Here is a 115343-nt window from a genome sequence, read left to right on the forward strand (position 1 = left end):
GCGGCACGTCAGATCCCTACAGCGCGCGGCACTGGTCCACGCGCGGCCCCCGCACGTCGTTCGGCAGGCCGTTGCCGGTCGGCGGCGGGGCGTTGAAGCTGCACGACAGCGGACCCTCCACTGTGGACGCCGCGACCGTGTTCGCCGTGCCGCGGTTGGTGAGCACCAGCGCGGCACCGGCGACGCGGCTGGACTCCAGGGCCACCTCGCCGGTGGAGGCGGTGACGAACGCCGAACCCTCCACGGTGGACCCGACGAGCACGACGTCCTTCGCGCCGGCCGTGGCGAGCGGCCCCTTGACGGTGGCGCCGTTCGCCAGGAGGGAACCGCCACCGGTGACCGTCACCGGACCGGTCACGACCGCCCCGGGGGCGAGGCACGTGACGCCGCCGGTGACGTTGAGCGCACCGGCGTGGGTGCCGCCGACCGTGGACGTGCACGCCGGGGCCGGCGTGGCGAGCAGCTCGAACTCGGCCAGCGAGCCACCGGTGAAGGTGATCCGGTAGTGCGCGTAGCGGCCGGGGTTCTTGACCGAGAACGGCCTCGTCTGTTTGCGCCAGGCGAAGGACTCACCGGTGCGCTCGTCCACCGTGGTCCACCGGGTGCCGTCGTACGAACCCTCCAGCTTCCATCCGGTCGGGTCGTCGGTGCCGGCGCCCGACGTGAGCGTGTACCGGGTGACCCGTTCGGCGCCGGCGACGTCCGTGCTCAGCGTGGTGACCGGGGCGGCGGTGGCGGAGTCGTTGTCGAACAACGGTCCCGTGCCGGTCGACACGTCCCGCGCCGGGCGCGGGCTCTCGCCGTCCGGCGTGATCGACAGCGGGGCGTCGCCGGCGCCGGTGCCCCAGGCCGACGGCTTGTCGCCCATGGTGAAGTCGAGCGTGGCGCCCTTGGCCAACAGGTCGTGCGGCAGGTACGTCCGGTCGTAGGACTTCCCGTTGATCCGCAGCTTCTGCACGTACACGTTCTCGGCGCTGTTGTTCGGGGCGTTGACGACGAGCTTCTTGCCGTTCTCCAGGTGGACCGTCGCCTTCTTGAACAGCGGCGAGCCGACCGCGTAGTACGGGCTGCCCATCTGCAGCGGGTAGAAGCCGAGCGCGCTGAAGACCTGCCACGCCGACATCTCGCCGTTGTCCTCGTCGCCCGGGTAACCCTGGCCGATCTCGCTGCCCAGGTAGAGCCGCGACGTCGCCTCGCGCACCTTCTGCTGCGTCTTCCACGGCTGGCCGGCGTAGTCGTACATGTAGAGGATGTGGTGCGACGGCTGGTTGCTGTGGCCGTACTGGCCCATCCGCACGTCGCGCGCCTCCAGCATCTCGTGGATGATGCCCGGGTAGGAGCCGTAGTACTTGCCGGTCTCCGGGTCGGCGAAGAACGCGTCGAGCTTCTTCGCCAGGCCGTCCTTCCCGCCGTAGAGCGCGGCCAGGCCGGCCCCGTCCTGCGGCGCGTGGAACGCCATGTTCCAGCCGTCGGTCTCGGTGTAGTCGTAGCCCCACACGCGCGGGTCGTACTCGGCCGGCGTGCGGCGCCAGTTGCCGGCGCTGTCCTTGCCCTGGAAGAAGCCGACCCCCGGGTCGAACATGTTGACGTAATTGAGTGCCCGGTCCCGGAAATATTGGTATTCGGTCAGGAACCGCTGCTTCTGCGGGTCGTCCGGACGGGCCGCCTCGTACCGCGCCTTCGCCATGTTGGCGATGCCGAAGTCGTTGATGTACCCGTCCATCGCCCACGACATCGCCTCGCCCGTCACGTCCAGCGGCGTGTAGCCGAGGAACGTCGAGCGCGCCAGCCCCTTGCGTCCCACGTTGTCGTTCGGCGGGGTGACGGTGGCGTTCTTGACGGCGGCGTCGTACGCGGCGCTCACGTCGAAGTTGCGCACACCCTTGAGGTAGGCGTCGGCGAAGGCCACGTCCGAACTGGTGCCCACCATCAGGTCGGCGTAGCCGGGCGAGGACCAGCGGGAGATCCAGCCGCCGTCCTTGTACTGCTGGACGAAGCCGTCGATCATCTCGCCCGCGCTGCGCGGCGCGAACAGCGTGTACGCCGGCCACGTGGTGCGGTACGTGTCCCAGAAGCCGTTGTTGACGTACACCTTCCCGTCGACCACCGGCGCGCCGGTCTCGGTCGGGCCGGACGGCGGCGTCGTGGTCGCGGACTGCACCGCGTGCTTCCACACCGGCGCGGTGCGCGTGCCGACGTTCTCGTGTCCCGAGTTGGGGTAGAGGAACAGCCGGTACAGGTTGGAGTAGAGCGTCGTGAGCTGATCCTGGGTGGCGCCCTCGACGGTGATGACGCCGAGCTGCTTGTCCCACAGTTGCCGGGCCCGGTCCCGCACGCTCTCGAGCGTGTCCGATGTGGACAGTTCCAGCTCCAGGTTGTGCTTGGCCTGCGCCGTGGAGATGAGCGACGTGGCGATGCGCATGGTCACCGACTTCTGCGCCGACGTGTCGAAGGCGACGTAGCCGGTGGAGACCCGGTTGCCGGCCGGGAGCATGCCGCTGCCGGTGAACGAGCGGTCGAACGTCGCGTAGACGTACAGCCGCGTGGCGCCGGTCGACCCGCCGCTTCGGACATCGGACCAGCCGGTCACCACGCCGGTCGACGGGTCGATCGTCAGCGACGAGCCGTCGTCGACGTTGTCGAAGACGAGGCTGCCCTCGTTGCCGGTGAAGGTGAAGCGGAACAGGGCCGCGTGGTCGGTCGGCGCCAGTTCGGTCCGCAGGCCGTTGTCGAAGGTGACGCCGTAGTAGTGCGGCTTCGCCGTCTCGTTCTCGTGGCCGAAGGCGAGCGCCCGGGCGCCCCGGTCGGCGTTCGGCACGGCCGCCCCCTGCGGCATCACCTGGAACGTCTGCCGCTCACCCATCCACGGGCTGGGCTCGTGACTGGCGGAGAACGCCTCGAGCGTCGGCCGGTTGTCGCCGTTGTTGGCCCGCTGCCACTGGTAGAGCCAGTCGGTCGAACCGGCGTGCATCACCGGCGTCCAGAAGTTGAACCCGTGCGGGACGGCCGTGGCCGGGAAGTTGTTGCCCCGGGAGAAGCCGCCGCTGGCGTTGGTGCCCCGGGTGGTCAGCACGTGGTCGGCGAGGCTGCCCGTGGGCGCCTTCGGCGCGGTGCCGACGCGGATGTCGTCGTACCAGGCGCGGAACTGCGTCGGCCCGGCCGGCGCGTCGTACCCGACGAGGATGCGGTCGATCCGCTTGCCGGCCGCGACGGCGCCGATGAGCGACCGCTTGGCGTTCCACTGCTGGGTGTACAGCGTCTTGGAGTCGCCCTGCCCGCGCGGGCTGAGCGTGGCGCCGTGCTGGTCCTCGGCGTTCAGCGCGGACAGGTACGTCCCGTCGGTGAACGCCAGGTCGACGGCCGTGTACGTGGCCGGATAGCGCAGGTCGTCGGCGGTGAACTCGGGGAAGACCAGGTAGGACAGCTCGGTGTCGCGCGCGACGGGGATGTCGACGTCGAACACCCTGTTGTACGAGTACGCCCGCCCTTCGGTGAGGTGCCGGCCGGCGATCTGGAACGCCCGCAGCCCGGTGTACCCCACGCCGGGTTTCGCGGTGGGGGAGCCGGCGGGTCCCTTTCCGGTGGCGCTTCGCATGTCACTCGGCGGGGGCGGCGTGGTGTCCCCGTCGGACAGCTGCCACTCCGCGAGCTGGATCAGGTCGGTGTTCGTGCGGGCGATGTCGAGCCGGTAGTACCGGTACGCCGTCGTGTTCTCGAAGCGGAACTCCCGCAGCTGGAACCGGCCGGTAAAGGCCTCACCCGTGCGGGTGTCCACAGTGGACCAGGTTTCGCCGTCGTTCGACGCGAGGACGCGCCAGTCGACCGGGTCGCGCTCGGGCGCGTCGTTGGCGGAGGTGAGCGCGTAGTGCACGACGGCCACCGGCTCGCCGAGGCGCACCTGCGCCCACCCGGAACGCTGGAACGTCAGCCACTTCGACTGCGGGTCGCCGTCGACCAGGTTCTCCTTGACCTCGCCGGCCTCGACGAACTCGCCGCTGGCGGTGATCTGGTCGACCTTGTCCATGATGTTGCCGGGGATCTTGTCGGAGAACGCCCCGTCGACGCCCTGCACGCGCTTGTTGCCCGCGGCGTCGGTGTCGACGGTGTCGCTCCACGTGGGCTGTGGGTCGGCGGCCTCGAACGACGACGCGAACGCCGTGCCGGGCGCCGGAGCGCGCTGCGGGACCTGCGCGGCTGCGGTGCCCGATCCCGCGAGCATCACCGCCGCCCCGGTGAGGAGAGCCGTTGCCCAGTGCGGTTTTCGTAGCACCCGCGCATCCCTTCGGATCGATGCGTACTCGGCGCCAGGAAACTCCTGACGCCCACCGCTGTCAACCGATTCGCGATAGATGCCCCTTAATTTGCGAGATCTATTTACAGCAATGTGTCCGGCGCGTTAGGTTCGTTGACTCATGAGAGCGCTCTCCGCCGTCCTCAGCGCAGCCGCCGTCACGGCCGCGCTGCTCGCGGTCCCACCGCCCGCGACGGCCGCCACCGATCCCGTCGACCTCGTCAACCCGTTCATCGGGACGCAGAACTTCGGCAACACGTTCCCCGGTGCCAGTGCGCCGTTCGGCATGGTGCAGGTGAGCCCGGACAACGGTGGGCAGGGCGGCTACGACTACGCCCGCGATTACGTCTACGGGTTCAGCCAGACGCACCTGTCCGGCGTCGGGTGCGGCGTCGCCGGCGAACTGCCGGTCATGCCGACCACCGGCGCCGTGGCATCGTCCGATGTGGACAGTTACCGCTCCAGGATCAGCCACGCCGACGAGCAGGCCTCGCCGGGCTACTACCGGGTCGGCCTGTCGACGTACGGCATCACCGCCGAGCTGACCGCCACGCCGCGCACCGGCTGGCAGCGCTACACCTTCCCGGCGGGCGGGGCCGGCAACATCCTGTTCAACACCGGCCGCGCCAACCAGACCGTGTTCGACTCCGAGGTGCACGTCGTCGGCGACCGCACCGTCGAGGGCCGGATCACCGCCGGCAACTTCTGCGCCGGCAAGGACCGGCACACGCTGTACTTCACCGCCGTGCTCGACCGGCCGTTCGCCTCGTACGGCACGTGGCGCGGCGGCACGCTGTCGGCCGGCAGCCGCGACGCGGCCGGCGACGGCGGCAACGGCGCCTGGGTCAGCTTCGCGGCGGGCGAGGACCGCGACGTCGTCATGAAGGTCGGCGTCTCGTACACCGGCCTCGCCGGCGCGCGGGCCAACCTGGCGGCCGAGACCGGGGAGTCGTTCGACTTCGACGCCACCCGGGGCGCCCTGCGCGAGACGTGGGCGAAGCAGCTGTCCGCGGCCACCGTCGACGGCGGCAGCCACGAGCGGCGCGTCGCCTACTACACGGCGCTGTACCACTCGCTGCTGCACCCGAACGTCGCCGGCGACGTCGACGGCCGCTACGTCGGCTTCGACGGGCAGCCCCACCAGGCGAACGGCTGGACGCCGTACCAGAACTTCTCCCTCTGGGACACCTACCGCCCGCAGAACCAGCTGCTGGAGATGCTCGTCCCGCAGGTGGCCCGCGACGTAGCCCTCTCCGTCGTGGCGATCGGCCGGGACGGCGGATGGCTGCCCCGCTGGGCCCTCGCCAACAGCGAGACGAACATCATGACCGGCGACCCGGTGACGCCGTTCCTCGTGGAGGCGTGGTCCAAAGGGCTGCTCGCCGGCCACGAGCAGGAGGCGTACGCGCTGCTGCTGCGCAACGCCACGAGCACGCCGCCCGCCGACTCGCCGTACAACGGCCGCAGCGGCGTGGAGTACTACAAGGAACGCGGCTACATCCCGTCCGGGCTGGCGCTCGGCACGGACTGCGCGCACAAGGGCGGCGACAACGACTGTGTCCACCCGGCCTCGGCCACCCTGGAGTACGCCGCCGCCGACGCCGCCCTGGCGCTGATGGCCGAGGGCCTGGGCCACCGCGCCGACGCGAAGATGCTGGCCGGGCGTGGCCAGTGGTACCGCAACCTGTGGGACTCCTCGATCCAGCAGTTCCGGCCGCGCACCGTCGACGGCACGTGGGTTACGCCGTACGAGCCGGTGGCCGCCGGGCACCAGTTCCACGAGGGCGGGGCTTACCAGTACCAGTGGCTGGTGCCGCAGGATCCCGCCGGGCTGGTGGAGCTCATGGGCGGGCGGCGGAAGACGGAGCAGCGGCTGGACGCGTTCTTCGCCTACGACAAGCTGCTGCGGGACCCGGCCGGGACGGTGCGTTCGGACTGGATCACCGCGCCGTACGACTACTACGGCAAGCCGACGTACAACCCGAACAACGAGCCGGACCTGCTGGCGCCGTACCTGTACCACTGGGCCGGCGCACCGGCGAAGACGGCGACGGTGGTGCGCGCCGCGATGACCCTCTTCACCACCGGGGCCGACGGGATGACCGGCAACGACGACCTGGGCACCATGTCGGCGTGGTACGTCTTCTCGTCGCTGGGCCTCTACCCGACGATGAGCGGCGCCAACTTCCTTGCCGTGTCGAGCCCGCAGTTCCCGGGCGCCACCGTCCACATCGGACGGTACGGCAAGCAGGGCGGCACGTTGAACATCCGCGCGCCGGGGGCCGGTGACAGCAACCGCTACGTGCAGCGTCTGACGTTCGACCGCAGGAACATCACGAACAACTGGCTGGGATGGGCGGACCTCGCGCGCGGCGGGACCCTCCAGCACACGCTCGGCACCCGCCCCTCGGCCTGGGGCACCGGCCCGGCCGCGCAGCCGCCGTCGGTCAACAAGGCACCCGGCGACAACCGCGTCAGCCTCAACGTCGCGATGCGCCCGAAGGCGGCGGTCGTGCCGACCGAGGGGACCGCGCAGCCGGTGCGCCTCGACGTCGACGTGCTCGGCCAGGCGCCGTCGGGTCTCGTGGCGGTGGCCTCCGTCAAGGCGCCGCAGGGCTGGACGACCGACGTGCAGCCGTCCCGACTGATCGCGATACCGTCGCGGGGCCTGCCGACGCAACGCTCCCTCGCGGTCACCGTCACCGTGCCGGCGAACACGCCCGTCGGCCGCTACCCGGTGGACGTCGAGGTGGGCGCGCTCGGCCTGCCGACCCAGACCCGCCGGGTCGACGTGGAGGTGCGCGCGCCGGCCGCGTGCGCGTTCGTCCAAAGTGGACGGTGCGGTGTGGACCTGCGCACGGACCTCAACAACGACGGCACCGCCACGGTGGCCGCCTCGGCGGAGGGCAACTTCGACGGCGGCGGCTGGAGCTACGACGCCGACCTGCTGCCGCCGGCCGGAGCGGTCACCTGGGACGGCGTCCCCTACCTGGCACCGGATCCGACCGGCACCGCCCCGAACTTCGTCGAGGCCCGCGGTCAGACCCTGCTCCTGCCGGCGCACGGCGCGGCCGGGCTGCACCTCGTGCTGACCTCGCACAACGGGCCGGTCGCGTCGTCGTTCACGGTCGGCTACACCGACGGGTCGACGGCCGAGGTGCCGTTCGAGGTGGCCGACTGGTGCGGCGACCCGACCGCCGGCAGCAGCACGGTCCTCGCGATGCCGCACCGGATCCGGGCGGGGCAGGGCGTCGACGGGCCGCCGGTGAAGCTCTTCGCGATCGCGCCGGCGACGGAGAAGGCGGTGCGCACCGTGCGCCTGCCGGACGACCCGCGCCTGCACATCTACGCAGTGACCGTCGGATGAGGGGGAGACCGATGAAGGCAAGACTGGCGATCGTGGGGGCACTTGCGGTGGGTGGGCTCGTCGTGAGCGCCGCACCCGCCCAGGCCGCCACCGGTGTACTGGTGATCGAAGAAGGTACGTCGTCGACGGTATACCGCGATCCGGCGCCGCGCTGCTACACCCGCGCCGCGGCGCGGGACGTGCAGGTCCGCAACAACACCGACTCCCGGATCCGGCTCTACCGCACCGCGGGGTGCTCGGGCGCGCCGACCGAGACGGTGCAGCCGGGCGGCTTCACCATCTCCCTCGTGGGGAGCTTCTACGTAGTTACGTAGAAATTACGCGGCGTGGCTAGCGTCGGTGGCACCGAACAACGGGGAGGAGCCACAGCATGCGCAAGCTCACGCGCGCCGCACTCGTCGGGGCGGTGACCGTCGCCGCGGTCGCCGCCACCGCCGTACCCGCCTCGGCCGCCTTCGGCCGGATCTACTTCCGGGTCGGCACACTGTGGGTGGCCACGGCCAACCCGGCGGCCGGCTGCCACGGCGTCGACAACGGTCCCATCACCGCGCTCCGCAACGAGACCAACGTCGCGGTCCGCCTGTACCGCGGGACCTGGTGCACGGGGACGCCGGTCGCGACCGTGCCGCCCGGCGGGTACACCACCACGCCGTCGGACAGCTTCTACGTCCCGTCCTGACGGATCTCGCCGTCCACGTAGACCCACCGACCCTCGTGGCGGGCGAAGCGGCTGCGCTCGTGCAGGCGGCCGCGTCGCCCGCCGCTGCGGTGATGCGCCCGGAACTCCACCGTCCCCTGACTGTCGAACAGTCCACCGTCGGCGGTATCCAGAATCTCCAGGCGCAGCCACCGCTGCTCCGGATCGAACTCCAGCCGGCGCGGCCGGGTCCGCGGATGCCATGACCGCAGCAGGTATGCGGCGTCACGTACCGCGAACGCGCTGTAGCGGGAACGCATCAGCGCCTCGGCCGTCGCCGGCACGTCGGACCCGTCGTGGAAGCGGCCGCAGCAGTCGGGGTAGGGGTCGCCGAGACCGCACGGACAGAGCGAAAGGTCGGGCACCGGACCATTCTGCCGTTAGGGTCTCGGGGATGAGAGCAGCAGGTACGTTCACCGTCTCCGGGTTCACGCCGGCCGCCGTCGCCCCGGTGCCGCCGATCGCGACCGCCGTCCCGGTCGGCGTCGCCACCATGGAGAAGGCCTTCGCGGGCGAGGTCACCGGCCGCTCCGCGACCCTCTTCACCGCGGCCTACGACCAGGAGTCCGGCGTCGGCACCTACGTGGCCATGGAGTCCTTCGAGGGAACGCTCGCCGGACGCGAGGGCGCCTTCAACTTCGTCCACTCGGCGACCACCCTGGGCGGGGACCGCCGCCACGAGCACTTCGTCATCGTGCCCGCGAGCGGCACCGGCGAACTGGGCGGCATCAGCGGCACCGGCGGCCTGGCGATCGACGAGGACGGCACGCACCGGATCTGGTTCGACTACGAACTGGCCTGAGGCGCCGGGCGAGGTACACATGGGGCGGGAAGAGTTTCTGTCCGCCCACCGGAAGGGGCCCCGTGCCGGACATCGTGGTGATCGGCGACGTCGGCGGCTGCGCGGCCCAGCTCACCCGCGCGGTCGCGCCCTTGGTCGACGACCCCGACACGGTGATCATCCAGGTCGGTGACCTCGTCGACCGGGGCCCCGACAGCCGCGGCGTCCTGGACCTGGTGCGGGCCCGGCAGGAGATCGCGCCGGAGCGCTGGATCCAGCTCGTCGGCAACCACGAGGCGCAGTACCTGGGCGGCGAACCGTTCTGGCCGACGCGGCTGGACGAGGACGCGGCGACGCTGCTGCGCACCTGGTGGCTGAAGGAGTGGCTGCGGGTGGCGGCCGCCGTGCGCACCCGCGAGGGCGAGGAACTGCTGATCTGCCACGCCGGCATGACGGTCGCCACGTGGCGCGCGCTCGGCGAGCCGGTCACCGCGGCCACCGCCGCCGACCTGCTCAACACCCGCCCCGAGGAACTGCTCTGGGACTCCCGGGGCGGCCCGCTGTGGGCCGAGGCGGCGTCCGACCTGTACGGGTCGTGGCTGGACGCGCCGGTGGTGGTGCCGTTCGGGCAGGTGCACGGGCACTCGACGGTCGTGAGCTTCGCGCGGCGGGCGTGGCTGTGCCCGGGCCGGATCCGGCAGCGCACGACGGTGGACTGGGCGGCGCGGCACACCTTCACCCGGATCCGCACGGCGCGCTTCATCGGCGTCGACCCGAAGCACGGCCGATTCGGCACCGATCACTGGGCGCCGCTGACCCTTCCCGATGCCACCCTGCTCGCATGATCACGCAACGGCGTCGCCGGACGACGCAACGTCGATCCGAAATCGGATTCACGGATGATTTCCCTAGTCCGCACGGGCAGACACTGCGTCGATCCTTGCTGTGATCGACCGGTCACGTGAAAGGCTGCGACCTGCGATAAGGCCGGCTTCAGCGGGAGGCAGTGTTGACGAACATCGACGTCACATTGAAGAACATCATGAGCATCGAAGGGGCGATCGCGGCCGCCCTCGTGGACTACACGAGCGGTATGACGCTCGGCGTCCTGGGCGGCGGACCCGATCTCGACATCACCGTCGCGGCGGCGGGAAACACCGACGTCGTCCGCGCGAAGCTGCGCACCATCCAGCTCCTCGGCCTCGGCGAGGGCATCGAGGACATGCTGATCACGCTCGACACGCAGTACCACATCATCCGGCCGCTGCGCGGCGCCAACGGCCAGGGCCTCTTCCTCTACCTGGCGCTGTCGAAGTCGCGCTCCAACCTCGCGTTGGCCCGGCATCACCTGCGGCTGGCGGAAGAGAAGCTGGAGCTGTGACGGCCCGGGGCCGGCGGACCGAGGCCGGGGCCGCGCTGCCCCGGCGCAACGAACGCCTCGCGGACGACGCGCCCCCGCACCCGGCGGCGGAGACCCGGCCGGTGCCGGTCGAGGGGCCGCTCGCGACGGCACGGGGACTCCTCTCCGACCTGCAGCTGGCCGTGCCGGGGGTGCGCGGCTGCGTGCTCGCCGGCGTGGACGGGCTGCTCATCACCCACAACCTGCCGGGCGGGCGGGACGCGCACGACGTGTCCGCGCTCGCCGCCACGACGGCCGGACTCGGGCGCCAGAGCGGGATGGCGCTGGGGCAGGGCGGCTTCCGGGACGCGACGATCCGCAGTCTCGGCGGCTACTTCACGGTGTATCTGATCGGCGGGCACGCGCTCCTGGCGGTGCTCGGCGACGACGGGCTCAACGTGGCGCGGCTGCACATCGAGGCCGTTCCCGTGGTGGAGAAACTGGCGGATCTGCTTCCCCGTTGACAGGGGTCGATGAATTAGATCAGATTGCCGGGTGCTTCGCAGACTTGTGGCCCTCGGGTGTGTGCTGTTCGGATTTCTGATCACGGGTGCCGGCCCGGCGCGGGCCGAGCCGGCGGTGCCGGTGCCCGTGGAGTTCGGCAGCGACTGGGACGATCCGCGCACGGCCGCGCCGCCCGTAGAGCATCCGCGCGGGCGTTCCTGCACGGTGCAGATCGTCGACACCGAGTTCCGCGACTTCACGCCGTACACGTCGACGTTCACGCCGCCGGCCGCGTGCCGGGGACCGTGGCAGAAGGTGGTGCTGCGCCTCGACGGCGCGGTCGCCGGCCGCCAGTACGACCGGCTCGGCTACCTGCGCATCGGCGGCGTGACGGTGTTCAAGACGTCGACCCCGGAGCCTTCCGTCGACGGTATACAGTGGACGGTCGAGAAGGACCTCACCGGATACGCCCCCTTGCTGTCCGCGCCGCAACCGGTCGAGATGCTCATCGGGAACGTCGTCAACGACACCTACACCGGCATCCTCGACGTGCGGGTGTCGCTGACGTTCTACCCGGGGCGCCCGCCGGCCGGCGAGGCCGACACCGTGCTCGGGCTGGCCGGCCAGCACAACGAGGGCACCTCGCTCGTCGGCGACCTGACCGTGCCGCGCAACACCGAACGCCTCGTCGCCGACGTGTACGCCACCGGCTCCGGCGGCGGCTGCGAGGAGTTCTGGTACCTGACGACGCCGACCGGCGCGCCCTACTCGTGCCCCGCCGACAACGGGCCGCACCGCGAGGTGCAGGTGCGCATCGACGGGGTGCTCGCCGGCGTGGCGGCCCCGTACCCGCACATCTACACCGGCGGCTGGTCCAACCCGTTCCTCTGGTACGTGCTGCCGGCGCCGCGGGCGTTCGACATCCAGCCGGTGCGCTACGACCTGACGCCGTTCGTGGGGCGGCTCACCGACGGGCTGCCGCACCGGGTGTCGGTGTCGGTCCTCGGCGTCCCCGAGGGGCAGACAGGGTGGGACGTGCCGACGACGTTCCTGGCGTGGCGGGACGCCCGGCGCGGTGTGGTCACGGGCGCGCTGGTGGAAAGCGGCGACCGGGACGCCACCAACTCCGCCGTGTACGCGCCGGGGCACTCGGTGGCCACGACCGCGTCGCACTCCTTCTCCGCCGCCGGTTACGTGGACACGTCGCACGGCCGGGTCTTCACGTCGGTGTCGCGCTCCGTCGGACACCGTTCGACCCATCGGTGGAACGACGACGAGACCTCCGACTCGCTCTCCGCGACCTGGACGGATTCGTCCACTGTGGACGTCCGGCCCGGCCGGAAAACCACGGTCGATCGTCGCTACGGGATGGACGGCACGGTCACCATCGACGCCGCCGACCGGCTCACCACGACGATCGCGCTCAGCGACGGCTGGACGAGCGGCCCCACCACGATGCTCGACACGTACACCGGCGAGGCCTCCTGGCTGCTGAACGTCCCCCGCGACCAGCGCCACGCCACCGGCACCTCCACCGAGCGGTACCGCCTGCACGGCCCCGGCGTCCGCTACGACCGCACCATCTCCGTGACGAACGGCATCGTCACCCGCTGCTGAGCAGCTCCACCGGGGTGTCGCCGTCCCAGCGCGGCGGCACCACGGCGAGGGCGTCGGCGAGCGCGGCGCCCCACAGGGTGCCCGGCCGGTCGTGCCCGACGGGGACCACGCCGTCGCCGTCGTAACGCACCGGCACCACTCTCGTGTCGCGCGGGTGGCTCGGCAGGTCCCGCCCGCGCGCCGTCCGCGGCCTGCGGGGCGCCCGGCCGGCGAGCCGTTCGACGACCGGCACCAACAGCGTGACGGCCGCCACGAGCGCCGCGAACGGGTTGCCCGGCAGCCCGACGACGGCCCGCCCGTCCGGCAGCGCGGCGAACAGCTGCGGGTGCCCCGGACGGCACGCGACGCCGCTGACGAGCACGCTCGCGTCGACGTCCTTGAGCGCGGCGCGCAGGTGGTCCGCGGCGCCCACCGACGTCGCCCCGCACACCACCACGACGTCGGAACCCTTGTCCCGCAACGCCTCCGCGAGCGCCGCGCGGTCGTCGCCGAGCCGGGTCCCGAACCGCGGGTGCCCACCGGCCCGCGCGATCAGGCCGGGCAGCAGGGGACCGATGGCGTCGCGGACCCGGCCCGGCTCGGGGAGCCCGCTCGCGCGCACCTCGCGGCCGGTGACGATGACGCCGACGCGGGGCCTCGGGCGCACGCGCACGGTGTCGTATCCGGTGGCGGCCGCGAGGGCCAGTGCCGCGGGCGTGAGCGCGGTCCCTTCGGCCAGGAGAACGGTACCGGCGGGGTAGTCCTCGCCGGTGCGCCGGATGTGCCGCCCGCCGTGCGCGCGACCTTCCCGGCCGGTCTCGCCGACGGGCCGGCTCTCGATCTTCATGCCGTCCCCGGGCAGCACGACGGCGTCCTCGTACGGCAGTACCGCGTCGGCGCCCGGCGGCACCACGGCGCCGGTGGCGATCTCGACGGCCGTGCCGGGCGGCAGTATGCGGACGCCGGGCTGCGGTATGCGGGCGCCTGGCTCGGCGGCGGTGACCGACTGCGGGATGAGGGCGTCGGGCTCGAAGAGCACGCCGGTCCCGGCGGTGCGGGCGCCGTGCCCGGGCGGGGTGCCGGGTTCCGCGGGTCCGGCGGCGCCGGGGGTGGGGTCGCCGGCGAGGACGCGGCCGACGACGCGCCACGGCCCGGGGCCGGCGACGGCATAGCCGTCCATGGCCGACGAGTCGTAGGACGGCGACGGCACCAAAGCGGTGAGCGGCCCGGCGAGCGCGTACCCGAGCGCCTCCGCCAGCGGCACGTCGACCGGCGACCCCGGCGTCCCGTACGACGCGGCGACCCGTCGGGCGGAACCCCACTCCATAGCCACTCCCTGGACAGCGATACGGGCCGATGGTACACAGTGAAGCAGGTCGCATACAGCATACAGTGTGCAGGAGGCTCGACATGCCTACCGTTCCCCGCGACACGCGCGACATCCACGACTACTACGGCCGGCGCTATCGCGTCGGCGAGCGCGACGTCGACCTGACCGGCCGCCCACGCGAGTGGATGCTCGGCCTCGCCTGGATCTCGATGTTCGCGATCAGCCTGTTCCAGTACGGCTTCGGCGCGGCCGTTCCGGCCCTCGCGCGCGAACGGGGCTGGAGCGTGGGGGAGGCGCTCACCGTCCTGGCCGTGTGGGTGGTGTGCCAGGCCGGGGTGTCGTTCCCGGCGACCTGGCTGTACCGCCGGGTCGGCCCGCGGGTGCCGCTGCTGGTGGCGGCGGTGCTGTGCGCCGTGGCGCTGCTGGCCCTCGCGCACGACGCCGGCCCGCCGGTGGTCACGTACTCCGTTCTCGGCGGGGTGGGCTGCGGGACCGTGTACGCCACGTGCATCGGCGCCGTGACCCAGTGGTTCCCCGAACGGGTCGCCACCCGCGTCGGCTTCGTCAGCGGCGCGTTCGGCTACGGGGCGCTGCCGTTCGTGGTGCTCGTGTCGTTCGCGGATCCGGCGGTGGTGCTGGACGCGGCGGCCGTGCTCGTGCTCGTCGCGATCGGCGTGAGCGGCCTGCTGCTGTCCCGCCCGCCGGCGAACTGGTGGCCCGCGCACATCGACCCGCACCGCTTCGCCCTGGACCGCCGGGTCAACCGCAGCATCCCCAACAACGTGCCGGCGGCGCGGGCGTTCCCACCGTGGGCCGCGGTGCGCAGCGGGATGCTGCCGCTGATGTTCGTGGTGGTGGTGCTGACCGCCACGATGGCGCTGTTCGACGTCGCCTACCTCGCCGCGCACGCCGACGCGACGCCGGCCTTCACCGCGGCCTCTCTCGGCACGCTCGCCGTGGCGGCCGGCCTGGGCCGGGTCTGGACGGGTTCGCTGTCGGACCGGCTCGGCCGCAAGCGGGTGCTCGCGCTGGCGCTGGTGCTCGGCGGGACGGCCCAGTTCGGGCTGCTGGCCGCGGTGCGCGGCGGAACGCTGGCCGCCGTCGTGCTCTTCGCCGGCCTCGCCGGTGCCGGTACCAGCGCCGGCTACTCGCTGCTGGTGAGCCTCGTGCGGGACTGGTTCGGCGACGACGCCACGCTGGCCAACTACGGCATCGTGTACACCGGCAAGGCGTTCGGCGGGGTGGCCGGCGTCTCGCTCGCGGGCGCCTACGCCGGTGCGCCGAGCACCGTCCCGGCCTTCCTCGTCGCCGGCGGCCTGGGCCTGCTCGCGGCGGCGCTGACCGCGCGGCTGCACCAGCCCGGCCGGCGCGTGCTCTCCGTCCCCGGGGCGTAGCGGTGGCGCCCGAGCCGCCGGCGCCCGCGGCGGTGCCGTCGTCCACGGCCGTGCCGGTGCGCGAGACGATGCCGGTGTCGGGGCCGCGACCGGCGCCAGCGTCGCCGCTGACGCCGCTGCCGGCGGCCGGGTCGCCGTCGGTGGCCCAGGGTGCGCTGGCGCGGCTGCTCGCCGGCAACGAACGCTTCGCCGCCGGCGCCTCCGTCCACCCGCACCAGGACGCCGCGCGCCGTAACGCGGTGGCCGGCGAGCAGGCGCCGTTCGCGGCGGTGGTCGGCTGCTCCGACTCGCGGCTGCCGGCCGAGCTCATCTTCGACTGCGGGCTGGGCGACCTGTTCGTGGTGCGCACCGCCGGGCACACCATCGGCCGCGAGACGCTCGGCAGCGTCGAGTACGCCGTGACGGTGTTGCGCGTCCCGCTCGTGCTGGTGCTCGGCCACCACGCCTGCGGGGCGGTGCGCGCCGCGTGCGACCTGGTGGCCGCCGGGACCCCGATCTCGCGGAACCTGCGCGCGGTGGTGGACGCGATCGTGCCGCACGCGCGGGCCGCCGCCGAGGTGGACGACGTGGTGGAACTGCACGTGGCGGCCACCGTGCGGCGGTTGTCCGCGGCGGTCGCGGGGGAGCGGTGCGCGTTCCACGGGATGGTCTACGACCTGCGGACCGGCCGCGTCGCGTCGGCTATCGACACGGTTCGAAAAGGTCTCCTCACCCTCTAGACACACGGTTGTTACGTAGGTCACGATGGGCCTACCACATACGGTATACAGTCTGCGATCCGCGATAGAACCTGTGGGAGTTGACCGATGAGCAAAGCGCTGGAAGGCATCCGCGTCCTGGACATGACGCACGTCCAGTCAGGCCCCTCGTCCACGCAGATTCTCGCCTGGTTGGGCGCCGACGTCATCAAGCTCGAGGCGCCCGGCACCGGGGACATCACCCGCAGCCAGCTGCGCGACCTGCCCGACGTGGACAGCCTCTACTTCACGATGCTCAACTGCAACAAGCGGAGCATCACGCTCAACATGAAGAGCCCCGAGGGCAAGGAGGTCTTCACCTCCCTCGTGGCGGGCGTCGACGTCCTGGTGGAAAACTTCGGTCCCGGCGTCGTCGACCGGTTCGGCTTCTCGTGGGAACGCCTTCAGGAGATCAACCCCCGCCTGGTGTACGCGAGCATCAAGGGCTTCGGCCCCGGCCGCTACGCGAAGTTCAAGGCGTACGAGGTGATCGCCCAGGCGATGGCCGGCTCGATGAGCACCACCGGCTTCGAGGAGGGCCCGCCGACGGCCACCGGCGCGCAGATCGGCGACTCCGGCACCGGCATCCATCTCGTGGCCGGCATCCTCGCCGCGCTGTACCAGCGCACCCACACCGGACGCGGCCAGCGTGTGCAGGTCGCCATGCAGGACGCCGTGCTCAACCTGTGCCGCGTCAAACTGCGCGACCAGCAGCGCCTCGCGCACGGCCCGCTCACCGAGTACCCCAACTCGCACTTCGGCGAAGAGGTGCCGAGGTCGGGCAACGCCTCCGGCGGCGGACAGCCGGGCTGGGCGGTCAGGTGCGCGCCGGGCGGCCCCAACGACTACATCTACGTCATCGTGCAGCCGGTCGGCTGGAAGCCGCTCGCCGAGCTGATCGGCCGTCCCGAGCTGGCCGACGATCCACAGTGGAACACCCCGCAGGTGCGACTGTCCAAACTGGACAAGATGTTCGCGCTCGTCGAGGAGTGGACGGAGAAGCACACCAAGTGGGAGGTGATGGACGCACTCAACGCGTTGAACATCCCCTGCGGGCCGATCCTGTCCACGAAGGAACTCATCGAGGACGAGACCCTGGCGGAGCTCGGTTCCGTCGTCGAGGTGCAGCACCCCACGCGAGGGACGTTCAAGACGGTCGGCTGTCCCATCAAGCTCTCCGACTCGGCCGTCGACGTCGCACGCTCACCGCTGCTCGGCGAGCACACCGAACAGGTACTGGGGGAGTTCGGCTACGACCCGGCCCGGGTCGGCGAGTTGCGCGCCGCCGGTGCGCTGTAGAAGCGGAGACCTGACCAATGACGCAGCAGCGCTACGACCGCGACGCCGTGCGGGCGATTCTCGACCGCGTGCGGGAGGAGGGGCGCAGTGCCCTGACGGCCCCCGAGGGGCGCACGGTCGCCGAGGCCTACGGGATCGACACCCCGAAGGAGGGCCTCGCGGAGACCGCCGACGCGGCCGTCGCCCTGGCAACGGAGGTCGGCTACCCGGTCGTCATGAAGATCGTGTCGCCGGACATCCTGCACAAGACCGAGGCCGGCGGCGTGCTCGTCGGGATCGGCGACGACGCGGGCGCGGCGGCGGCGTTCGCGTCCATCGTGGACAACGCCCGCGCCTACGACGCCGACGCGCGCGTCACCGGGGTGCAGGTGCAGCGGATGCTCTCCGGCGGGCACGAGGTCATCGTCGGCGCGGTCACGGATCCGGCGTTCGGCAAGGTGGTGGCGTTCGGGCTCGGCGGGGTGCTGGTCGAGGTGCTCAAGGACGTGACGTTCCGGCTGGCGCCGACCGACGCCGAGACCGCCCGTTCGATGGTGGACGGGATCGCCGCCGCCGAGATCCTGCGCGGCGTACGGGGTGCCGCACCGGCGAACAGGGACCTGCTGGCGTCCGTCATCCAGCGCGTCTCGGACCTCGTGAACGACTTCCCGGAACTGTCCGAAGTGGACCTGAACCCGGTGCTCGCCACCGAGGACTCGGCCGTCGCCGTGGACGTGCGCGTCATCGTGGACCCCGCGGCGGCGGTGCGGCCGACGGCGTTCACCCAGGAGGAGATCCTGGCGTCGATGAACCGCATCATGCGGCCCGCGTCGATCGCGGTCATCGGCGCCTCCGCGGAGGCCGGCAAGATCGGCAACTCCGTCATGCGGAACCTGGTCGACGGCGGCTACCGGGGCGAGATCTACCCGATCAACCCGAAGGCCGCGGAGATCCTGGAACGCAAGGCGTTCGCCAGCATCTGCGACGTGCCGGGCGACGTCGACGTGGCGGTCTTCGCCATTCCCGCGAAGTTCGTCGCGAAGGCGCTGGACGAGGCCGGCCGCAAGGGTGTGGCCGGCGCGATCCTCATCCCGTCCGGCTTCGGCGAGACGGGCAACCACGAACTCCAGGAGGAGGTGGTCGAGGTGGCCCGCCGGCACGGCGTCCGGGTGCTCGGGCCGAACATCTACGGCTACTACTACACGCCGCAGCGCCTCTCGGCGACGTTCTGCACACCCTATGACGTGCGTGGTGGTGTCGCGCTGTCGTCGCAGAGCGGCGGTATCGGCATGGCGATCCTGGGCTTCAGCCGTTCCACCGAAATGGGCGTGTCCGCGATCGTGGGGGTCGGCAACAAGGCCGACATCGACGAAGATGACTTGTTGACGTTCTTCGAACACGACGACGACACCCGACTGATCGCCATGCACCTGGAGGACCTGAAGGACGGCCGCGCCTTCGCCGAGACGGCGAAGCGGGTCTCGGCCCGCAAACCCGTCATCGTCCTGAAGGCCGGACGCACCGACCAGGGCGCGAAAGCGGCGAGCTCGCACACCGGCGCGCTCGCCGGAAACGACAAGGTGTACGACGACATCCTGCGCCAGAGCGGCGTCATCCGCGCGCCCGGCCTGGGCGACATGCTCGAATACGCCCGCGGCGTGCCGCTGCTGCCCACGCCCACGGGGGAGAACGTCGTCATCATCACCGGCGCCGGCGGCTCCGGCGTGCTGCTCTCCGACGCCTGCGTCGACAACGACCTGACGCTTATGAGCATCCCGCCCGACCTCGACGAGGCGTTCCGCGCGTACATCCCACCGTTCGGCGCGGCCGGCAACCCGGTGGACATCACCGGCGGCGAACCGCCGTCCACCTATCGCAACACCATCGCGTTGGGTCTGTCCGACCCGCGGATCCACGCGTTGATTCTCGGCTACTGGCACACCATCGTGACCCCGCCCATGGTCTTCGCCGAACTCGTCGTCGACGTGGTCCAGGAGTTCCGGGCCAAGGGTGTGCACAAGCCGGTGGTCGCCTCGCTCTCCGGTGACGTGGAGGTCGAGGAGGCCAGCGAACACCTGTACCGACACGGCATCGTGGCCTATCCGTACACGACGGAGAAGCCGGTGGCGGTCCTCGGCGCCAAGTACCGGTGGGCCCGCGCCGCCGGTCACGTCACGGGAGGCTAGCCCTCAGCAGCCGCCGTCGCCCCGCGCCGCTCCGTGGGGCGACGGCTCCGACCGCCATGTCCCTTCGCTTGTCCGGGCCGGAAGGCATAGGCCCGGAAAGAACAGATGCCTACCGGAGGTGCAGAACCACATAACCCTCAGTGGCCCGGGCCCGCCCGCCCGGCCGCACCGCCCCGCCCAAGGAGGTCCGGCGTGCCCGCTTCCGACATGCCCGAAGCAAACGCTACCGCTCCGCAAGCAACCCTTTCCCGCCCCGACTCCGCCTTCCGCGAGGTCACCGACCACAACGGCCGGGTCTACCGCATCGGTGAGACCGACCGGCAGCTGATGGGCCGTTCCCGGGTCTGGATGGTGATCCTGCCCTGGTTCGCCATGATGGCCATCAGCTCCTCGGAGTACGCGTTCACCTCCGCGGAGGAGACGCTCGCCGAGGGCCACAACTGGCACGGCGCACACATCTTCTGGCTCCTCGGCGTCTGGGTGTTCTTCCAGGCCGCCATCGCCTTCCCTGCCGGCAAACTGCGCGAGAACGGCACCCTCTCGGCCCGCAACGCGATGATTCTCGGAGCGGTCGGCACGGTGCTGGGCTACCTCGCACTCGCCTACGCCCCGAACGTCTTCTGGGCCTACCTCGGTTTCGGCTTCTTCGGCGGCTCCGGCGCCGGCCTCGTCTACGCCACGTGCGTCAACATGGTCGGCAAGTGGTACCCGGAACGCAAGGGCGGCAAGACCGGCTTCGTCAACGGCGGCTTCGCCTACGGGTCCGTGCCGTTCATCTTCCTCTTCAAGTCCTACATGGACACCAGCAACTACGGCGGCGTGCTGCTCGTCGTCGGCCTCTTCCTGGCCGCCACGGTGGCCGCGAGCGGCTTCTTCTTCAAGGACCCGCCGAAGAACTGGTGGCCGGCGCACGTCGACCCGTTGACCGTCGCCACCGACGACCCGCGGGTGCGCCGTTCGCTGCTCAAGAACCCGCCGGCCGATCACCAGTACACGCCCATGGAGGCGGTCCGCACCGGTGTGCTTCCGCTGATGTGGTTCTGCCTGCTGTGCACCGCCGGCGTGAACATCTTCGGCATCGCCTTCCAGGTGCCGTTCGGTGACGAGATGGGCTTCGCCGGCGGGATCGTGGCACTGGCGATGAGTCTCAAGGCGATCATCAACGGCACCGGCCGCGGCGTCATCGGCTGGATCTCCGACCGGTACGGCCGGCGCCAGACCCTCACGTTCGTGTGTGTGGTGCTGGGCCTGTCGCAGTTCGCGGTGTACTTCTCCGGTTCGATCGGCAGCCTGCCGCTGTTCCTCATGGCGTCGATGGTCTCCGGATTCGGCGGCGGCGCCATCTTCCCGCTGTTCGCGGCGATGACCGCGGACTACTTCGGGGAGAACAACAACGCCTCCAACTACGGCCTCGTCTACTCCTCCAAGCTGGTGTCCGGCCTCGTCGGCTCCGGCCTCGGCGCGGTGGTCGTCGCGGCGTGGGGCTACGGCGGCGCGTTCATCCTGGCCGGCTCGATCGGCCTCTTCGCCGGCGGACTCTCGCTCTTCCTGCGTCGCCCGAAGCCCGTGATCCCGGCGACCCCGCCGGACGCACTGGCGCTCAGCCGCGCGTGACAGAACCGGTGCGGTGGTGGGTTCCTCGCCCGAACCCACCACCGCACCTCCACCCCACGGGAATGTCTAGGGCGCCCCGGCGATCTGCCGCCGGTAGAACTCGGTCGTCCGCTCGGTGTGTTGGCGCATCAGGCTCTCCGCCCGGTCGGCGTCGCCGGCGGCGATCGCCTCGATGACGGCGTGGTGCTCCTTCCAGGCGTCCTCGCCCCGGGGGCGGGCGATCGGGGTGTAGTACCAGCGGACGCGGCGGTCGACCTGAGCGATCAGCTCGGCCAGCACGGCGTTTCCGGAGATCTCCGTGATGAACGCGTGCAGCGCCGCATTGGCGGTCACGAGCCGCCGCGGCCGGGCTCCCGCGCCGAGCGCGTCGAGTCCTTCCTGCTGCAGCTGCCACAGCCGCTCGACGTGGCCGGTGTCGGCGTGACCCGCGGCCAGGCGCGCGGAGTGCGTCTCCAGCACGGCGCGGGTCCCCAGGAGCTGCACCGCCTCCTCAGGGCTGGGCGTGTGCACGAACGCCCCACGCGTCGGGCGCAGGTCCACCCACCCTTCGGACTGCAGTCGCTGCAACGCCTCCCGGACCGGCTGCCGGCTCACGCCCAACTGGGCGGCCAGCTCGCCCTCCACGAGGTGCTGCCCGGGGCGCAGGGCACCGTTGACGATCAGGTCCCGCAGCGCCTCGTGCACGGCCTGGCGCAGCGGGGCCGGGCGGGCCACCCGCCGGGCCGACAACGCATCGGTGCTGTTCACGGTACGACCATACCGTATTTCGTATGCAATAGACCAAGCCTTCTGTCGCCTTCCCCTCGTGAGACATCTCTCAGTACACTACATACTGTATACAAGATCCCGAGACGGGAGCCCATTGTGAAGATCGCGATTCTCGGCGCCGGCGCGATCGGTGCCTACGTCGGCGCGGCCCTGCACCGGGCCGGGGCCGAGGTCTCCCTGGTCGCCCGCGGCGCCCACCTGGCGGCGCTGCGGCGCGACGGCGTGCGCGTGCTCAGTCCCCGCGGCGACTTCGTCGCCCGGCCGTTCGCCACGGACGACCCCGCGCTGGTGGGTCCGGTCGACTATGTCTTCCTCGGGCTCAAGGCGCACTCCTACGCCACCTGCGGCCCCCTGCTCGCGCCGCTGCTGCACGAGGGGACGGCGGTGATCGCCGCCCAGAACGGCATCCCGTGGTGGTACTTCCACGGCCTGGCCGGCCATCCGCTCGAGGGGCGGCGGATCGAGTCGGTCGACCCGGGCGGGGCGGTCACCGCGACGCTGCCGGTGCGCCGCGCGATCGGCTGCGTCGTCTACTGCTCGACCGAGATCGCCTCGCCCGGCGTGATCCGGCACCTGGAGGGGACCCGCTTCTCGATCGGCGAGCCCGACCGTTCGGTCTCCGAACGCTGCGTCGACTTCGCCCGGGCGATGGTCGCCGGCGGGCTCAAGTGCCCGGTCGAGCCGGACCTGCGCGACGACATCTGGGTCAAGCTGATGGGCAACGTGGCGTTCAACCCGCTGAGCGCGCTGACCCGGGCGACGATGGTCGAGATGTGCCGGCACCCCGGGACCCGGGGGTTGGCCGAGGAGATGATGCGCGAGACCGTCGCGATCGCCCGCGCCGCCGGGGCCGACCCGACGGTCTCCGTGGAGCGGCGCATGGCCGGGGCGGAGAAGGTCGGCCACCACAAGACCTCGATGCTGCAGGACCTCGAGGTGGGCAAGGTGCTCGAGCTCGACGCCATCCTCGGCGCGGTCGTGGAGCTCGCCACGCTGACCGGCGTGCCGGCGCCGACGCTGCGCAACGTGCTGGCGGCCGTCGATCTGCTCGCCCGCAAGGCCGCCGCCGCTTCCGCTGGGCGCGAGGCGCGGGTAGCGTAGACTGCATACAGTCTCCAGAAGGAGATCGCTCATGCGCATCGAAGAGGTCGAGGCCGCGGTCCGCAAGGCGGTGGCCGAGCATCGCGACGACCGGGGCCCGCTCCTGCCGGTCCTGCACGCCGTTCACGCCGCGCTGGGCCATGTGCCCGAGTCGGCGATCCCGTTGCTGGCCAGGGAGTTGAACCTGTCCCGCGCCGACGTGCACGGCGTGGTCACCTTCTACCACGACTTCCGCCGCACCGCCCCCGAGCGCCGGGTCGTGCGGATCTGCCGTGCGGAGGCGTGCCAGGCGGTCGGTGCCGCCGCGCTCGTCGAGCAGGCCGGCGCGCTGCCCGACATCCTCGCCGAGCAGGTCTTCTGCCTCGGCAACTGCGCGCTGGGGCCGTCCGTGCAGATCGACGGGAAGACCCACGGCCGGGTGGACGGCCCGCGCCTGCGGGCGATCCTGGAGGAGACACGATGACGACCGTGTACGTGCCACGGGATTCCGCCGCCCGCTCCGTCGGGTCGGACGAGGTGGCGGCGGCGCTCGCCCAGGATCCCGCGCTGCGCGTGGTGCGCAACGGCTCGCGGGGGATGTTCTGGCTGGAGCCGCTGGTCGAGGTGGAGACGCCGGCCGGCCGGATCGGGTACGGGCCCGTCGCACCGTCCGATGTGGACGGTCTGCGGCCCCTGCTGGCCACGGGCGACGTGACGCATCCGCTGTACGTGGGACGCGTCGAGGAGTTGCCGTGGCTGGCCGGGCAGCAGCGGGTGACGTTCGCCCGGATGGGGGTCACCGACCCGCTGTCCACACAGGACTACGTCGCCCACGGCGGCCTCGTCGGGCTGCGCGCCGCCCTGCGCCGCACCCAGGCCGAGGTGGTCGCCGAGGTCACCGCGTCCGGGCTGCGCGGGCGGGGCGGCGCAGGCTTCCCGGCCGGCGTCAAGTGGAAGACCGTGCTCGACTGCCCCGAGGGGCTGAAGTTCGTCTGCTGCAACGCCGACGAGGGGGACAGCGGCACCTTCGCCGACCGGATGGTGCTGGAGGGCGACCCGTTCATGCTCATCGAGGGCATGACCATCGCCGCCTGGGCCGTCGGCGCACGCGAGGGATACGTCTACATCCGCTCGGAGTATCCCGACGCGGTGCAGACGATGCGCGCCGCGATCGACCTTGCCCGCGCCGAGGGCTGGTTGGGCGAACGCGTGCTCGGCAGCGCGTTCGCGTTCGACCTGCACGTGCGGGTCGGCGCCGGCGCGTACATCTGCGGCGAGGAGACCTCCATGCTGGAGAGCCTGGAGGGCAAGCGCGGCACGGTGCGCGCCAAGCCGCCGATCCCCGCGATCGAGGGCCTCTTCGGGCGGCCGACGGTCGTCAACAACGTACTCACGCTCGCCACCGTCCCGGTGATCCTGGCCGACGGCGCCGAGCACTACGCCGCCCTCGGCATGGACCGCTCCCGCGGCACGCAGGTGTTCCAGCTCGGCGGCAACGTCAAGCGCGGCGGCATCGTCGAGACGGCGTTCGGGATGACGCTGCGCGAACTGGTCGAGTCCTACGGCGGCGGCACGCTCACCGGAAGACCCGTGCGCGCCGTCCAGGCGGGTGGGCCGCTCGGCGCGTACCTGCCGGAGTCCCGGTTCGACCTGCCGCTGGAGTACGAGGCGTTCGCCGCCGCCGGCGCGATGCTCGGCCACGGCGGGGTCGTCGTCTTCGACGACACCGTGGACATGGCCGCCATGGCGCGCTTCGCGATGGAGTTCTGCGCCGAGGAGTCGTGCGGCAAGTGCACGCCGTGCCGCGTGGGCGCCGTCCGCGGCGTCGAGGTCATCGACAGGATCGTTGCGGGGGAACGCCCCGACGAGAACCTCGCCCTGCTCGAAGACCTCTGCGAGCTGATGACCGACGGGTCGCTGTGTGCCATGGGCGGCCTCACGCCGATGCCGGTCCGCAGCGCGGTGGCCTTCTTTCCCGACGACTTCTTGAGTAGGAAGCCATGAGCCTGTTGAAGGAACCCGACTACGGCACCCCGCCGAAGCCCGGCCCGGCCGTCGTCGACGTCGAGATCGACGGCCTGCCGGTGACCGTCGCGGAGGGAACGTCCGTCATGCGGGCCGCCGCGCTCGCCGGCGTGGACATCCCGAAGCTGTGCGCGACCGACCGGTTGGACGCGTTCGGGTCGTGCCGGCTGTGCGTCGTCGAGATCGACGGCCGGCGCGGCACACCCGCCTCGTGCACCACGCCGGTGGCGCCGGGCATGAGCGTGCGCACCCAGACGCCGAAGGTGGCGAAGCTGCGCCAGGGCGTGATGGAGCTGTACATCTCCGACCATCCGCTGGACTGCCTGACCTGTTCGGCCAACGGCGACTGCGAGCTGCAGGACATGGCCGGCGCCGTCGGCCTGCGGCAGGTGCGCTACGGCTACCAGGGACAGAACCACCTCGACGCCACCGCCGACCGTAGCAATCCCTACTTCGACTTCGAACCCTCGAAGTGCATCGCCTGCTCCCGCTGCGTGCGCGCGTGCGGCGAGATCCAGGGGACGTTCGCGCTCACCATCGAGGGCCGCGGCTTCGACTCCAAGGTGTCCGCCGGTGCCGGTGAGTCCTTCATGGACAGTGAGTGCGTCTCCTGCGGCGCCTGCGTGCAGGCCTGCCCGACGGCCACGCTCCAGGAGAAGACGGTGCTCCAGCTCGGCATGCCGACCCGTTCCGTCGTGACGACGTGCGCGTACTGCGGGGTCGGCTGCTCGTTCAAGGCGGAACTGCGCGGCACCGAACTGGTCCGCATGGTCCCGCACAAGGACGGCGGCGCCAACGAGGGGCACTCCTGCGTGAAGGGCCGCTTCGCGTTCGGCTACGCCACCCACCCGGACCGCCGGCTCAAGCCGATGGTGCGCGAACGCATCACCGACGAGTGGCGCGAGGTCTCCTGGGAGGAGGCGATCGGCACGGTCGCGCGGCGGATGCGCGAGATCCAGGCGGCGCACGGCCCGGATGCCATCGGCGCGATCTCCTCCTCCCGCTGCACCAACGAGGAGGTGTTCGTGGTGCAGAAGATGGTCCGCGCCGCCTTCGGCAACAACAACGTCGACACGTGCGCGCGGGTGTGCCACTCGCCGACCGGCTACGGGCTGAAGCAGACGTTCGGCGAGTCTGCCGGCACGCAGGACTTCCGTTCCGTCGCGGCGGCCGACGTCATCGTCGTCATCGGCGCCAACCCCACCGACGGGCACCCGGTCTTCGCCTCCCGGATGAAGAAGCGGCTGCGCGAGGGCGCCCGACTCATCGTCATCGACCCGCGCCGGATCGACCTGGTGCGTTCGCCGCACATCGAGGCGGCGCACCACCTCCAGCTGCGCCCGGGCACCAACGTGGCCGTCGTCAACGCGCTCGCCCACGTGGCCGTCACCGAGGGCCTGGTGGACAAGGGATTCGTCGCGGACAGGTGCGAGGGCTTCGCGGAGTGGGCGGCGTTCATCGCCCGGCCGGAGCACAGTCCCGAGGCGGTCGAGGGCATCACCGGGGTACCCGCCGACGAGCTGCGCGCCGCCGCCCGCCTCTACGCGGGCGCCCCGAACGGCGCCATCTACTACGGCCTCGGCGTCACCGAGCACAGCCAGGGCTCCACGATGGTGATGGGCATGGCAAACCTCGCGATGGCCTGCGGCAACCTCGGTCGCGACGGCGTCGGCGTCAACCCGCTGCGCGGCCAGAACAACGTGCAGGGCTCCTGCGACATGGGCTCCTTCCCGCACGAGCTGCCCGGCTACCGCCACGTCAGCGACGACGCGGTGCGCACGGTGTTCGAGAAACTGTGGGACCGGCCCATCCTGGCGGACCCCGGCCTGCGCATCCCGAACATGTTCGACGCGGCCGTCGCGGGCAGCTTCCGCGGCCTGTTCGTGCACGGCGAGGACATCGCCCAGTCCGACCCCAACCTGCAGCACGTGACCGCCGCCCTGACGGCCATGGACCTCGTGGTGGTGCAGGACCTGTTCCTCAACGAGACGGCGAAGTTCGCGCACGTGTTCCTGCCCGGCGCGTCGTTCCTGGAGAAGGACGGCACCTTCACCAACGCCGAACGCCGCATCAACCGGGTCCGCGCCGTCATGAAGCCGAAGTCGGGCAAGCACGAGTGGCAGATCGTGTGCGAGATCGCCACGGCGATGGGCTACCCGATGAGCTACACGCACCCGAGCGAGATCATGGACGAGATCGCCTCTGTCACGCCGACGTTCACCGGCGTCTCCTTCGAACTGCTCGACAAGCTCGGCAGCGTCCAGTGGCCGTGCAACCCGCAGGCGCCCGAGGGCACGCCCGTCATGCACGTGGACGAGTTCACCCGGGGCAAGGGGAAGTTCGTCGTGACGGCGTACGTGCCGACGGACGAGCGGTCGACCCGCAAGTTCCCCCTGATCCTCACCACGGGACGGATCCTCAGCCAGTACAACGTCGGCGCCCAGACCCGGCGGACCGAGAACGTCGCCTGGCACCGGGAGGACATCCTCGAACTGCACCCGCACGACGCGGAGGTGCGCGGCATCACCGACGGCGACACGGTCCGCCTGGCGAGCCGGGTCGGTCAGACGACGCTGCGGGCGCACATCTCCGACCGGATGCCGACCGGCGTCGTGTACACCACGTTCCACCACCCCGTCACCGGCGCCAACGTGGTCACCACGGAGAACTCCGACTGGGCGACGAACTGCCCCGAGTACAAGGTGACCGCCGTCCAGGTGGGACTGGCCATATGAGTCACGTGATCTCCGAACAGCGGATGGCCAACCAGATCGCCGCCAATCAGCGGCACCTCCCCGAGGCGGACGCGGTAGCGGCCGTCGCCGGCCACATCGACCGTTTCTGGAACAGCTTCCTGCGGTCGCGCCTGTACGCACTGGTCGACGCGGGCGCGGCCGGGCTCGACCCGGTGGTGGTCAAAGCGGTGGAAAGGATCAGGACGTGAGACACAAGCCGGGCACCGAATGGGAAACCACCTACGCGCGGTGCGTCTCGGCCGCGCCCGAGGCGTTCGACCCCGACGGGCTGCTGAACCACTGGGGCGCCGCCTGGCGGCCGGACGGCTTCGCGCTGCCGTCGGTGTCCCCTGTGGACGGTTCGGCGATCGCCGGCCCGCCCCGCATCGACCGGGACACCGCCACCGCGGCCGTGCGCGCGGCCGCCGACCGGCACGCCGACTGGCGGCACGTGCCGCTGGCCGACCGCAAGGCGCGCGTCGGCGCGGCACTCGACGCCCTGAACGAGCACCGCGACCTCCTGGCGATGCTGCTCGTGTGGGAGATCGGCAAGCCCTGGCGGCTGGCCCGCGCCGACGTCGACCGCTGCATCGACGGCGTGCGCTGGTACGTCGCGGAGATCGACGGCATGCTCGCGGGCCGCGCCCCGCTGGCCGGCCCGGTCAGCAACATCGCCTCGTGGAACTACCCGATGAGCGTCCTCATGCACGCGATGCTGGTGCAGGTGCTCGCCGGCAACGCGGCGATCGCCAAGGCGCCCACGGACGGCGGCGTCGCCTGCCTCACGCTCGCCGTCGCCCTGGCCGCCCGGCACGGCCTGCCGCTGACGCTGGTGAGCGGCTCCGGCGCCGAACTGTCACCCGTGCTCGTCGGCGCGCCGGAGATCGCCTGTGTGTCCTTCGTGGGCGGTCGGACCGTCGGCTCGCGGCTCGTGGCGACCGACAAGCGGCTCGTGCTCGAACAGGAGGGGCTCAACTGCTGGGGCGTGTGGGAGTACTCCCAGTGGGACCGCCTCGCCGGCGAGGTGCGCAAGTCGTTCGACTACGGCAAGCAGCGCTGCACCGCCTATCCGCGCTACGTCGTCCAGCGTTCCCTCTTCGACGAGTTCCTGGCGGCGTACCTGCCGGCGGTGCGCAGCGTGGCCTTCGGCAATCCGCTGGCCGTCGCGCGTCCCGACGACCCACTGCCCAGACTGGACTTCGGGCCGCTCATCAACGCCACCAAGGCGAAGGAGCTCTCCGACATCGTCGACGAGACGATCGAGCGCGGCGGGGTGCCGCTCTACCGCGGATCCCTGACGGACGGTCGTGCTCCCGACAAGCACTTCGTCGACGGGCAGGACACCTCGGCCTACCTGGCGCCGGTGGCGATCCTGGGCCCGCCGCCGTCGTCGCCGCTGCACCACGCCGAGCCGTTCGGGCCGGTCGACACGATCGTGCTCGTCGACACCGAGGCCGAGCTGCTGGCCGCGATGAACGCCAGCAACGGCGCGCTCGTCGCCTCCCTCGCCTGCGACGACGAGGAGTACGCCGGCCGGCTGGCGAGCCAGGTGCAGGCGTTCAAGGTGGGCGTCAACCGGCCGCGCTCGCGGGGCGACCGGGAGGAGACGTTCGGCGGCAAGGGCGCGTCCTGGCGCGGCGCCTTCGTCGGCGGGTCGCTGCTCGTGCACGCCGTCACCGAGGGCCCGGCGGGGGAGCGGCTGCCCGGCAACTTCCCCGACTACTCGCTCTACCCCTGAGCGTTCTCACCCGAGCGGTCCCGGGCGTGATAGCTGTCCCGGGTCCGCTCGGTGTGCTTGCGCATCAGCTCGCCGGCCTTGCGCGAGTTGCGCGCCTCGATCGCCTCGATCAGCTCCCGGTGCTCGAGCCACGCCTCGGCACCCCGGGAGCGCGCGATCGGCCAGTAGTACCAGCGCACCCGCCGGTCGACCAGCTCGATCAGCTCCGCCAGCACCTTGTTGCCCGAAAGTTTCACGATGTAGGCGTGCAGCGCCGAGTTGGCGGCCACCATCGCCTTCTGGTCGTCGTCGGTCACCGCGATGTCGCCCTCGTTGAGCAACGAGTACAGGTGCTCGACCTGCTCCGGCGTGGCGTTCTTGGCCGCCAGCCGCGCGGACTCCGCCTCCAGCAGCGTGCGGGTCGCGAGGAGCTGGTCGGCCTCGTCCTCGGTCGGCGTGTGCACGAAGGCGCCCAGCGCCGGCCGCAGGTCGATCCAGCCCTCGGCGTGCAGGCGCTGCAGGGCCTCACGAACGGGCTGCCGGCTCACGCCCAGTTGCGCCGCGAGCTCGTTTTCCACAAGATGCTCACCGGGCTTCAGCTCGCCGTTGATGATCATCTCGGCGATCACGTCGAAGACGGCGTGGCGCAGCGGCGCGGGGCGTTCCAACGGCTGGCGGAGAGTGCGGGGCTCGCGGGGTGGGGTGGACGCCGAGGAGCGACGCCGCCGGGCGGGGGTGGTCATGGGATTTAGCATACAGTCGCCGAGATACCGTCCGGGGGACGGCACCTCGGCGAGCTGCGGAAAGACGACCTACTTGTACATCGTCTGGTTCATCGTCCCGGGGGCGTAGGCGTCCGGGTCGATCCAGACGTTGATCAGCGACGGCAGGCCCGACTCCCGGGCCCGGCGCAGTGCCGGCCCGATGTCCGCCGGGTCGCGGACCTCTTCGCCGTACCCGCCCAGCATCTCGGCGAACCGGTCGTAGTGCACGTCGCCGAGCGTGTTGCCGACCCGGGCCCGCGCCTCGCCGTACTTACGCTGCTGGCCGAAGCGGATCTGGTTCATCGAGGAGTTGTTGCCCACCACGCCGACGAACGGCAGCCCGAAGCGCACCATCGTCTCGAAGTCCCAACCCGTGAGACTGAACGCACCGTCGCCGAGGAGGCACACCACCTCCTTCTCCGGCCGGGCGTACTTCGACGCCATCGCGAAGGGCACCCCGACGCCGAGCGTGCCCAGCGGCCCCGGGTCCATCCAGTGGCCCGGCGACTTCGGTTGCACCACCCCGCCGGAGAACGTCACCACGTCACCGCCGTCGCCGATGAACACCGAGTCCTCGGTGAGGAACTCGTTGATCTCGTGCGCCAGGCGCAGCGGGTGGATGGGGGAGGCGTCCGACAGCAGCCGCGGCAGCCGCTTCCGCACGGCGGCGTTCTCCTCGGCGCGCAGCTCGTCGAACCACTCCTTGCGCGCCGCCGAGCCGTTGGCGAGCCGGCCCGAGGCGGCCTGCGTGACGGCGGCGAGGATCGCGCCCGGGTCGCCGACCAGCCCCAGGTCGATGTCGCGGTTCTTGCCGACGGTGCGGTAGTCCATGTCGATCTGCACGACCGTGGCGCCCGCGGGCAGCCGGCGCCCGTAGCCCATCCGGAAGTCGAACGGCGTCCCGACGATGATGATGAGGTCCGCGTTGTTGAACGCGTACCGCCGCGCCTGGTGGAAGTGGTGCGGGTCGCCGGGCGGCAGCGTGCCGCGGGCGGCGCCGTTCATGAACGCCGGCACGTTGAGCCCGCGCACGAAGCCGATCGCGTCGTCGGTGGCGCGGGCGGTCCACACCTGGGTGCCGAGCAGCACGGCCGGCTTCCGCGCGTGCACCACGAGGTCGGCGAGGCGTTCGACGGCGGCGGGATCGCCCGCGCTGCGGGTCGAGGCGCGGTAGCGGCCGGCCTGCGGGATCACGCAGTCGGCGAGCGCCACCTCGGCGTCGAGCACGTCGCGCGGGATCTCCAGGAACGACGGCCCGGGCGCGCCGTTGTAGCACTCGCGGAAGGCCATCGACACCATGTCGGCCGCGCGCGAGGTGTGCGGCACCGTCGCGGCGAACTTCGTGATCGGCGCCATCATGTCGACGTGCGGCAGGTCCTGCAGGGAGCCCATCTTGTGCTGGCTCAGCGCACCCTGCCCGCCGATGAGGAGCATCGGGCTCTCCGCCCGGAACGCGTTGGCGACGCCGGTGACGGCGTCGGTGGTGCCCGGGCCGGCGGTCACGACGGCGCAGCCGGGCTTGCCGGTGGCCCGCGCGTAGCCGTCGGCGGCGTGCGCGGCGACCTGCTCGTGCCGTACGTCGACGACGTCGATGCCCTCGTCCACGCAGCCGTCGTAGATGTCGATGATGTGGCCGCCGCAGAGGGTGAAGATGACGTCGACTCCCTCGGCCTTGAGGGCCTTCGCCACCAGGTGCCCGCCGGAGATGCGTTCGGAGTCGCGGCTCGGCTCCCGCAGGATGGCCTCCGCGGCCGCCGCGTCACTCGCCGTCTGGGTCATAGCTGACTCCCTTGGGGGGTATGAAGACTGCATACCGTATGCGGTTCTCCCATCCTGAACCACCGCCACACGAGGTGTCCATAGTTCTACTGTCTTCCGTTCACTGTATACAGTATCCTCAGCCTCATGGACCTTTATGAGTTCCAGGCGAAGGACCTCTTCGCCAAGCACGGCGTGCCGGTCCTGCCGGGCGCCGTCGCTCAGACCCCCGCGCTCGCCGAGGAAGCGGCCGCCGCGCTCGGCGGACCCGTCGTCGTCAAGGCCCAGGTGAAGACCGGCGGACGGGGCAAGGCCGGCGGCGTCAAGCCGGCACCCGACCCGGCCGCCGCGCACGACCGGGCGGGCGACATCCTCGGCATGGACATCAAGGGCCACACCGTCCACCGCGTGCTGGTGCTCGCCGCCGCCGACATCGCCGCCGAGTACTACGTGTCGTTCCTGCTCGACCGCACCCGTCGCACGTTCCTCGCCATGGCGTCCGTCCACGGCGGGATGGAGATCGAGGAGGTGGCCGCCACCCATCCCGACGCGCTCGTGCGCGTGCCGGTGGACCCCCTCGCCGGCCTCACCCGCGAAGCGGCGCTGGGCATCGCGGCGGCGTTCCCCCAACCGGAGCGGGTGGCCGACGTCCTGCTGAGGCTGTGGGCGGCGTTCGTCGCCGAGGACGCCACCCTCGTCGAGGTGAACCCGTTGGCGCGCACCGCATCCGGGGAGATCGTCGCGCTCGACGGCAAGGTGACCCTCGACGACAACGCCCGGTTCCGCCACCCCGACCACGCGGCCCTGGACGACAGCGCCGCGGCCGACCCCGTTGAGGCCCGCGCCCGGGAACGGGGGCTCAACTACGTGAAGCTCGACGGCGGCGTCGGCGTCATCGGCAACGGCGCCGGTCTCGTCATGTCCACATTGGACGTCGTCGCCCACGCCGGCGAACGGTTCGGCGGCGCGCGCCCCGCCAACTTCCTCGACATCGGCGGCGGCGCCTCGGCCGAGGTGATGGCCGACGGCCTCGACATCGTGCTCGCCGACCCGGACGTGCGCAGCGTCCTGGTGAACGTCTTCGGCGGCATCACCGCCTGCGACGCCGTCGCCGACGGGATCGTGCGCGCCTTCGCCCTCCTCGCCGAGCGCGGCGAGCCGGTCGGCAAGCCCGTCGTCGTGCGCCTCGACGGCAACAACGCCGTCCGCGGGCGGGACATTCTCCGCACCGCCGCGCTGCCCGGCGTCCGGCTGGTGGACACCATGGACGAGGCGGCCTCGCTCGCCGCCTCGCTCGCTTCGTAAGGCGGTTCGACATGAGCGGACGCTTGCGGGAGCGAATCATGAAGCAGGGCGCACTCGTGTCTCAGGGCGCCGGGGAGCGAAGCGAGGCGGCGTCATGAGCATCTTCGTCAACAGGAACAGCCGGGTCATCGTCCAGGGGATGACCGGCTCCGAGGGACGCCGGCACACCGCCCGGATGGTGGCCGCCGGCACCACCGTCGTCGGCGGCGTCAACCCGCGCAAGGCGGGCTCCACAGTGGACGGTCTGCCGGTGTTCGGCGGCGTCGCCGAGGCGATGAAGGAGACCGGCGCGGACACCACGGTGTCGTTCGTGCCGCCGGCGTTCACGAAGGACGCCGTGCTCGAGGCGATCGACGCCGGCATCGGCCTCGCCGTCGTCATCACCGAGGGCGTGCCGGTGCACGACACGGCGGCGTTCCGGGCGCGCGCGGTCGCGGCCGGCAACCGCACGCGCGTCATCGGGCCCAACTGCCCGGGAGTCATCAGCCCGGGCGCGTGCAACGTCGGCATCATCCCGGCCGACATCACCGGCCCGGGCCGGATCGGGCTCGTCTCCAAGTCCGGCACGCTCACCTACCAGCTGATGCACGAGCTGCGCGAGTTCGGGTTCTCCACCTGCGTCGGCATCGGCGGCGACCCGGTCATCGGCACGACGCACATCGACTGCCTGGAGGAGTTCGAGAAGGACCAGGAGACCGACGTGATCGTCATGATCGGTGAGATCGGGGGCGACGCGGAGGAGCGGGCGGCGGCCTATGTCAGGGAACGGTGCACCAAGCCCGTCGTCGCCTACGTGGCCGGCTTCACGGCACCCGAGGGGAAGACGATGGGCCACGCCGGCGCGATCGTCTCGGGTTCCGCCGGGACGGCCGCGGCCAAGAAGGAGGCGCTCGAGGCGGCCGGAGTGCGGGTCGGCCGCACCCCGACGGAGACCGCCGCCCTGGTCCGCGAACATCTCACCTGAACGCCGCGCGGGACAGGCACACGAATGTGCCTTCTTCCGCGGCCGCGCCGGGACGGGGATCCTGGGCCCGTGCTCTTCGACGACGACACCCGCGCGCTGCTCGACGGGAAGAACTTCGCCAGCGTCGCCACCCTGAACCCGGACGGCGGCCCGCAGTCCTCCGTGGTGTGGATGCGCCGCGAGGACGACACGATCGTGTTCACCGCGATCAAGGGTCGCCGCAAGGTGCGCAACCTCCTGCGCGACCCGCGGGTCAGCGTCACCGTGTTCGACCTCGGAAACCCCTACCACTCCGTGGAGATCCGCGGCCGCGCGACCGTGACCGACGATCCCGCCAAGGAACTGCCCGAGCACCTCTCGCGGCGCTACCTCGGCGTGTCGCCGCCGCCCGAGCCGGCCGACCTGGAGCGCGTGGTGGTGCGCGTGATCCCGGAGCGGATCAACGTGTTCAGGGTCTAGGTTGGACGGCGTGGCCGACCTCGACGACTTCGCCGCCCTCGTTCCCCGCGACCACGGGCTGTGCGTGGTCAGCACCCTGCGCCCCGACGGCTCGGTGCAGTCCTCGGTGGTCAACGCCGGCGTGCTGGCGCACCCGCACCGCGACGGGCGGGTCGTGGGCCTGGTGGCCCGCGGCGACAGCCGGAAACTGCGGCACCTGCGGGCCGACCCGCGCGTCACGATCGTCGTGCGGGCCGGCTGGCAGTGGGTCGCCGTCGAGGGGACCGCCGAGCTGATCGGGCCCGACGACCCGGCGCCGGACGTCGACGCGGAGGCGCTGCGGCTGCTGTTGCGCGAGGTGTTCACCGCCGCCGGTGGGACGCACGACGACTGGGCGACCTACGACCGGGTGATGGTGGAGGAACGCCGCACCGCCGTGCTCGTCACGCCGCGCCGGGTCTACACCAACCCCGGCAACTGAGCCGGCTCCCGCACGCCGGCGGCGGTCGGGGTGACCCAGCGCATCAGTGAACGGGCGGCCTCGATCACCGTCGTGCGGTCGTGCGTCAGCGCGAAGCCGAAGCGGCGTTCGTGGTCCGGCCCGCCGTCGCCGACGTCCCGGGCGACGAGCGCGGCCGCCTGGTGCGGGCCGACGACGATGACGTTCCACTCGCCGTGCAGCGGGTCGTCGGGGGCGAGGCGGGCGCCCCGCACGCCGGGTGCCGGTTCGTCGTCGAGGCCCACGCCGAGCGCGGCGACCAGCGGGCTGTGCGCGGCGATGCGCGCGAAGCGCACCGCTGTGGCGGGAGTGAAGTGCCGGGCGTCCTGGAAACAGGCCATCAGCACCGGCGGCTGCGAACCGGTGCCGCAGAGCGCCTCCAGGTGCCGGCTCATCGGCATGAGGAGTTCCTTCGTGCTGCGGGTCACCGGTCGGCGCGCGCCGACCACCCCGAACGGCGTCCGGTCGTCGCGCCGCGGCGGCTCGATGAACGGCAGTTCGGCCCGTGCCGGGGTGCGCGACGGAAGCGGCGCCGGCCGGCCGAAGTACCAGCCCTGCCCGACGGTGGCGCCCATCGTGCGGGCGACCGCCAGGTGCGCGGCCGTCTCGATGCCCTCCGCGAGCACCACGGCGCCGCTCGCCTCCGCGTAGGCGGCCACGGCGGCCACCACCCGCGCGGTGTGCGGCTCGTCCGGGCGGTGCAGCAGCCCCATGTCGAGCTTCACCACGTCCGGGTGCACGAACGGCATCAGCGCGAGCGAGGCCGGGTCGGCGCCGACGTCGTCCAGCGCCACGCCCCACCCGGCGGCGCGCACGCTCGCCGTGGCCGCCAGCAGCCCGGACGGGTCCCGCGCGATGGCGCGTTCGGTCATCTCGGTCACCACGCGCAGGCGTTCGCGCGCCTCGCTCACCAGCGGCCCGAGGTCGTCCGGGCACCCGGCCCGCCAGGCGGCCGGCTCCATGTTGACGAACCAGGTCAGCGACGGGTCCAGGTCGGCCCGCAGCACCGCCCGGAACGCCACCGCGCGGCACACCCAGTCGAGTTCCGCCTCGCGGCCGACCTCCCGGGCCGCCCCGAACAGCGCCGCCGGAGACTCCCACGCGGTGCCGGCCGGCCCCCGCGCGAGCGCCTCGTAGCCGACGACGCCGCCGGTGGCGAGGTCGACGAGGGGCTGGAACACGGGGGTGACGGCCCGCCGGTCGATGAGTTCGTGGATGTCCCGCACGCAGGTATTATCGGCACCGCCGGCGGTCGCCGAAGCGTCTCACTCGAACTCGCGCACCGCGTCGATCGAGGCGCCGTGCGGCGTGTTCGCCTCCCGTTCGATCATGATCTCCACCAGCACCGGGCGGCTCGTCGCCACGGCCTCCTTGCGCGCCCACTCGATCGCGTCGCGGATCTCGCCGGGCTTGAACACCCGCCGCCCGGCGCACCCGTACGCCTCCATGATCTTCACGTTGTCGGTGCCGAAGGTGTCGTAGTGGATGTCCACCTCGAAATTGATCCCGTAGGGCAGTTCGGCCTGCCGGATCAGCCCCAGGTACTCGTTGTTCAGCATGATCAGCACGAACGGCACGTCGTACTGCGCCGCCACGGCCAACTCCTCGACCAGGAACTGGAACGAGTAGTCGCCCACGACGCCGACCACCTCGGCGGCCGGCTCGGTGTGCTTGAGCGCCTTCTTCACCCCGATCGCCGCCGGGATCTCCCAGCCGAGCGGGCCGGCCTGCCCGCACACGTGGTAGCGGCGCGGGCGGTGCACCTTCTGGTGCTGGCCGCCCCAGATCTGGTACAGCCCGATGGCCGTCACGAAGTACGTGTCCGGCCCGAAGATCTCGTTGATCTCCTTGTACACGCGGGGTGCCTTCACCGGAACGCTGTCGAAGTCCTCCCGCCGGGTGAGCGTCGCGCGCAGCTGGCGGACCCGTTCGGTCCACTCGCCGGGGGTCCGTCCGGCGGCGCGGCGGCGCGCCAGGTCCAGCAGCGCCCGCAGGAACAGCCGCGCGTCGGCCACCACCCCGAGGTCCGGTTCGAAGACCCGGCCGAGCTGCGTCGGTTCGACGTCGACGTGCACGAACGTGCGACCGCCGCGGTACACGTCGAGCGCACCGGTGTGCCGGTCGCCGAAGCGCGCGCCGACGGCCAGCACGAGGTCGGACTCCAGGAACGACGCGTTGCCGTAGCGCTGCGACGTCTGGATGCCGGTCATCCCGGCGTGCAGCGGGTGGTCGTCGTCGAGCGCGCCCTTGCCCATCAGCGTGACCTGCACCGGCACCTGCAGGTACTCGGCGAGCGCGCGCAGTTCGGCGGAGGCGTCGGCGAGCACCACCCCGCCGCCGGCGAGGATCAGCGGGCGTTGCGCGGCGAGCAGCATGTCCAGCGCCCGTTCGACCCGGGGCGGGTGCGGCTCCACAGTGGACACCGGCAGCGGAGCGTCCACAGTGGAGTCCCACTCGATCTCCTGCCGTTGCACGTCCAGCGGCAGGTCGATGAGCACCGGCCCGGGCCGTCCCGAACGCGCCACCCGGAACGCCTCACGGAAGATCCAGGGCGCCTGGGCGGCCTCCTTCACCTGCACCGCCCACTTGGTGACCGGTGTCGCGATCGCCACGATGTCGACCGCCTGGAACGCCTCCTGGTGCAGCTTGCTCGACACCGCCTGCCCGGTGACGCACAGGATCGGGATGGAGTCCGCCTGCGCGGTGTACAGGCCGGTGATCATGTTCGTGCCGGCCGGGCCGGAGGTGCCGACGGCGACGCCGACGTTGCCGGTCACCCGGGACCAGCCGTCGGCCATGTGCGTGGCGCCCTCCTCGTGCCGCACGATGAGATGTTCGATGCGGCCGTCGGTCTCCAGCGCCGCGTAGAACGGCAGGATGGCCGCGCCGGGGCAGCCGAACACGGTGTCGACGCCTTCCGAGCGCAGCACGTCGACGACGGCCTGCATGACGGGGACCCTGGGCATGCGTGTGCCTCCTAGCGGCCGGAGACGGACTCGAGGACGGTCAGCAGTGCGGAGTGGTCCTGCCCGCCGTGCCCCTGGGCGCGGGCGGCGGCCACCAGTTGGGCGACGAGGCCGGACACCGGCAGCGCCACGTTCGCGCGGCGGGCGGCGTCCAGCACGATGCCCATGTCCTTGTGGTGCAGGTCGATCCGGAAGCCGGGCGTGAACTCGCGGGCCAGCATCGAGGCGCGCTTCAGGTCGAGGATGCGGCTCGCGGCCAACCCTCCACCGAGGACGTTCAGGCCGGCCTCGGCGTCCACCCCGGAGGCGTCCAGCAGCACGATGGCCTCGCTGACGAGCGCGTAGATTCCGGCGACGACGAGCTGGTTGGCCGCCTTCACGACCTGCCCGGCGCCGTGGCCGCCGACGTGCACCACGGTCCTGCCGAGCACGTCGAACAGCGGCCGCGCGGCGGCGAAGTCGGCCGCGTGCCCACCGACCATGATGGACAGTGCGGCCTGTTTCGCACCGGCCTCCCCGCCCGAGACCGGGGCGTCGAGCACCCGGACGTCGCGCGTGGCGGCCGCTTCGGCGATCGCCACGGAGGTCTCCGGGCGGATGGTGCTCATGTCGACGAGCAGGGTCCGCGGCCGCGCGTGCGCGAGCACCCCGCCGTCGCCGAGCACCACCCGTTCCACCTGGGGGTGGTCGGGGAGCATGGTGACGACGACGTCCGCGTCCGCGACCGCCTCGGCAACCGACCCGGCCGCCTTGCCGCCCGCGGCGACGAGCCGGTCGACCCCCGCCGGAGCCACGTCGTAGCCCGTCACGTCGTAGCCGGCGGTCACGAGGTGGCCCGCCATGGGGGAGCCCATGATGCCCAGGCCGACGAAACCGATGTGCCTCATGAGTGCTCCTTCACTCGTAGCCAGCCGAAACTGTCCACAGTGGACACCGAGGGGACGTATTCCAGGCCGACGTGGCCGGTGTACCCGGCCGCGCCGAGCGCCGTCAGGAGGCCGCGCACGTCGAGCGCGCCGGTGCCGGGCTCGTGCCGGCCGGGCGCGTCGGCGAGCTGCACGTGCCCGATCCGGCCGATGAGACCGCGCACCACCGCGCCGAGGTCGTCGCCGTTGACGGCCAGGTGGTAGAGGTCGGCGAGCAGCCGCAGGTTGGTGCGGCGCGGCAACCGGTCCAGCACCGCGAGGGCGTCGGCCGCCCGCCGCAACGGGTAGCGGGGCGCGCCGCTGAGCGGTTCGAGCAGCACGCTCGCCCCGATGCGCGCGGCCGCCTCGCCGGCGAAGGTGAGGTTCTCCAGCGCGAGTTCGTCCTGGGCGGCCGGGGCGTAGCCGTCGACCCGGTTGCCGTAGAGCGCGTTGAACGCCGGGCAACCGAGCCGTTCGGCGATGTCGATGGCGACCGCGACGGAGTCGCGGAACTCGGCCCGCCGGCCGGGCCAGGAGAGCAGGCCGCGGTCGCCGGCCGGCAGGTCGCCGGCGAAGAAGTTCAGCCCGACGAGGGAGACGCCGGCCGCGGCGACGGCGTCCACGAAACGGTCCACGTCGGCGTCGTCCGGTACGGCCACGGGAAAGGGCCACCAGAACTCGATGGCGTCGAAGCCGGCGGCGCGGGCCGCGGCGGGGCGTTCCAGCAGGGGGAGCTCGGTGAACAGGATCGACAGGTTGACGTCGAAGCGCAGGCCGTCCATCAACACATACTGTATGCAGTATGTGCAGGGGTCAACCCGTTCGGGACGTCACGTCGAGGAACAGTCCCTGACCCAGACGATCCCGTCGACGCCGGCGAGCCGGGCCGGGTCCAGCGGGAAGTAGCCGAACCAGTCCTGCGGACGGGCGCGCTCCGCCTTCACCGACCGCGGGTCCACCACGAACCGATCCCCGGGCAACGCGTACAGCTGCCCCTCGATCGTGTCGGCGGGCGGCTCCCCGACGCCGTGCCCCGGGATCGTGCCGAGCGCACCGGCCACGAACCGGTACTCCGGACCCAGGTGCGCCCGCACGATCGCGCCGGAGCTCCACCACTCCAGCTCCATGCCGCCCATCTTCATCGTGCTCGGTTCGCGGTGCAGGTGCAGGTTGTGCGTGTGCACCAGGGTCGGCACCCGCGCGGCGAGGGCGAGGATGTTGTCGGCGATGATCGAGGCGCGCACGCCGAGCAGCCGCGTCATGCGGGCCGGCGTCGGGTCGGCCATCCAGTGGTGGTAGCGCAGCAGCGCGGTGGCGGCGCGCGCGTAGAGCCGGGCCCGGTCGAGGCCGCGCGTCAGCTGCGGCGTGAAGGCCGAGAGCAGCGCCGTCAGGTCGTCGGCGATCAGCCGCAGCTCCCGCGCCTGCGGCGAGCGCCCGAACGACCTCGTCGGGTCCGCCACGGCCGCCTCGTCGGTCCAGCGGTCGTCCTCGCCGGCCAACGTCTCGATGTGCGCGGCGGTGCAGGGCAGCAGCGTCGGGTCGAGCAGACCCGCCAGGTAGGCGTGCAGGTCCAGCAGCACCCGCCGGGGGCTCTCCCCGTAGGAGATCTCCTGGGCGCCGTCCAGGCCGGCGAAGCGCACCCGGTCGTGCGCCGGGCGGTCCGCGTTGAACTCGCGCATCCACGCCACCAGCGCGCGGTTGCCGGCGCCGGCGCCGAAGCCGTGGCTGAAGCCGCGGGCCATCACGTCGTCGAGGTCGCCCTCCCCGGTCGTGACGTAGTCGTCGACGATCAGGCCGCGCAGGCAGTCGCTCTCGATGCCGACCGCACGGTAGCCGGCCTCCTCGATCAGCCGGGTGAACAGGTCGTTGCGCGCGCGCAGGAGTTCGTCCTGCCAGTGGGTGGGCTCACCGAGGGCGAGCACGCGCGGACGGGTCGGGAGCAGCCGCAGAACCGCGGCCGCCGAGATGTCGTCAACCATGCCCTCAACGCTATCGTTGAACCTACGGTGGAGACTTTGGCCCGAAAGCAGTCGAGCGATGGCGGAAAAGTTTCAAAGGCCGGTCGACCTGGCTCGGCGGCACGGCCTGTCCACGCAGGCGGTGCGCAACTACGAGGACGCCGGCATCCTGCCGCCCGCCGCGCGCACCGTGTCCGGCTACCGCGCCTACACGCCGCGGCACGCGGGGGCGCTCGACGCGTTCCTGGCGCTGCTGCCCGGGCACGGTCACCGGGCCGCCACGGCGATCATGCGGGCGGTCCACCGCGACGCGACGGAGGAGGCGCTGCGCCTGCTCGATGAGAGCCACGTGCAGCTCCTGGAGGACCGGCTGCTGCTGGAGGCCGTCGAGGCCGCGCTGCGCGGCGTGGCGTCGGTGACGACGGCGTCGGAGCGGGGGGACACGTTCATCGGGCCGCTCGCGCGCCGGCTCGGCGTCAAACCCGCGACGCTGCGCAAGTGGGAACGCGCCGGCCTCCTGACGCCGCGCCGCGACCCGCGCACCGGCTACCGCGTCTACGGCGCCGCCGAGGTGCGCGACGCCCGCCTGGCGCACCAGCTCCGGCGCGGCGGCTACCCGCTGGCCCGGATCGCGGTCGTGATCGCGCAGGTGCGCACCGCCAAGGGGATCGGCCCCCTGGAATCCACCCTGGACGACTGGCGGGACCGGCTCACGACCCGCGGCCGCGCGATGCTCGGCGGCGCCGCCGCCCTGCACACGTACCTCGCGAGCTTCGACGCGGCTGATCCTCCCGCGCCGACCCGGCACCGCCACGGGCGCGGCGCGGCCGGGTCCGGGTGACCGTCCCGGGTGGACGGTTCACTCTGGAACCTCACGGATGGCGGATGCTCGGTCGAGGGTTTCGCCGTCGGCTGCGATATGAGTGGACCATGACCTTGTCCGTCCATGATCTCGCGCCGCAGACGGCCAACCTGCGCGCCCACTGGGTCGCCTGGGGCGGCGCGCCCGACCCCGACGACGCGCTGGTGTACTACCGCAGCGGCCTGCAGCACCCCATGCTCAACGGCGTGCTGCGGCTGCGCGACCGGCCGCTCGACGAGGCGGCCACCGAGGTCGAACGGCGCCTCGCGGGCCTGCCGTGGCGCTGGTGGGTCGGGCCCGACAGCGATCCCGGGGTGGCCGCGGGCCTCGCCGCACGCGGGTACGTCCGCCGCGGCGCAGTGCCGATCATGGCGATGGGGCTCGACCGGATCCCGGAACCACCGCTGCCGGACGGCCTCACGATCGCCCGGTCCGACGCGGCGGAGTACGTCGGCGCCTACGCGGGGCCGTTCGGCGTCCCGCCCGAGCTGCTCGAGGCCACCGTCGACGCCGAACGCCGGCTGCGCACCGACCTCGGCACGCTGATCCGGCTGGTCGGCCGGGTCGACGGCCGCGCGGTCGCCGCGGCCGCGGTGCTCCTCACCGGCGAGGTGGCGGGCCTGTACTGGATCGCCACCGACGCGGCCCACCGGCAGAAGGGCATCGCCGCCGCGCTCACGGCCGCCGCGATGGCGGCCGGACGCGAACACGGCGGGTCGATCTGCACGCTCCAGGCCAGCAGCCTCGGCGAGCCGGTCTACCGCCGGCTCGGCTTCGCGACGGTCGCCGAGATACAGGCCTTCACACTGCCTGCCGACTAGATGAGTAAGTCCTAAGTCGGCCCTGGTGTGGGGGGATGGCGAAGGGTGTCGATGATCCGTTTGTGACGACAGACCTCAACACCCTTCTGACCGCACTGTACGTGAAGATCGATGACTGGCTGGGACGGCCACGTAGGACCGGTCGCCCGCCGATGCTCTCGGATGCCGAACTGCTCACGATGGCGGTGGCGCAGGTCCTGCTCGGCGTGCGTTCCGAGGCGCGCTGGCTGCGGTTTCTGCCCCGGGTACTGCCCGGGGCGTTTCCGTACCTGCCCGGCCAGTCCGGCTACAACAAGCGTCTGCGCGCGGCGGTGCCGCTGCTGAGACGCGCGATCCGCGCCGTCGCGACCGACACCGATCTGTGGTCCGACACGACCTGGATCATCGACTCGACCCCGGTCGAGTGCGGCCGCTCCCGCGCCACGGCGAAACGCTCGAACCTGGCCGGATGGGCCGGCTACGGCTACTGCTCGTCACACTCACGGTTCTTCTGGGGACTACGACTGCATCTGATCTGTACCCCGTCCGGCCTGCCGGTCACGTGGGCACTGGCCACACCGAAGATCGACGAACGGCAAGTCCTGACCGCCGTCCTGGACCACGACCCGAACCTGCTCAGCGACCGGCCCGGTCTCCTGATCCTCGCCGACAAGGGCTACGTCTCGGCCGAACTGGACCGGTGGCTGACCGATCGTGGGGTTCGGCTACTGAGACCGTCCTACCGCAACCGGACCCCACGACCGGGCGAACACCTACTCAAATCCGTCCGCCAACTTATCGAGTCGGTCAACGACACCCTCAAAGGCCAACTCGACCTCGAACTCCACGGCGGACGCAGCGACGCAGGCGTGACCGCCCGCGTCGCGCAACGACTCCTCGCGATGACCGCCGCCATCTGGCACAACCGCGCCACCGGCCAACCCGTCACCCGCTCACTAACCGCCTACGACCACTAACCAATAGGACTTACTCGTCTAGGTCCTGTCTCGCGGACCACGCCGGCCTGCGGCGGACTCAGACGCCGCCCGGCCGCACGCCGGTCACACCCGGATACGACACCGGTATCCGGGCGCGCCCGGCGCACACCCAGCCGACCCCTGAGCCTCGCCTCGGCTCGACGTGATCCACGAGACAGGCCCTAACGGAACTTCTCCGCGGTCGTCTGCAGCGTCGCGTGATGCCCCACCCAGTCGAACTCGTCCGGCCCCGGCATGTTGGACATCCCGGCCCGGTGCCCGGTCGCCCCGTCGATGAGTTCGCGCACGATGTCGGCGTGGCCGGCGTGCCGGTGCGTCTCGGCCGTCATGTGGACCAGGATCTGGTGCAGCGTCACCGGATTGCGGTCCGCCGGCCACCACGGCACCCGGCCCTCCGCGTCCAGCGGCAGCGCCTCGATCGTGGCGTCGGAGTGCGCCCACGCCCGACGGTAGAGGTCGGTCAGGTACTCCCGGGACTCGTCCGCGGTGGCCCACATGTCGGCGCCGCGCGGCGCGTCGTCGGCGTACCACGGGATCTCCTCCGGGAACGGCCGCCCGAAGCACTCGCCGAAGTACTCGGCGTCCACCCCCGCCAGGTGCTTCACCAGACCGAGAAGGTTGGTGCCGGTGGGTACCAGCGGCCGGCGCACGTCGTAGTCGGAGAGGCCGTCGAGCTTCCACAGCAGAGCCTCGCGGGCCGTCCTGAGATAGCGGTGCAGGTCCGCCTTCATCGCGTCGTGGTCCACCCCGACAGCATCCCATCGAGGCGCCGTATCGGACACTGGGGGACATGGCCAGTGCGACAGGAGTGGAAGCGGACCGTCAGGCAGACCCGTTGGCACAGGTGCGACGTCTGTTGCGGCATCGCGAGTACCGCCGGGCCGTCGAGATGATCGACCGTCGCCTGATCGGCGTCGTCGCCGTCGACACGCGGTTCCCGTTGGAGGATCTCAAGACCTACGCCTACGAGCGGCTCTCCCGCTTCGGCCCCGGCCCCTCCTGGCGCACCCCGGTCAGCCTGCGCCGGGGCAACCCGGTGAGCCTGCGCCGCCCGGTCACCGTCGACCTGCGCCGCCTCGACCGCGCCGAGCTGGAGCAGGTGCTGCGCTGGCTGCTCGCCGGCGAGATCCGGGCCGCCGACGAGGCGCTGCGCGCCGGCGACTGGACCGGCGTCGTCACGGCCGCGGAGTTCGCCGGGCGGATCGACGACCGCAGCACCCGCATCGCCGCCGCGCACGCCCGCGGCCTGTACGAGCTGGCCGTCGACGCGCTCGACCGTGAGTCGCCGGACCTCGACGACGTGCTCGGCCAGCTCCAGCGGGCGGCCCGGCTCGCGGCCCGCGCCGGTACCGACCCGTCGCTGGGCGCCGGCCCGAAGAAGCTCACCGCCGGCATCGAGGAGGTCGCCGCGATCGTCGAGCGCCGCCGCGCCCGGGCCGCCCGGGTCGAGGCGGTGCGCTCGGTGGTGCGCCGGTTCAACCGGCTGACCGAGCACTACGCCGACCGGGACCAGCTGATCAGCCACGTGCAGCTGGGCAACGCGCGGGCGTCGCTGGCCCAGATCCGCGGGGACGTCGAGCGGTTGCTGCCGCAGCACGAGCCGGATTCCCCGGCCAGCCGGATGCTCGCCGACCTCCGCGTCAAGATCGACCAATACAAGATCCAGTTGGAGCGGATCGGGCGTACCCTGCGCGCCGAATAGAGCTTCATTTCGCGGGGCCGTCGGGCGGGTTCGTTGTGCGGATGCCGGTTGATGGATGACGTGTCCGCGTCGGCGGTAGTGGCTGGTCCTGGCGTCGGCTTGGTGTCGGCGGCGCCAGGTTGACCGGTGCAGCCAGTGGTCGATGGTGCTGATGGTGACGAACCCGGGCTGTCGTACTAGTGGAGTTGTCATGGTTCGACCTCTGTGCGGCTGTGGCCGCGACTCAGGGCAGTACCGTGTCCCGGTGATTCGCGTGGAGGTATCGCGGGAGTATCCGACCACGACGGCTGCGGCGTTCGACTACATCACCGATCCGGCGAACTGGCCGGACTACTGGCCCGACCTCATCAGAGTCGAAACGCCGGAGCGGTCCTGGGCCGAGCCGGGCGATGAGATGCGCCTGCGGATGAGGTTCATGCGGAGCGAGGTCGTGATGCAGATGGCTCTCGATCGGCTGGTGCCGGCACAGGTCGTGGAGTACCACTCGCGGCAAGACGGCATGCCGGAACTGCGGCACGAACGCCACTGGGAGCAGCGTGACAACGGGTTCCGGTACCGGATCGCGGTGTCCTACGAGCCACGGCCGGGCGCGAAAGGGTTCTTTGATCGCGTCCTGGTGAGACGTGGGGTGAAGAAGGCACTGACGCGCACGCTGGACAATCTGGAGTCACGCCTGACATAGCATCGCGGGTGCGGCCCTGGGCGGCTGTCTTACTAGATCTCGCCACCCAACCGCTTCGCCTGGGCGATCGCGCTGTCGGCCTGGGCGTTGAGTTGTTCCAGGGCGGTGCGTTGCTGGTCGACCTCCTCGCGGATGAGCGTCGTGGCGGTGCCGATGCCGCCGATGCCGTCGCTCATGCCCTTGATCGCCGAGGCCACCGCGCCGGCGTCGGTCTGGAGTTCGCCGATGATCTCGGTGATCTCCTCCGTGAAGCGGGCCGTGTCCCGGGAGAGATCCTTCACCTCGTTGGCCACGACGCCGAAGCCGCGGCCGTTCTCGCCGGCGCGCGCGGCCTCGATGGTGGCGTTCAGGGCGAGGAGGTTGGTCTGGTCGGCGACCCGGTTGATCAACGCGGCCACGCCGCTGACCCGCCGCAGGCTCTCGCCGAGCGCCAGCACCACCGTGTCGGCCCGCTGCGCCTGATCCACCACCAGCGCGGTCACCCGGTCGGCGGCCGCCACCTGGTGCTCGATCGACGTGGCCGTCGAACGCACCGCGTGCAGCCGTTCGACCACCTCGTGCAGGGGGCCGGTGACCAGGCCGTTCGTGCCGTCGAGCAGGGACTCCGCCCGGCCGCGGGCCGCCTCCTCGGCCGCCCGCTGCCGGTTCAGCAGGTCGTGCATCTGCGCGTCGAGGCCGTCGCGTTCGGCCAGCGTGGCGCGCAGTTCCTCCTGGGCCCGGTCGCGGGCGACGATCTCACCGGCGTTCGCGGCGATGATCCGCTGGTTCTCCCGCATCGTGATCGCCATCCGGACCAGGGCGACGATCAGGGCGAGCCCGGCCACGGCGACGCCCGCCCAGATCAGCCCGAACGGCTGCGCCAGCACCAGCACGCCCAGCGGCAACACGCTGAACGCCACCGGCACGAACATGCCGCGGTCGTCCGCCCGCACGTGGCGCTCCGGCACCCGGGTCCAGTGCGTGACGGCGGTGGCCAGCAGCGTGATCCCGGTCAGGATGAACGGGTCGCCGTACTTCGACGTCTCGTCGGTCCCGAGCAGGTACCACAGGTCGCCGATCTCCCACGCGAGCACCGCCGCCGCGAGGACGGCCAGTTTGCGGTCGATCCGCCACCCGTTTAGCGCCACGGCGCTGACCACGCCGCCGAGCAGGATCAGGTCGGCGATCGGGTACGACAGGAACGTCACCTTCGCCCAGAACGGCGAGCCGCCGTTGCCTGACATGGCCGGTGGCAGCGTCACGCACACGACCACCGCCGCCACGGCGAGGCCGCTCAGCATGCCGTCGAGCCGGGTCGCGAGCATCGTGCGCCCCACCCGTTGCCGCGTCAGCACCAGCAACGCGACGTACTCGCACGGGTAGATCGCCAGCCACAGCGGATCGGCCCAGGACGGGACCGGCACCTCGCCGTCGACCGCGACCAGCGTGGCGACCAGCCCGCCGAGCGCGTCCAGCACGAGGCCGACGCCGACCACGCCGGCGATCCACCGCTGCGACGGGTCGACCTGCGCCGCCCGTAGGCACGCGACGGCGGCACCGACGAGCACGCCGTTGAAGACCCACACCGAGTAGAGCGAACTGTCCTCGGCGCCGAGCCCGAGGAACGCGTGCGCCCACATGATCGCGGCCAGCACCGCGCAGAACGCGAGGATCGGGCGTACCCCGCTCGCCGGCCGCTCGTCGGTGCGCGCTGTCACGTTCAGAGCATTCGTCAGACCGGTGGGCGACCTGACCACTTCTCCGCCGTGAACCGTCGTATTCGAGCCGATCACCGTCTTGTGACGGAACGCTGCGTGCCGCTAGCGTCACGGGAATCCTGTAACGGTTGACGGCTCAGGTCCGGGAGCCTGCCTGTCGAAGAAACGGTGTGGATATCGGTCCGATGGCGAACGACATCCAGGGCCGGCAGGCGCACGTTCCACCCGACGTGCCCGGTCTTGCCGTGGTGGGCGCCATCGGCCACGGCGCGACAGCCGACGTGTACCGCGTCCGGCGGCGGGGTGCCGAGTACGCCCTGAAGATCCTGCGCGAGGCGGGCACGCCGGCGACGCGGCGGGCGTTCCGGCGGGAGGCGGCGCTCCTCGCCTGTGTCGACCATCCCGGCCTTCCCGACGTGTACGAGGTGGGCCTCGCCGGCGGACGGCCCTACCTGCTGATGGAACTCGTCGCCGGGCGCCGGCTGGGCGAGCTGCTCGGCACCCCGCACCCCGACGCGCGGGTCATCGCCTGGGGCCTCGACGTCGCCGACGCGCTCGGCGCCGCGCACCGCCTCGAACTCGTGCACCGCGACGTGAAGCCGGACAACGTCGTCGTCGGTCCGGACGGCCGGGCCCGCCTGGTCGACCTCGGCCTCGCCACCCGGGTCGCCGCGGATCCCACCGACGTGGCCGCCGGCACGCTCGCGTACGCCGCCCCGGAACAGTCCGGGGCGCTGCGCCGGGCCGTCGACGGGCGGGCCGACCTGTACTCCCTCGGCGTGGTGCTGTTCGAGGCGGCGACGGGTGCGCCGCCGTTCGCCGGCTCCGACCCGGGCGAATTGATCCGGATGCACGCCGTCACGCCGGCACCCGACCCGCGAACGCTGCGGGCCGACCTCTCGCCGGCGCTGGCCGCCGTCATCTGCCGGCTGCTCGCGAAGGACCCCGACGACCGGTACCCGCATGCCGCCGCCGTTCGCGACGACCTGCGCCGGGCGGCCGACGACCCCGCCCGCACCGACCTGCCCACCCGCCACGCCGGTTCGGCGCCGCACCGCGAACCGCCGCTCGTCGGGCGGCGCGACGAGGTCGACGTGCTGACCGCGCGCTGGGAACGGGCCCGTTCGGGCGGCGGCGGGTGTGCGCTGCTGACCGGGCCGGCCGGCGGCGGCAAGAGTCGCCTCGCGCGGGAGATCATGAACCTGGTGCGCCGCGGCGGACACCCGGTGCTGCACGGCAAGGCCGAGGCCGGTGGGACGCTGCCGCTGGCGGCGCTGCGCGCGGCGGTCGACGGGCACGTGCGCGCGGTGCGGGAACTGCCCGGGCCGGGGCGCGCCGCCGCCCGCGAACGCCTCGTCGCGGCGGCCGGCGAAGAGGCGCCGCTCGTCGCGCGCCTCTCCCCGGACCTGGCCGAACTGCTGGACGCCGACGCGGCCGACGTGCCGGCGACCGGCGAACAGTTCGCGGCGGCGGTGGCGGCGTTCCTGGCCGGGCTGGCCGGCGCCGGCGAGCCGGCCCTGCTCTGCCTCGACGACGTGCAGTGGCTCGACGACGTGAGCCGCGCGGTGCTGCGCCGGCTCGCCCCGCTCCTGCCCGGGACGTCGCTGCTGGTGCTGGCGACCGCGCGGGACGACGAGGAGAGCGTGCCGGCGCTGACGACGTTCCGCGGAACGATCGGAACGGCGGTGGACCTGGAGGCGCGCCTCGGACCGCTCACGGTCGACGAGATCGGCGCGCTCGTGACGGCCGAGTGCGGCGGGATGCGGCTGGACCGCGCGGACGCCGCCCGGCTGGCCGCGCACTCCGACGGCAACCCGTTCGCGCTGCTGGAGGTGGTCAAGGCGGTCGTGGACGCCGGGCTGGCGCGGCCGGACTGGGGCAGTTGGCAGGTCGACCACGAGGAACTGGCCCGGCTCGACCTGCCCACCGACGTGGCCGCGCTGGTCCTCAAGCGGGTCGACGCGCTCGACGGGCCGAGCCTGCGGCTGCTCGGGCTGGCCGCCGTCGTCGGCAACCACTTCCCGGTCGACGTCGTCGCCCGCGCGGCCGGCGTCGAGCGCTCCGCCGCGGAGGACGCGCTGACCGACGCCACCCGGCACCGCCTCGTGGAGAACTGCGGCGGCGGCCGCTTCGCGTTCCTGCACGACCGGATCCGGGAGGCCCTGCTCGACCGCTTCACCGACGACGAGCGGCGCGCCGCCCACGACCGGGTCGCCGACGCCCTCGCCGCCCTCGACCGGCGCGACCCGGCGGCGCTGTACGCCCTCGCCGACCACTGCGTGCGCGGCACCGTGGCGCGCGACCCCGGGCGGGCGGCCCGCGCGGCGGCGGTCGCCGGGCGGCTGGCGCTGGCCGACCACGCCCCGGCGCAGGCGGTCCTCTTCCTGGAGAGCGCCGTCGCGGCCGCCGAGGTCGCCGGCGAGCCCGCCGACACCGACCTGCTGCGCACCCTCGGCGTCGCCCTGCACCGGGTCGGTCGCTTCGACGACGCCGTCGGGGTGTTCCGGGCCGCGCTGGCCGTGACGGACGTTCCGACGGAACGGGCCGGACTGCACCGCTCCATCGCCCAGGTCCACGACAGCACGTGGAACACCACCGCGCAGGCGGCGGCCGTCGAAGCGGGCCTCGCCGAGCTGGGACGCCCGCTGCCGACGAACCCGGTCGGCCTGGCCCTGTCGACCCTCGGCATCGGCGTCGCCGGCTGGCTCGGCGCGCGCCTCGGCATCGGCAGGGGCACCGCGCGCGGCGCCGAACGCGACACCTACCGCCTCGTCATGGGCCTCTACGACCTCTACGGCCGCTACCTCATCCGGGACCTGCGGGCGGACCGCTCGGTGGCGCTGAAGGCGCGCGGCGGCTACCTCGCCCACCGGGTCGGCGTCTCGGCGGAGACGGCCCGCTCCAAATCGGAGGGCGGGCTCATCGCCCGGATGGCCGGCCTGCCCCGGCTCGCCGAACGCCTCGACGCCGCGGCGCTGCGGATGGCGCAGGAGGTCGGTGACCCCCGGGTCGTGTCGTACCTGGCGTGGCTGCGCGCGTTCGGCATCTTCAGCAGCGGCGCCGACCAGGGGGAGAGCATCCGCCGCGCGATGGCCGAACACGGCCGGTGGATGGATCCCGGGCACCTGCTCGACTGCTACGCCATGCTCGCCTGGGATCTGATCCTGCGCGGGGACACCGACGCGGCGCGGGAGTGGTTCGACCGGCGGCGCGCGCTGGTCGAGGCGAGCGGGCAGGTCGGTCCGCTGGTGCTCATCCCGGTCGAGGCGGCGCTGCCGGCGCTCTGCGGCCAGGTCGCCGAGGCGGCCGCGGTGCTCGGCCGGTTCCGCTCCGGGGAGGGGCTGCCGCGGGCGATGCGGGTCGACACGCTCATCGCCACGATGCAGTCCGCGGTGGAACAGCGCGAGTTCGGCGCGATTTTCGACGACGCGGTCGCGCGCTTCGACGAGATGCGGCTGCGCCCCCGGGGCATGCTCGCCACGCTGCACTCGGTGTACGTGTACCGCGCCTACGGCCGGGTCGAGCAGCTGCGGCTGGGCGCCACCGATCCGGCGAGCGCCCGGGAGGCGGTGCGGCGCCTGGGCACCGTCAGCAACCGGCCGATCCTCGCCGCGCACCACGCGGTGCTCAAGGCGTCGCTGCACGAGGTGCTCGGCGAGCCCGGTAAGGCGTTGCGCGCGCTCGGCGCCGCCGAACCGGTGCTGCTCGCCGTCGACGCGCCGCTGGTGGTCTTCGAGACGGCGTTCACCCGGGCGCGGGCGTTGCGGGCGTCGGGATTCCCCGGCGAGGCCGGCCGGCAGGCGGAGACGGCGCTGCGGGTGGCCGACACCCAGGGCTGGCCGCACCGGGCGCGCTGGGTGCGGGCGGCGTTCGGGATCGGCACCGATGTCCACAGTGGACGGCCGGGGCGCAGCGCCGACGCGGTGCACGCCGGCACCTACCGCCGCCGCCTCGCCGCCCTCGAACAGGTCAGTCTCGCCTCGGCGCGGGTGCTCGACCCGGACCGGCTGGCCCGCATCGCGCTCGACGAGAGCGTGCGCATCCTCGGCGCCGAACGGGCGCTGCTGTTCCTCACCGACGGCCCGTCCGACCGGCTCGTCCCGCGGGTCGGCCGCGACGCCGACGGTGCCGACCTCGACGGGTTCAGCGGGTACAGCGCCGGACTGGTCGAACGGGTCCGCCGCAGCCGTCGCCCGCTGGTCGTCGCCGGCACCGACGAGGGCGAGGCGCTCGGTTCGCAGAGCGCCGTCCGGCACGGGCTGCGCAGCATCATCATCGCGCCGATCCTGTTGGAACACCGCCTGTGGGGCGTGGTCTACCTGGACAGCCGCGTCGCCAAGGGGATCTTCACGCACGACGACGTCGACATCCTGACCGCCGTGACCAACCAGGTGGCGGCCGCCCTGGAGACGGCCCGCGCCGCCCGCCTGGAACTGGCCGTGGCGACCGTCGCCCGGGAACGCGACCTCGCCGAGACGCTGCGCGCCGCGATGCACGAGGTGAGCGCCACCCTCGACCCGGCCACGGTGCTGCGGAAGGTGCGCGAGTGCGCGCAGCGCTTCGCCGGCGACAGCGGCGGCTGGCTGGTCACCGTCGACGGCGCGCACGTCGACCCGCCCGTGGCAGCGCTCGACCCGGCCCGGATCGCGGCGCTGGCCGGCCGCACGGCGCCGGTGCGCGGCACCGCCGCCGAGCCGTGGACCGGGATGTTCCCGGGGCAGGGCCTGGTGTGCTGGCTCGCGGTGCCGCTGGCCGTGCGCGGGGAACCGATCGGGGTGCTGGTCCTCGCCGCCGCCCGGCCGGACGCGTTCGGCCCCGCGCAGGTGGAGACCGTGGAGACGATCGCGGCGCAGGGCATGGTGGCCTACGAGAACGCGCGGCTGTTCAGCGAGGTGCGGCGGCTGGCCAGCGTCGACGGGCTGACCCAGCTGGCCAACCGGCGGCAGTTCATGGAGGCGACCGATCGGGAGGTGGCCACGGCGCGGCGGCACGGGCGCCCGCTCGCCGCCGTGATGGTCGACATCGACCGGTTCAAACAGGTCAACGACACGTGGGGGCACCAGGTCGGCGACGACGTCATCCGGGCCGTCGCGGCGCGGCTGCGCCTGCACAGCCGCGAGGTCGACCTGGCCGGCCGCTACGGCGGCGAGGAGTTCGCCCTCGTCCTGCCCGACGTCGGCGACGCGGCCGGCAGCATCGCCGAACGGCTGCGCGTCGAGGTGGCCGGCGCGCCGGTGGAGACGGCCGCCGGCCCGGTCCCGGTCACGATCAGCCTCGGCGTCGCCTACCTGGAGGCGACCGACACCGACGCCGCCCCGCTGCTCGCCCGCGCCGACGAGTGCCTGTACCGGGCCAAGCGCGGCGGCCGCAACCGCGTGGTGGTCCATCCGTCACACGCGGTCAACTGACCAACCCTCTGCGGAACGCCTCCGCGACGGCCGCCGCCCGGTCCCGCACGCCGAGCTTGTCGTAGATGTGCAGCAGGTGCGTCTTGACGCTCGCCTCGCTGATCAACAGCCGCGCCGCCGCCTCCCGGTTGCCGGCCCCGTCGGCGAGCAGCCGCAGCACCTGGAGTTCCCGTTCGGTGAGGGCGCCGTGGGCCGGGCGGCGCACGTGTCCCATGAGGCGACCCGCGACGGCCGGCGCCAGCACCGCCTCGCCGCGCGCGGCGGCCCCGACGGCCCGCAGCAGCTCCTCGACCGGCGCGTCCTTGAGCAGGTAACCGGTCGCGCCGGCCGCGATCGCCGGCAGCACGTCGGCGTCGGTGTCGAACGTCGTCAGCACGAGCACCTTCACGCGGGGCGCCAACTGCCGGATGGCCGCCACGCCGCCCGTTCCGGGCATCCGCAGGTCCATCAGCACCACGTCCGGCCGCAGCGCGGCGGCCCGCCGGACGGCCTCCGCCCCGTCGGCCGCCTCGCCCACCACCTCGAACCCGTCCGCGCCGGCGAACGCCCCGCGCAGCCCGTGCCGCACGATCGGATGGTCGTCCACGACGAGCACGCGGATCACCATCGGCTACTCCCGCTCGGTCAGCGCCGGGACGCTGGCGTTGACGACCGTGCCGTCGCCGGCGGCGCTCTCCACGGCGAGCGTGCCGCCGACCCGTTCGACGCGCTGGCGGATGACCCGCAGGCCGTAGCGCTCGGGGCGGGCCGCGTCCGGGTCGAACCCGTCGCCGTCGTCGCGCACGTCCAGCAGCACCACGTCGTCGAGGTAGGTGAGGGTGACGGCCGCGCGGGTGGCGTTCGCGTGCCGGGCGACGTTGGCGAGGGCCTCCTGCGCCACCCGGAACAGGGCCACCTCGACGTCGGTCAGCAGCTGCCGGGGTTCGCCCGCGGTCTCGACGTGCACCGCCACGTGCGCCGTGTGCGACCAGCGGGCCGCGAGGCCGGCGACCGCCTCCGGCAGGCGGGTGCCGTCGAGCTCGGGCGGGCCGAGCGCCGCGACGGAGCGCCGGGCCGCCGCGAGGCTGTCGCGGGCGAGCGCCTCGATGCGCTCCAGGTGCTCGCCCCGTTCTCCGGGGGAACGGCGGGCCGCCTGCGACTGCGCGACGATGCCGGCCAGCCCCTGGGCCAGCGTGTCGTGGATCTCCCGGGCCATCCGCTGCCGCTCGTCGTGCACACCGGCCTCGCGGGCCTGGACGAGGAGCTGCGCGTGCAGGCCGGCGTTCTCGGCGAGGGCCTGCTCGAGGGCGATGACGACGCGGCGGCGTTCCGCGCTCTCCCGGTCGGAACGGAATCCCAGCTGGCCGAACCAGCCGATGAGCAGCGTCTGCAGCACGATCACGGTGAACACCAGCGCCAGCCGGTCCGGATCGCCGGGCAGCCCGTCCGGGACGACGTTGATCACCACCGAGGTCGCCAGCACCAGCCCGAACGCCCACCCCGCCGGCAGCAGCTCGTGCGCCTGCACGAACCCGACGACGGCGAACGCGATGAACACCTGCTGCCGGGCGGTGAGCACGCCGGCGATCGCCAGCTGCCCGCCGAGGTACGCCAGCATCGGGCCGGTGCGCGCCCGCCACGCCGCCGGCCGGGAGGTGTACGCCGCGAACACCCACGCCGCCGCGAGGGCCGCGACGCCCAGCGTCACCAGCCGGTCGGCGGCGGCGCGGCCGGGCACCACGAGCGCCACGGCGGTGGAACCCGCCAGCAGCACGTAGGGCAGCACGGCCAGCGCCCGCCGGAGGGTGGCGCGCGCGTCGCGGCGTCCGGCTCGGGTGCCCGAGCGCGCGGCGGCGAAGCCCAAGGGGGCGGGCGCGGCCGCGGCGCCGGCGGGCGTCTCGCCGGTGCCGGCGCGCAGCGGGTCGTCGACTGCGGGGGTCACGCCTCAATCCCAGCGGAAGAAGCGCACCGCGGCCAGCCCCGCGGCGATCGCGTACGCGGCGAGCACCGCGATCCCGCCGGCCGACGGCCAGGCCCCTTCAGTGGTGTCGCGCAGCCCCTGCGCGGCGGCGGCCAGCGGCGTCAGGTCGCCGAGGCGCACCAGTGCCGGCGGCATGAGTTCGCGCGGCGCCCACAACCCGGCGAGGAACATCAGCGGGAAGAAGAGCAGCGCGCCGGCGCCGTTGGCGACCCGGCCGGACGGCACGACGGCGGCGATCAGCAGCCCGATCCCGAACATCGCCACCGCCGTGAGCACGAGCACCGGCGCGTACCCCAGCGGCCGGCGCGGCAGCGGAACGTCGAACGCCGCGGCCGCCACGCCGAGCAGCACGCACACGGTCACCACGGCGGCCGCCACCTGAACGACGAGCTGCGCGGCGAGGACCCGCCCGGCGCCGATCGGGGTGGTGGCGAGGCGGCGCAGGACGCCGCGTTCGCGATAGTGCGCCAGGAACAGCGGCGTGATCCACAGCGCGGTGGCCGCCACCGACATGAGCGCCAGCACCGGCACGTACAGCTCGATCAGGCGGCGCCCGCCGACGGTCGGGTCGGGCCGGTCGAAGACCGGCACGTTGCCCAGGATCACCAGCAGCACGAGGGGGAAGAGCACGCTCAGCACGTAGGCGTGCGGCTCCCGCAGGAACAACCGCGCTTCGACGGCCACGAGCCGCAGGAGTCCGATCACGCAGCCGATCCTGCGGCAGCCACGGGGCGGGGGGATCCACCGTCGGGCCCACCGATCGGTGGATGGGCTTTCGCCGATCTTGCACTTGTGGCGCCCGGCGTGCCCGCATTCGTGGGGCGATGTCGCAGCCGCGACTGCAAGATCGCCGTTACAGCAGCCCGTGCTTGTCCGCCGACGTCTCGCCCCTCGACTCCAGCAGCACGGGCGCGTTCAGGGCCTGCGCGATCGACTCCCTCAGGTCCGGCACGACGTCGCCGTAGACCGGGCGGCACTCCAGGAGGAGGCGGGTGAGCTTCTCCTGGCGGTCGAGGTCGCCGGGCGGCCCCGGCACGATCCGGTCCAGGCGGTCGTAGCTGTCGCACCGGCGCAGCGGCAGCCCGGCGAGGTCCAGGTGGGTGAGCGCGAGCCCGTCGACGCCGCCGCAGACCTCCAGCGCGTACCGGTGCGCGACCGCGTCGAAGTGGCCGAAGCGGAACGCGCCCTGCCACGGGTTCGTCGGATTGTGCCGGTCGGCGAGCGGTAGCGTCGGATCCTCCGTCACCAGCGGGCCCGGGCCGTGGCGGGTCGTCACGACGCGCAGCACGCCGAGCCGGGTCGCCGTGTGGCCCGCCTCCGCGAGGAGTGCCTGCGCGTTGCCGAACGTCGTCGTGCTCCACGTGGTGTACGGGTGGAAGCCGTGCCACTCGTCGAGCAGGACGCCCTGCGCGCCCTCGAAGACGACGGTGCCCTCGTCCAGCAGGCGGGCCGTGTGCGATCCGTCCACAATGGACACCCGGGAGGCGAACGCCCGGTACGCCGCGACGCAGTCCGCCGGCGGCGGCGTGTCCAGGACGCCCAGCCGGTGGCGCAGCAGCGTCAGCTTGTCCCGCAGCAGGGCCGGGGTCAGGCAGTCGCGCACCCGCGGTGCGTCCGCCCCGAACTCGAGCAGGTACGCCATCGTCTCGCCGACGCCCATGCCGCAGGAGCCGTGCCGGTCCGCGCCGCGCGCCAGTTCGCGGGCCCGGTTGGCGGCCCGGTGGTAAGGCGTCGCCAGCGGGGCGTCGCCGTCGACGGTGAGCCGCTCCAGCGCGTCGGTCACCCCGATGGACGCCAGATGGTCGGCCTCCGGCGCGAGTGCGAGCGGGTCCACCACCACGTACCGGGACAGGTGGGTGCGCACGCCGGGTCGCAGGGTCCCCGCGCCGAACTGGGCGAAGGTGTGCCGCCGCCCGTCGGGCAGGACCACGGTGTGCGCGGCCTGCCCGCCCCCGTTGAAGCGGACCACCGCGTGGACCGGCCGGCTCGCGCACAGCCAGTCCACCACGGTGCCCTTGCCCGCGTCGCCGTAGCCCAGGTCGACGACGATCACGTGGCTCACGTCAGAGCCGTTCGACCGGGGTGCCGCCGCCGAGCGCGGGCAGGGCGGACCGGGCGACCCGGCCGGCGCCGACGTGAGCCAGCGCCTTCGACACCGTGGCGCCGGCGTCGGAGCCCGCGTCCCGCAGGTCGGCGAGGCCGGTGTCGAGGTCGACGGCCTCCTCGCCGAGGCCCACGGTGAGCGCGATCGTCTCGCAGGCGGCGTCGAGGTCGTCCAGTTCGAGCGCCTGCTGGCCGAGCAGGTCGCGCCAGAACGTCAGCACCCGCTTGTCCCGCCCGTAGCCGGCGTCGCTCGGCAGCAGGTAGTAGGTGTCCCACCGGCTGCGTACCTCGTCGAGGATGGCGCGGGTCGGAATGTCCTCTGTGGACCGTCCGCCGATGACGGCGCGCACCTCGTTCGCCTTGACCCTGGAGTAGGCCAGCTCGTCGCCGATGATGAACAGGTAGCCGCGCCGGCCGCGCTTGTCCCACGCGTCGGTCCGCACGTGGCGGGCCATGAAGTACAGGGCCAGTTCGTACGACTCGGTCATCTGGCCGCCCCCGCCGCCCTCCAGGAGGATGCGGCCGAGGTCGTCGTCCATCCGGTTGTCCGACTCGAACTGCCCCACCTGCAGCGGCGCCCGGTCGCAGGTGGCGTCGCCGATGGCGCCGAACATGATCTGCGGGTCCTTCGCGTAGCCGCCCCGCAGCAGCAGCCCGAGCAGCTGCGGCAGCTTCTCCTGCAGCCGCCGGGGGACGTGTCCCATGGAGCCGGTGACGTCGAAGAGCACCGCGATCGGCAGGGACTGCGGGTGTTCGTCGCTGTCGCGGCTCTCCCGCACGGCGGCGCGCGGGTCGAGTGCACTGTGGACGGTGCGCGCGCCGCTGTCGGTGTGGGCGAACGCGCTCCTGCCGGTCGAGGCGCGGTAGCGCGACGCGGCGTCGTAGACGTCGGTGGACCAGATTCCGCTTCCCATGGCTCCTCCTAAGGATTGAGGCGGAAGGGTGTGAACACGCGCGGGCCGAACAGGCGGTCGAGCACGCCGTCCAGCTCCGCGAGCAGGCGCAGGGCGTCGTCGGGGCGCTGGCGCAGGTGCGGCAGCCGGCAGCCGGCGGCGAAGTGGGTGAGGGCCTTCGGCGCGCGGTCGCCCATCAGTTCGGTCATGACGCGGGCGGCCATCGCGAGGTCGGTGCCGGCGAGCGGCGGCTCCTTGGCCGGCACCTCCGGCGGGTACCAGTCGGCGTAGCCGGGCACCATGGCCGGCACCACCCCGGCCGTGTGCGCCAGGGCGCCCGGGCCGGTGGGCACCGCTGCCGAGCGGCCGTGGTGCGTGCGGCCGGAGAAGTCGACGGAGTAGCACCAGTCGATCAGGACCAGGCCGCGTTCGGCCGGGTGGATGAGGATGTGCGGGGGGAGCACGGCGCCGTGCACGACCCCGGCGCGGTGCGCCACGGACAGGGCGATGAGCAGCCGGCGCCACATCCAGGCCGCGTCGCGGGGCGGCAGCCCGTCGGGATAGGCCCGCCGCACCTCGGTGAGCGGGTGCAGGCCGCCGGCGGTGCCGATGACGTTGACGCGGCGTTCGGCTCCGGTGGCGGGGTCGCGGTGGCGGAAGGAGTCCACGAGCCGCGGCAGGTAGGTGAGGAAGCGCGGGTCGCCGCGGCTCGCGATGGTGCGCAGCGCCGACGTCTCCCGTTCCATCAGGTCGTTGTCGGAAGGGTGCCGCGGCAGCTTGAGCAACCGGTCGCCACCCACGTCGTAGAGGTCGGCCACGTCGCCGCGATGGCGCGGCGACGCGCCGAGCCGGTAGGTCGCCGTCGCGGTCCGCAGCGTGACCCCGTCGCGGTGCGTCTCCCACAGCCTTCCCAGCCGGGCGAACGCCTCCGTGGCGGCGTCCCGCCGGTGCGCGGGAACGGCGTCGGGATGCAGCACCCGGGCCAGCTCGCGGTAGCCGTGCGCGGCGAAGAGGACGGCCGGATCCGTCGTACCGCACACCACGTCCAGCGCCTCGTCGAACGTCATCACCGCACGGCCTCCTCGCGGGAGGGCCGCAGCAGCGCGGGATGCAGCAGCCGCGCGTCGCCGGCCCGGTACAGCTTCGAGCGGGGACCCCCGCGCGTGCCGCCGCGCTCGGTGGTGGCACCGGTGCTCTCCACGAACCCGGGCACCGACAGCACCTTGCGGTGGAAGTTGCCCGCGTGCAGGCTGTCCCCCCAGACGGCCTCGTAGACGGCCCGCAGCTCGGCGATCGTGAACTCCGGCCCGGTGAACCGCGTCGCGAGCGGCGTGTACTCGAGCTTGCCCCGGGCCCGCTCCAGCCCGTCGGCGAGGATCCGCGCGTGGTCGAACGCCAACCGCCGGCTGGTGCCCGGCCGCTGCCGGACCGGACGGTCCCGGGAGCCGGCCGCGTCGGGCAGGCCGAGCGCGTCGACCGGGACCCAGGCGGCCTCGCGGGCGTCGCTGCCGGCCGCCGGGTCGGGCAGGTCGGGGGCGAAGGCCAGGTGCGCCACGGAGACGACGCGCATGCGCGGATCCCGGTCCGGGGCGCCGTAGCTGGCGAGCTGCTCCAGATGGAAGCGACCGAGGGTCGTCACCCCGGTCTCCTCCAGCAGCTCGCGGGCGGCGGCGGCGCGCAGGTCCTCGTCGGGCTGCACGAAGCCGCCCGGCAGGGCCCACGCCCCTTCGAACGGCGGCCCGCCGCGCCGCACGAGGAGCACGTGGAGCGCGCCGTCGCGGATGGTCAGCGCCACCACGTCGACGGTCACCGCCACCGCCGGGAACGCCCGCGGGTCGTAGGCGGCGAGGTACTCCTCCTCGGTCACGGCGCCCTCCAGTTGTACTCAATCTGAGTAGATCTCGATGTGAGAACAACTGTGCCCGGGAAACGGCCCGATGTCAACGTCGAATTCGCGTCAGACGAAGAAGCGGGCCGGCACGAACACCCGGTGCCCGGAGCCGAACGCCACCCACACGCCCTCGGCCGTCCACTCCACGGCGAGGCGCGACCGGTCGAGCCCGGGCGCGTCGAGGCGAACCCGGTGGCCGTCCGCGCCGGTCGGGTCGGAGCCGAGCACCACCTCGTGCCGGTCGACGCCGACGAACGCGTGCATCCGGACGTGCGCCGCGTAGTGCGTGGCGCCGTCGTAGACCACCGTCGACGGCTGCGGGTACACCTCGACGACGCTCGCGCGCGGCCAGGCCAGCAGCGCCACGACGATGGCGACGGCGCAGACCCCGACGACGATGAAGTTGGCGGGTGCCGCCCGGCGGAGTTCGAGGTACGCCACCCGCCAAGTATCAACGGCTGTCGTTAAGGAGTGAACACCGCGCGCACGCAGCCGTCCTTCTTCTCCTTGAAGATCCGGTATCCCGCGGCGCCCTCGTCCAGCGACATGGTGTGCGTCGCCAGGTGCTCGGTGACCAGTTCGCCGCGGGACATGCGCTCCAGCAGCATCGGGATGTAACGCTGGCCGTGCATCTGCGCGCCGCGCACGGTCAGTCCCTTGTTCAGCACCGCACCGAGCGGGAACTTGTCGACGAACCCCGCGAAGACACCGAGCACGAAGACGCTTCCGCCCTTGCGGCAGTGGTAGATCGCCTCGCGCACCGCCGCCGGGCGGTCCGTCTCCAGGCGGAGCTGCTGCTTCACCATGTCGTAGGCGTGCTGCGGGCCCGGCGTGTGCGCCTCCATGCCGACCGCCTCGATGCACACGTCCGGCCCGCGGCCGCCGGTGCGTTCGAGGAGTTCGGCGCCGATGTCGGTGCTCGTGTAGTTGAGCGCCTCGGCGCCGATGCGGCTCTCCACCATGGCGAGGCGGTACTCGAACCGGTCGATGACGACGACCCGTTCGGCGCCGAGCAGGATCGCGGCGCGCGCCGCCATCTGGCCCACCGCGCCGGCGCCCCAGACGGCCACCACGTCGCCGGGGCGCACCCCGCCGAGGTCGGCTCCCATCCAGCCGGTCGGGGCGGCGTCGGAGGCGAAGAGGGCCCGTTCGTCGCTGACGCCCTCCGGCACCGTGAACGCCCCCACGTCGGCGAAGGGCACCCGGATGTACTCGGCGTGGCTGCCGGCGAAGCCGCCCATGGCGTGCGAGTAGCCGTAGCATCCGCCGGGCGCCGCGCCCCACATGCCCTCGGTGATGGCCGGGTTGGTGTTCCCGTTGTCGCACAACGAGAACTCCTGATTGCGGCAGTACCGGCAGCGGCCGCACGAGACGAACGACGAGACCACCACGCGGTCGCCGACGGCGTGGTTGCGCACCCCGTCGCCGACCTCGACGACCTCGCCGAGGAACTCGTGCCCGAGCACGTCGCCCTTGCGCATGAACGGGATGTAACCGCCGAGCAGGTGCAGATCCGACCCGCAGGTGGTGCTGCGGCGCACCTTCACGATGACGTCGCCGCTGTTGCGGATCCGCGGGTCCGGCACCTCTCGTACGCCGACGTCGTTGACGCCGTTCCAGCACAACGCCTTCACAGCCGCCCCTCCTCCTTGCCGTGCCGGGTCGCGTAGGCGAGGGGTGCGCCGGTGAGCGTGCGCTCCGTCGTCGGCGGCGAGTCCGGTTGCAGGATCTCGCCGACCTCGACCAGTTGCCGCGCCTCGCGCAACGCCTTGCGCAGGGCGCGCACCCCGTCGCGCCCGCGGGGTTCGGTCATGCGGGCCGCCAGTTCGGTGCCGCGGCCGCCGGGTGCCGGCCGGATCACCACCTCGACCGGGAAGCCCAGCGAGTCCAGCGGCGGCGGCAGCGGGCCCAGCTCCTCCGGTTCGCAGGCGATGGTGACGCTGTGCCAGCGGTCCATGCGTTCGGCCCGGCCGGTCGTCCGGCGCCGCGCCACGGCCACGGCCGCACCCGCTCCGGCGGCCACCGCGGCCGCACCCAGCAGTCCTCTCATCGCCCTAACCTCCGTTGCGCCAGTCGTCGTCGGTCAGGTGGGAACCGGCCTGCGGGCCCATCAGCAGCATCCCGCCGTCGACCACCCACGAGGCGCCGGTGACGTAGCCGGAGTCCGGCCCCGCCAGGAACGCCACGACCGCCGCCACCTCGCGCGCGTCGCCGGGCCGGCCGACCGGCACCCCGGGCCGGCGCACCGTGCTCGGGTCGACGTCCTCGTTGCCCGTCATCGGCGTGGCGATCTCGCCGGGGGCCACGGCGTTCACCGTGATGCCGTCGGCCGCCAGTTCCTGCGCCATCACCTTGGTCAGCAGGCCGAGCCCGCCCTTCGCGGCGCAGTAGGCACCGGAGCCCACCCGCGGCGCGTGCTCGTGCACGCTGGTGATGTTGATGATCCGGCCGCCCCGGCCCGCGTCGCGCATCCGCCGGGCGGCCCGCTGCGCACACAGGAACGGCCCGTCGAGGTCGACGGCGAGCACCTCGCGCCACTGCTCGTACTTCGTGTCGACGACGGGCGCGGAGATGCCGGTGCCGGCGCAGTTCACCAGGACGCCGAGGCCGCCCAGGGTGTCGGCCAGGTCGTCGACGACCGCGGCGGCGTCCGGTAGTTCGGTCAGATCCAGGCGGCGCACGGCACAGCGGCGACCCGCCTCGCGGACCTCGCGCGCCGTGCCCTCCGCGCCCTCGTCGTCCGATCGGTACGTGACGCCGACGTCGAAGCCGGCGCCGGCGAGCGCCACGGCGATCGCCTTCCCGATGCCGGAGTCGGCGCCGGTGACCACGGCGATCCGGTCGTGTCCGTCCCACATGGCCGCGGGTCTACCCGCGAATCGGGCGGGTACACCTCAGTGTTTCCCGCTCTGTGTTTCCCGCTCAGTGCACGGCGGCTGGGCGGCTCAGGACAGGATCCGCCGCGCGTTGCCCGCGTAGAGCGCCGGCAGGACCTCCGCCGGCAGGTCCAGCGCGGAGACCTGCCAGCGGCCCTGCGGCGGGATCTCGCAGCCGGGCGCGTAGTCGAAGGACTCGTCGTCCGTCTCCAGGAAGCGGTACCAGGTGCGATAGTCCGCTGTGGACGGTGGGAAGGCGTCCGTCCCGAACACCACCCGGTCCGGGTGGTCCAGGATCAGTTGCCGGGCCGCGCGGGGGCGCCGTCCGAGTTCCGCCATCCGGCCGCCGAGATCGACGTGATAGTTGTCGAACGCCGTCAGCATCCGATCCACCCGCGCGAGATCCTCGGCGGCACAGCCCACGTGCGCCCCGATGAACGTGGTGCCGGCGGCCCGTCCGACGACCGCCTCGAGCGCGTCCAGCAGCCGGTCGAACGTCGGCATCCCCGGCCCGCCGAACCACCAGTCGGGATGCGCGGCCAGCTCCTCGACGCGTTCGTTGCGGCGGTCCAGCGGCTGGAAGAACGCGAGCGGGTCGGCGATGTGGATGAGCACGGGCAGCCCCAGCGCACCCGCGGCGGCGAAGACGTCGGTGAGCCGTTCGTCGTCGGGGGAGACCAGTGCGCCGTCGGCGTCGCGCACGACGAGGCCGAGATCCTTCCACACCTTGAGCCCCCTGGCGCCGAGGGCCTTGGCGCGTTCGAGCTGCCTGATCAGCGCACCGGTCGGGTCGGCTCCCTGGAACGCGCTCCAGTCCAGCTGGCAGAAGGTGTAGAAGCGGCCGGGGTGCGCGGCGTCGTAGCGCTCGAGGTTGGCGGCGAGCTGTTCGTCCCCGCGGCCGTCGAGGTTGACGACCGCCGCCACGCCGCATTCGTCCATTGTGGACAGCAACGCGTCGACGTCGCGCACCAGCCAGTCGCCGTCGGGGCTGAGCCAGCGCCCGAGGTGGTTGTGCACGTCCACCACGGGGTGCGCGGGGCGTTCGACCACTGTGGACGGTCGGCGCAACGCGGCCGCGGGGGCGTAGTCCTTCAGGAGAAGTTCGTCGAGGTTCACTCGGCCACCACCACTGTCGTTCCGGCGCGGCGGATCGCGTCGAGCGCGGCGGGATCCGCAGACGAGTCGGTGATCAGCTGCGCGACGCCGCCGATCTCGCTGATCCGGGCCAGGCAGACCCGGCCGATCTTCGAGCCGTCGGCCACCACGATCACCCGGTCCGAACTGTTGATCATCGTGGCGTTGGTGTGCGCCTCGATCTCGTCGTGCGTGGTGAGCCCGCCGCGGGCGCTGATCCCGTCCACGCCGATGACGGCCACCTCGATGTTGAGGCCGGCGAGCGCGCGGTCGGCGATCGGGCCCACCAGTTCGTAGGACTGGGTGCGGCTCACCCCGCCGGTCATGATCAGCTTGATCCGCGGCCGCAGCGCCAGCTCGGTGGCGATGTTGAGCGCGTTGGTGACCACCGTCAGGTCGACCCGTTCGGCGAGGATGCGCGCGAGCGCGTGCGTCGTCGTGCCGCCGGTGAGCCCCAGCGTGAACGGCCCCGACGGCAGCGCCTTCGCCGCCCGCCGCGCGATCAGCTGCTTCTGCTCGCGGTTCTGCCCGGTGCGGAAGCGGACCGGCAGCTCGTAGCTGACGTCGGCGGCGACGGCCCCGCCGTGGGTGCGCGCGAGCAGCTTCTGATCCTCCAGCACCTGCAGGTCGCGGCGGATGGTGGCGGCGGAGACGCCGAACTCCTCGGCGAGCCGCCCCGCGTCGACCGAACTGTCGTTGGAGAGCCGGTCGAGGATCGTCGACATGCGGTCCGCGCGGCGGAGCGTACTTCGGGCCATCGGGGGACCTTTCCCGAAACATGATCGTCTTCAAAATGCACAGTGACGATAGTTCGTTTGCGAACGTTTGGCCATGCCTCCTTGCGCGCTTCTGTGCGCGTCACCAGAATCCGTGCATGACGACGATCACCTTCCTCGGCGCCGGCAGCGTGGTGTTCACCCGCGAGCTGCTCGTCGACATCCTGTCCTTCGACGAGCTGCGCGGCGTCACGCTCGCCCTGCACGACATCGACGCCGAGCGGCTGGAGACCGCCGAGGGCATCGCCCGGCAGACGGCCGCGCAACTGGGCGCGTCGCCGGTGATCCGCTCGTCCCTCGACCGGCGGGCCGCCCTGGACGGCGCGGACTACGTCATCAACACCATCCAGGTCGGCATGCACGAGGCCACCGTGCGCGACTTCGACGTGCCGGCGGCGTTCGGGCTGCGCCAGACGATCGGGGACACCCTGGGCGTCGGCGGGATCTTCCGGGGCTTACGGACGTTCCCCGTGCTGGGGGAGATCGCGCGCGACATGCTGGAGATCTGTCCGGACGCCTGGCTGCTCAACTACACCAATCCCATGGCGATGAACATCGCCTACCTGCACGCGGTCGCGCCCACGCTCAAGGCGGTCGGCCTCTGCCACTCGGTGTACTGGACGGTGCGCGGCCTCTGCGAGGTGATCGACGTGCCGTACGAGGAGGTCGTCTACACCAGCGCGGGCGTCAACCACCAGGCGTGGGTGCTGCGCTGGGAGCGCGGCGGCGAGAGCCTCTACCCGCTGCTGGACGAGCGCATCGCCGCCGACCCCGAACTGCGCCGGCGGGTGCGGGTGGACATGTACCGGCGGCTCGGCTACTACCCGACCGAGACGAGCGAGCACTCCTCGGAGTACGTGCCCTGGTACCTGCGCCACGACGCGGAGGTCGAACGCCTGCGCATCCCGGTCGGCGACTACGTGAAGATCAGCCGGGACAACCGCGCCGAGTACGTGGCCACCCGCGACGCGCTGCGCGAGGGCAAGCCGCTGGACCTGTCGCGGGGCGCCACCGAGTACGCGCCCGAGGTGATCCACGCGATCGAGACCGGCACCCGCCGGCGGATCTTCGCCAACGTCCCGAACGCCGGCCTGATCGGCAACCTGCCGCAGGGCTACGCCGTCGAGGTGCCGTGCGTCGTCGACGCGCTCGGCGTCCGGCCCGAGGCGGTGGGCGAACTCCCGCCGCAGTGCGCGGCTGTCAACCGTTCGTTCGTGAGCGTCGGCGAACTGGCGGTGCGCGCCGCGCTCACGGGGGATCCGAGGCTCGTCCGGCAGGCCGCCATGGTCGACCCGAACACCGCCGCATCCCTGACGGTGGACCGGATCTGGGAGCTGTGCGACGCGCTCACGCAGGCCCACGGCGACCTGTTGCCGGCGGCTCTGCGGGAGCCCGTGAAGCTCTAACGTGCATCCTGGACTGTTCGTTTGTGCGCGAACCATTGTGCACCTAGGGGAAGTGAGCATAATCAGCCGTCATGAACGTCACCACGCAGGAGATCGCCAGCCAGCCGGACGTGTGGCAGCGGGCCGTGGCGCTCGCCGCCGAGGCCGGTCCGCACCTCACCGCCCCCGGTGAGCGCGTGCTCTTCCTGGGCTGCGGCACGTCGTGGTTCGTGGCCCAGTCGCTCGCCACCCTGCGCGAGGGCGCCGGGCTCGGCGAGTCCGACTACTGGTGCGCCTCGGAGTACCGGGGCGGGCGCACGTACGACCGGGTCGTGGCGATCACCCGTTCCGGTACGACGACCGAGGTGCTCGACGTGCTGCGTGGCATCCCGAGCGGGACCCGCCGGACGCTGGTGACCGCCGTGGACGGCATGCCCGCCGAGGCGCTCGCCGACGACCGGATCCTGCTGGACTTCGCCGACGAGAAGAGCGTCGTGCAGACCCGGTTCCCGACGGCGACGCTGGCGCTGGCCCGCACGGCGTTCGGGACCGGCACGGACGGGCTGATCGAGGACGGGCGCACCGCCGTCACGCAGGCGCTGCCGGCCGTTCCCGAGGGCGAGCCGGCGCACGTGGTGTTCCTCGGCACCGGCTGGACCATCGGGCTGGCCCACGAGGCCGCGCTCAAGGTCCGCGAGGCGGCGCAGGGCTGGTCCGAGTCGTATCCGGCGATGGACTACCGGCACGGCCCGATCGCCGTCTCCGGCTCCCGCACCCTGGTCTGGTCGTTCGGCCCGCTGCCGGACGGCCTGGCGGAGGACGTCGCCGGTGCCGGCGCCGCCCGCTACGAAAGTTCCCTCGACCCGTTGGCCCAACTGGTTCTCGCGCAGCGGCTCGCCGTCGCGCTGGCCGAGGCCCGGGGGCTCAACCCCGACGCGCCCCGGCTCCTCACCCGGTCGGTCGTCCTGACCTGAACCTCCCACCCCACCCCGGACCGAACCCCAGAGGTGTCGCATGACATTACGAGCTACCACCACGGGACGCGGGCGTCGCCTCATGGCGCTCGGCGCGGCGTTGACCGCGCTCACGCTCGCCGCGGCGGGCTGCACCGGTAGCGACCCGGTCGACGACGGCAAGGACGCGGCCGAGGGCTACGACCCCAACGCGAAGGTCACCATCCAGTGGTGGACCGGCCAGACCGAGGACATGCAGAAGGTCTCCGAGGATCTCGCCAAGGAGTACATGAAGCTGCACCCGAACGTGACCATCGAGTCCTCGACCGGCGCCTCGACCACCGACGAGCTGCTCACCAAGCTGTCGGCGGGTTTCACCGGCGGCAACTACCCCGACATCTCCTACGCCTTCGGCTCCTGGGCCACCCAGCTCGCCGAGAGCGGCCGCACGCAGAACCTCAAGACGTTCGTCGGCACGCCGGAGATCGCCTGGGACGACTTCCCGGCCTCGGCGCGGGCCACCGCCACGGTGGGCGACAAGGTGATCGGCTTCCCGGCGATCGTCGACAACCTCGCGCTCATCTACAACAAGAAGCTCTTCGACGCGGCCGGCCTCGCCCATCCCACGGACGACTGGTCCTGGGACGACTTCCGCGCGGCGGCCAAGAAGCTCACCAACCCGGCGACGAACACCTACGGCACCGCCTACTCCGTGTCCGGCAGCGAGGACACCACGTGGCACCTGTGGCCGTTGCTGTGGCAGCGCGGCGGCAAGATCATCGACGGGAAGAAGCCGACGTTCAACAGCGACGCGGGCGTGCAGGCCCTCGAATCGCTGCGGCAGATGGCCGTCGACGACAAGTCCATGTACCTCGACCAGACCGACGAGAAGTACCAGCCGCTGTTCAACGACGGCCACGTCGGCATGGTGATGACCGGGCCGTGGGTCCTGCACGAGACGCAGGAGGCCGGCGTCGACTACGGCGTCGTCAACCTGCCCGGCCTGAACGGCGACCACCAGACCGTCTCCGGGCCGGACCTGTGGGTGCTGTTCAACAAGAAGGACCCCAACCGGGCCGGCGCCTCGCGCGACTTCATCAAGTGGTTGACCTCCAAGGAGATCGATCCCAAGTGGACGATGGCCAACGGCAACCTGCCGCTGCGCGCCAGTGAGAAGAACACGCCCGAGTTCGCCACCTATGTGAAGGACTACCCGGGCGCCCAGAAGTTCTTCGACAACCTGCAGAACTGCAAGCAGCCGCGGCCGACCGTCCCGGGCTACGTGGAGATGTCCGGCTACGTCGGCGACGCCGTCTCGAAGGTGCTCCAGGGCGCCGCGAAGCCCAAGGAGGCGTTGGACGAGGCGGCCAAGAAGTCGGCATCGGCGCTCGAGGGCTGATGGCGACGGGGGCACGGAGGGACCGCGGGGCGGTCCGGCGGGCGCTCACCGGGTGGGCGTTCGCCGGGCCGGCCACGGCCCTGGTGGTCGGGCTGTCGATCTTTCCGGCGGTGTGGGCGCTGTTCATCTCCCGCACCAAGTGGAACGGCATCACCGCGCCGAAGGACATCGGCTTCGACAACTACACGCGGATGGCCGAGGACACCGACCTGCACGCGGCCGTCTGGCACACCGTGGTGCTCGTCGCGCTCTTCGTGCCGGGGTCGATCGTCCTGGGGCTACTCGTGGCGATCGCGCTCAACCAGCGCATCCGGTTCCTCGGCTTCTACCGGACCTGCATCTTCGTGCCGTACGTCGCCTCGGCCGCGGCCACCGGCATCCTCGCGTCGTTCGTGTTCAACCCGCAGTTCGGCGGCGCGAACGAACTGCTGCGCCGGGTGGGCCTGCCCCCGCAGCAGTTCCTGGAGAGCACGTCGCAGGCCATGCTCGTCGTGGTGCTCATCGCGATGTGGGGGCAGATCGGGTTCGTCAGCGTCATCTACCTCGCCGCGCTCCAGGACGTTCCGGCGGAACTGAAGGAGGCGGCCACGGTCGACGGAGCCAGCCGCCTGCGGGTCTTCTGGCACGTGGTCGTGCCGGCGCTGCGGCCCGTCACGCTCTTCACGGCGGTGTGGCAGAGCATCACCGCGCTGCAGCTGTTCGACCTGGTGTACGCCACCACCCGCGGCGGCCCGCTGAACGCCACCCAGACGGTCGTCTACTACGTCTACGAACTGGCGTTCAAGTCGCAGCGCTACGGCTACGGCTCCGCGGTGGCGTACGGGCTGTTCGTCTTCACGATGCTGCTCACCCTGGCGATGATCTGGTACTCGCGGGCCAAGAGGATCGAGGCCTTCTGATGCGACGGCGTCTTCCCTTCTCGCCCTGGCACCTGTTCCTGTTCCCGGTGGCGCTGCTGTTCGCGCTGCCGCTGGTGCAGATGGTGCTGACGTCGTTCATGCCGGACAAGGAGATCAACAAGTTTCCGCCCCGGCTGATCCCGAACTCGATCGACCTGACCGGCTACCAGAAGCTGCTGAGCGAGTCGCACATCCTGCAGTGGATGCTGAACTCCGCCATCGTGTCGGCGATCTCGGTCGTGGCGCACCTGGTGCTCTGTTCGCTCGCCGGCTACGGCTTCGCGCGGCTGCGCTTCCCGGGGCGTACGATCGGGTTCGTCGCCGTCATCGCCACCATCATGGTGCCGATCCAGCTGCTGATGATCCCGACGTACCTGATGTTCAGCCGGATCGGCATCGTGGACACGCTCGCGGCCGCGTTCGTGCCGTGGCTGGCCTCCGCGTTCGGCATCTTCCTCATGCGCCAGTTCTTCCTCGCCCTTCCGGCGGAACTGGAGGAGGCCGCGCGCATCGACGGATGCTCGACGTTCGGGGCGTTCTGGCGGGTGGTGCTGCCGCTGGCCCGTCCGGCCCTGGCCACGCTCGCCGTGTTCACGGTCCTCTCCTCGTGGAACGACCTCGTGTGGCCGCTCATCGCGATCAGCGACGACCGGGTCTACACGGTGCAGGTGGGGCTGACGACGTTCCAGGGCACGCGGCGCATCCAGTGGCAGGAGCTGATGGCCGGCAACGTCATGGCGACCGCGCCGCTGCTCGTCGCGTTCCTGGTGGCACAGAAGCGGTTCATCGCGACGATGACGTTCAGCGGGTTGAAGGGGTGAGCATGTTCGACGTTCTCGTCGTCGGGGACGCCAATCCGGATCTGGTGCTGCGCGGTGACGTGCGGCCCCGGTTCGGCCAGGAGGAGCAGCTGCTCGACGCCGCGGAACTGGTCCTGGGCGGCTCCTCGACGATCACCTCCTCGGGGTGTGCCCGGCTCGGCCTGCGCACCGCCCAGGTGGCCTGCGTCGGCGACGACACGTTCGGCTCGTTCACCGCGGCGGCGCTGCGGCGAAACGGCGTCGACACCGCGCACCTGGCCGTCCACAGTGGACTGCCGACCGGGTTGAGCGTGATCCTCTCCGAACCGGGGGACCGGGCGATCCTGACGCAGACCGGTGCCCTGGCGGCGCTGCGCCCGGAGGACGTCACCGACTTCGTGCTGTCCCAGGCGCGGCACCTGCATGTCGGCGGCTTCTACCTGCTTCCGTCCATTGTGGACGGTGCGGCCGGGCTCTTCGCGCGGGCCAAGGCGGCCGGCCTCTCGACGTCGCTGGACACCAACTGGGATCCCAGCGGGAAGTGGGCCGGCGTCGACGCGCTCCTGCCGCACCTGGACTACCTGCTGCCCAACGCCGAGGAACTGTCGGCCCTGACCGGCCTGTCCGACGTCGAGGCGGCGGCCGCGTCGCTGGTGGCACGTGGCGTCACGGTCGTGCTCAAGGACGGGGCGCGCGGGGCCAGGGCATGGTGGCCGGGTGGCGCCTGCGCGTCGGCGCCGCCGGCCGTGCAGGTGGTCGACACCACCGGTGCCGGGGACAGCCTCAACGCGGGCTTCCTCGCCGGCCTGCTCGCCGGCGAACCGCTGGAGCGCTGCGTCACCTGGGCGGTCACCGCCGGGTCGCTCAGCACCCGTGCCGCCGGCGGCACCGCCGCGCAGGCGACCCGCGACGAACTCCTCGCCGCGCTGCCGTGATCCTCACCGTCACGCTGAACCCGGCGCTCGACATCACCTACGGCGTCGACACGCTCACCCGGCACGGGACCCACCGGGTGCGCGCCGTCGCCGCCCGCCCCGGCGGCAAGGGCCTGAACGTCGCGGGCGTCCTGCGCCAACTCGGCGAACCCGTGCACGCCACCGGCCTGCTCGGCGGGGCGACGGGCGCGGAGGTGGCGGGGCTGCTGGACGGCGTTCCGCACACCTTCACCCCGATCGCCGGCACCACCCGCCGCACGGTGACGGTGGTCGACGGCGACGCGACGGGCTTCTGGGAGCCCGGCCCCGCGGTGACCGCCGACGAGTGGCTCTCCTTCGTGGACGCCTTCGCTGCCCTGCTGCGTGACGCGGCGGTCGTGGTGCTGTCCGGCTCCGTGCCGCCCGGCGTGCCCGCCGACGGCTACGCGGCGCTGGTCGTCCTCGCCCGGCAGGCCGGCGTCCCGGTGATCCTCGACGCCGACGGCGACCCGCTGCGCCACGGTCTGGCGGCCGGCCCGGACGTGGTGAAACCCAACGCCGCCGAACTCGCCGGCTGGCTCGCCGCCGGCGCGCAGGCCCCACCCGGCCCACCCCACGCGCCCGATCCGCCGGACCCGCCCCACGAACGCGCACCGGCCACGGCCCGGCCCACGTCGCAGGCACGGGCACCGGCGGACGGCACCGCACGCGACCCGGCGACGCGGTCGCACCCGGACGCGGCGCCCGACAGCGCCCGACGCGCTCCTGCGGACGGGCCGGCCGTGCGGGGCGGCGACGTGCGCCCTGCCGCGGGCGGGTCGCCCGTGCCGGCCGGCGACGGGACGCTCGACGCGGCGCGGCGGATGCGGGCGGCCGGGGCCGGTGCCGTCATCGCCACGCGGGGCGCCGAAGGGCTGCTGGCCGTCACGGACACCGGCGCGTGGCGGGCCGCCCCGCCGGAGCCGGTGCCCGGCAACCCCACCGGCGCCGGCGACGCCTGCACCGCCGCGATCGCCCGGGGCCTGCTGCACGGCACGCCGTGGCCCGAGGTCCTCGCCGACGCGGTGGCGCTCTCGGCGGCCGCCGTCGCGGAGCCGGTCGCCGGCAGCGTGCACCTGCCCACCTATCGACGCCTTCGTTCCATCGTCCTGACAGAGGAGTGCTGAGCAGCGTGCTGGTACCAACGGGAGAGATCGTCGCGGGCGCCGTGGCCGCCGGTTCGGGGGTGGGGGCGTTCAACGTCATCACGGTCGAGCACGCCGAGGCGATCGTGGCCGGCGCGGAGGAGGCCGGGGCGCCGGTCATCCTGCAGGTCTCCGAGAACGCGGTGCGCTTCCACGGCAACCGGCTCGCCCCGATCGCCGCGGCCGCGAAGGCCGTCGCCGCGGCGTCCACGGTGCCGGTGAGCCTGCACCTCGACCACGTCGAACGGCGGGACCTGCTGGAACAGGCGCCGGAGCACGGGTTCTCGTCGGTGATGTACGACGCCTCGAAACTGTCCTATGTGGACAATGTCGCGGCGACGACGGACGCGGCGGCGTGGGGCCACGCGCGGGGCCTCTACATCGAGAGCGAACTGGGCGAGGTCGGCGGCAAGGACGGCGCGCACGCGCCGGGTGTGCGCACCGATCCGGGCGACGCGGCCCGCTACGTGGCGGCCACGGGCGTCGACGCGCTGGCCGTCGCGGTCGGTTCGTCGCACGCGATGACCACCCGGTCGGCCGCGCTGGACCACGCGCTGATCGCCGCGCTGCGCGACGCCGTGCCGGTGCCGCTGGTGCTGCACGGCTCTTCGGGCGTTCCCGACGAGGAACTGGAACGGGCGGTCCGGGCCGGCATGCGCAAAATCAACATCGGGACGGCACTCAACGTCGCGTTCACCGGCGCGGTCCGGGCCGGGGTCGCGGACGGCAAGGTCGTCGACCCGCGCCCCTACCTGAGGGCCGGCCGCGAGGCCATGGCCGCGACGGTCGCGCACTTCCTGCGGCTGCTGGCGGGCGCGTAGCGTCGGAGGGCATGACGGCCGCCGAAGTAGTCGAACTCGCCCGCGACCTCATCCGCATCGACACCACCAACACCGGCGACGCCGACACCCTCGTGGGCGAACGGATCGCCGCCGAGTACGTCGCCGAGAAGCTGTCGGACGCCGGCTACGAGCCCGAGTACCTCGAGGGCGGCGCGGCCCGTCGCGGCAACGTCGTCGTGCGGCTGCCCGGTGCCGACCGGACCCGGCCGGCGCTGCTGGTGCACGGCCACCTCGACGTGGTGCCGGCCGACGCGTCGGACTGGCGCACGCATCCGTTCTCAGGCGAGGTCGCCGACGGGTACCTGTGGGGGCGCGGCGCCGTCGACATGAAGCACATGGTCGCCATGAGCCTGGCCGTGGCGCGCCGGTTCAAGCGGCAGGGGATCGTGCCGGCGCGGGACATCGTCTTCGCGTTCCTCGCCGACGAGGAGGCGGGCGGGGTGCACGGCGCGCGCTGGCTCGTCGACCACCGGCCGGACCTCTTCGAGGGCTGCACGGAGGCGGTCAGCGAGGTCGGCGGCTTCTCGGTGACGTTCGACAACGGGGCGCGCGCGTACCTCGTCGAGACGGCCGAGAAGGGTGCGATGGTGCTGACGCTGCGCGCGCGGGGCGCCGCCGGCCACGCCTCGCTGCTGCACGAGCGCACCGCGATCGAGTTGCTGACCGGCGCCGTCGACCGGCTGAACCGGCACCGCTTCCCGGTGGTGCTCACCGGCCCGGTGCGCGACTTCCTGGAGGCGGTGGCGGCGGTCTCCGGGGTGCCGTTCGACCCGGACGACCCGGAGGCGACCGTCGCCCGGCTCGGCAACCTGGCCCGACTCGTGGGCGCCACCCTGCGCGACACGGCCACCGTCACGATGCTGGACGCCGGCTACAAGGCGAACGTCGTGCCCGGCACGGCGACGGCCACCGTGGACTGTCGCATCCTGCCGGGGCGGCAGCGGGCGTTCCTCAACGAGGTGGCGCGGGTGGTCGGCCCCGACGTGGAACGCGAGTGGTACAGCATGCCGGCCATCGAGACGCCGTTCGAGGGGTCCATTGTGGACACCATGACGGCGGCCGTCATCGCGGAGGACCCGGACGCGCGGGTGCTGCCGTACATGCTGCCGGCGTCGACGGACGCGAAGAGCTTCGGCCGGCTCGGCATCCGGCACTTCGGCTTCGCCCCGTTGCGGCTGCCGCCGGGGCTGGACTACGCGTCGCTCTTCCACGGCGTGGACGAACGGGTCCCGGTCGGGGCGCTGGAGTTCGGTGAGCGCGTGCTCGACCGCTTCCTGCGCACCGCCTGACCCCCGCCATTCGCTACCCGACCTGGAAGGTGAAGGTCGGCGCCGGGATTGCAGCAACCGCCGACGTCCGTTCCGGATGCATGGCTACGAGGCCGAGCGTCGTGAGGAGATTTGTGCAGCAGTTCGCGAGCGAGTTTTCGATGGTTGCGGCGTCGTAGAGCGGGCTGGCGTCCTTGGGGGCCGCCGCGGTCAGCTCCCGGTGGCCGCGCGCATACTGCGAATAGGTGACGAGGTGCACGTGGCGAGCTGTACGAAACTCATCTTCGCTGACATCGTTTGCCTTGAGTCGCGTCGCGGCTGTGACACGTGCCCGGATGGTATCGATCATCGATTGGGTCGTCATCGGTGCGGCGGGGTGTCCGACCGCTCTGCGGATCGTCTGGAAATCCGGCTCGAACACGTTGCGGATCGCCTGTTCCAGCCGGGGATAGTCCGCTCGGCCGGTGTAGGCGATGTCCGCCAGCGTATCCACCAGATCACGCCGGGCCGCCGGAGACGCGTGCGGGGTGTCGAGTCGCGCGAGTATCTCCGCCGCGCTGTGTCGCGCCTTTCTCAGGCTTGATCGTGAGTCGCCGAGCCAGGTGTTGATCGCGCGTAGCGCCTGGGATGTCGGTACGAACTCGTCACCGTAGTACGTCCAGACAAAGACGGGCAGCCTGGCGAGACTTCTGATGCCATTCGTCCGGCGATGATGGAGCAGGTTCTGCAGAAGGTTGCGCTGGTTGGCCGAGTACAGGGCCTGTTGCGAGCCCTGTCCTCTGCCGGCCGGCCGGCGCTGCGGGTAATCGAGCAGGCCGCATTCCACCCAGTCGCGCAGCATCCGGGACCGGATTGAGTAGCCCGCTCGGGCCGCGTCGGCGACCAGGTCGTCGATCGTCCCCGGTGTGGTGTGCAGCTCCATGACTTAGAACTTACACGCGTTTGACACCCTCTTTTGTCTAGCCATGCCGTCCACTTCGGAGGATCCTTTTCAAAAGGTTCATCGTCTTGAGCTACGTAGGAAAGAGAGGAATACGAAATGGCGCGGACAGCTGTCGGCGGGATGTCGGGTGACCCGCTGAAATGGATCGTTCTCGGGAGCGCGCTGGTGGGAGTGGGCCTCCTTCCGAAGGATTGGAAAAGGGGACTGGCGGTTGCGGCGGCTGCCGTTATCGTCCTGAGAGCGTTGAAATGACCCGTGGCGCCGGCCCGCGCGGTGAGCGTGTGCCGGCGCTTTAACGCGTTGACCGTACGGGAGCGCGCCGCGACCCTGGTGGGATGCGGATCACGGTGGGAGCTCAGCGGGTTCTGGTGCGGCACGGGCTCGTGGCGGTGCCGGATACCGCCGGCGCGGCCGCCTGCGACGAGAGCCTCGCCACCGTCGCCGCGAACATCGCGCACTACGGCTACGCGCTGTCGGCGCGGGCGTTCGCGGCGCTGCGGCGGGTGGACGAGGACGGGCTGGCGCACTGGTGGGGCGAGGTCGAGCCGGTGCTCGCCGTGCTCACCGGTGACGACAGGGGGATGGACCGCTTCGTCGTCTACAAGAACTTCCCGGCCGAGGTGCTCGCGCTGACCGAGGCCGAGTACTGGCTGCGCCAGATCCTCATGTACTGGGGCCTGCCCGACGAGTACGTGACCGAGCCCGAGGCTCCCCGACCGGCGCTGAGCGAGGCGCCGGCGCCGCGCGTGCTGCACCTCGCCGACGACGGTGCGCCGGCGCGCATCCTGGCCGACCTGTTCGCGGTGCCGGCGCGCTGGACCGAGGACCAGTGGCAGGACGTCGAGTTCCTGGTGCCCGACGCGGTCGACCTGTCCGGCATCCCCTTCGTGGAGAACCGGATCCGCCTCGCCGCGCTGAGCTGCGCGCGCGGCACGGTGTCCACTGTGGACAACGCGACCGACGTGCTGCGGCTCGCGGCGGCGCTCTCCGACGGGGACGTCTCGCTGCGCGAGCCGGCGCGGCTGCGCCGCTTCGCCCGGCGCGAACGCCGCTTCCTGCTCACCATGCTCGAGAGCGCCACCCACCTGGCGGAGGACGTGGCGCGGCGGCGGGAGCCGTTCAAGCGGCTGCTGCGCGTACTGCATCCGGGGGAGCGGCCGGACGCGTACCCGCGCACCGTGGCCGTGTACGACGCGCTCTACAAGGGCGCGCCGCTGCCGAGCTTCGCCTCCGACGTCGAACGCCTCCTCACCGAGGAGGACCCGGCCGTGCTGAGCCTGCTGGCGACCCGGCCGGGCGAGTTCGCGCGGCGGCTGCGGGTGCTGGCGGTGCTCTTCGGCGACCGGACGGCCGAGGCGTTCGAGGGCGTCGCGGGGCGGCTCACCACGATCCAGCTGTTGAAGCTGCGCGGGTTCCTGCGCACCGTCCACTCGCGACGGTGGCGGATGTTCCCGCCGCGCGGCAACTGGAACCGTGTCGTCGTCGTGCCGGCCGTGTGGCGCGGGCACGTTCCGCGCACCACCCGCACGGCGTTGCTGGAGACGATCGCGCGGGAGCTGACGGCCCGCACGGAGAAGGTCGGCCCGGTGGCCCTCGCGGCCGAGACGCGGCACGTCAAGCTGCCCACCAACGACGCCGAACTGGCCCCCTACGGCCGCGGCACCGTCTTCCCGATCCCGGACGGTGTGCGCTTCCTGCGCACGGCGGTCTACTGGAGTTCGGGCCCGACCCGCCACAACATCTGGTACGACAACGGCTGGAACTTCTTCGGCGCCGACTGGCAGCCGCGCGGCGCCTGCTGCTGGAGCGCGACGATGTATCCCGGCGGCAAGAAGAGCAGCCAGGGGGCGGTCTTCTCGGGCGACCCGACCAATTCCAAGGACGCGTCGGGCCGGGCGTGTCAGCTCATCGACCTCTACCCGGACCGGCTGCACGAGAAGGGCGTCCGGTACGCGGTGTGGAGCGTGCTCTGCTACTCGAGGATCATGTTCTCGGAGGCGGAGGAGGTCTTCGCGGCCCTGCAGTGGGGCGAACGCGCGGAGGAGGGCGCGCTCTTCGAGCCGAGCCGGTGCCAGCTGGCGTTTCCGTTGACGGGCGAGGCGTACACCAAGTTCGTGGCCTACGTGGACCTGCGCCGCCGGGAACTGGTCTACCGCGACGCCAACCTGCCGGTGCGGGTGGAATCCGCGGCCGCCAACGGCAAGCGGCTCGCGACGACGATGCCGGCGTTCGTGGAGTACCTGGAGACCCTGCCGAGCGTGTACGACCTGTTCCGGCACGCGCCCGCGGACGAGGCCGGGATGCCGGTGCTCTACGACGACGCGGCGGTGCGCATCGACGGCGGGCCGGCGTACGTGTTCCGACCGTCCAACCGGGACAACAATTTCGCGCCGCTCGATCCGGTGACGTTGCTATAGTCCCCGGTGGGAGGCCATGGCGGTCCTTCCTTCTCGCACGCGGGCAACCGCGTAACCAAAAGGGCCGCCGCTTTCCTCCCACCTTTCACAGGCCGACTATCGGCTACCTGTCAACAGCCGTCGATCGTCACTTTGCGTGAATAGACTTTGTTCATGCAAACGGGGGAATTTGCACTGTACGGCCGTGCGCGCGAGTGCGCGTACGTGGACGTGTTGTTGGACAAACTCCGTCACGGCACCGGGTCCGGGGTGGTCTTCGCCGGCCCGACCGGCATCGGCAAATCCGCACTTGTCGACTACGTTCTGTCACGTTCTGCCGATGACCTGCGGGTCCTGTACGCGCGCGGGGTCGCCGCCGAGAGCGGGCTTGCGTTCGCCGGGCTGCACGAGCTGCTGGCTCCCGTGCTCGGGTTCCTGCCGGGCATCCCGCAGCGGCAGCGGGCCGTGCTGTCGGCCGCCTTCGCCCTCTCCGACGACGCGGACGCGGCGGCCGACCCGTTCGTGGCCGGGGCCGGGGCGCTGCACCTGCTCGCCGCGGCCGCCGCCGAGGGGCCGCCGGTGCTGGTGGTCGTCGACGACCTCGACCGCTGGGACGCGACCTCCCGGCGGGTGCTGCTGTTCGTGGCGCGCCGCGCCGCCTCGGCCGGCATCGGCATGGTGCTGACCACGGCCGGCGGGCCGGGCGTCGAGGACGAGTGGGGGCTGCCGGCGCACCGGCTCGCGCCGCTGGACCCGGCGGCGAGCGCCGCGTTGGTGCGCCGGGCGAGCCCGGTCCCGCCGGCCGAGGCGATCGTGGGACGGCTGGTCGCGGCCGCGTCCGGGTTGCCGCTGGCGCTGGTCGAGCTGCCCGCGCAGTTGAGCGTCGAGCAGCTCGGCGGGGCGACGCCGGCGCCCGACCCGCTGCCGGTCGGCGAGGCGGTGCGACGGATGTTCGGGGCGCGGCTGGCGGGATACGGCCGGCCGGCGCGCACCGCGCTGCTCGTCGCCGCCGCCGCGGGCCCGGTCGGGCTGCGCACCACCCTGGACGCCCTGGTGGCGCTGGGCGTCGCCGAGACGGCCCTGGACGTCGCCGAGGACGACGGGCTGGTGACGCTGGACAGCGACGGGGTGGCGTTCCGGCATCCGCTGGTGCGCGCGCTCGCCTACCACGACGCGCCGCTGCCCGAGCGGCGCGCCGCGCACGCCGCGCTCGCGGCCGTCACGACCGGGGAGGAGCGGGCCCGTCACCTGGCCGCGGGGGTGCCGTGGCCGGACGAGCGGGTCGCCGCCGAGCTGGAGCGGGTCGCCACCTCGCCGGTCGGGCACCTCTCCGCCGGGGCCTGCGCCGAGCTGCTGGCCCGCGCCGCCGACCTGTCCGTGGACCGGACCGCCCGGGCCCGTCGCAGCGTCCGGGCCGCGGAGCTGTGGGGGCTCGCCGGTGCCTGGGATTCCGCGGGAGAACTCCTGGAGCGCGTCCCGCGCCTCACCGACGACGTCGCCGTGCGGGCCGGCGCGCGGGCGGTGCACGCGCGCGGGGTCCTGCTGCGGGGCCGTCCGGTGTCGGCGCGTCGCGTCCTGGTGAGCGAGGCGGTGCGGATCCGGGCCGCGCACCCGGCGGGCGCGACGGTGCTGCTGCTGGACGCGGCCGAGGCCTCCTGGCTGGCGGGCGAGGGCACCGCGGCGCTGCTGGCCGTGCGGCACGCCCGCCGCCTCGCCGCCCCGGGCCCGCTCGACCTGCTCAGCGCCGTTCAGTCGGCGACGGTGCTGGCGCACTGCGGGCACGGCGTCGAGGCGCGCGAACTGTTCGACGAGCGCCGCGTCGCGCTGGCCCGCCGGCTGGCCGAGGGGCCGGTCGCACCGGGCTGGTGGCGGGTGGTGCGCATCCACCTGCCCCGGCTGCTGGCCCGCCTCGGCCACCTCGAGCCGGCCGCCGCGCTGCTGGACGAGACGCTGACCCGCGCGACGCGGCGTTCGGCGCTCGGGGTGCTGCCCGCGCTGCTGGTGCTGCGGGCCGAGCTGGGGATCGTCTTCGGGGACTGGATCGCCGCGCGGTCCGCCGCCGAACGCGCCGTCGAGACGGCCGGGCGCACCGGTCAGTCCGCCGACGCCGCGGCCGCGCTGCTGATCCTCGGCTGGCTCGCCGGGACCCGCGGCGACGCGGCCGCCTGCCGGGAGTTCGTGGCGCGGGCGCGGGAGATCGTCGACCGGCACCGGCTCGGCGGGCTCGACCCGGCGCTGCACGCCGCCGAGGCGCACCTGGACCTGGCGGGCGGCGACCCGGAGGCCGCGTTCGCCCGGTTGGAGCGGGCCGGCCGCCAGGCGGAGGCGGACGAACTCGTCGACTGCGGGCCGCTGCCGTGGATCGCCGACCTCGCGGAGGCCGCCGTCGCCACGGGCCGGACCGGGCAGGCGCAACGGCTGCTGGCCGCCGCGCGGCGGCAGGACCGGCTGGCGCCGCCCGTGCTGGCCCGCGCCGCCGCGCTGGTGGCCGGGGAGGCGGGCGGGGCGCTGTTCGCCGAGGCGGTGGGCGCCGGTGCGGGGCCGGCCGGGCCGTTCGAGCACGCGCGCGCCGCGCTCTGCTACGGCGAGTGGCTCACCCGGCGGGGCCAGCGGGGCGAGGCGCTGCCACTGCTGCGGGCCGCACTCGTGACGTTCACCCGGATGAACGTGACTCCCTGGACCGCTCGCGCGCAGCGGGCCCTGGCCTCGGTGGACGCCGCGTCCCCGGAGCCGGGACCGGCACCACCGGCGCCCGCGGCCGCGGACCTGACCGTGCAGGAACAGCGGGTCACGATGCTGGTCGGGCAGGGCGCGACCAACCGGGAGGCGGCGCGGGCGCTGTTCGTCAGCCCGAAGACCATCGAGTTCCACCTGCGCAGCATCTACCGCAAGCTCGGCGTGCGCTCCCGCGCGGAGTTGGCGCACCGCCTCGGGCGGGGCCGGCTGACCGACGCGGCGCGGTGACGCGACGGGCGGGCCGGGGCAGGAACCCCGGCCCGCCCGAGGGGCGCGGCTACTGCACGAAGACCGCGGGGCTGCCCGGCGAACTGCTGACGACGGCCGGCGCATAGGTGGCCGTGAAGAAGCTGCTCGACGGGCAGAGGACCGATCCGGTGGACTTCGCGAAGGCCGCGTTGCTGAACGCGATCGAGTTGTCGGCGTTGGACGTCGTGCCGCTGAAGGTCTTGTCGACGACCTGGTACACGCACGTGGTGGAGCCGAGGAGCGTGCTCAGCTTGACGGTCGCCTGGATCACGCCGGCGTTGCCCGAGGCGATCGTGATGGCGCCGGTGCTGCCGTTGACGGCGGCGTCGAACGGCAGGTTGTTGATGGTGATGCTCTGCACGCCGGTGACGCCGAAGATGTTGGACGTGCAGGAGGTGAACGTCTGCGCGGTCACCGACTCGGTGGCGACGCCGCCGGCGGGCGGGTTGGCGGTGACGGTGCCGCTGAACGACGACTCCTTGCACGTGACACCGGTCGTGCCGGTGGCCGTGGTGTAGAACGTGGCGGCGGTGCCGGCCTTGAGGCTCGAGGTGATGACCGCGCCGACCGCGACGGCGGGGCCGCCGAGGGCGCCCTCGGTGAGCACGGCGTCGTCCGCCGCCTTGGCGGGCGAGGGGAGGAGGATGCCGACCGCGAACGTCAGCGCGGCGGCGGCGCAGGTGAGCTTGCGCATGGCGGTGTGCCTTCCTGAGCGGGGGCGGGGTCGCCCGGGACGCGTGTCCCGGGCGTGTGCCGGTCTTTCCGCAGGTGAGGCCGGTAAGTGGATTGAAATCAAAACCTGTCGAAGTTATAAACCTCGGAGGGTCCCAACGTCAAGCGAAGGACGTCGATCGATATGGCCGAACCGGCGCAGGACCTCCGGCGGCTCCCCGGAGCCCGGGCCGGCCGCGACCCCGACCGGGCGATCAAGCGGGGCCCGAGCCGGCTCCCGCCCGAGGTGGTCGCCGCGACCCAGCGGGAACGCCTCTTCGACGGGCTGGTGCACACCGTCGCGCAGAAGGGCTACGTCAACGCCCGGGTGGGCGACATCTGCCTCGCGGCCGGCGTGACCCGACCGGCGTTCTACAGCCACTTCCAGGGCAAGGAGGACGCCTTCCTGGCCACCTACCGGCACGGCACCGACCTGCTGTGGTCCCTGCTGGAGACGGCCTACACCGCCGTCCCGCACTGGCCGGACGCGCTGCGTTCGGGACTGCGGCTGCTGCTGAGCGTCCTCGCCGGCGTGCCGAACTTCGCCCGCATGGCGATCGTGGAGATCGACGCCGTCGGGCCGGCCGGCTGGGCCGCGCGCGACGCGTTGCTGCTGCGCTTCCACACGTTCTTCGACGGGGCGCCCCGGCCGGTGGTGACCAGCCCCGGCGGTCTCACGGTCGATCACGAGGCGCTGGTGGGCTCCGTCGTCGGCGGCATCTACGCAACCATCCACCGGCACGTCGCCGCCGGCGAGCACGAACGCCTCACCGCGCAGGTGCCGGCGCTGACCTACTTCGCGCTGGTGCCGTTCCTCGGTCCCGGGGCGGCCGCGGCGGCGCTCGACGGCGACGGCGAGGAGGGGCCGGTCGTGGGCTGTTCGCACGCCTCTTGAGTTGACCTTAACTCGCGGGTAACTTCCGGAAACGAAATCAAAACCGTCGATGGTGGCGAGCCGGGGCCTTTCCGCAGGAGGCACCGGTCGCCCTCCGGGCTCCCCAGAGCCCGGGACTCGCCTGCCCTAGGGGGGAAAAGGATGTCGATCGACGTTGCCAAGACACCACAGGGGCGCACCAGATGGGCCCGCTTCGGGCTCACCATGGGGCTCTCCACCGCCGTGGCGGTCGTGCTCGCGGTGCTCACCGCGAACGGCGTGCTCGCGGCGTCGTTCCAGATCTCCGGCATGCCGTTCACGGTCACCGCGACCGAGCTGGAGGGCCAGGGCTTCCAGCAGTACGCGACGATCGACGAGATGCCGGAGGGCAGCCCCAACGCCGGAGACACCGGCGGCCAGGTCGTGGTCGTCGTCTCCGTCATCGGGGAGGCCAAGCTGACCAACCTGTGCCAGAGCGTCAACCTCGGCGGCGGCTTCCTGCGCATCACCGCCGGCGACAACGGCACACCGGTGCAGGCGACCACGCTGGTCGTGCACTCCGACGAGATCGCCGGTGACGCCTCGTTCCAGAACATCGTGATCGGGCAGGACGCCAGCACGCTCGACGCGGTTCCCGGGCAGCCGGGTGCGCTGGGTGTGTTCGGGCAGCAGGCCCAGCACATCGTGATCCGCAACCTGCGCCAGAACAACTACGCCACCACCGCGGCGGTCTTCACGCTGCCGCACCTGCGCATCGCGTTCGGCAGCCAGGGCTGCTGACGGTATGGAAGCGGCGATCGACGACATCGCCACCCCCGACCCGGACCCGGTGCGTTCCCCGCACCGGGTTCGGGTGCCCGCGTGGGTGGGCCGGGCGTGGCGGGCCTGGCGCGCGTGGCGGCGCAGCAGGCCGTTCTGGGGCGGCTGGTACGGGATCCTGGGCGGCGTCCAGATCCTGCTGACGCAGACCGCGCCGTTCGGGGTGATCATCCACATCGGACCGCAGGGCATGATCGGCTACGCGGTGCCCGTGGTGATGATCCTGTGCGGGCTGCTGCTGTGGTTCTCGCCGCAGCCGCGGGCGTTCTACGGCAGCCTGTTGCTGCTGCTGTCGCTGGCCTCGTGGATCACCTCGAACCTCGGCGGGTTCTTCATCGGGATGCTGCTCGGCATCATCGGCGGTTCGCTCGCGCTGACCTGGACCACCGAGCCGCGCAGCCGCCACACCCGTCGGCGGTGGCGGCGGCGCAAGGGCGCGTCAGACGAGGTGGGCGCGGCGCCAGTAGACCAGGGCGGGACCGCTGACCAGGCCGAGCCGACCGAGGTGCTCGACGGCCTTGGCGGCGGACCAGCGGATGGTGGCCCGGAAGTGGGGGTTGGCGAGGGCGGCGGCGCGTCCGCGGGAGCCGTCGATGCCGACCGCACGGTAGATGTCGGGGTGCACCAGCCGGCTGATGACCGCGGCGGCGGCCTGCCCGATGACGATCCGGGAGTACGCGAGCCGGAGCGGCCCTGACTTCTCCACCTGACGGACCAGCTCCTCGCGGGCGTAGCGCACGTGGCGCGCCTCCTCCACGACGTGGATGCGCGCCACCATGCGGATCAGCGGCTGCAGCGCCTCGTCGGCCATGACCTCCCGCTGGAACGCGTCGAGGATCTCCTCGGCGAGCAGGATGGAGGCGTACATATGCGCGCCCGTGGCCGTCGCCTTGAGCCAGCGCCCGAGCGCGTGGTCCCGCCGGCTGGCCCGGGTCGGTGCGACGCCCAGCCGTTCGATCAGCCGGCCGAACATGATCGAGTGCCGGCACTCGTCGGCGACCTCGGCGAGCGCGTACTGCGCGTGCCGGCTCGTCACGTCCTGGTCGTAGAACTCGCGGATGAGCATCTGCATCAGCACCGTCTCGAACCAGATCCCGGCGCTGGCCGCACCCGCGACCTCGTGCTTGGTCAGCTCCACCCGCTGGTCGTGGGACATCGCCGCCCACAGCTCGGTCCCGTAGAGGCTGCTGCGCTCGGGCGGCATCCAGAAGGCGCCCGGCGTGAACGGCGCCTCCCAGTCGATGGCCACGAGCGGGTCGTAGGAACGGCGCGTCGAGGCGGTGAGCAGGCGTTCGGCGGTGGTCTCGCGATCAGGAGAGGTGGTCGTCATGGCGGGCTCCCGGTATTGATGTTTCTCCGAGTACCTGTTACTTCTAGTATCGTGCAATCGAAATCGGACGGCGTCAATGGCGACCGGCGGCGCAGCCGCTGGGACGCGCACCGCGCGCGGCGGCGCACCGTTCTCGTCGCGGCCGCCGTGCAGGCCCTGCTGGAGCACGGCCCGACGGTCGACATGGGACAGGTCGCCGCGGCGGCCGGGGTCAGCAAGCCGGTGCTGTACCGGTACTTCGCCGACAAGGCCGAGCTGTGGCTCGCCGTCGGGGAGCACGTCGCCGGCCTTGTCGTCGAGGCGGTCACCCCGGCCGTGGCGCGCGTCGGCGCCGAGCGCGAGCTCGTCTCCGAGACCATCGACGCCTACCTGAGCGTCATCGACAGCCAGCCGGAGCTGTACCGGTTCCTGGTGCACCAGTCCGGGGTCCCCGGCATCCCCGGCGTGATCGCCGCCGCCTCCCGCACCATCTCCGCCGAACTGGCCCGCGTCGTCGGCGACAAACTGCGCGCCCTCGGGCTCGACGCGGGGCCGGCCGAGCCCTGGGCCTACGGCATGGTCGGCCTGGTCCAGTCCGTCGGCGACTGGTGGATCCGCCACGACCGGCCGATGACCCGGCAGGCGCTCACCGACTACCTCACCACCCTGCTCTGGCAGGGCCTCGACGGCGTGCGCGCCACCGCGGACCTGCCCTCGCTGCTGTTGAAGGAGGACAAGGAGCGTGACCGACGAACCTGACGAGGGCTACGCCGGTCCGGCCGTGCTCACCGCCGCCGGGCTCGACCTGCCCGTGACCGTGCGCCTGTCCGGCGCGATCGACCCGATCGACGGGGCCTACCGCTGGGGCGGGCGCATCGCGCCGCACACCCGCGTCGCGTCCCTGCTGCGCGACGGCATCCGCTCCGCCTCCCTCAGCCTGGACGGCCTGTCGCGGGAGGTCCGCCTCACCGAGGTCGACCCCTGGGGCGGGGTCCTGCTCAGCACCACCGCCCCGGCTCCTTGGCCGGTGCTCACGCCGGAGTCCCCGACCGGGGTAGAAGCGGTCGAGATCCTGGTGGTGGGCGCCGGCTTCGGCGGCATCGGTGCCGCGATCACGTTGGACCGCAACGGTTTCCACGACTTCCTGGTGCTGGAGGCCGCCGACGAGGTCGGCGGGACCTGGCGGGACAACACCTATCCCGGCTGCGCCTGCGACGTTCCCTCGCACCTGTACTCGTTCTCGTTCGCGCGCTATCCACAGTGGACCGAGACCTACTCCGGGCAGGAGACGATCCTGCGCTACCTGCGCGGCTGCGTGCGCCGGTTCGGGCTGACGCAGCGCGTGCGGCTCGGGACCCGGCTCGAGTCGGCGACCTGGTCCGGGGACCGGTGGGTGGTGGCCACGTCGCGCGGCGAGTTCCACGCCCGCGCGCTGATCGTCGCGACCGGGCCGCTGAGCGAGCCCTCCGTGCCGGACCTTCCCGGGCTTTCCTCCTTCGCGGGAACGTCGTTCCACTCGGCCCGCTGGCAGCACGGGCACGACCTCACCGGCCGGCGGGTCGCGGTCGTCGGCACCGGCGCGTCGTCGGCGCAGTTCGTGCCGCGCATCCAGCCCAGGGTCGGCGCGCTGACCGTCTACCAGCGCACGCCGCCGTGGGTCATGCCGCGCGGCTCCCGCCCGATCCGCACCGCCGAGCGCCGCCTCTACCGCTACCTGCCCGGCGCGCAACGGCTCGTGCGCGCCGGCCTCTACTGGACGCGGGAAAGTTGGGCGCTCGGGTTCCTGCACCCGGGGCTGATCCGTCGGGCGCAGCGGATCGCCGAGCACCACCTGCGCAAGCAAGTACCGGATCCGGTGCTGCGCGAGCGGCTCAGGCCCCGGTACGTCATGGGCTGCAAGCGCGTGATCCTCTCCGACGACTACCTGCCGAGCCTCACCCGGGACAACGTCACCGTCGTCGACACGCCGATCCGGGAGGTCGTCGCCGACGGGGTGGTCACCACGGACGGCGTGCACCGTCCCGCCGACACGCTCATCCTCGCCACCGGGTTCAAGGTGACCGACCCGAGCGTCGCCCACCGGGTGCGCGGCCGCGACGGGCGCACCCTCGCCGAGGCGTGGCGCCCGTCGATGCGCGCCTACCACGGCACCACGGTCGCCGGGTTCCCCAACCTCTTCGTGCTGCTCGGCCCGAACACCGGGCTGGGCCACACCTCCGTCGTCATCATGATCGAAAGTCAGCTCCGGCACGTCGTCGACGTGCTCCGCCACCGCCGCAGGACGGGAGCGACCGCGATGGAACCCACCGAGGCGGCCCAGCGCCGCACCAACGAGAGGCTCGACCGCAGGCTCGCCGGGACCGTCTGGTCCAGGGGCGGCTGCGACAGCTGGTACCTCGACGCCACCGGCCGCAACTCGACCCTCTGGCCGGGCTTCGCGACGTCGTTCCGGCGCACGCTCGCCCGCTTCCGCCCGGGCGACTACCGGACCGTCGGAGGTGCGAAATGACCGAGCCGCTGCGCGGGAGAACCGTGCTCATCACCGGCGCCGCCCGGGGGATCGGGGCGGAGACCGCCCGCCTCGCCGCCGCACGCGGTGCGCGGATCGCCGCCGTCGGCCTCGAGCCGGAACGCCTCGCCGCGCTCACCGCCGACCTCGACGCCACCGCGCCCTCGCCCGCCGGCAGGCACACCTGGGCCGAGTGCGACGTCACCGACCAGGCCGCCCTGGAGGCCGCCGTCTCGTCCACGGTGGACACTCACGGGCGCCTCGACGTGGTGCTCGCCAACGCCGGCATCGCCAGCCTCGGCACCGTCGCCGTCTCCGGCGCCGACGCGATGGTCCGCGCCGTCGACGTGAACCTCAACGGGGTCGTGCGCACCGCCGCCGCCACGCTGCCGCACCTGCGCGATTCGCACGGCTACCTGCTGATGGTCTCCTCGGCGGCGGCGTTCACCGTGCTGCCCGGGATGGCGGCCTACTGCGCCTCCAAGGCGGGGGTGGAGTCGTTCGGAACGGTGCTGCGCATGGAGTGCGCGCGCAGCGGCGTCGCCGTCGGCACCGCGCACCCGATCTGGATCGACACCGACCTGGTGCGCGACGTGCAGGCCGACCTGCCGTCGTTCCGGGAGACGCTGGGCCGGCTGCCGTGGCCGCTCAACAAGGTGGTGCCGGTGCGGCAGTGCGCCGAGGCTCTGGTGCGCGCCATGCAACGGCGCAGCCGCCGGGTGTACGTGCCGAAGGCGCTCGGCGTCGTGTCGGCGCTGCGGACGTTCTACTGCGGGCCGGTCGCCGAGGCGGTGCTGCGCACCGGGGCGGAACGCATGCGGCGCATGGAGGCCGAGGTGCGGGCGCTCGACCGGAGGTTCGGGGCGCACAGCGCGGGCTACGGCGCCGCGGCCGTCGATAAACCGTCCACAGTGGACGGTGCGCCGTGAGCGTCAACTACTCGGTCGTCGGCGCGGGCGAGCCGCTGGTGCTGCTGCACGGGCTCGGGCACCGCTGGCAGGCCTGGGAACCGGTGCTGGACCGCCTCGCCGCGCAGCACCGCGTCTACGCCGTGGACCTGCCGGGCTTCGGACTCTCGCCGCTGCCGGCCGGCGAGCTGCCCGACGGCATGCCGGGCGTGCTCGAGGCGGTGCACGCGTTCCTCGACGCGCTCGGTCTCGAACGCCCGCACGTGTGCGGCAACAGCCTCGGTGGCGCGGTCGCACTGGAACTGGCCGTCACCGGGCGCGCCGCGTCGGCCACCGCGCTGTCGCCCGCCGGGTTCTGCACCGAGGCGGAGGCGCGGCGGGCGGTCGCGATCCTGCGGCGGATGCGCCTGTCGACCCTCCCGCCGGCCGCGGTGCTGCGCCTGGCGCTGGCCGTGCCGTTCGTGCGGGCGTGGTCGTTCGGGCCGCTGGTGACGAAGCCCGCCGCGCTGGCCGGCGAGCGGGCCCTCGGCGACGCGCTGGCGCTGCGCAACTCCACCGGCTTCCGGGCCGTCGCGCGGGCGGCGCACCACTACCGGTTCGCGGGTGCGCCGTCGGTGCCGGTGACGGTCGCGTGGGGGAGCGCGGACCGCATCCTCCAACCGCACCAGGCCGAACGCGCCCGCGAACTGCTGCCGCACGCCCGCCACGTGGCCCTGCCGGGCTGCGGGCACGTACCCATGAGCGACGCGCCCGACCTCGTCGCCGACCTGATCCTGTCGACCACCCGGACGCGGCACCACAGCGGTTCGTGACACTGCTGATTTCCCCGGAACGCGCCGGCCGCCGGCACCGGAGCCGCCGCACCGAACGTAGGCTGATCGCCGTCAATGAGCGGCGGAGGTGTTCGTGGCGGCGGATCCGGCCGGGCGGGGAGTCGTCGACGGGGCGTTCCGGCTGTTGCGCGCGCTGCCGGAGACCGTTCCCGGGCGGCAGATCGCGCAACTGGTGCGGCTCACCGACCTGCCCCGGCCGACCGTGCACCGGCTGCTGCGCCAGCTGCGCGAGGCGGGCGCGGTCGACCTCGTCGGGGAGCACTGGACGCTCGGCGCCGACCTGGTGCGCCTGGCCCGGCGGGTCGAACCGCACGCCGGGTTGCGCGCCTGCGCGCAGGACGTCCTGCGGGTGATCCGCGCCGAGACCGGCCTGTCGGCGACACTCGTCGTTCCGGAGCCGGCCTCGCCCGTGGTCCTGGAGATGGTGCCCGGCGCGCTGACGTTGCCGGTGGCCGTGCGACCCGGCGACGCGATGCCGGCGTTCACCGCGTCCGGGCGCGTGCTCGCCGCCGCCCGGCCGGCCTCGCCGAAGGACCGCCACGCCGGTGTCGCCGTCGACCACGGCGCCGTCTGGGCGGACTTCACCTGCTACGCCGTTGCGGTGCTGCTGCCCGGTGACCGGCGGGCGGCGCTGCAGATCTCCTCCGTCGACCGGCGCCCCGCGGAGCGCTTCGCGCCGCTGCTGCACCGGGCGGGCTTCGCCCTGCAGCAGCGCCTCGCCGCGTCCGCTCAGCGGACGCCGGCTGGTCCGGAGGCGCCCTGATCGCCAGGGTGGGACCGTCCGCGACGACGACGGAGGGATCTCTCGCCATGGTGGAACCGCGTTACGACTTCGTGGTGTGCGGCGCCGGCTCGGCCGGTTCGGCGCTGGCCGGGCGGCTGGCCGAGGACCCGGCCGTGTCGGTCCTGCTGGTCGAGGCGGGTGGCGAGGACCGGGGCCCGAGCATCGACGACCCGGAGCTGTGGCCGCTCAACCTGGGCACCGAGCGGGTGTGGAACTTCGCCACCGAGCCGGACCCCGGGGTCAACGGCAGGTCGCTGCCCTACGCGATGGGCCGGGTGCTGGGTGGCGGCGGCAGCGTCAACGTCTCCATCTGGATCCGTGGCCATCGCGACGACTGGGATTTCATCGCGCGGGAGACCGGCGATCCGGCGTGGGGCCACGAGGCCGTGCGGGAGACGTTCGACCGGATCGAGAACGACCCGATGTGGGTGCGGGACGCGACCGACCTCCACCCGTACGCGCAGGCGCTGCTCACCGCGGCGGGGGAGACGGGCTTCGCCCGCCACGACCACCCCAACGGCGCGCTGATGGAGGCCGAGCGCGGGGCCGCGCCGCGACAGGAGATCATCCGGAACGGCCGGCGCCAGTCGCCGTTCCGCTCCTACGTCGGGATGCGGCCCCGCCCTAACCTGACCGTGCTGAGCGGCACGCTCGTGACCGAGGTGCTGTTCGAGAAGAACCGCGCCGTCGGCGTGCGGCTGCGCGGCGGCGGAACGACCCGGGAGGTGCGCGCGTCGACCGAGGTGGTGCTCTCGCTCGGCGCGGTCAACACGCCCCGGACGCTCCTGCTCTCCGGCGTCGGCGACCCCCGCGAACTGGCGGCGCACTCGATCGCGCCGCGCGTGCACCTGCCCGGCGTCGGCCGCAACCTCAACGACCACGCGCTGATCAGCCTCGTGTGGCGGGCCGCCGACGGTGCCGAGCTGCGCGCCCCGGGGGAGAGCCGGGCCGGTGTCTTCTGGAACCTGACCGACGCGGCGCGGGAGCCGCCGGTATTCATGTACTCCACGTGCTCCGCCGCGGTGTCGCAGACCGTCGCCGCCCGCACCGTCCTGCCCGAACGCGTCGTCACCTTCATGATCGGGATGCGGATGCGCGGGACCGGCCGGGTCCGCCTCGCCTCCGCCGATCCGACGGTCGACCCGCTCATCAGCACCGGCTACTTCGCCGACCCCGCGGACCTCACCGCCGCGCGGCACGCGCTGGAGACCGCGCGGGCCGTCGGGACGGCCCCGGCGCTGCGCCCCTACCTCGCCGCCGAGGTGCTGCCCGGCCCCGTCGGCCGCGACGCGACGGCCGCCTACCTGCGCGACGTGGTGGAGACGTTCTGGCACCAGAGCGGCACGGCCAGGATGGGGCGGGACGACACGGCGGTCGTCGACCCGCGGCTGCGCGTCGTCGGCTGCGAAGGCCTGCGGGTGGCCGACGCCTCCGTGCTGCCGCGGGTGACCGTCGCCAACACCATGGCGCCGAGCGTGCTCGTCGGCGAGCGGGCCGCCGCGTTCATCCGCGCCGACCACGGACTGGCCGGCTGAGCGCCGGTCGACCGCTCAGCCGTCGGAGGGGCCGCCGTCGCCGGGGGCGGGTGCGCCGGCCTCCACCGGTGCGCGGCCGGCGCCCAGGTCGAAGTGCCGGACGCGGTTCTTCCCCTCGGACTTGGCGCCGTACATGGCCAGGTCGGCGCGGAAGACGAGTTCGGTGGCGGTGAGCGCGGACTCGGTGCTGCTGATGCCGATGCTGGCGCCGACCCGCACCGTGGCGAGGCCGCCGCCGATGACGATGGGCGCGTGGATGCGTTCGCACAGCTCGTACGCCAACGGCTCGGCGTCGTGCTCGTCGGGGAGCCCGGTCAGCAGCAGCGCGAACTCGTCGCCGCCGAAGCGCGCGGCCAGCCCGTTCGGCCCCGCCGCCGCCTGGATCCGGCGGGCCACCTCGATCAGCACCTCGTCGCCGGCGGCGTGCCCGTAGGTGTCGTTGACCTGCTTGAAGTCGTCCAGGTCGATGCTGAGCAGGACGACCGAGCCGGCCGGTTCGGTCTCCGCCGCGCGGACCAGTTCGGTGAAGAACAGTTCGCGGTTGGCGAGGCGGGTCAGGTAGTCGTGGTGGGCGCGGTACATCAGTTCGGCGCGCGAGCGCAGCCCCATCTCGCCGAGCACCACCTGGTGCATGAGGTTGCGGAACGCGTCGAACTCCACCGCCGTGATCGGCCGCGTGCGGCCCAGCACCAGGTAGCCGTCGGCGGTGGGCTCGACCCGCCAGTGCGCGATGTGCGGGGCGACGTCGGCGAACTCCTCCGCCGGCCGGCCCATCGCCTCGTCGGAGACCCCGCGCCCGCGCAGCTGTTCGGCCAGCCCGAGGGAGCGGGCCACCCGCAACTGGCCGTCCTGCGGCCGGACGATGATCAGCACGGTGCCCGGGTCGAGGGCGACCATGCGGGTGGCCAGATCCCGGCCGATCCGCTGCACCTCGTCGACGTCCTCGGCGGCCAGGATGCGTTCGCCGGCGCTGGCGAGCAGGGCGTCGCGGCCCGAGACCACCTGCTGCTGCAGGAGCACGTGGCGGACCTGGCGCATCACCAGCCCCACCGGCACCACCGACGGGATCATGCCGAGCACCTCCCCGGAACGCCACGACAGCGTCGCCGCGCCGGACAGCGCCGCCAGCGCCGTGCCGACCGGGAGCACGGCGAGGCCGAGCACGGTGCGCACCCCCCAGGCCCAGATCGACCCGTGCAACGCCAGCACGGCGAACACGGCGATGGTGATCATGACGGTGCGCATCGGCCACGGCATCGCCGCCGCGACGGCACACAGGAGCGCCGGCACGAGCACCGGTTCCAGCGGCACCGGCCGGGTGCGGAACGTCGTCCACGCCATGATCCCCAGAAGCGCGGCGATCGACGCCACCGCGGCGGTGCGCCACCCCGCGGAGATGTCGGCCGACAGCACCGGCACCGTGTGCGCCACGAGCGCCAACCCGGCGGCGGCGAACGCGATCCGCTGGGTGCGGCGCAGCGGCGCGTCGATCGGTGGCCGGGTCGAGGTGGGCACGGCGATACGATCGGCATCCGCCGCCGCCTTCTGAGCACCTGTGACGGGCCCCGCAGGGGGTCCACGCCGAGGCACTTGGGGACGCGGACGTGGCAGCGGAGTCGCAACGAAGCGAAGCGAGTGGAGCGCAGCGGTGCGGCTGGGAACCACGGTCGCGCGCCCGGCGGACGCGCGACAAGGGATCGAGAAGCACGCTCGACCGGCTACGAGCCGGCCCTACCCCTCCCGCAGGTAACGCAACACCGCCAACACCCGCCGGTGATCCGTCTCCACCGCCGGCAGGTCCAACTTCGTGAAGATCGCCGACACGTGCTTCTCCACGCTGCGCGGCGCCAACCCGAGCCGCCCCTGGATCGCCACGTTCGAACGCCCCTCGGCGAGCAGCGCCAGCACCTCCCGTTCGCGGGCGGTCAGCCGGGCCATGCCGGCGTCGACGGCCGGCGCGGCCAGCAGCTGGCGCACCACCTCCGGATCCAGGGCGGTGCCGCCACCGGCGACCCGGCGCAGCGCGTCGACGAACTCGCCCGAGCTCACCACCCGGTCCTTCAGCAGGTAGCCGACCTTCGACGCCTGGCGGGACAGCAGCTGCCGCGCGTAGGAGGTCTCGACCCACTGCGAGAGGACCAGCACGGCCGTCTCCGGATGCGCGGAACGGATGGTCAGCGCGGCGCGGATGCCCTCGTCGGTGTGCGTCGGCGGCATCCGCACGTCGACGACGGCGAGGTCGGGGCGGTGCGCGGCGACGGCGGCCAGCAGGTCGTCGGCGTTGTCCACCACCGCGCGCACCTCGACGCCGTGGTCGTCGAGCAGCGCGGCCATGCCGTCGCGCAGCAGCACGTTGTCCTCGGCGATCACGACCCGCAGCGTCGTTCCCGGCACGTTCACCGCCCCAGTGTCATGGTGATCGCCGTCGGCCCGCCCGCCGGGCTGTCGATCGCGAACGTCCCGTCCAGCGCCCGCGCCCGCTCGGCGAGCCCGCGCAGGCCCGAGCCGGTGCCGACCGCTGCGCCGCCACGCCCGTCGTCGCGCACCACGAGCCGCAGCCCGTCCCCGTCGCCGCGCACCCGCACCTCGGCCCGGGTGGCCGACGCGTGCCGGGTGACGTTCGCCAGCAGCTCCGCGACCGCGAAGTAGGCGGCCGTCGCGGTGGCGTCCGACGGCGCCACGGGCAGGTCGACGGCGAGCGTCGTCGGGACGGCGTTGCGCGCGGCGAGCGTCTCCAGCGCGGTGGCGAGGCCGGCGTCCAGGGCGGGCGGGTGGATGCGTCGCACGATGTCGCGCAGTTCGGCGAGGGCCTCGGTCACGGTCTCCTGCGCGGCCGTCACGAGGCCGGCGACCGCGGGATCGTCGACCCGCTGTTCGATCCGGGACAGGGTCACCCCGAGCGAGACGAGGCGGGCCTGCGTGCCGTCGTGCAGGTCGCGTTCGACCCGGCGCAGCGTCCGGGCGGCGTCCGCGGTGAGGACGTCGCGGCCGGTCTCCAGCGCCGCGATCCGTCTCCGCTCGCCGCCCGGCTCCAGCAGCACCCGGACCAGCACCCTGTCGACCCCCACGAGCAGACGGACCAGCCAGGGGAACGTCATGACAGCCGCGAAACCCTGCACCGACGGCCAGAGCGTCTGCGCCCACGTGGCGTCGTCGACCAGCCCGAACGCGTCCGGCACCACCAGCCACCACAGCGGATACGTGAGGAACAGCGTCCCGCTCACCACCAGCACCCCACCGAGGTAAGCGGCCGTGACGACCAGCGGGAAGTGCGCCAGGGCGTAGAGCAGCGCGCGCCACGCCACGCCGTCGCCGAGCACGGCCACGTAGCTGCGGCGCCGGCGCGGCGGCGGCGACGGCCAGTCCCACCCGAGGACGGCCCGCGCCGGGATCCGGTGCCAGCGCACGCTCGCCCGCGCGAGGACCAGCACACCGATCAGGACCGGCAGCCCGACCATCACCAGGGTGCCGACCGAGGCGACGATCCCGAGCACCCCCACCAGCACGAACGCCGGCACCGCGAAGAGCGTCGCCAGCAGCGCGTACGCGTACTCCCGCCAGGTGCGTGCGGCGAACGGCGCACCGAACAGCCGCCTCATTCCACCGCCGCCGCGACGACGTGCACCGGGCGCCCGCGGGTCAGCGCGACGGCCGGCGCGAGCGTCCCCGCGGCCACCACCCCGGCCGTGAGCGCGACGCCCGCCAGCAGATATCCGAACGGCACGTACGGCGCCGAACGCAGCACCGGCACCAGCACCGCCCCGGCGATCCCGGCGGCGAGCCCGAGAGCGGTGGCCGTCACCAGCACAGCCTCCCAGGCGACCACGGCGAGCACACGCCGGCGGGTCCCTCCGGCGAGCCGCGTGACGGCGAGGTCCCGCTGCCGCCCGACGAGCCCGGTGACGAGCGTGGCCACGGCGGCGATCGCGGCGAACGCGCAGTACACGGCCGTGCCGGAGTAGTCCGTCCAGAGTTCGCCGGCCGGCTCGCGCAGCCCGGTGCGGTGCGCCGGCGTGGTGTGCGAGGCCACCTTGACGAGGGCGAACGCCACCACGAGCACCAGCGGCACCAGCGCGCCCGACAGCGCCCGCGACGCGGCGGCCACGTTGTCGACGGCCAGCCGCACGATCCCCCGGCTGAACGGCCGCACCCGGGCCGCGACGCCGCGCAGCAGCACCGGCCCGAGCAGGCCCACGCCGACGCACATGGCGAGCATGACGAAGAACGCGTTCTCGCCGGCCCGCTCCGGCGCCTGCCGCGCCACGACGGCCGACAGCACCACCCCGGCCACGACCAGCCCGGCGCCGGCGAGGGCCCGCGGCGCGCCGATCCCCGGCCGGCGGGTGGCCGCCTCGGTCAGTGCGCGCGCCGGCCGGATCCGGGCCGGCCGAACGGCGGCCGCCAGCCCGCCCAGCACCGATGTCGCGATCCCGATGCCGATCACCATCGGCAGCACGGCGAGCGAGGGCGCGTACGCGACGACCCCCGGCAGGACACCGTGCTGGGTCAGCCCGCCGACCCAGGCGTGCCCCGCCCCGAGCCCGAACGGGTACCCGAGCCCGGCCGCCGGCACGGCCACGACCGCCGCCTGCAGCGCCACCGAGCGGCGGATCCGCCCCGGGGTGGCGCCGATGGCGCGCAGCAACGCGATGTCGCGCAGCTGGCGGGCGATCGCGAGGTTCATGGTGACGCCGACCAGCAGGATCGCCATGTACACCGCGATCAGCGCGAACGCCACCGCCGCCTCCGGCACCGAGGTCGCCTCGACGGCGGCGCGCTGCGCCGGGGACAGCGGTGCCGCGCCGAGCGACGCGGCGGTCGTGACCATCATCGTGATCACGGTCGACGCGACACACTGCGTGACGGTCGGCCCGAGCAACGCCCACTTGTGCCGCCGCAACGCCTGCGCGGTGATCCCCGCCCTCACGCCGCACGCCCGGCGCCGGCGAGTCCGGCCGCGGAGACGGCGCGCAGCCGTTCCGCGATGGCGACCGGATCGGGGGTCGGCCCGTCGGCGACGATCCGCCCGTCGCGCAGCAGCACCAGCCGGTCGCTGAACCCGGCCGCCCCCGGATCGTGCGTCACCATCACCACCGTCACGCCGTCCCGGTCGACGGCGTCGCGCAGCAGCCCGAGGACGGTGGCCCCGGTGCTCGGGTCCAGCGCGCCGGTGGGTTCGTCGGCGAAGACGACCGCCGGCCGGGTGATCAGCGCACGGGCCACGGCGACCCGTTGCCGCTGGCCGCCGGAGAGTTCGCCGACCGGGCGGGACGCCAGGCCGTCGAGGCCGACCGAGCGGAGCACCCCGTCGAGGTCGCCCCGGGGGCCGCCGAGCCGGCTGGGCAGCAGGACGTTCTGCCGCACGGTCAGCGCCGAGAGCAGGTTGTAGGACTGGAACACGAACCCGACCCGGTCGCGGCGCAGCCGGGTCAGCCGCCCCTCGCGCATCCGGGTGATGTCCCGCCCGGCCAGGCGCACCCGGCCGTGGGAGGGCCGGTCCAGCCCGGCGGCGCAGTGCAGCAGCGTGCTCTTGCCCGACCCGGTCGCTCCCATCACCGCCACGAACGTCCCCGCCGGCACCGCCAGCGACACCCCGTCGAGCGCGGCCGCCCGGCCGTATCGTTTGGTGACGTCGACCAGTTCCACCACAGGTTCCATGGGGAACGAGCCTGCCGGCCCCGGCGCGCCGGGACATCAGGGCCGGCCGTGCGCCCCGGGGTGCGGCTGTCCGCACCTCCTACGCGCGGCAGACGATCTCCCCGTGCAGCACCACGAACCAGCCGTCGTCCGACTCGGCCCAGCGCCGCCACCCCCGCGACACCCGGTTGAGGGTCGCCAGCGCCACGCCGGCGTCGAGCAGCTGCCGCGCGATGTCCGAACGCACGATGCGATCCGCCCACATCCCGCCCCAGTAGCGGCGTTCCTCGGGGGAGGCGTGGCACCACGTGTCGGCCGTCGCCGTCACCTCGGTGAAACCGGCCGCGCGGGCCCAGGAGAGCAGGCGCCGTCCGGCGTCGGGTTCGCCGCCGTTGGCGCGCGCCGCGCGCTGGTAGAGCGCCAGCCACTCGTCCAGTTCGGGCAGTTGGGGGAACCAGGTGAAGCCCGCGTAGTCGCCGTCGCGGGCGGCCACCACCCCGCCGTGGCGGCACACCCGGCGCATCTCGCGCAGCGCCTTCACCGGGTCCTGCAGGTGCTGCAGCACCTGGTGGGCGTGCACCACGTCGAAGCTCTCGTCGGGCAGGTCCAGGGCGTGCGCGTCGGCGACGACGAAGTCGATGTTGGTGGTGCCGCGGCGTTCGGCCTCGGCGCGGCACAGGTCCAACGCGGCGTCGGTCCGCTCGACGGCGGTCACCCGGCCGGGCGCCACCCGGGCGGCGAGGTCGACCGTGATGGTGCCCGGGCCGCAGCCGACGTCGAGCAGCGACATGCCGGGGCGCAGGTGCGGCAGCAGGTAGGCGGCCGAGTTCTCCGCCGTGCGCCACCGGTGCGAGCGCAGCACGGACTCGTCGTGTCCGTGGGTGTAGACGGTCATGGTCCGACCGTATCGGTTGTCCTGAATTTCGGGATATAGATCCCGTATGTTGGACGGGCTGGCGCTCTGAGGTCGCTGACATCTAACATTTCAGTCCATGATCTCGTGGGAACCCGTGCGGCGCACGCTGCTGCGCGACACCGCGTACGCGGCCATCCGCGACGCGATCGTGCGCGGCGACCTCGCCCCGGGCAGCCCCGTGCGCGACGCCGACCTCGCCGCCGGGCTCGGCCTGTCCCGGGCACCCGTTCGGGACGCGCTCGCCCGGCTCGTCGACGAGGGGCTCATCGAGACCAAGCCGCAGAGCTACACCCGGGTCACCGCGCTGCACACCCGAGAGGCCCGCGACGCCGCGGCGGTGGTCCGGGCGATGCACGAACTGGCCGTCGCCGCCGCCGTGCCGCTGTTCACGCCGGCTGATCTCGCCGACATGCGCGAGGCCAACCGGCGCTTCGACGCGGCGGTGAGCGCCGGCGACCTGGACGCCGCGCTGCGGGCCGACGACGACCTGCACGACGTGCCGCTGCGCGTGTGCGGCAACCGCGCGGCCAGCACCACCGTCGCCCGCTACACGCCGCTGATCCGCCGGCTCGAACGGCAGCGGTTCGGCACCGCGGGCGGCCACGAGTCCGTCGAGCGGCACGAACGGCTGATCGACGCCTGCGCCCGCGGCGACGTCGCGGCTGCCGTGGCCGTGACCGCGCTCATCTGGCGTTCCCTCGAAGAACTGGAGTGACCCGTGGCCATCAACGACTTCACCCGCTACCCCTTGCTGTTCGGACCCTCGCCGGTCCATCCGCTCGAACGGCTCAGCGCGCACCTCGGCGGCGCCGCCGTGTGGGCCAAGCGGGAGGACTGCAACAGCGGCATCGCGTTCGGCGGCAACAAGACCCGCAAGCTCGAGTACCTCGTCGCCGACGCCCTCGCGCAGGGCTGCGACACGCTCGTGTCCATCGGCGGCGTCCAGTCCAACCACACCCGCCAGGTGGCCGCCGTCGCCGCCCGCGCCGGGCTGAAGTGCGTGCTGGTGCAGGAGAGCTGGGTCGACTGGCCCGACGCCGTGTACGACAAGGTGGGCAACATCCTGATCAGCCGGCTCGCCGGCGCGGACGTGCGGCTGGTGAAGGCCGGGTTCGGCATCGGGTTCAAGGAGAGCTGGGAGCAGGCGCTCCGCTCGATCACCGAGTCCGGCGGCCGGCCGTACGCCATCCCGGCCGGCGCCTCCGACCACCGGCTCGGCGGCCTCGGCTTCGCCTCCTGGGCCCACGAGGTCGCCGCCCAGGAACGCGACCTGGGCGTCTTCTTCGACACGATCGTGGTCTGCTCGGTCACCGGCAGCACCCACGCCGGGATGATCGCCGGGTTCGCGTCGCTTCCCGACCCGGACGGGCGGCCGCGGCGGGTCCTCGGCATCGACGCATCCGCCAAGCCCGTGGAGACCCGCGACCAGGTGGCGCGCATCGCCCGGGCGACCGCTTCACTGATCGGCGTCGAGCGCGACCTCCGCGACGACGAGATCGAACTGGACGAGCGCTACCACGGCGGCGTGTACGGCATCCCCGACGCGGCCACGCTGGACGCCATGCGCCTGGCCGCCCGAACGGAGGGCATGGTCACCGACCCGGTGTACGAGGGCAAATCGATGGCGGCCCTCATCGATCTGGTGTCCCGCGGCGAGATCGCCCGCGACGCGACGGTGCTGTACGCCCACCTGGGCGGCCAGCCGGCCCTCAACGGCTACAGCGCCCTGTTCTCCTAGCGGACCGGGGCCGCACCGATGACCGGATGACACACCGGGTACGTCATCTCGCGCGGATGGCGTACCCCTGGTGTCATCCGGTCACTCGGCCCACCCGGCGCCCGCGTCCGGCGGTTCAAAAACGGCTCAGGTTTCCGCATCCGCCGCCGATGTCTCCGTGACGCTCCGTCGCCCTGGTGCGGCGGGCGCCAGGACCCGGGGGGAGCCGACCATGACGACCGCGACGCCGCCGACCTCGAGGGGCAAGCCGGAGCCCGCACCGAACGCGGACCCGCCCGCCGAGCCGGAGTCGCCCACGGCCTGGTCGCCGGTGGACCCCCCGCACGGCCCCGAACCGGCACTCCCGCCGTCGCACACCGCCACCCGACCCGAGGCGAGGCCCCTGCCCGAGGACGTCCCCCGGGCCCCGGCCGGTCCACGGGCCGGCATGGGCTCGCTGTGGGCGGAGGCCTCCGCACCCCGCCGCTCCGAACCGGGCGTCCAGGCGTTCCCCCTGCCCGAGACCGGCCCCCGTCCCGGCACGGCGCCCGCTCCCGAACGCGGCTCGCAGCGGGCCGCGGCCTCGGCACCCCACCACCCCGACGCGACGGCAACGCCCGGGGCCGGCCCGCGCCCCATGGGTCCGGCCGCGGATCCGCCGTGGACGAACGGCGCGACACCCGGCGCCCGCACGCCCGACGGCCCCACGCCCGGCCCGCCGACGGCTCCACTACGCCCCGATGCCGGCCTACGCCCCGATCCAGGTCCGCGGTCGGCCGAGGACCTGGAAGCTCCCTGGGTCGAAGGCCCGGCGGCGACCGGGCTGCTGCGCGCACCGGGCTCCTGGTCGGGCCTCAGCGCGGACGCCGACGCCGACCCGGACCGGTACCCGAACCCCGACGCCGGCTCGCACCCGGATGCCCGCGCGAGCACCGAGCCGGGCCCCGGTGTCGGCCTACGTACGGAGGCCGGTTTGCCGGGCGACGGTGCGCCTCGGACCGGGCCCGGAGCCGGACTCACGGACGTTGCGCCCGGACCCGCCGGGTCGGGCGGAGCTGCGCCCGCGCAGTCCCGGTTGAGCGGCGCGGCCTTCGGCCCCACCGGCACCGCACCCGCTCCCGGCGGTCCCGGCGGCGTGCTGCCCGGCCACGGCGGCCCTGGCGGCGTTGCGCCCGGCCCTGACGGTGTGGCCTCCGGGGCAGGCGGCGTGATGTCCGGTTCCACCGGCGTGGCCGCGGGGCCAGGCGGGGTGAAGCCCGGTTCCACCGGCCCGGCCTCCGGGCCTGGCGCCGTGGCGCCCGGCTCCACCGGTACGACAGCCGGCTCCACCGACACCGCCCCGCGACCCACCGCCCCGCACACGACGCCCACCGCCCCGCACAGGATGCCCACCGGCACCGAACCCACCGCTGTCCACCCCGCCCCGCAGCCGCCCGCCGCGCCGTCCAAGCCCGAGCGCGCCGCCCGCACCCAGGTCCAACCCCGGATACACCCGAGGGGCCGCGCCGCGCCGGCCGACCCGGAGCCCGAGGGCCGCAACGTCAGCATGCGCACCCTCGTGGCGTTCGCGGTGGCGGGCTGGCTCCTGACGACCGTGCTCGTCGTGGCGGCGCTGGCGGGCTTCGGCCCACGGGGCCCGCAGGGCGTTCCGGGCGCCCCGGGGCCGCAGGGCTCGCAGGGCGCCGACGGCCGGCCGGGTCCCCAGGGCGAGACCGGCCCCGAGGGGCCGAAGGGCGACCCGGGCCCGACCGGCCCGATGGGTTCCGCGCCGGCGCAGGGCTCGGCGACCCCGTCGGCCACGCGCTCGAACGGCTGAGGCGTTGGTGCTCACGAAGCGGATGACGGCGCTGCTGGTGGCCGGCGTGCTCGGCTGGGGCGTCGTCACCGGCATGCTGATCGCGACGGTGGCCGGCATCGGCCCCCGGGGTGAGCAGGGCGCACGGGGCGCCGCCGGGCCGGCCGGTCCCGCCGGGACGGACTCGGTGATCGTGGGGCCGGCGGGATTCCCCGGACCGAAGGGGCCGGCCGGCGATCCGGGCCCGCCCGGCCCGGCGTACACGCCGACGGCGCACGTCGTGTTCGACATGTCCGGTCAGCGGCCGTTCACCGGCAACAAGACGAACGTGCGCCCCGGCGTCCCGTTCACGATCGCGTACCGGTACACGTGCACCGGCGCGACGCCGTTCCTCACCATCACCTGGAACGGCGACAACAAGGACATCGGCCTGGTCCGCCTCGACGGCGCCACCGGCACCGGCGAACGGAGCCTGAACGTCGTGGCCCCGGCCGGCACCGTGCAGATCGGCGGCGCCGACACCTGCACGTGGAACGTCAAGATCACTCAGACGTTCTGACCCGGGTGCTCAGGCGACGGCCCCGGCGCGGCCGAGGTGGCGGGCGTAGCGCTCGGGATACTCGGCGGCGCGCGGCCGGTACAGTTCCGTGGCCTCGGCCGCGTCGGTCCGCGCCCGCTCCGGCTCGCCGGCGGCGGCCCACGCCTCGGCCGACAGCACCAGGGCCCGGGCCAGGTCGTCGCCGTACCGGGCGGGATCGCGGCCGGCCAGCCGCCGGAACCGGGCGACGGCCTCGTCGGCGGCCTCCCGGGCCCGGTCGTGCTCGCCGCGTCGGGACCGGACGCGGGAATGCTCGGCGAGGGCGTCGGCGAGTTCACCCTCCAGGTCCGGCTCGGCGTGGAAGAACCGGCGCAGCAGCTCGACCGCCGCCGAGGTGGCCTCCAGCGCCGCGGCGTGCCGGTTCATCGTGGACAGCGCGATCGCGAGGTTGGTCCGGGTGTGCGCCTGGATGGGTCCGGCGCCCGCCAGCGGCACGGCCCGCCGGGCGTCCTGGACCGCCGGCTCGGGCCGGTCGAGCGCGGACAGCACGATCGACCGGTTGTTGAGCAGGACCGCCAGCACCGGTCCGACCGCCGGCGGGTCGTCCGTGAGGTTGCCGTGGGCGAGGTCCACGGCCTCGGTGAGCGCGCGCAGCGCCTCGTCGTCGCGGCCGACCGCGTGCAGCCGCATCCCGAACGTGTTCAGGATCCGGCAGAGGTCCAGCTCGGGGCCGCGCCGCGCGCGTCGCCACATGCGGCGAAGGGAGGGCCAGTCACGGGGCAGCCAGTCCGCCGACTCGTCGTCGTCCGGCCGGCGCAGCCGGGCCTCGTTGCGACGGTACTTCGCCCGGGCCGTGGCCACCTCGTCGCGCATGATGGCGACGGCCTCCTCGGCGGCGGCCAGCGCCTCCCGGTGGCGGCCCAGCTCCACCAGCCGGCCCGCCACGTTGTTGAGGACGGCGCCGACGTCGTGGCGGCCGGAGCCGTGCTCGGGCGCATCGTCGCGGATGACGGCGACCGTCTCGGTGTATGCCTCGAACGCCTCGTCGTAGCGCCGGCAGGCGGCCAGCCGCCGACCGTGCGCGAAGATCTCGAGCGCGACCAGCGTCGCCGCGTTCGCCGCGGGTGTGCTGCGGGTGCGGTGGTAGCGCAGGTTGTCGGTGGAGATCTCCAGCGCCTCCTCGTACCGGCCCACGGCGGCCAGGCGGTCCGCGTAATGCCCCCGCGCGTGGGCGATCGCGAGCGCCTTCTCCTTTCCGGTGGAACGTTCGGGCCTGGCCTGTGCCTGCGCGACCTCCGCGGCGGCCGAGGCGAGGGCCTCCTCGTGCCGGCCCAGCCGGCCGCAGAGGTCGGTCCTGCGCCAGGCCGCGTCGGCCGCCGAGTCCGCCGCGTGGTCCACCGTGTCGACCAGCCCCAGCCAGGCCTCGGCCGCCTCTTCGGCCAGCGGGAGCGCCTCGGCCCACTGCTCCCGCTGCACCAGGAGCCGAACGGCGGCGGTCAGCGCAGAGGCGAGGCTCTGCCGGTACAACTGCGGATGCGCGGCCACCAGCTGCCGGTACAGCGGCAGCAGTTCGGTGTATCCGAGCAGCGCCAGATCCGGCCGGCCGTGCCCGGCCAGTTCGTCGGCGACGGTGCGTAGCGTGGCGGGCAGCTCGTCCGGCCGCTCCCACGCCTCGTGCGGTGCGGCCCGCAACGCCTCGATCCGATCGATCAGCCGGCCGGAGCCGCCGACGACGGACAACACCACGGTGCGCGTGAGGCGTTCGGTCACCGCACCGGGATACCAGACCGCGGCAAGGAGACGCCCGTCAGTTTCGCTCGCAGAGCGCGTCGACGATGCGCTTGGCCGGGCTCGCCAGCCCCCACCGCTCCGCGAGCGCGAACAGCCGTTCGGCGTCGGCGGGCTCCCGTGGCAACGTCGTGTCGACGGTCCCGACGGGCACATCCGTCGCGACCCGCACCACGGTCCGCGCCTTGCCGAGGTACTCCCGACCGGCGATCAGCTTGGCCCGCAGCCCGGGCGCGAACCCGGCCGCCGGATCGTCCAGCGCCGCCAGCAACGGCTCCAGGTCGCCGTACTTGTCGATCAGCCGCGCGGCGGTCTTGTCGCCCACGCCCGCGACGCCCGGCAGCCCGTCGCTCGGGTCCCCGCGCAGCGCCGCGAAGTCGGCGTACCCGGACGCGTGCACCCCGTACTTCGCGTGCAGCGCCGCGTCGTCCATGACCTCCAGCTTCGCCACGCCGCGGCCGCAGTACAGCACCCGCACGCCCCGCGCGTCGTCGATCACCTGGAACAGGTCGCGGTCCCCGGTCGCCACCTCGATCGGCCCCGGCTCCCGCGCCGCGAACGTGCCGATGACGTCGTCGGCCTCGTAGCCGGCCGCGCCGACCGCGGCGATGCCGAGCGCCTCGAGGCACTCCAGGATGATCGGCACCTGTGGCGCCAACGTGTCCGGCACGATCTCCTCGACCCCGTCGGCGCTCAGCCGCTGCGCCTTGTACTGCGGCAGCAGCTCGACCCGCCACGCCGGCCGCCAGTCGAAGTCGAGCGCGCACACCAGCCGGTCGGGCCGCCGCCCGCGGATGAGCGTGGCGACCATGTCGAGAAAGCCGCGCACCGCGTTGACCGGCGAGCCGTCCGGCGCCTTGGCCGCGGACTCCGGAATGCCGAAGTAGGCCCGGAAGTAGAGGCTCGCCGCGTCGACGAGCAGCAACGGAGCGGTCATGACCATCACCCTTTCACAGGCGGCAGCAGCGGGTCGGCAAGCCCCCAACCACCGTCCAGAAGCGCGTCGCACGCCGCGATCGCGTCCGCGAGGCGCCGACGGTACGACCCCGTCAGCTCTTGACATGGAACGCCCTGAGCACCCAGCGCCGCCCGGAAGCGACCCGTCATCCAGGGCCGCACGTGCTCGCCGTCGCGCAGCCCGTCGTCGACGAACGGCACCCCGACGTGGTCCGTGAGCAGGTACAGCGCGGGCGTCCGCGCGGCGGCCCGCACCTGCTCCGACGTGGAGCCGAGGTACCGCTCCTCCCAGATCGCCGTGGCGAACGCGTCCGTGTCGCACACGAGCAGCGGCGAACCCTCGCGGGCGGCGGCGTCCTCGGCGGCGTTCTGGGCGTGGGCCACGTCCACGAAGTCGGGCCGGTCCCACGTCACGTCGAACACGTCGGCGCCCGGCCCCAGCGCGGCCAGCTTGCGTTCGGTCAGCTCCCGCCCGTACTCCGGCACCCAGCGGGTGCGCGCCCACACGCCGCCGCGCAGGCGGTAGTGCCGGGCGAGCGCCCGCGCCATGGTCGTGGTGCCGGTCGACTCCGCCCCGACGACGACCACCCGCCGGACGAACCACGCCCGCACCGGAGCCGCCAGAAAGTCCCAGTGCGCCACCGGATCCGCCCGGACGCCGGTCCCCGAGACGGGCAGCGCCTCGCGCGGCAGGTCGACGGCCACGTGCGCGGCGCCGAACCGGCGGGCGAGCTCCGTTCCGTACAGCTCGGAGGAGAAGACCGCGTCGACGGGGGAGTCGCCGACGGCCTCGCGGAAGACGGCGACGTGCGCCGCCCAGACGGCGTCGGAGTCGTAGTCGATCGGCAGGTCGCACCACGTCCCGACGAACCGCACGTGCGGCGAACCGGCGTGCACCTCCCGCAGCCACGCGATCCGCTCGTCGAGCCCGATGGACTCCCGCCGCGACGGCGCCACGACGACGGTGACCCGCTCGCACGCCTTCGCCGCGGTGTCGACGAGATGGTGGTGCCCCGCGTGCGGCGGATAGAACTTCCCCACCACCATCCCGTGCCCGAACGTCATGCCAGCAGATCCCGCCGCCACGCCCGCAGCCCGAGCACGCACAGGCCGAGGAACACGACGTACAGCACGGCGGTCAGCCACAGCCCCTTGTAGCCGTACAGCGGCACGTACACGATGTCGGCCGCGATCCAGAACCACCAGCTCTCCACCAGCTTGCGACTCTGCCCGTAGGTGGCCAGGAGCGACAGCGCGGTGGTCGACGCGTCGGCGAGCGGCACGGTCGAGTCCGTCAGCCGGTCCAGGAACACGTATCCGCCCGCGGTCAGCAGCACCCCCGCCACCGCCAGCCCGACCCACTCCCGTGGCCGCGTGCCACGAACGTCCAACCTCCCCCGGTCGGCCCCGCCGTACAGCCACTGCCACCAGCCGTACAGCCCGAGCGCCACGTAGACGATCTGCAGGCCGGCGTCGGCGTAGAGCCCGACCTGCCAGAACACCGCCATCAGCAGCAGCACGTTGGCCACCCCGACCGGCCAGTTGACCGGATGCTGGCGCACGACGAGCCACACCGTCACGATCCCCGTCGCGAACCCGAGCAGCTCCGCCCAGGTCGTCGGCGCGCCGAGGAGCGTGAACGCGGCGGTGTTGAGCCACTCGATCACTCCCACCGCCAGACCATAACGGCGAGGTACGACAGAACCTCGCGATCAGCCGGGCAGGAGCTCGTCGACCCATCCGTAGTGGTCCCACCACTGCGCACGCCGGTGCTTGGTGACGACGCCGTCGAACCGGGTGAGCAGCAGATAGTCGGAAAGGTGAACGAACGCGGCGTCCTCGGTGCCGGTGGCGAGGACCCGTTGCACGACCGGGAGAAGACTCTCCAACGCCCGGTCGAGATCGAACTTGTCCAGCCGGAACGTGAGGTTGACGTAGGCACGGGGTTCCCAGGTGCACGCCTGTCCGGCGCCGTCCTCGGCCTCGACGTAGCCGTCACGCCCCGACCGGACGGTCACGTCGAAGGCACACCGGTCCCAGTACTCCTCGCTGAGTACGTTCGGCTGCGTCGTGGGACGAGGTCGTTCCGACGGATCCGGAAACGCCCGTGCCGCGACGGATTCCGGCGGAGCCTCGGTGGCGAGGGTGAGCCGGTAGTCGATCGTCATCGGTCGGGCCTCTCATGCGTGCGGAATGTGAATGACACGGTGGTCGGCAGTGACCGCCTTGACCTCTTCCAACCCCGCGATCGGCCACTCCGCGAACTGTTTGCGCAACGCCTCGGGATCGCCCCGCCAGTCGTGCAGGCTGATCACCACACGCTGGGCCTGTCCGTCCAGGACCTTTTCCTCGACGGCGGACCAGATACCGCGGACCGAGCGCCCAGGCGGCGGAGAATAACAGTCGAACACGCGGCCCTCCACGAGGAAATCCGGCCTCTTGTCGGGGTTGTGCGGCTCGTTGTCCCGCCGGCGCGCGGTCATGATCTCCGGCCGCGACGGATTCTGCCGAACGCGGTACGCATGCTCGGCGAGGGCGTCGGCGCTGTCGTTCTCCCGTTGGTGCGAACGAACGGTGGACGGCACATCCTTGGGCTTGCTCCTGGTGCGAGGTCCGGTCGGTGACCCACCCGGCTTGCCGGTCGGCCAGGTCACGTCGTGAACGGTCGGCGGCGTGGCGCCACCCGTGGAACCGCGGACGCCCTCCGCGCCAAGGTTCGCGACGTCACGCAGCACCGTGTCCAGGTCCCTACCCGCTGACGTGACGCGGCGCAGCGCGTCGTCGAGTCCCGCGAGGACGGTGGAGAGCCGTTCGAGCGTGGGGCCGGGCGCGCCGCCGCGCAGTACCTCGACGGTCAGAACGCCGGCGGCGACGGTTCGCGCACCGGCGGCGTCGATCGCACCGCATGCGGCGGCGACGAGGTGACGGGCGGCCGTCACGTCGTTGATCACCTGTTGCGGCGTGGCCCGGTCCACCGCCGAGTCGAGGAACGTGAGTCCGGTCGCGATCGACGCGCGGACCGGAGCGAGAAGGACGGGGATGTCCTGCACCGCGACGGACAAGCGCGTGATGCTGTCCGCGACGCCGGTGAGTCCGATGGCTCCCATCCGCGCCGCGACGTCCCGGATCGCGTCGGCCGTGGCGACGGCGGCGGCACCTGTGTCGTCGATCCCGACGGCGACCGTGCGCAGCCCGGTGTCGATCCCGCCGATGAAGGACACGGCGACGTGTCTATCACGAACGATCCTCGTCGTGGTCGCCCGTCAGCGGTCCGCGACGAGTTCCGACTCCGCCGGCACACCCGGATCCGCCACCGCCTCGACGGCGACGATCCGTCCACAGAGGACGGCGGAAACAACGGCGCGCTCCTCGGAGCGTGCCGCCACGGGGGAAAGCCGTTCGAAACGCGACGTCAGGTCGTCCACGCCATCATGACGCGCGGGCCGGTCAGGCCGCCGACAGCCAGGACCAGGTGGAGTCGTCGACGAACGGCCCACCGCCGGAGTCGATCCGCAGCCGGTACGCGGAGTGCCGCAGGTACGTGTCCGGGAACGCCGCCGTCGCCAGCCGGATCCCGGTGGCGACGACGTCCACGCACCAGGTGGCGTCGTTGCGGAACAGTTCGTCGCCGGTCTGCGCGTCGACGAAGACCTCGCTGTTGCGGTGGCGCAGGTAGCGGACCGGCAGTTCGGCCGCGCGCAGGGAGACGCACCGGCGCTTGCCGTCCCCGCCGTTGAGCGGCGCCTCGACCAGGAAGCGCGCGTCGGGGTCGTCGTCGGCCACCGCCTCGATCCAGGCCTCGCCGTCGCGGTTGGTGATGTAGTGGTACTCGTTGCCGGCGGTGGTGGCCATCAGCAGGATCGTGCTGCCGACGGCGGGAACGCCCTTGCCCGGCGACGGGTCCGCGGGTGCCGGCGCGCCGGCCGACGGCTCTCCACTGTGGACGGACGCGCTCGGCGATGCCGCCGGATAGGTCGGGCGCGGCGCGTTGGAGCCGCACGCCGCGAGTGCGGCCAGGCAGAGCACCACCGCCACGATTCGCCCCATGGCCGCACACCCTAATCCCCACCCGTTCCCGAGCGTAGCGGGCATCCCGACCAACTAATGTGCGGTGCATGTCCTTGTACACGCCCGACCGCCTGGCCACCGCCCGGCGCGTCGCCGCGGCCGCGAAACTCGACGCGCTGCTGCTCACTCCCGGTTCCGACCTGCGCTACCTCACCGGGTACGACGCGCACGCGGCGGAACGCCTCACCTGTCTCGTCCTGCCGGTCGACGGCGATCCGGTGCTGATCGTGCCGCGGCTGGAGCGGCCGGCGGCCGAGGCCTCCCCGGCGGAGTCGCTCGGGATCACGCTCGTCGACCACTCCGACGGCACCGATCCGTACCCGCTGGTGGCGAAGGTGATCGGTGGGGCGGGTGCGGTCGGGCTGGCCGACCGGATGTGGGCGGCGCAGGTGCTCGGCCTGCGGGCGGCGTTGCCGGGGACGGAGCAGCGGCTCGCCGGCGGGGTGCTCAAGGAGCTGCGGATGCGCAAGTCGCCGGACGAGGTGGCGGCGCTGCACGCGGCCGGTGCGGCGATCGACGCCGTGCACGCGCGGATGGGGGAGTGGTTGCGGCCCGGGCGGACCGAGGACGAGGTCGCCGCCGACATCGGGTCCGCGATCCGCGAGGCCGGTCACGCCGCTGTCGGGTTCGTCATCGTCGCATCCGGGGAGAACGGCGCCAGCCCGCACCACGGAAGCGGCAGCCGCGTGATCGGGGCGGGCGATCCGGTGGTGGTGGACATCGGCGGCCCGATGCCGGACGGCTACTGGTCGGACTGCACACGCACCTACGTGGCCGGCGGCGCGCCGCCGGCGGAGTTCGCCGCGTACTACGAGGTGCTGTACGCCGCGCAGCGGGCCGCGGTGGCGGCGGTGCGCCCGGGGGTGCGCTGCGCCGAGATCGACGCGGTCGCCCGCGACGTCATCGCCGGGGCCGGCTTCGGGGACGCATTCTTGCACCGGACCGGGCACGGGATCGGCCTGGACGGGCACGAGGATCCCTACATCGTCGCCGGGAACGACATCCCGCTGGAGCCGGGGATGGCGTTCTCGGTGGAGCCGGGCATCTATCACGCGGGGCGGCACGGGGCCCGGATCGAGGACATCGTGGTGTGTACGGACGACGGAGTCTCGCGGTGCAACACCCGCCCGACCGAACTGGTGGTGCTGTGATGGCGCGCGTGGAACGTTTCCTGCCCTCCGAGGAGGCCGCCGACCTGCTGGAGCTGGTGGGCGACCTGGCCGACAACGAACTGGCGCCTCAGGTGGCCGGCTTCGAGGAACGCGCGGAGTTCCCCCGCGAGGTGCTGCGCACCCTGGGCCGGGCCGGCCTGCTCGGGCTGCCGTACCCGGTGGAGTACGGCGGCGGCGGCCAGCCCTACGAGGTCTACCTCCAGGTGCTGGAGGAACTGGCCCGCCGCTGGCTGGCCGTCGCGGAGGCGGTGAGCGTGCACACGCTCTCGGCGTTCCCCACATATGCATTCGGTACGGACGAGCAGAAGAAGCGGCACCTCCCCGACATGCTCGGCGGCGAACTGCTCGGGGCCTACTGCCTGTCCGAGCCGCAGGGCGGGTCGGACGCGGCGTCGCTCACCACGAAGGCGACCCGCGACGGCGACACGTACACGATCACCGGCACCAAGGCCTGGATCACCCACGCCCGGGTGGCCGACTTCTACAACGTCTTCTGCCGCACGGGCGGCCCGGGCCCGAAGGGCATCTCGTGCGTGCTCGTCGACGCCGGAACGCCCGGCCTCGAGCCGCAGGTCGCCGAGCGCACGATGGGCCTGCGCTCCTCCCCGGTGGCGCAGGTGGTCCTCGACGGCGTCCGGGTCCCCGCCGAACGCCTCGTCGGCCCCGAGGGCGGCGGCTTCACCATCGCGATGAGCGCCCTGGACAGCGGCCGGCTCGGCATCGCGGCGTGCGCGGTGGGGCTGGCGCAGGCGGCGCTGGACCACGCGAGCGAGTACGCGAAGGGGCGCACGCAGTTCGGCAAGCCGATCATCGAACATCAGGGGCTGGGCTTCCTGCTGGCCGACATGGCGACGCAGGTCTCCGCGGCCCGCGCGCTGACGCTGGCTGCCGCGCGGCTGCGCGACGCCGGGCGGCCGTTCGGGATCGAGGCGGCGAAGGCGAAGCTGTTCGCGACCGACACGGCCATGCGGGTGACCACCGACGCGGTCCAGGTGCTGGGCGGCTACGGCTACGTCAGCGAGTACCCGGTCGAACGCTTCATGCGCGAGGCGAAGGTGCTGCAGATCGTCGAGGGCACCAACCAGATCCAGCGCATGGTCATCGCTCGATCACTCTCCCGGGAGTAGGCGGTCCCAGGCGGGAACCATGCGTACCACACGCGTGGTACGGTCTTCGGCGTGGGGGACCGGTTCAGCCTCACCGTCGAGGGTCTGCACAACGTCAGCGTCTACGGGATAGAGCCGCGGGAAGTGTGGGAAGCGCTCCATGCTGCCCGGCGGCTCACCCGTCAGGTCAGCGACGAGGCCAACGCGATATTCGGCGTGACGGGCAAGGGCCGGTACCTCGTGGTGCTCGTGGTCGAGTCGGCCGGTGCCGACAACGACTGGGACGTCGTCGCCGCGCGCGAGATGTTCCCTGACGAAATGGCCATGTTCGACCGTTACGCCGGAGGCAGGCGATGAAGGAAGCGTTACACCGCAACCTGGCCGACGAGATAGCCCTGGGCGACGACGCCGGGCTGCCCGTGCCGGACAGCGACGTGCCGATGGTCAGCAGGTCCCTGCGGCTGCCGCTGGACCTGTACCAGCGGGTGTGCGCCGCTGCCAACGAGAGAGGCGTGGGGGTCACCACCCTGATGCGGCAGTTCGTCGAGGCGGGGATGTCCGACCTTGACGACGGGGCCGTCATCGCGGTCGCCGACCTCCGTCGGGCGATGGCCAGCCTGGCCCGTCCCGCACCCTCCGCATAGCCCCCAACTACTCAGCGCGGTCGCCGAAGTGGCCGCGCCGCATTGTGGCCTTTTTCGATGATCGAGGTCGCGCGTCCGTCGGGCGCGCGACCGTTCTTCCCGTCGCACCGCTTCGCTGCCACGTCCGCGTTCCCACGAACGACGGTGCACCCCGTCGCCCGACGGGGTGCACCGTGCTGCCCGGTGTCTACGCGGCGACGAGCCCGGCGAGGTGCTTCGCGTGCTCCTCGGCGGTGGCGTGGGCGTTGCGCAGCGACTCCTCGTGCAGCCCGATCAGCTCCGACATCGCCGGGGTGACCGGGGCCAGGGTCAGCTCCGCCTCGACCACCTTCAGGTCCAGGCCCCAGGAGTCGGCGAAGATGCGGCGCAGGTACGGGGTGGCGTGGTCCCAGCCCTCGCGCGGCGTTCCGGGGCCGTAGCCGCCGCCGCGGCTCATCACGAGCACCGCGGGCCGGCCGGCGAGCGGCCGGTCGCCCTGGGGCCCGACGCGCGGGTCCAGGATGACCAGGTCGAGCCAGGTCTTGACGTGCTGCGGGACGCCGAAGTTGTACAGCGGGCTGGCGAACAGGTAGCCGTCGGCCTCGAGAAGTTCGTCGGCGAGGCGGCCGGCCAGCGCCACGGCGTCGTGCCCGGCGGAGGAGGACTGGCCGAACGCCACCCGCACGGCGGCCGCCCACGCGCCGGCGCTCAACGGCTCGAGGCCGACGTCGCGGCGGGTGATCCGGGCGTCGGGGTGCTCGGTGCGCCAGCCGGCCTCGACGGTGTCGGCGACGGCCCGGCTGATCGACCCTTCGGTGCGGACACTGCCGTCCAGGCGGAACAGGTTCATCTTCGACTCCTGGGAGTAAGGGTTTCCCTAGCGCTCTCCAATATGAGTGGTTAAACAGAACATCTGCAATGCCACAGATCTGTGGGCAAGCTCTCACCGGCTACGATGTTGTTCATGAACGACGCTCGCGGCCACGACGATGAGCCGTGCCGTGGGCTGCACAACGACCTCGGCTGGGCGCTCGGCACCGTGTTCCGCACGTACGCCAAGGCCGTCCGGATGGCGTTCGCGGATCTGCCCGGCGGGCCGCGGGGCTACCAGGTGCTGACCGCCGCCGGTTCCGGCCTCGCGGGCACCCAGCTGACCCTCGCGGCCTGGCTCGGCGTCGACCGCACGGTGATGACCTACCTGCTCGACGACCTGGAGAAGGCCGGCGTCATCGAGCGGCAGCCGGACCCGGCCGACCGGCGGGCCCGGCGGATCGTGCTCACGCCGTCCGGGCGGGACCTGCTCGGCGCCCTCAACCGGCGGCTCGACGAGGTCGAGGAACGGGTTCTCGTGGCGCTGGAGCCGGTCGAGCGCGCGACGTTCCGGGACCTGACGGCGCGGCTGGCGTCGCACTTCGCGGAGCCGTCGACCGACGCGTGCGTCGAGGTGGCGCAGGCCGAGGCGGAGCTGCCGCCGGAACGGCCGCGTCGCCGCCGGCGCGCACCCGCCCGCCCGACCTCCCGCTGACCGCACCCCGTCCCGGCGGCGCGGCAAAGGACCCGCACCCGGCGGGCGCGAAGCGCGGAGAAGAAAAGCGTCCGGGCCGGCGCCACGACGGCAGCACCGGCCCGGAGGGACCCGACGAACGCGCTACGCCGGGATGTGCCCGGCCGCGACCGCCTTCGCCACCGCCGACTTGAGCGAGCGCTTGTACATGTCCGCGATGGCCCGGTCGGTCGCCTCGCCCTGCCCGCCGTTGAACGCCAGGGCGTCGATCGTGTGATCGCGCACGGCCGCCACGGCCTGCGGGTTCAGGCCCTTGATCGCCGCGGTGAACATGTTCGTGCCGGTGTCGACCGTGCAGTTGGCGCCGGCGGCGTCGCAGTGCAGGTAGACGCCGGAGACACCGGTGACGGCGTGGGCCCGCACCACGATCGTCACCCGGATCGTGTACTCGTGCAGCGGCGCACCGTCGACCAGGCTCAGGAAGGGCGCGTTGTTCCCCACGACCAGCGTGATCGGAGGGACCGGGATCGAGGCCCGGTCCGCCGCGAACGCCGACTGCCCGACCACCGCGCTGACGGCGAGTGTCGCGAGCGTGGCGACGACGACGAGAACCTTCTTGTACACGTGTGATCTCCCAACGATCGATGGTTGCCGAAGGGAGGATGCCATGCGGGGGCAAACGGGCGGATCTGAAGATTCGCGGGCGAACACGGAACGCTAAGGTGTCCGGCGTGGAAGACACCGATCGCGCGATCGTGCGTTCGCTCGCCGAGGACGGGCGGCTCTCGTACACCGATCTGGCCGAACGCGTGGGCCTGTCGGTGTCGGCCGTGCACCAGCGGGTGCGCCGGCTGGAGCAGCGCGGCGTGATCAAGGGCTATGCCGCCCGGGTCGACCACGAGGCGCTCGGGCTGCCGCTGTCGGCGTTCGTGGCGATCCGGCCGATCGGCGCTCCGGAGCCGGACGACGCCCCGGACAAGCTCGCCGGGTTCCCCGAGATCGAGGCGTGCTACTCGGTCGCCGGCGACGACTTCTACCTGCTGCTGGTGCGGGTGGCCGGCCCCGCCGACCTGGAACGCCTCCTGCAGCAGATCCGCGTGGCGGCCAACGTCACCACGCGCACCACCGTTGTCCTGTCCACGCCCTACGAGGGCCGACCCCCCCAGGTGTGAACGAACGATGTCCTTCCCTCCCCGGCTCGGAGTCATCGCCCAGCGGACCGTCCTCGACGGCAAGGAGCCCGTGCGCAGCGTGGTCCTCGACGTCGACGGCGACTGGTCCGCGCTCGACGGCGTCAACGACCCGAACGTCCCCGACGCCTGCGTGCTGGTGCGGATGAGCGTGCTCACCGACGCCGACCCGTCCCTGCTCGATCTCGCCGAGATGGAGCCGGGGACGGAGGCGTTCCGGGAGGGGCCCGACGCCCCGTGGACGTTCGAGCCCCACACCTACCCCGACGAGCCGGCCGACAACAGCTAGTCGCCCTTCACGTTGACGATCTGGCGCAGCGTGTGCGTGATCTCGACCAGGTCGGCGGCGTCGGCCATGACCTGGTCGATCGGCTTGTACGCCTGCGGGATCTCGTCGATGAACGCGTCCGTGTCGCGGTACTCGATGCCGACCATCGCCTTGCGCAGCTCCTCACGGGTGAACTTCTTCCGCGCGGCCGACCGCGAGTAGTTGCGCCCGGCGCCGTGCGGTGCGGTGTTCAGCGCGAGCGGGTTGCCCTTGCCGACGACGACGTACGAGGCGTCACCCATCGAACCGGGGATGAGCCCGCGCACCCCCTTGTCGGCGTTGATGGCGCCCTTGCGCGACAGCCACACCTCCTTGCCGAAGTGCGTCTCGCGGGTCGTGTAGTTGTGGTGGCACTGCACCCGTTCCTGCTCCTGCACCGGGCCGTGGAACGCCGCGAAGCAGTCGACGACGCGGTCCATCATCTCGTCGCGGTTCTGCAGCGCGAACTCCTGGGCCCAGCGCAGTTCGCGGATGTAGGTCCAGAACTCGTCGGTGCCCTCGGCGAGGTACGCGAGGTCCGGGTCGGGCAGGCTGATCCACCAGCGCTTCATCGCCTCCTGCGCGACCTTGATGTGATGCGTGGCGATCTTGTTGCCCACCCCGCGCGAGCCGGAGTGCAGGAACAGCCACACGTAGCCGTGCTGGTCGACGGTGACCTCGATGAAGTGGTTGCCGGAACCGAGCGTGCCGAGCTGCAGCTCCCAGTTGCCCGCGTAGCGCCGCGGGTCGAACCCGGCCTTCTCGGCGAGTGCCGTCAGCCGCTGCACCCGCGCCGCGGCGGTGTCCGTGAGGGACGTGTTGTACTGCCCCGCCGACAGCGGCACGGCCGCCTCGATCGCCTCGCGCAGCTTCGCCAGCGGCTTGCGCAGGTCGTCGCGGTGGTACTGGGTGCGCACGGCCGCCATGCCGCAGCCGATGTCGACGCCCACCGCCGCCGGGATGATCGCGCCCAGCGTCGGGATGACCGAGCCGACCG

General features: G+C 72.9%; 106 protein-coding genes and 2 pseudogenes (1 of these 108 cut by a window edge). 60 read left to right on the forward strand and 48 right to left on the reverse strand.

The annotated features are described in order from the left end of the window. Positions 1-16: 16 nt before the first annotated feature. Positions 17-4219 carry a GH92 family glycosyl hydrolase gene (locus Val02_RS11465; protein WP_203899161.1) on the reverse strand — a complete coding sequence of 1401 codons (4203 nt, stop codon included), beginning with the start codon at positions 4217-4219 and terminating at the stop codon, positions 17-19. A gap of 193 nt (positions 4220-4412) precedes the next feature. Between Val02_RS11465 and Val02_RS11470 the strand changes: the two genes are divergently transcribed. The 3 genes from Val02_RS11470 to Val02_RS11480 are packed head-to-tail and all read left to right on the forward strand — an operon-like array spanning position 4413 to position 8337. Next, on the forward strand, positions 4413-7658 hold the full coding sequence (locus tag Val02_RS11470; protein WP_203898964.1) for a GH92 family glycosyl hydrolase: 3246 nt from the start codon (positions 4413-4415) through the stop codon (positions 7656-7658). Between the two features lie 11 nt (positions 7659-7669). After that, a complete protein-coding gene (locus Val02_RS11475; protein WP_203898965.1) occupies positions 7670-7972 on the forward strand; it encodes a hypothetical protein in 303 nt (100 codons plus the stop codon). Positions 7973-8028: 56 nt separating this feature from the next. Beyond that, positions 8029-8337 (forward strand): hypothetical protein, encoded by a 309-nt coding sequence (locus Val02_RS11480; RefSeq protein ID WP_203898966.1) that lies wholly within the window; start codon positions 8029-8031, stop codon positions 8335-8337. Here the strand turns inward: Val02_RS11480 and Val02_RS11485 are convergent. Further along, positions 8322-8720, reverse strand: coding sequence for a YchJ family protein (locus Val02_RS11485; protein ID WP_203898967.1), 399 nt, complete (start codon positions 8718-8720; stop codon positions 8322-8324). The genes Val02_RS11480 and Val02_RS11485 overlap by 16 nt on opposite strands. 29 nt (positions 8721-8749) lie before the next feature. On the opposite strand from Val02_RS11485, the gene Val02_RS11490 reads away from it, so the two are divergent. The 5 genes from Val02_RS11490 to Val02_RS11510 all read left to right on the forward strand — a co-directional run bounded on the left by Val02_RS11490 (position 8750) and on the right by Val02_RS11510 (position 12596). Next, a complete protein-coding gene (locus tag Val02_RS11490) occupies positions 8750-9157 on the forward strand; it encodes a DUF3224 domain-containing protein (RefSeq protein WP_203898968.1) in 408 nt (135 codons plus the stop codon). 62 nt (positions 9158-9219) lie between these two features. Further along, positions 9220-9981 carry a metallophosphoesterase gene (locus Val02_RS11495; RefSeq protein WP_203898969.1) on the forward strand — a complete coding sequence of 254 codons (762 nt, stop codon included), beginning with the start codon at positions 9220-9222 and terminating at the stop codon, positions 9979-9981. Positions 9982-10178: 197 nt separating this feature from the next. Then, the gene (locus Val02_RS11500; RefSeq protein WP_373317885.1) at positions 10179-10517 is read left to right on the forward strand and encodes a roadblock/LC7 domain-containing protein; all 339 of its coding nucleotides are present in this window, start codon (positions 10179-10181) and stop codon (positions 10515-10517) included. After that, complete coding sequence (locus tag Val02_RS11505) at positions 10514-10999, forward strand: roadblock/LC7 domain-containing protein (protein WP_239152726.1); 486 nt, start codon at positions 10514-10516, stop codon at positions 10997-10999. The genes Val02_RS11500 and Val02_RS11505 overlap by 4 nt, the downstream gene beginning before the upstream one ends. 31 nt (positions 11000-11030) lie before the next feature. Next, on the forward strand, positions 11031-12596 hold the full coding sequence (locus tag Val02_RS11510; RefSeq protein ID WP_239152728.1) for a peptide-N4-asparagine amidase: 1566 nt from the start codon (positions 11031-11033) through the stop codon (positions 12594-12596). Here the strand turns inward: Val02_RS11510 and Val02_RS11515 are convergent. Next, on the reverse strand, positions 12583-13902 hold the full coding sequence (locus Val02_RS11515) for a molybdopterin molybdotransferase MoeA (RefSeq protein WP_203898971.1): 1320 nt from the start codon (positions 13900-13902) through the stop codon (positions 12583-12585). The two genes, Val02_RS11510 and Val02_RS11515, sit on opposite strands and share 14 nt — an antisense overlap. Before the next feature lie 83 nt (positions 13903-13985). Between Val02_RS11515 and Val02_RS11520 the strand changes: the two genes are divergently transcribed. The 5 genes from Val02_RS11520 (at position 13986) to Val02_RS11540 (ending at position 21114) form a co-directional block, all read left to right on the forward strand. After that, a complete protein-coding gene (locus Val02_RS11520) occupies positions 13986-15299 on the forward strand; it encodes an MFS transporter (RefSeq protein WP_203898972.1) in 1314 nt (437 codons plus the stop codon). Positions 15300-15301: 2 nt separating this feature from the next. Continuing rightward, positions 15302-16018, forward strand: coding sequence for a carbonic anhydrase (locus tag Val02_RS11525; RefSeq protein ID WP_239152730.1), 717 nt, complete (start codon positions 15302-15304; stop codon positions 16016-16018). 87 nt (positions 16019-16105) lie between these two features. Further along, the gene (frc, locus tag Val02_RS11530; protein ID WP_203898973.1) at positions 16106-17335 is read left to right on the forward strand and encodes a formyl-CoA transferase; all 1230 of its coding nucleotides are present in this window, start codon (positions 16106-16108) and stop codon (positions 17333-17335) included. Positions 17336-17352: 17 nt separating this feature from the next. Continuing rightward, positions 17353-19500: an acetate--CoA ligase family protein gene (locus Val02_RS11535; protein ID WP_203898974.1), complete on the forward strand. Its 2148-nt coding sequence runs from the start codon at positions 17353-17355 to the stop codon at positions 19498-19500. Between the two features lie 192 nt (positions 19501-19692). Continuing rightward, entirely contained in the window at positions 19693-21114 is a 1422-nt protein-coding gene (locus Val02_RS11540) for an OFA family MFS transporter (RefSeq protein WP_203898975.1), read from the forward strand. 66 nt (positions 21115-21180) lie between these two features. Here Val02_RS11540 and Val02_RS11545 read toward each other — a convergent pair whose 3' ends face one another. After that, entirely contained in the window at positions 21181-21861 is a 681-nt protein-coding gene (locus tag Val02_RS11545) for a GntR family transcriptional regulator (RefSeq protein ID WP_239152732.1), read from the reverse strand. 117 nt (positions 21862-21978) lie between these two features. Between Val02_RS11545 and Val02_RS11550 the strand changes: the two genes are divergently transcribed. From Val02_RS11550 to Val02_RS11575, 6 genes are read left to right on the forward strand one after another with little or no spacing between them, the layout of a single operon-like run. Next, positions 21979-22983, forward strand: coding sequence for a 2-dehydropantoate 2-reductase (locus Val02_RS11550; RefSeq protein ID WP_203898976.1), 1005 nt, complete (start codon positions 21979-21981; stop codon positions 22981-22983). A gap of 31 nt (positions 22984-23014) precedes the next feature. Continuing rightward, complete coding sequence (locus tag Val02_RS11555; RefSeq protein ID WP_203898977.1) at positions 23015-23446, forward strand: NAD(P)H-dependent oxidoreductase subunit E; 432 nt, start codon at positions 23015-23017, stop codon at positions 23444-23446. After that, the gene (locus Val02_RS11560) at positions 23443-24966 is read left to right on the forward strand and encodes a formate dehydrogenase beta subunit (protein ID WP_203898978.1); all 1524 of its coding nucleotides are present in this window, start codon (positions 23443-23445) and stop codon (positions 24964-24966) included. The genes Val02_RS11555 and Val02_RS11560 overlap by 4 nt, the downstream gene beginning before the upstream one ends. Beyond that, entirely contained in the window at positions 24963-27722 is a 2760-nt protein-coding gene (gene fdhF / locus Val02_RS11565) for a formate dehydrogenase subunit alpha (protein ID WP_203898979.1), read from the forward strand. The genes Val02_RS11560 and fdhF overlap by 4 nt, the downstream gene beginning before the upstream one ends. Continuing rightward, positions 27719-27931: a formate dehydrogenase subunit delta gene (locus tag Val02_RS11570; RefSeq protein WP_203898980.1), complete on the forward strand. Its 213-nt coding sequence runs from the start codon at positions 27719-27721 to the stop codon at positions 27929-27931. The genes fdhF and Val02_RS11570 overlap by 4 nt, the downstream gene beginning before the upstream one ends. Continuing rightward, positions 27928-29460 (forward strand): aldehyde dehydrogenase family protein, encoded by a 1533-nt coding sequence (locus Val02_RS11575; protein ID WP_203898981.1) that lies wholly within the window; start codon positions 27928-27930, stop codon positions 29458-29460. The genes Val02_RS11570 and Val02_RS11575 overlap by 4 nt, the downstream gene beginning before the upstream one ends. Here Val02_RS11575 and Val02_RS11580 read toward each other — a convergent pair. Beyond that, positions 29451-30182, reverse strand: coding sequence for a GntR family transcriptional regulator (locus Val02_RS11580; RefSeq protein WP_203898982.1), 732 nt, complete (start codon positions 30180-30182; stop codon positions 29451-29453). The genes Val02_RS11575 and Val02_RS11580 overlap by 10 nt on opposite strands. A gap of 69 nt (positions 30183-30251) precedes the next feature. Further along, entirely contained in the window at positions 30252-31982 is a 1731-nt protein-coding gene (locus Val02_RS11585; protein ID WP_203898983.1) for a thiamine pyrophosphate-binding protein, read from the reverse strand. A gap of 126 nt (positions 31983-32108) precedes the next feature. On the opposite strand from Val02_RS11585, the gene sucC reads away from it, so the two are divergent. The 4 genes from sucC to Val02_RS11605 all read left to right on the forward strand — a co-directional run bounded on the left by sucC (position 32109) and on the right by Val02_RS11605 (position 35149). Beyond that, positions 32109-33266, forward strand: a complete 1158-nt coding sequence (gene sucC, locus Val02_RS11590; protein ID WP_203898984.1) for an ADP-forming succinate--CoA ligase subunit beta — start codon at positions 32109-32111, stop codon at positions 33264-33266. Positions 33267-33360: 94 nt separating this feature from the next. After that, the gene (gene sucD / locus Val02_RS11595; RefSeq protein WP_203898985.1) at positions 33361-34230 is read left to right on the forward strand and encodes a succinate--CoA ligase subunit alpha; all 870 of its coding nucleotides are present in this window, start codon (positions 33361-33363) and stop codon (positions 34228-34230) included. A gap of 69 nt (positions 34231-34299) precedes the next feature. Beyond that, positions 34300-34689 carry a PPOX class F420-dependent oxidoreductase gene (locus Val02_RS11600; RefSeq protein WP_239152734.1) on the forward strand — a complete coding sequence of 130 codons (390 nt, stop codon included), beginning with the start codon at positions 34300-34302 and terminating at the stop codon, positions 34687-34689. 10 nt (positions 34690-34699) lie between these two features. Further along, on the forward strand, positions 34700-35149 hold the full coding sequence (locus tag Val02_RS11605) for a TIGR03618 family F420-dependent PPOX class oxidoreductase (RefSeq protein WP_203898987.1): 450 nt from the start codon (positions 34700-34702) through the stop codon (positions 35147-35149). On the opposite strand, the gene Val02_RS11610 is transcribed toward Val02_RS11605, so the two are convergent. Genes Val02_RS11610 through Val02_RS11630 form a run of 5 tightly spaced genes read right to left on the reverse strand, consistent with a single transcriptional unit; the run spans position 35128 to position 41017 of the window. Next, the gene (locus Val02_RS11610) at positions 35128-36393 is read right to left on the reverse strand and encodes a sensor domain-containing phosphodiesterase (protein WP_203898988.1); all 1266 of its coding nucleotides are present in this window, start codon (positions 36391-36393) and stop codon (positions 35128-35130) included. The genes Val02_RS11605 and Val02_RS11610 overlap by 22 nt on opposite strands. A gap of 39 nt (positions 36394-36432) precedes the next feature. Beyond that, a complete protein-coding gene (gene gcl, locus Val02_RS11615) occupies positions 36433-38133 on the reverse strand; it encodes a glyoxylate carboligase (protein WP_203898989.1) in 1701 nt (566 codons plus the stop codon). A gap of 11 nt (positions 38134-38144) precedes the next feature. After that, entirely contained in the window at positions 38145-39020 is an 876-nt protein-coding gene (locus Val02_RS11620) for a 2-hydroxy-3-oxopropionate reductase (RefSeq protein WP_203898990.1), read from the reverse strand. Next, on the reverse strand, positions 39017-39820 hold the full coding sequence (locus tag Val02_RS11625; protein WP_203898991.1) for a hydroxypyruvate isomerase family protein: 804 nt from the start codon (positions 39818-39820) through the stop codon (positions 39017-39019). The genes Val02_RS11620 and Val02_RS11625 overlap by 4 nt, the downstream gene beginning before the upstream one ends. A 48-nt stretch (positions 39821-39868) precedes the next feature. Continuing rightward, positions 39869-41017 carry an erythromycin esterase family protein gene (locus tag Val02_RS11630; protein ID WP_203898992.1) on the reverse strand — a complete coding sequence of 383 codons (1149 nt, stop codon included), beginning with the start codon at positions 41015-41017 and terminating at the stop codon, positions 39869-39871. Positions 41018-41075: 58 nt separating this feature from the next. Here Val02_RS11630 and Val02_RS11635 point away from each other — a divergent pair, with 58 nt between their 5' ends. The 3 genes from Val02_RS11635 (at position 41076) to Val02_RS11645 (ending at position 43635) form a co-directional block, all read left to right on the forward strand. Then, complete coding sequence (locus Val02_RS11635) at positions 41076-41837, forward strand: TioE family transcriptional regulator (protein WP_203898993.1); 762 nt, start codon at positions 41076-41078, stop codon at positions 41835-41837. An 89-nt stretch (positions 41838-41926) separates the two neighbouring features. Further along, on the forward strand, positions 41927-42679 hold the full coding sequence (locus Val02_RS11640; RefSeq protein ID WP_203898994.1) for a GNAT family N-acetyltransferase: 753 nt from the start codon (positions 41927-41929) through the stop codon (positions 42677-42679). A 62-nt stretch (positions 42680-42741) separates the two neighbouring features. Further along, positions 42742-43635, forward strand: coding sequence for an IS982 family transposase (locus Val02_RS11645; RefSeq protein ID WP_203898995.1), 894 nt, complete (start codon positions 42742-42744; stop codon positions 43633-43635). Positions 43636-43817: 182 nt separating this feature from the next. On the opposite strand, the gene Val02_RS11650 is transcribed toward Val02_RS11645, so the two are convergent. Further along, a complete protein-coding gene (locus Val02_RS11650; protein ID WP_373317884.1) occupies positions 43818-44402 on the reverse strand; it encodes a DinB family protein in 585 nt (194 codons plus the stop codon). A gap of 44 nt (positions 44403-44446) precedes the next feature. On the opposite strand from Val02_RS11650, the gene Val02_RS11655 reads away from it, so the two are divergent. Next, complete coding sequence (locus Val02_RS11655; RefSeq protein ID WP_203898996.1) at positions 44447-45358, forward strand: hypothetical protein; 912 nt, start codon at positions 44447-44449, stop codon at positions 45356-45358. Between the two features lie 244 nt (positions 45359-45602). Next, positions 45603-46040, forward strand: coding sequence for an SRPBCC family protein (locus Val02_RS11660; protein ID WP_203898997.1), 438 nt, complete (start codon positions 45603-45605; stop codon positions 46038-46040). Between the two features lie 32 nt (positions 46041-46072). Here the strand turns inward: Val02_RS11660 and Val02_RS48170 are convergent, their stop codons facing one another. Further along, positions 46073-47737 carry a methyl-accepting chemotaxis protein gene (locus Val02_RS48170; protein WP_275415563.1) on the reverse strand — a complete coding sequence of 555 codons (1665 nt, stop codon included), beginning with the start codon at positions 47735-47737 and terminating at the stop codon, positions 46073-46075. A gap of 185 nt (positions 47738-47922) precedes the next feature. Here Val02_RS48170 and Val02_RS11670 point away from each other — a divergent pair, with 185 nt between their 5' ends. Next, positions 47923-53145, forward strand: a complete 5223-nt coding sequence (locus Val02_RS11670; protein WP_203898998.1) for a diguanylate cyclase — start codon at positions 47923-47925, stop codon at positions 53143-53145. Here the strand turns inward: Val02_RS11670 and Val02_RS11675 are convergent. The 13 genes from Val02_RS11675 to Val02_RS11735 form a co-directional block, all read right to left on the reverse strand. Beyond that, positions 53138-53749: a response regulator gene (locus Val02_RS11675; protein WP_203899168.1), complete on the reverse strand. Its 612-nt coding sequence runs from the start codon at positions 53747-53749 to the stop codon at positions 53138-53140. The genes Val02_RS11670 and Val02_RS11675 overlap by 8 nt on opposite strands. Positions 53750-53755: 6 nt before the next feature. Next, complete coding sequence (locus Val02_RS11680) at positions 53756-55066, reverse strand: sensor histidine kinase (protein ID WP_203898999.1); 1311 nt, start codon at positions 55064-55066, stop codon at positions 53756-53758. A gap of 3 nt (positions 55067-55069) precedes the next feature. Beyond that, positions 55070-55810 (reverse strand): ABC transporter permease, encoded by a 741-nt coding sequence (locus Val02_RS11685; RefSeq protein ID WP_203899000.1) that lies wholly within the window; start codon positions 55808-55810, stop codon positions 55070-55072. Positions 55811-55958: 148 nt separating this feature from the next. Continuing rightward, positions 55959-57167, reverse strand: coding sequence for an adenylosuccinate synthetase (locus Val02_RS11690; RefSeq protein WP_203899001.1), 1209 nt, complete (start codon positions 57165-57167; stop codon positions 55959-55961). Between the two features lies 1 nt (position 57168). Then, the gene (locus tag Val02_RS11695) at positions 57169-58122 is read right to left on the reverse strand and encodes a hypothetical protein (protein ID WP_203899002.1); all 954 of its coding nucleotides are present in this window, start codon (positions 58120-58122) and stop codon (positions 57169-57171) included. Between the two features lie 8 nt (positions 58123-58130). Beyond that, positions 58131-59168 carry a serine/threonine protein kinase gene (locus Val02_RS11700; protein ID WP_203899003.1) on the reverse strand — a complete coding sequence of 346 codons (1038 nt, stop codon included), beginning with the start codon at positions 59166-59168 and terminating at the stop codon, positions 58131-58133. Beyond that, positions 59168-59968 carry an NUDIX hydrolase gene (locus tag Val02_RS11705; RefSeq protein WP_203899004.1) on the reverse strand — a complete coding sequence of 267 codons (801 nt, stop codon included), beginning with the start codon at positions 59966-59968 and terminating at the stop codon, positions 59168-59170. The genes Val02_RS11700 and Val02_RS11705 overlap by 1 nt, the downstream gene beginning before the upstream one ends. A gap of 90 nt (positions 59969-60058) precedes the next feature. Further along, complete coding sequence (locus Val02_RS11710) at positions 60059-60433, reverse strand: hypothetical protein (protein WP_203899005.1); 375 nt, start codon at positions 60431-60433, stop codon at positions 60059-60061. Positions 60434-60456: 23 nt separating this feature from the next. Beyond that, a complete protein-coding gene (locus Val02_RS11715; protein ID WP_203899006.1) occupies positions 60457-61626 on the reverse strand; it encodes a zinc-dependent alcohol dehydrogenase in 1170 nt (389 codons plus the stop codon). Next, positions 61623-62042 carry a hypothetical protein gene (locus Val02_RS11720; protein WP_203899007.1) on the reverse strand — a complete coding sequence of 140 codons (420 nt, stop codon included), beginning with the start codon at positions 62040-62042 and terminating at the stop codon, positions 61623-61625. Before Val02_RS11720 ends, Val02_RS11715 begins: the two co-directional genes overlap by 4 nt. Positions 62043-62046: 4 nt before the next feature. Beyond that, positions 62047-62850, reverse strand: coding sequence for an SDR family oxidoreductase (locus Val02_RS11725; protein WP_203899008.1), 804 nt, complete (start codon positions 62848-62850; stop codon positions 62047-62049). 87 nt (positions 62851-62937) lie between these two features. Continuing rightward, positions 62938-63984, reverse strand: coding sequence for an amidohydrolase family protein (locus tag Val02_RS11730; RefSeq protein WP_203899009.1), 1047 nt, complete (start codon positions 63982-63984; stop codon positions 62938-62940). Continuing rightward, positions 63981-64760 carry a DeoR/GlpR family DNA-binding transcription regulator gene (locus Val02_RS11735; protein WP_203899010.1) on the reverse strand — a complete coding sequence of 260 codons (780 nt, stop codon included), beginning with the start codon at positions 64758-64760 and terminating at the stop codon, positions 63981-63983. Before Val02_RS11735 ends, Val02_RS11730 begins: the two co-directional genes overlap by 4 nt. 116 nt (positions 64761-64876) lie before the next feature. Here Val02_RS11735 and Val02_RS11740 point away from each other — a divergent pair, with 116 nt between their 5' ends. From Val02_RS11740 to Val02_RS11785, 9 genes are all read left to right on the forward strand, one after another. Further along, positions 64877-66184 carry an alpha-glucosidase/alpha-galactosidase gene (locus tag Val02_RS11740; protein ID WP_203899011.1) on the forward strand — a complete coding sequence of 436 codons (1308 nt, stop codon included), beginning with the start codon at positions 64877-64879 and terminating at the stop codon, positions 66182-66184. A gap of 71 nt (positions 66185-66255) precedes the next feature. Further along, on the forward strand, positions 66256-67137 hold the full coding sequence (locus tag Val02_RS11745) for an SIS domain-containing protein (protein WP_203899012.1): 882 nt from the start codon (positions 66256-66258) through the stop codon (positions 67135-67137). Between the two features lie 40 nt (positions 67138-67177). Beyond that, positions 67178-68515, forward strand: coding sequence for an ABC transporter substrate-binding protein (locus Val02_RS11750; protein ID WP_239152736.1), 1338 nt, complete (start codon positions 67178-67180; stop codon positions 68513-68515). Further along, complete coding sequence (locus tag Val02_RS11755) at positions 68515-69414, forward strand: carbohydrate ABC transporter permease (RefSeq protein ID WP_203899013.1); 900 nt, start codon at positions 68515-68517, stop codon at positions 69412-69414. The genes Val02_RS11750 and Val02_RS11755 overlap by 1 nt, the downstream gene beginning before the upstream one ends. After that, on the forward strand, positions 69414-70235 hold the full coding sequence (locus Val02_RS11760; RefSeq protein WP_203899014.1) for a carbohydrate ABC transporter permease: 822 nt from the start codon (positions 69414-69416) through the stop codon (positions 70233-70235). The genes Val02_RS11755 and Val02_RS11760 overlap by 1 nt, the downstream gene beginning before the upstream one ends. A gap of 2 nt (positions 70236-70237) precedes the next feature. Next, on the forward strand, positions 70238-71149 hold the full coding sequence (locus tag Val02_RS11765; protein WP_203899015.1) for a carbohydrate kinase family protein: 912 nt from the start codon (positions 70238-70240) through the stop codon (positions 71147-71149). Then, complete coding sequence (locus Val02_RS47245; RefSeq protein ID WP_239152738.1) at positions 71146-72294, forward strand: 1-phosphofructokinase family hexose kinase; 1149 nt, start codon at positions 71146-71148, stop codon at positions 72292-72294. The genes Val02_RS11765 and Val02_RS47245 overlap by 4 nt, the downstream gene beginning before the upstream one ends. A gap of 5 nt (positions 72295-72299) precedes the next feature. After that, positions 72300-73133, forward strand: coding sequence for a class II fructose-bisphosphate aldolase (locus Val02_RS11780; RefSeq protein ID WP_203899016.1), 834 nt, complete (start codon positions 72300-72302; stop codon positions 73131-73133). Between the two features lie 11 nt (positions 73134-73144). Then, the gene (locus Val02_RS11785; protein WP_203899017.1) at positions 73145-74443 is read left to right on the forward strand and encodes a M20/M25/M40 family metallo-hydrolase; all 1299 of its coding nucleotides are present in this window, start codon (positions 73145-73147) and stop codon (positions 74441-74443) included. A 13-nt stretch (positions 74444-74456) separates the two neighbouring features. On the opposite strand, the gene Val02_RS11790 is transcribed toward Val02_RS11785, so the two are convergent. After that, the gene (locus tag Val02_RS11790; RefSeq protein ID WP_203899018.1) at positions 74457-75344 is read right to left on the reverse strand and encodes a hypothetical protein; all 888 of its coding nucleotides are present in this window, start codon (positions 75342-75344) and stop codon (positions 74457-74459) included. A gap of 356 nt (positions 75345-75700) precedes the next feature. On the opposite strand from Val02_RS11790, the gene Val02_RS11795 reads away from it, so the two are divergent. Both Val02_RS11795 and Val02_RS11800 read left to right on the forward strand, forming a co-directional pair. Continuing rightward, entirely contained in the window at positions 75701-77782 is a 2082-nt protein-coding gene (locus Val02_RS11795) for a hypothetical protein (RefSeq protein ID WP_203899019.1), read from the forward strand. 153 nt (positions 77783-77935) lie between these two features. Continuing rightward, complete coding sequence (locus tag Val02_RS11800) at positions 77936-80725, forward strand: AAA family ATPase (RefSeq protein ID WP_203899020.1); 2790 nt, start codon at positions 77936-77938, stop codon at positions 80723-80725. Positions 80726-80774: 49 nt separating this feature from the next. Here Val02_RS11800 and Val02_RS11805 read toward each other — a convergent pair whose 3' ends face one another. Further along, a complete protein-coding gene (locus Val02_RS11805; RefSeq protein ID WP_203899021.1) occupies positions 80775-81440 on the reverse strand; it encodes a Tat pathway signal sequence domain protein in 666 nt (221 codons plus the stop codon). A gap of 162 nt (positions 81441-81602) precedes the next feature. Here Val02_RS11805 and Val02_RS11810 point away from each other — a divergent pair, with 162 nt between their 5' ends. The 3 genes and pseudogenes from Val02_RS11810 to Val02_RS47250 all read left to right on the forward strand — a co-directional run. Then, on the forward strand, positions 81603-82352 hold the full coding sequence (locus Val02_RS11810) for a TetR/AcrR family transcriptional regulator (protein WP_203899022.1): 750 nt from the start codon (positions 81603-81605) through the stop codon (positions 82350-82352). A 141-nt stretch (positions 82353-82493) separates the two neighbouring features. Next, on the forward strand, positions 82494-83111 hold the full coding sequence (locus Val02_RS11815) for a DUF6230 family protein (protein WP_203899023.1): 618 nt from the start codon (positions 82494-82496) through the stop codon (positions 83109-83111). A gap of 4 nt (positions 83112-83115) precedes the next feature. Further along, a pseudogene (locus tag Val02_RS47250) lies at positions 83116-83475 on the forward strand (DUF6114 domain-containing protein); the annotation flags it as partial. Here the strand turns inward: Val02_RS47250 and Val02_RS11820 are convergent. Together Val02_RS11820 and Val02_RS11825 are read right to left on the reverse strand one after the other, a co-directional pair. Further along, positions 83418-83558 (reverse strand): hypothetical protein, encoded by a 141-nt coding sequence (locus tag Val02_RS11820; protein ID WP_203899024.1) that lies wholly within the window; start codon positions 83556-83558, stop codon positions 83418-83420. The pseudogene Val02_RS47250 and the gene Val02_RS11820 overlap by 58 nt on opposite strands. A 31-nt stretch (positions 83559-83589) precedes the next feature. After that, on the reverse strand, positions 83590-84480 hold the full coding sequence (locus tag Val02_RS11825; RefSeq protein WP_203899025.1) for an AurF N-oxygenase family protein: 891 nt from the start codon (positions 84478-84480) through the stop codon (positions 83590-83592). A gap of 51 nt (positions 84481-84531) precedes the next feature. Between Val02_RS11825 and Val02_RS11830 the strand changes: the two genes are divergently transcribed. The 6 genes from Val02_RS11830 (at position 84532) to Val02_RS11855 (ending at position 91028) form a co-directional block, all read left to right on the forward strand. Beyond that, on the forward strand, positions 84532-85218 hold the full coding sequence (locus Val02_RS11830; RefSeq protein ID WP_239152740.1) for a TetR family transcriptional regulator: 687 nt from the start codon (positions 84532-84534) through the stop codon (positions 85216-85218). Continuing rightward, on the forward strand, positions 85202-86968 hold the full coding sequence (locus Val02_RS11835; RefSeq protein WP_203899027.1) for a DUF4873 domain-containing protein: 1767 nt from the start codon (positions 85202-85204) through the stop codon (positions 86966-86968). The genes Val02_RS11830 and Val02_RS11835 overlap by 17 nt, the downstream gene beginning before the upstream one ends. Further along, positions 86965-87897, forward strand: a complete 933-nt coding sequence (locus Val02_RS11840) for a short-chain dehydrogenase/reductase (RefSeq protein WP_203899028.1) — start codon at positions 86965-86967, stop codon at positions 87895-87897. The genes Val02_RS11835 and Val02_RS11840 overlap by 4 nt, the downstream gene beginning before the upstream one ends. Next, positions 87894-88688 carry an alpha/beta fold hydrolase gene (locus Val02_RS11845; RefSeq protein WP_239152742.1) on the forward strand — a complete coding sequence of 265 codons (795 nt, stop codon included), beginning with the start codon at positions 87894-87896 and terminating at the stop codon, positions 88686-88688. The genes Val02_RS11840 and Val02_RS11845 overlap by 4 nt, the downstream gene beginning before the upstream one ends. Positions 88689-88782: 94 nt before the next feature. Continuing rightward, positions 88783-89472 carry an IclR family transcriptional regulator gene (locus tag Val02_RS11850; RefSeq protein WP_203899029.1) on the forward strand — a complete coding sequence of 230 codons (690 nt, stop codon included), beginning with the start codon at positions 88783-88785 and terminating at the stop codon, positions 89470-89472. A gap of 47 nt (positions 89473-89519) precedes the next feature. Continuing rightward, positions 89520-91028, forward strand: a complete 1509-nt coding sequence (locus Val02_RS11855; RefSeq protein ID WP_203899030.1) for a GMC family oxidoreductase — start codon at positions 89520-89522, stop codon at positions 91026-91028. Positions 91029-91043: 15 nt separating this feature from the next. On the opposite strand, the gene Val02_RS11860 is transcribed toward Val02_RS11855, so the two are convergent. The 6 genes from Val02_RS11860 to Val02_RS11885 form a co-directional block, all read right to left on the reverse strand. Next, positions 91044-92543: a GGDEF domain-containing protein gene (locus Val02_RS11860; RefSeq protein WP_203899031.1), complete on the reverse strand. Its 1500-nt coding sequence runs from the start codon at positions 92541-92543 to the stop codon at positions 91044-91046. Between the two features lie 216 nt (positions 92544-92759). Next, complete coding sequence (locus Val02_RS11865) at positions 92760-93407, reverse strand: response regulator transcription factor (RefSeq protein ID WP_203899172.1); 648 nt, start codon at positions 93405-93407, stop codon at positions 92760-92762. 17 nt (positions 93408-93424) lie between these two features. Then, complete coding sequence (locus Val02_RS11870) at positions 93425-94627, reverse strand: sensor histidine kinase (protein ID WP_203899032.1); 1203 nt, start codon at positions 94625-94627, stop codon at positions 93425-93427. Then, positions 94624-95955 (reverse strand): FtsX-like permease family protein, encoded by a 1332-nt coding sequence (locus Val02_RS11875; RefSeq protein ID WP_203899033.1) that lies wholly within the window; start codon positions 95953-95955, stop codon positions 94624-94626. The genes Val02_RS11870 and Val02_RS11875 overlap by 4 nt, the downstream gene beginning before the upstream one ends. Then, positions 95952-96686, reverse strand: coding sequence for an ABC transporter ATP-binding protein (locus Val02_RS11880; RefSeq protein ID WP_203899034.1), 735 nt, complete (start codon positions 96684-96686; stop codon positions 95952-95954). The genes Val02_RS11875 and Val02_RS11880 overlap by 4 nt, the downstream gene beginning before the upstream one ends. A 79-nt stretch (positions 96687-96765) precedes the next feature. Then, the gene (locus Val02_RS11885; RefSeq protein ID WP_203899035.1) at positions 96766-97560 is read right to left on the reverse strand and encodes a class I SAM-dependent methyltransferase; all 795 of its coding nucleotides are present in this window, start codon (positions 97558-97560) and stop codon (positions 96766-96768) included. 97 nt (positions 97561-97657) lie between these two features. Here Val02_RS11885 and Val02_RS11890 point away from each other — a divergent pair, with 97 nt between their 5' ends. The 4 genes from Val02_RS11890 to Val02_RS11905 all read left to right on the forward strand — a co-directional run bounded on the left by Val02_RS11890 (position 97658) and on the right by Val02_RS11905 (position 101652). Beyond that, the gene (locus tag Val02_RS11890; RefSeq protein WP_203899036.1) at positions 97658-98296 is read left to right on the forward strand and encodes a GntR family transcriptional regulator; all 639 of its coding nucleotides are present in this window, start codon (positions 97658-97660) and stop codon (positions 98294-98296) included. Between the two features lie 3 nt (positions 98297-98299). After that, positions 98300-99319: a 1-aminocyclopropane-1-carboxylate deaminase gene (locus Val02_RS11895; RefSeq protein ID WP_203899037.1), complete on the forward strand. Its 1020-nt coding sequence runs from the start codon at positions 98300-98302 to the stop codon at positions 99317-99319. A 211-nt stretch (positions 99320-99530) separates the two neighbouring features. Then, positions 99531-101114: a collagen-like protein gene (locus Val02_RS48175; protein WP_275415565.1), complete on the forward strand. Its 1584-nt coding sequence runs from the start codon at positions 99531-99533 to the stop codon at positions 101112-101114. 7 nt (positions 101115-101121) lie between these two features. Next, positions 101122-101652, forward strand: a complete 531-nt coding sequence (locus Val02_RS11905) for a hypothetical protein (RefSeq protein ID WP_203899038.1) — start codon at positions 101122-101124, stop codon at positions 101650-101652. Between the two features lie 9 nt (positions 101653-101661). Here Val02_RS11905 and Val02_RS11910 read toward each other — a convergent pair whose 3' ends face one another. The 9 genes and pseudogenes from Val02_RS11910 to Val02_RS11945 all read right to left on the reverse strand — a co-directional run bounded on the left by Val02_RS11910 (position 101662) and on the right by Val02_RS11945 (position 108423). Further along, positions 101662-103401 carry a tetratricopeptide repeat protein gene (locus tag Val02_RS11910; RefSeq protein ID WP_203899039.1) on the reverse strand — a complete coding sequence of 580 codons (1740 nt, stop codon included), beginning with the start codon at positions 103399-103401 and terminating at the stop codon, positions 101662-101664. 37 nt (positions 103402-103438) lie between these two features. After that, positions 103439-104356: a 5'-3' exonuclease gene (locus Val02_RS11915; RefSeq protein ID WP_203899040.1), complete on the reverse strand. Its 918-nt coding sequence runs from the start codon at positions 104354-104356 to the stop codon at positions 103439-103441. 5 nt (positions 104357-104361) lie between these two features. Then, positions 104362-105441, reverse strand: coding sequence for an AAA family ATPase (locus Val02_RS11920; protein ID WP_239152744.1), 1080 nt, complete (start codon positions 105439-105441; stop codon positions 104362-104364). Next, complete coding sequence (gene pnuC / locus Val02_RS11925; RefSeq protein ID WP_239152745.1) at positions 105438-106049, reverse strand: nicotinamide riboside transporter PnuC; 612 nt, start codon at positions 106047-106049, stop codon at positions 105438-105440. The genes Val02_RS11920 and pnuC overlap by 4 nt, the downstream gene beginning before the upstream one ends. A 39-nt stretch (positions 106050-106088) precedes the next feature. Continuing rightward, positions 106089-106544 carry a SitI3 family protein gene (locus Val02_RS11930; RefSeq protein WP_203899041.1) on the reverse strand — a complete coding sequence of 152 codons (456 nt, stop codon included), beginning with the start codon at positions 106542-106544 and terminating at the stop codon, positions 106089-106091. 12 nt (positions 106545-106556) lie between these two features. Continuing rightward, complete coding sequence (locus tag Val02_RS11935; RefSeq protein ID WP_239152789.1) at positions 106557-106961, reverse strand: CdiA C-terminal domain-containing protein; 405 nt, start codon at positions 106959-106961, stop codon at positions 106557-106559. 135 nt (positions 106962-107096) lie between these two features. Then, positions 107097-107483, reverse strand: a pseudogene (locus Val02_RS47260) (DUF6244 family protein); the annotation flags it as partial. A 156-nt stretch (positions 107484-107639) separates the two neighbouring features. Then, positions 107640-107801 carry a hypothetical protein gene (locus Val02_RS11940; protein WP_203899042.1) on the reverse strand — a complete coding sequence of 54 codons (162 nt, stop codon included), beginning with the start codon at positions 107799-107801 and terminating at the stop codon, positions 107640-107642. Between the two features lie 22 nt (positions 107802-107823). Continuing rightward, positions 107824-108423 carry an AbfB domain-containing protein gene (locus Val02_RS11945; RefSeq protein WP_203899043.1) on the reverse strand — a complete coding sequence of 200 codons (600 nt, stop codon included), beginning with the start codon at positions 108421-108423 and terminating at the stop codon, positions 107824-107826. A gap of 68 nt (positions 108424-108491) precedes the next feature. Between Val02_RS11945 and Val02_RS11950 the strand changes: the two genes are divergently transcribed. The 4 genes from Val02_RS11950 to Val02_RS11965 are packed head-to-tail and all read left to right on the forward strand — an operon-like array spanning position 108492 to position 111366. Continuing rightward, positions 108492-109595: a M24 family metallopeptidase gene (locus tag Val02_RS11950; RefSeq protein ID WP_203899044.1), complete on the forward strand. Its 1104-nt coding sequence runs from the start codon at positions 108492-108494 to the stop codon at positions 109593-109595. Further along, positions 109595-110743 (forward strand): acyl-CoA dehydrogenase family protein, encoded by a 1149-nt coding sequence (locus Val02_RS11955; protein WP_203899045.1) that lies wholly within the window; start codon positions 109595-109597, stop codon positions 110741-110743. Before Val02_RS11950 ends, Val02_RS11955 begins: the two co-directional genes overlap by 1 nt. A gap of 51 nt (positions 110744-110794) precedes the next feature. After that, on the forward strand, positions 110795-111079 hold the full coding sequence (locus Val02_RS11960) for a hypothetical protein (RefSeq protein ID WP_203899046.1): 285 nt from the start codon (positions 110795-110797) through the stop codon (positions 111077-111079). Continuing rightward, a complete protein-coding gene (locus tag Val02_RS11965) occupies positions 111076-111366 on the forward strand; it encodes a hypothetical protein (RefSeq protein ID WP_203899047.1) in 291 nt (96 codons plus the stop codon). Before Val02_RS11960 ends, Val02_RS11965 begins: the two co-directional genes overlap by 4 nt. Before the next feature lie 187 nt (positions 111367-111553). Here the strand turns inward: Val02_RS11965 and Val02_RS11970 are convergent, their stop codons facing one another. Further along, positions 111554-112195, reverse strand: coding sequence for an FMN-dependent NADH-azoreductase (locus Val02_RS11970; RefSeq protein WP_203899048.1), 642 nt, complete (start codon positions 112193-112195; stop codon positions 111554-111556). Between the two features lie 114 nt (positions 112196-112309). Here Val02_RS11970 and Val02_RS47265 point away from each other — a divergent pair, with 114 nt between their 5' ends. Further along, positions 112310-112870, forward strand: a complete 561-nt coding sequence (locus tag Val02_RS47265) for a MarR family winged helix-turn-helix transcriptional regulator (RefSeq protein ID WP_239152747.1) — start codon at positions 112310-112312, stop codon at positions 112868-112870. A 123-nt stretch (positions 112871-112993) separates the two neighbouring features. Here the strand turns inward: Val02_RS47265 and Val02_RS11980 are convergent, their stop codons facing one another. Further along, positions 112994-113473 (reverse strand): hypothetical protein, encoded by a 480-nt coding sequence (locus tag Val02_RS11980; protein ID WP_203899049.1) that lies wholly within the window; start codon positions 113471-113473, stop codon positions 112994-112996. Positions 113474-113580: 107 nt separating this feature from the next. Between Val02_RS11980 and Val02_RS11985 the strand changes: the two genes are divergently transcribed. Both Val02_RS11985 and Val02_RS11990 read left to right on the forward strand, forming a co-directional pair. Continuing rightward, entirely contained in the window at positions 113581-114021 is a 441-nt protein-coding gene (locus tag Val02_RS11985) for an Lrp/AsnC family transcriptional regulator (RefSeq protein ID WP_203899050.1), read from the forward strand. Between the two features lie 7 nt (positions 114022-114028). Next, positions 114029-114328: a hypothetical protein gene (locus Val02_RS11990; protein ID WP_203899051.1), complete on the forward strand. Its 300-nt coding sequence runs from the start codon at positions 114029-114031 to the stop codon at positions 114326-114328. On the opposite strand, the gene Val02_RS11995 is transcribed toward Val02_RS11990, so the two are convergent. Further along, positions 114325-115343, reverse strand: partial view of an RtcB family protein gene (locus tag Val02_RS11995; protein ID WP_203899052.1) — the 3' portion only. 145 nt of this gene lie beyond the right edge of the window; the window shows 1019 of its 1164 coding nt (coding positions 146-1164); the start codon falls outside the window, past its right edge; its stop codon occupies positions 114325-114327. The two genes, Val02_RS11990 and Val02_RS11995, sit on opposite strands and share 4 nt — an antisense overlap.

This window comes from Virgisporangium aliadipatigenens, from assembly GCF_016863615.1.
Classification (GTDB): Bacteria; Actinomycetota; Actinomycetes; order Mycobacteriales; family Micromonosporaceae; genus Virgisporangium; species Virgisporangium aliadipatigenens.

Bases quoted from the DNA above. Each gene is read 5' to 3' on its own strand.
- Val02_RS11465 (WP_203899161.1), bottom strand. From the start codon at position 4,219: ATGCTCGCGGGATCGGGCACCGCAGCCGCGCAGGTCCCGCAGCGCGCT.
- Val02_RS11470 (WP_203898964.1), top strand. From the start codon at position 4,413: ATGAGAGCGCTCTCCGCCGTCCTCAGCGCAGCCGCCGTCACGGCCGCG.
- Val02_RS11475 (WP_203898965.1), top strand. From the start codon at position 7,670: ATGAAGGCAAGACTGGCGATCGTGGGGGCACTTGCGGTGGGTGGGCTC.
- Val02_RS11480 (WP_203898966.1), top strand. From the start codon at position 8,029: ATGCGCAAGCTCACGCGCGCCGCACTCGTCGGGGCGGTGACCGTCGCC.
- Val02_RS11490 (WP_203898968.1), top strand. From the start codon at position 8,750: ATGAGAGCAGCAGGTACGTTCACCGTCTCCGGGTTCACGCCGGCCGCC.
- Val02_RS11500 (WP_373317885.1), top strand. From the start codon at position 10,179: ATGAGCATCGAAGGGGCGATCGCGGCCGCCCTCGTGGACTACACGAGC.
- Val02_RS11515 (WP_203898971.1), bottom strand. From the start codon at position 13,902: ATGGAGTGGGGTTCCGCCCGACGGGTCGCCGCGTCGTACGGGACGCCG.
- Val02_RS11520 (WP_203898972.1), top strand. From the start codon at position 13,986: ATGCCTACCGTTCCCCGCGACACGCGCGACATCCACGACTACTACGGC.
- frc (WP_203898973.1), top strand. From the start codon at position 16,106: ATGAGCAAAGCGCTGGAAGGCATCCGCGTCCTGGACATGACGCACGTC.
- Val02_RS11535 (WP_203898974.1), top strand. From the start codon at position 17,353: ATGACGCAGCAGCGCTACGACCGCGACGCCGTGCGGGCGATTCTCGAC.
- Val02_RS11555 (WP_203898977.1), top strand. From the start codon at position 23,015: ATGCGCATCGAAGAGGTCGAGGCCGCGGTCCGCAAGGCGGTGGCCGAG.
- Val02_RS11560 (WP_203898978.1), top strand. From the start codon at position 23,443: ATGACGACCGTGTACGTGCCACGGGATTCCGCCGCCCGCTCCGTCGGG.
- fdhF (WP_203898979.1), top strand. From the start codon at position 24,963: ATGAGCCTGTTGAAGGAACCCGACTACGGCACCCCGCCGAAGCCCGGC.
- Val02_RS11570 (WP_203898980.1), top strand. From the start codon at position 27,719: ATGAGTCACGTGATCTCCGAACAGCGGATGGCCAACCAGATCGCCGCC.
- Val02_RS11580 (WP_203898982.1), bottom strand. From the start codon at position 30,182: ATGACCACCCCCGCCCGGCGGCGTCGCTCCTCGGCGTCCACCCCACCC.
- Val02_RS11585 (WP_203898983.1), bottom strand. From the start codon at position 31,982: ATGACCCAGACGGCGAGTGACGCGGCGGCCGCGGAGGCCATCCTGCGG.
- sucC (WP_203898984.1), top strand. From the start codon at position 32,109: ATGGACCTTTATGAGTTCCAGGCGAAGGACCTCTTCGCCAAGCACGGC.
- sucD (WP_203898985.1), top strand. From the start codon at position 33,361: ATGAGCATCTTCGTCAACAGGAACAGCCGGGTCATCGTCCAGGGGATG.
- gcl (WP_203898989.1), bottom strand. From the start codon at position 38,133: ATGCCCAGGGTCCCCGTCATGCAGGCCGTCGTCGACGTGCTGCGCTCG.
- Val02_RS11620 (WP_203898990.1), bottom strand. From the start codon at position 39,020: ATGAGGCACATCGGTTTCGTCGGCCTGGGCATCATGGGCTCCCCCATG.
- Val02_RS11625 (WP_203898991.1), bottom strand. From the start codon at position 39,820: ATGGACGGCCTGCGCTTCGACGTCAACCTGTCGATCCTGTTCACCGAG.
- Val02_RS11630 (WP_203898992.1), bottom strand. From the start codon at position 41,017: ATGGTTGACGACATCTCGGCGGCCGCGGTTCTGCGGCTGCTCCCGACC.
- Val02_RS11635 (WP_203898993.1), top strand. From the start codon at position 41,076: ATGGCGGAAAAGTTTCAAAGGCCGGTCGACCTGGCTCGGCGGCACGGC.
- Val02_RS11640 (WP_203898994.1), top strand. From the start codon at position 41,927: ATGACCTTGTCCGTCCATGATCTCGCGCCGCAGACGGCCAACCTGCGC.
- Val02_RS11655 (WP_203898996.1), top strand. From the start codon at position 44,447: ATGGCCAGTGCGACAGGAGTGGAAGCGGACCGTCAGGCAGACCCGTTG.
- Val02_RS11670 (WP_203898998.1), top strand. From the start codon at position 47,923: ATGGCGAACGACATCCAGGGCCGGCAGGCGCACGTTCCACCCGACGTG.
- Val02_RS11695 (WP_203899002.1), bottom strand. From the start codon at position 58,122: ATGGGAAGCGGAATCTGGTCCACCGACGTCTACGACGCCGCGTCGCGC.
- Val02_RS11700 (WP_203899003.1), bottom strand. From the start codon at position 59,168: ATGACGTTCGACGAGGCGCTGGACGTGGTGTGCGGTACGACGGATCCG.
- Val02_RS11720 (WP_203899007.1), bottom strand. From the start codon at position 62,042: ATGAGAGGACTGCTGGGTGCGGCCGCGGTGGCCGCCGGAGCGGGTGCG.
- Val02_RS11725 (WP_203899008.1), bottom strand. From the start codon at position 62,850: ATGTGGGACGGACACGACCGGATCGCCGTGGTCACCGGCGCCGACTCC.
- Val02_RS11735 (WP_203899010.1), bottom strand. From the start codon at position 64,760: ATGGCCCGAAGTACGCTCCGCCGCGCGGACCGCATGTCGACGATCCTC.
- Val02_RS11740 (WP_203899011.1), top strand. From the start codon at position 64,877: ATGACGACGATCACCTTCCTCGGCGCCGGCAGCGTGGTGTTCACCCGC.
- Val02_RS11745 (WP_203899012.1), top strand. From the start codon at position 66,256: ATGAACGTCACCACGCAGGAGATCGCCAGCCAGCCGGACGTGTGGCAG.
- Val02_RS11750 (WP_239152736.1), top strand. From the start codon at position 67,178: ATGACATTACGAGCTACCACCACGGGACGCGGGCGTCGCCTCATGGCG.
- Val02_RS11755 (WP_203899013.1), top strand. From the start codon at position 68,515: ATGGCGACGGGGGCACGGAGGGACCGCGGGGCGGTCCGGCGGGCGCTC.
- Val02_RS11760 (WP_203899014.1), top strand. From the start codon at position 69,414: ATGCGACGGCGTCTTCCCTTCTCGCCCTGGCACCTGTTCCTGTTCCCG.
- Val02_RS11765 (WP_203899015.1), top strand. From the start codon at position 70,238: ATGTTCGACGTTCTCGTCGTCGGGGACGCCAATCCGGATCTGGTGCTG.
- Val02_RS11785 (WP_203899017.1), top strand. From the start codon at position 73,145: ATGACGGCCGCCGAAGTAGTCGAACTCGCCCGCGACCTCATCCGCATC.
- Val02_RS11790 (WP_203899018.1), bottom strand. From the start codon at position 75,344: ATGGAGCTGCACACCACACCGGGGACGATCGACGACCTGGTCGCCGAC.
- Val02_RS11795 (WP_203899019.1), top strand. From the start codon at position 75,701: ATGCGGATCACGGTGGGAGCTCAGCGGGTTCTGGTGCGGCACGGGCTC.
- Val02_RS11800 (WP_203899020.1), top strand. From the start codon at position 77,936: ATGCAAACGGGGGAATTTGCACTGTACGGCCGTGCGCGCGAGTGCGCG.
- Val02_RS11805 (WP_203899021.1), bottom strand. From the start codon at position 81,440: ATGCGCAAGCTCACCTGCGCCGCCGCCGCGCTGACGTTCGCGGTCGGC.
- Val02_RS11810 (WP_203899022.1), top strand. From the start codon at position 81,603: ATGGCCGAACCGGCGCAGGACCTCCGGCGGCTCCCCGGAGCCCGGGCC.
- Val02_RS11815 (WP_203899023.1), top strand. From the start codon at position 82,494: ATGTCGATCGACGTTGCCAAGACACCACAGGGGCGCACCAGATGGGCC.
- Val02_RS11825 (WP_203899025.1), bottom strand. From the start codon at position 84,480: ATGACGACCACCTCTCCTGATCGCGAGACCACCGCCGAACGCCTGCTC.
- Val02_RS11840 (WP_203899028.1), top strand. From the start codon at position 86,965: ATGACCGAGCCGCTGCGCGGGAGAACCGTGCTCATCACCGGCGCCGCC.
- Val02_RS11855 (WP_203899030.1), top strand. From the start codon at position 89,520: ATGGTGGAACCGCGTTACGACTTCGTGGTGTGCGGCGCCGGCTCGGCC.
- Val02_RS11870 (WP_203899032.1), bottom strand. From the start codon at position 94,627: ATGAGGCGGCTGTTCGGTGCGCCGTTCGCCGCACGCACCTGGCGGGAG.
- Val02_RS11880 (WP_203899034.1), bottom strand. From the start codon at position 96,686: ATGGAACCTGTGGTGGAACTGGTCGACGTCACCAAACGATACGGCCGG.
- Val02_RS11885 (WP_203899035.1), bottom strand. From the start codon at position 97,560: ATGACCGTCTACACCCACGGACACGACGAGTCCGTGCTGCGCTCGCAC.
- Val02_RS11890 (WP_203899036.1), top strand. From the start codon at position 97,658: ATGATCTCGTGGGAACCCGTGCGGCGCACGCTGCTGCGCGACACCGCG.
- Val02_RS48175 (WP_275415565.1), top strand. From the start codon at position 99,531: ATGACGACCGCGACGCCGCCGACCTCGAGGGGCAAGCCGGAGCCCGCA.
- Val02_RS11915 (WP_203899040.1), bottom strand. From the start codon at position 104,356: ATGACCGCTCCGTTGCTGCTCGTCGACGCGGCGAGCCTCTACTTCCGG.
- Val02_RS11920 (WP_239152744.1), bottom strand. From the start codon at position 105,441: ATGACGTTCGGGCACGGGATGGTGGTGGGGAAGTTCTATCCGCCGCAC.
- Val02_RS11930 (WP_203899041.1), bottom strand. From the start codon at position 106,544: ATGACGATCGACTACCGGCTCACCCTCGCCACCGAGGCTCCGCCGGAA.
- Val02_RS11945 (WP_203899043.1), bottom strand. From the start codon at position 108,423: ATGGGGCGAATCGTGGCGGTGGTGCTCTGCCTGGCCGCACTCGCGGCG.
- Val02_RS11950 (WP_203899044.1), top strand. From the start codon at position 108,492: ATGTCCTTGTACACGCCCGACCGCCTGGCCACCGCCCGGCGCGTCGCC.
- Val02_RS11955 (WP_203899045.1), top strand. From the start codon at position 109,595: ATGGCGCGCGTGGAACGTTTCCTGCCCTCCGAGGAGGCCGCCGACCTG.
- Val02_RS11965 (WP_203899047.1), top strand. From the start codon at position 111,076: ATGAAGGAAGCGTTACACCGCAACCTGGCCGACGAGATAGCCCTGGGC.
- Val02_RS11970 (WP_203899048.1), bottom strand. From the start codon at position 112,195: ATGAACCTGTTCCGCCTGGACGGCAGTGTCCGCACCGAAGGGTCGATC.
- Val02_RS47265 (WP_239152747.1), top strand. From the start codon at position 112,310: ATGAACGACGCTCGCGGCCACGACGATGAGCCGTGCCGTGGGCTGCAC.
- Val02_RS11990 (WP_203899051.1), top strand. From the start codon at position 114,029: ATGTCCTTCCCTCCCCGGCTCGGAGTCATCGCCCAGCGGACCGTCCTC.